Origin of the sequence: Bacillus badius NBRC 15713, assembly GCF_001591605.1 — a bacterium.
In the GTDB taxonomy this organism is placed as follows: Bacteria; Bacillota; Bacilli; order Bacillales; family Domibacillaceae; genus Pseudobacillus; species Pseudobacillus badius.
In genome coordinates this window covers 1-85938 of record NZ_BCVF01000015.1, presented here as the reverse complement: position 1 = coordinate 85938, position 85938 = coordinate 1, and the positions used below count along the sequence as shown (strand labels likewise).

Annotated in this window: 88 protein-coding genes, 2 pseudogenes and 4 riboswitches; of the genes and pseudogenes, 25 read left to right on the top strand and 65 right to left on the bottom strand. The window is 44.3% G+C overall.

Annotation, left to right across the window (positions count from 1 at the left end; genetic code table 11):
* Positions 1–176: 176 nt before the first annotated feature.
* Positions 177–1577, top strand: a complete 1401-nt coding sequence (locus BBA02S_RS09755) for a sigma-54 interaction domain-containing protein (RefSeq protein WP_041094382.1) — start codon at positions 177–179, stop codon at positions 1575–1577.
* 204 nt (positions 1578–1781) lie between these two features.
* Here BBA02S_RS09755 and nhaC read toward each other — a convergent pair whose 3' ends face one another.
* The 8 genes from nhaC to BBA02S_RS09715 form a co-directional block, all read right to left on the bottom strand.
* Positions 1782–3233 (bottom strand): Na+/H+ antiporter NhaC, encoded by a 1452-nt coding sequence (gene nhaC, locus BBA02S_RS09750; RefSeq protein ID WP_052477274.1) that lies wholly within the window; start codon positions 3231–3233, stop codon positions 1782–1784.
* Between the two features lie 199 nt (positions 3234–3432).
* Positions 3433–3795: a S1 domain-containing post-transcriptional regulator GSP13 gene (gene yugI, locus BBA02S_RS09745; protein WP_041094384.1), complete on the bottom strand. Its 363-nt coding sequence runs from the start codon at positions 3793–3795 to the stop codon at positions 3433–3435.
* Positions 3796–4376: 581 nt separating this feature from the next.
* Positions 4377–5984, bottom strand: coding sequence for an FMN-binding glutamate synthase family protein (locus tag BBA02S_RS09740; protein WP_041094386.1), 1608 nt, complete (start codon positions 5982–5984; stop codon positions 4377–4379).
* Between the two features lie 45 nt (positions 5985–6029).
* The gene (locus tag BBA02S_RS09735; RefSeq protein WP_041094388.1) at positions 6030–6662 is read right to left on the bottom strand and encodes an NAD(P)H-binding protein; all 633 of its coding nucleotides are present in this window, start codon (positions 6660–6662) and stop codon (positions 6030–6032) included.
* 268 nt (positions 6663–6930) lie between these two features.
* Positions 6931–8094, bottom strand: a complete 1164-nt coding sequence (locus BBA02S_RS09730; RefSeq protein ID WP_041094390.1) for an aminotransferase — start codon at positions 8092–8094, stop codon at positions 6931–6933.
* Positions 8094–8594 carry an Lrp/AsnC family transcriptional regulator gene (locus tag BBA02S_RS09725; protein WP_041113525.1) on the bottom strand — a complete coding sequence of 167 codons (501 nt, stop codon included), beginning with the start codon at positions 8592–8594 and terminating at the stop codon, positions 8094–8096. The genes BBA02S_RS09730 and BBA02S_RS09725 overlap by 1 nt, the downstream gene beginning before the upstream one ends.
* A 145-nt stretch (positions 8595–8739) precedes the next feature.
* On the bottom strand, positions 8740–10224 hold the full coding sequence (locus BBA02S_RS09720) for an amino acid permease (RefSeq protein WP_052477273.1): 1485 nt from the start codon (positions 10222–10224) through the stop codon (positions 8740–8742).
* Positions 10225–10486: 262 nt separating this feature from the next.
* Positions 10487–10750 (bottom strand): DUF1871 family protein, encoded by a 264-nt coding sequence (locus BBA02S_RS09715; RefSeq protein WP_041113524.1) that lies wholly within the window; start codon positions 10748–10750, stop codon positions 10487–10489.
* 97 nt (positions 10751–10847) lie between these two features.
* On the opposite strand from BBA02S_RS09715, the gene BBA02S_RS09710 reads away from it, so the two are divergent.
* Entirely contained in the window at positions 10848–12026 is a 1179-nt protein-coding gene (locus tag BBA02S_RS09710; protein WP_041094394.1) for a MalY/PatB family protein, read from the top strand.
* 68 nt (positions 12027–12094) lie between these two features.
* Here the strand turns inward: BBA02S_RS09710 and queE are convergent, their stop codons facing one another.
* The 5 genes from queE to BBA02S_RS09685 form a co-directional block, all read right to left on the bottom strand.
* Entirely contained in the window at positions 12095–12817 is a 723-nt protein-coding gene (queE, locus tag BBA02S_RS09705; RefSeq protein WP_041113523.1) for a 7-carboxy-7-deazaguanine synthase QueE, read from the bottom strand.
* Positions 12814–13251 carry a 6-carboxytetrahydropterin synthase QueD gene (gene queD, locus BBA02S_RS09700; protein WP_041113522.1) on the bottom strand — a complete coding sequence of 146 codons (438 nt, stop codon included), beginning with the start codon at positions 13249–13251 and terminating at the stop codon, positions 12814–12816. The genes queE and queD overlap by 4 nt, the downstream gene beginning before the upstream one ends.
* Positions 13248–13910, bottom strand: coding sequence for a 7-cyano-7-deazaguanine synthase QueC (gene queC, locus BBA02S_RS09695; protein ID WP_041094398.1), 663 nt, complete (start codon positions 13908–13910; stop codon positions 13248–13250). Before queC ends, queD begins: the two co-directional genes overlap by 4 nt.
* 113 nt (positions 13911–14023) lie before the next feature.
* A riboswitch (PreQ1 riboswitch) is annotated at positions 14024–14067 on the bottom strand.
* Positions 14068–14146: 79 nt separating this feature from the next.
* On the bottom strand, positions 14147–14380 hold the full coding sequence (locus BBA02S_RS09690; RefSeq protein WP_041094399.1) for a hypothetical protein: 234 nt from the start codon (positions 14378–14380) through the stop codon (positions 14147–14149).
* A gap of 109 nt (positions 14381–14489) precedes the next feature.
* Complete coding sequence (locus BBA02S_RS09685; RefSeq protein ID WP_041095699.1) at positions 14490–15080, bottom strand: peptidylprolyl isomerase; 591 nt, start codon at positions 15078–15080, stop codon at positions 14490–14492.
* Between the two features lie 263 nt (positions 15081–15343).
* On the opposite strand from BBA02S_RS09685, the gene kapB reads away from it, so the two are divergent.
* Entirely contained in the window at positions 15344–15742 is a 399-nt protein-coding gene (gene kapB / locus BBA02S_RS09680) for a kinase-associated lipoprotein KapB (protein WP_041094400.1), read from the top strand.
* Here the strand turns inward: kapB and kapD are convergent.
* Positions 15739–16401: a 3'-5' exonuclease KapD gene (gene kapD / locus BBA02S_RS09675; protein ID WP_052474950.1), complete on the bottom strand. Its 663-nt coding sequence runs from the start codon at positions 16399–16401 to the stop codon at positions 15739–15741. The genes kapB and kapD overlap by 4 nt on opposite strands.
* A 430-nt stretch (positions 16402–16831) precedes the next feature.
* Between kapD and BBA02S_RS09670 the strand changes: the two genes are divergently transcribed.
* Complete coding sequence (locus tag BBA02S_RS09670) at positions 16832–18682, top strand: transglycosylase domain-containing protein (protein ID WP_041094403.1); 1851 nt, start codon at positions 16832–16834, stop codon at positions 18680–18682.
* Positions 18683–18698: 16 nt separating this feature from the next.
* On the opposite strand, the pseudogene BBA02S_RS20980 reads toward BBA02S_RS09670, so the two are convergent.
* Positions 18699–19205: pseudogene (locus tag BBA02S_RS20980) on the bottom strand (DUF5366 family protein); the annotation flags it as partial.
* A 379-nt stretch (positions 19206–19584) separates the two neighbouring features.
* Between BBA02S_RS20980 and BBA02S_RS09655 the strand changes: the two are divergent.
* The 7 genes from BBA02S_RS09655 to mnhG are packed head-to-tail and all read left to right on the top strand — an operon-like array spanning position 19585 to position 25318.
* Positions 19585–22002 carry a Na+/H+ antiporter subunit A gene (locus BBA02S_RS09655; RefSeq protein WP_041094408.1) on the top strand — a complete coding sequence of 806 codons (2418 nt, stop codon included), beginning with the start codon at positions 19585–19587 and terminating at the stop codon, positions 22000–22002.
* Positions 21992–22414 (top strand): Na(+)/H(+) antiporter subunit B, encoded by a 423-nt coding sequence (locus tag BBA02S_RS09650; RefSeq protein ID WP_041094409.1) that lies wholly within the window; start codon positions 21992–21994, stop codon positions 22412–22414. Before BBA02S_RS09655 ends, BBA02S_RS09650 begins: the two co-directional genes overlap by 11 nt.
* The gene (locus BBA02S_RS09645) at positions 22414–22755 is read left to right on the top strand and encodes a Na(+)/H(+) antiporter subunit C (RefSeq protein ID WP_041094411.1); all 342 of its coding nucleotides are present in this window, start codon (positions 22414–22416) and stop codon (positions 22753–22755) included. The genes BBA02S_RS09650 and BBA02S_RS09645 overlap by 1 nt, the downstream gene beginning before the upstream one ends.
* Complete coding sequence (locus tag BBA02S_RS09640; protein WP_041113520.1) at positions 22748–24229, top strand: Na+/H+ antiporter subunit D; 1482 nt, start codon at positions 22748–22750, stop codon at positions 24227–24229. Before BBA02S_RS09645 ends, BBA02S_RS09640 begins: the two co-directional genes overlap by 8 nt.
* 6 nt (positions 24230–24235) lie before the next feature.
* On the top strand, positions 24236–24718 hold the full coding sequence (locus tag BBA02S_RS09635) for a Na+/H+ antiporter subunit E (protein ID WP_041094416.1): 483 nt from the start codon (positions 24236–24238) through the stop codon (positions 24716–24718).
* Positions 24719–24726: 8 nt separating this feature from the next.
* Positions 24727–24996 (top strand): Na(+)/H(+) antiporter subunit F1, encoded by a 270-nt coding sequence (locus BBA02S_RS09630; RefSeq protein WP_041095701.1) that lies wholly within the window; start codon positions 24727–24729, stop codon positions 24994–24996.
* A complete protein-coding gene (gene mnhG / locus BBA02S_RS09625) occupies positions 24980–25318 on the top strand; it encodes a monovalent cation/H(+) antiporter subunit G (RefSeq protein ID WP_041094418.1) in 339 nt (112 codons plus the stop codon). The genes BBA02S_RS09630 and mnhG overlap by 17 nt, the downstream gene beginning before the upstream one ends.
* 61 nt (positions 25319–25379) lie before the next feature.
* Here mnhG and BBA02S_RS09620 read toward each other — a convergent pair whose 3' ends face one another.
* From BBA02S_RS09620 to BBA02S_RS09590, 8 genes are all read right to left on the bottom strand, one after another.
* Entirely contained in the window at positions 25380–25763 is a 384-nt protein-coding gene (locus tag BBA02S_RS09620) for a DUF2188 domain-containing protein (RefSeq protein ID WP_041094420.1), read from the bottom strand.
* Positions 25764–25823: 60 nt separating this feature from the next.
* Positions 25824–26210, bottom strand: a complete 387-nt coding sequence (locus BBA02S_RS09615) for a hotdog fold thioesterase (RefSeq protein WP_041113519.1) — start codon at positions 26208–26210, stop codon at positions 25824–25826.
* Positions 26211–26360: 150 nt separating this feature from the next.
* Positions 26361–26534: a hypothetical protein gene (locus tag BBA02S_RS20975; RefSeq protein WP_169713123.1), complete on the bottom strand. Its 174-nt coding sequence runs from the start codon at positions 26532–26534 to the stop codon at positions 26361–26363.
* Between the two features lie 106 nt (positions 26535–26640).
* Positions 26641–27960 (bottom strand): Na+/H+ antiporter family protein, encoded by a 1320-nt coding sequence (locus tag BBA02S_RS09610; RefSeq protein WP_041094424.1) that lies wholly within the window; start codon positions 27958–27960, stop codon positions 26641–26643.
* 125 nt (positions 27961–28085) lie between these two features.
* Positions 28086–28268, bottom strand: coding sequence for a hypothetical protein (locus BBA02S_RS09605; RefSeq protein WP_041094426.1), 183 nt, complete (start codon positions 28266–28268; stop codon positions 28086–28088).
* Between the two features lie 32 nt (positions 28269–28300).
* Positions 28301–29116, bottom strand: coding sequence for an STAS domain-containing protein (locus BBA02S_RS09600; protein ID WP_041094428.1), 816 nt, complete (start codon positions 29114–29116; stop codon positions 28301–28303).
* Positions 29117–29302: 186 nt separating this feature from the next.
* Positions 29303–30802 (bottom strand): leucyl aminopeptidase, encoded by a 1500-nt coding sequence (locus BBA02S_RS09595; protein ID WP_041094430.1) that lies wholly within the window; start codon positions 30800–30802, stop codon positions 29303–29305.
* A gap of 111 nt (positions 30803–30913) precedes the next feature.
* Positions 30914–32545, bottom strand: a complete 1632-nt coding sequence (locus tag BBA02S_RS09590; protein ID WP_041113518.1) for an acetolactate synthase large subunit — start codon at positions 32543–32545, stop codon at positions 30914–30916.
* 194 nt (positions 32546–32739) lie between these two features.
* Between BBA02S_RS09590 and BBA02S_RS09585 the strand changes: the two genes are divergently transcribed.
* The gene (locus BBA02S_RS09585) at positions 32740–33558 is read left to right on the top strand and encodes a cobalamin-binding protein (protein WP_041113517.1); all 819 of its coding nucleotides are present in this window, start codon (positions 32740–32742) and stop codon (positions 33556–33558) included.
* A gap of 69 nt (positions 33559–33627) precedes the next feature.
* Here BBA02S_RS09585 and BBA02S_RS09580 read toward each other — a convergent pair whose 3' ends face one another.
* Entirely contained in the window at positions 33628–33945 is a 318-nt protein-coding gene (locus tag BBA02S_RS09580; protein WP_041094434.1) for a YuiB family protein, read from the bottom strand.
* Between the two features lie 201 nt (positions 33946–34146).
* Between BBA02S_RS09580 and BBA02S_RS20970 the strand changes: the two genes are divergently transcribed.
* Positions 34147–34272, top strand: coding sequence for a YuiA family protein (locus BBA02S_RS20970; protein WP_158286042.1), 126 nt, complete (start codon positions 34147–34149; stop codon positions 34270–34272).
* Positions 34273–34324: 52 nt separating this feature from the next.
* Here BBA02S_RS20970 and BBA02S_RS09575 read toward each other — a convergent pair whose 3' ends face one another.
* The gene (locus tag BBA02S_RS09575; RefSeq protein ID WP_041094435.1) at positions 34325–35545 is read right to left on the bottom strand and encodes an NAD(P)/FAD-dependent oxidoreductase; all 1221 of its coding nucleotides are present in this window, start codon (positions 35543–35545) and stop codon (positions 34325–34327) included.
* Between the two features lie 300 nt (positions 35546–35845).
* Between BBA02S_RS09575 and BBA02S_RS09570 the strand changes: the two genes are divergently transcribed.
* Positions 35846–36487 (top strand): SDR family oxidoreductase, encoded by a 642-nt coding sequence (locus tag BBA02S_RS09570; RefSeq protein WP_041095703.1) that lies wholly within the window; start codon positions 35846–35848, stop codon positions 36485–36487.
* 63 nt (positions 36488–36550) lie between these two features.
* On the opposite strand, the gene BBA02S_RS09565 is transcribed toward BBA02S_RS09570, so the two are convergent.
* On the bottom strand, positions 36551–36919 hold the full coding sequence (locus BBA02S_RS09565) for a HesB/IscA family protein (RefSeq protein WP_041094436.1): 369 nt from the start codon (positions 36917–36919) through the stop codon (positions 36551–36553).
* Positions 36920–37111: 192 nt separating this feature from the next.
* Here BBA02S_RS09565 and BBA02S_RS09560 point away from each other — a divergent pair, with 192 nt between their 5' ends.
* Positions 37112–37816: a DUF2225 domain-containing protein gene (locus BBA02S_RS09560; protein WP_041094437.1), complete on the top strand. Its 705-nt coding sequence runs from the start codon at positions 37112–37114 to the stop codon at positions 37814–37816.
* Positions 37817–38006: 190 nt separating this feature from the next.
* Here the strand turns inward: BBA02S_RS09560 and BBA02S_RS09555 are convergent, their stop codons facing one another.
* Complete coding sequence (locus BBA02S_RS09555) at positions 38007–38243, bottom strand: YuzB family protein (RefSeq protein WP_041094439.1); 237 nt, start codon at positions 38241–38243, stop codon at positions 38007–38009.
* Between the two features lie 208 nt (positions 38244–38451).
* On the opposite strand from BBA02S_RS09555, the gene BBA02S_RS09550 reads away from it, so the two are divergent.
* From BBA02S_RS09550 to BBA02S_RS09535, 4 genes are all read left to right on the top strand, one after another.
* Positions 38452–39519 (top strand): NAD(P)/FAD-dependent oxidoreductase, encoded by a 1068-nt coding sequence (locus tag BBA02S_RS09550; protein WP_041094441.1) that lies wholly within the window; start codon positions 38452–38454, stop codon positions 39517–39519.
* A 144-nt stretch (positions 39520–39663) separates the two neighbouring features.
* Positions 39664–41148, top strand: coding sequence for a spore germination protein (locus BBA02S_RS09545; RefSeq protein ID WP_156136551.1), 1485 nt, complete (start codon positions 39664–39666; stop codon positions 41146–41148).
* Positions 41149–41168: 20 nt separating this feature from the next.
* On the top strand, positions 41169–42260 hold the full coding sequence (locus BBA02S_RS09540) for a GerAB/ArcD/ProY family transporter (RefSeq protein WP_041094445.1): 1092 nt from the start codon (positions 41169–41171) through the stop codon (positions 42258–42260).
* Positions 42257–43333, top strand: a complete 1077-nt coding sequence (locus BBA02S_RS09535; protein WP_041113516.1) for a Ger(x)C family spore germination protein — start codon at positions 42257–42259, stop codon at positions 43331–43333. Before BBA02S_RS09540 ends, BBA02S_RS09535 begins: the two co-directional genes overlap by 4 nt.
* A gap of 263 nt (positions 43334–43596) precedes the next feature.
* Here BBA02S_RS09535 and BBA02S_RS09530 read toward each other — a convergent pair whose 3' ends face one another.
* From BBA02S_RS09530 to BBA02S_RS09515, 4 genes are all read right to left on the bottom strand, one after another.
* Positions 43597–45021 carry an NAD-dependent succinate-semialdehyde dehydrogenase gene (locus tag BBA02S_RS09530; protein ID WP_041094449.1) on the bottom strand — a complete coding sequence of 475 codons (1425 nt, stop codon included), beginning with the start codon at positions 45019–45021 and terminating at the stop codon, positions 43597–43599.
* Between the two features lie 19 nt (positions 45022–45040).
* Positions 45041–46405, bottom strand: coding sequence for a sigma-54 interaction domain-containing protein (locus BBA02S_RS09525; protein ID WP_041113515.1), 1365 nt, complete (start codon positions 46403–46405; stop codon positions 45041–45043).
* 84 nt (positions 46406–46489) lie between these two features.
* A complete protein-coding gene (gene gabT, locus BBA02S_RS09520; protein WP_174521405.1) occupies positions 46490–47851 on the bottom strand; it encodes a 4-aminobutyrate--2-oxoglutarate transaminase in 1362 nt (453 codons plus the stop codon).
* A gap of 167 nt (positions 47852–48018) precedes the next feature.
* Positions 48019–48351, bottom strand: a complete 333-nt coding sequence (locus BBA02S_RS09515; protein WP_041094455.1) for a YuzD family protein — start codon at positions 48349–48351, stop codon at positions 48019–48021.
* A gap of 90 nt (positions 48352–48441) precedes the next feature.
* Between BBA02S_RS09515 and BBA02S_RS09510 the strand changes: the two are divergent.
* Positions 48442–48739, top strand: a pseudogene (locus tag BBA02S_RS09510) (NifU family protein).
* Positions 48740–48854: 115 nt separating this feature from the next.
* Here the strand turns inward: BBA02S_RS09510 and BBA02S_RS09505 are convergent.
* Positions 48855–49841 carry a 2-hydroxyacid dehydrogenase gene (locus BBA02S_RS09505; RefSeq protein ID WP_041094459.1) on the bottom strand — a complete coding sequence of 329 codons (987 nt, stop codon included), beginning with the start codon at positions 49839–49841 and terminating at the stop codon, positions 48855–48857.
* Between the two features lie 79 nt (positions 49842–49920).
* Positions 49921–50922, bottom strand: coding sequence for a spore coat putative kinase YutH (gene yutH, locus BBA02S_RS09500; protein WP_041094461.1), 1002 nt, complete (start codon positions 50920–50922; stop codon positions 49921–49923).
* A 233-nt stretch (positions 50923–51155) separates the two neighbouring features.
* On the opposite strand from yutH, the gene BBA02S_RS09495 reads away from it, so the two are divergent.
* Positions 51156–51662: a phosphatidylglycerophosphatase A family protein gene (locus BBA02S_RS09495; protein ID WP_041094463.1), complete on the top strand. Its 507-nt coding sequence runs from the start codon at positions 51156–51158 to the stop codon at positions 51660–51662.
* A gap of 357 nt (positions 51663–52019) precedes the next feature.
* Here BBA02S_RS09495 and BBA02S_RS09485 read toward each other — a convergent pair whose 3' ends face one another.
* Together BBA02S_RS09485 and hepT are read right to left on the bottom strand one after the other, a co-directional pair.
* On the bottom strand, positions 52020–52787 hold the full coding sequence (locus BBA02S_RS09485) for a TIGR01457 family HAD-type hydrolase (protein ID WP_041094468.1): 768 nt from the start codon (positions 52785–52787) through the stop codon (positions 52020–52022).
* Positions 52788–52835: 48 nt separating this feature from the next.
* Positions 52836–53273 (bottom strand): type VII toxin-antitoxin system HepT family RNase toxin, encoded by a 438-nt coding sequence (gene hepT, locus BBA02S_RS09480; protein WP_041113514.1) that lies wholly within the window; start codon positions 53271–53273, stop codon positions 52836–52838.
* A 128-nt stretch (positions 53274–53401) separates the two neighbouring features.
* Between hepT and BBA02S_RS09475 the strand changes: the two genes are divergently transcribed.
* Together BBA02S_RS09475 and BBA02S_RS09470 are read left to right on the top strand one after the other, a co-directional pair.
* Complete coding sequence (locus tag BBA02S_RS09475; protein WP_041094472.1) at positions 53402–53668, top strand: DUF3055 domain-containing protein; 267 nt, start codon at positions 53402–53404, stop codon at positions 53666–53668.
* 162 nt (positions 53669–53830) lie between these two features.
* Entirely contained in the window at positions 53831–54082 is a 252-nt protein-coding gene (locus BBA02S_RS09470) for a hypothetical protein (protein WP_052475021.1), read from the top strand.
* A 24-nt stretch (positions 54083–54106) separates the two neighbouring features.
* Here the strand turns inward: BBA02S_RS09470 and BBA02S_RS09465 are convergent, their stop codons facing one another.
* Positions 54107–54382 (bottom strand): YutD family protein, encoded by a 276-nt coding sequence (locus BBA02S_RS09465; protein WP_041094477.1) that lies wholly within the window; start codon positions 54380–54382, stop codon positions 54107–54109.
* Positions 54383–54488: 106 nt separating this feature from the next.
* Between BBA02S_RS09465 and BBA02S_RS09460 the strand changes: the two genes are divergently transcribed.
* Positions 54489–55334 (top strand): YhcN/YlaJ family sporulation lipoprotein, encoded by an 846-nt coding sequence (locus tag BBA02S_RS09460; protein WP_052477272.1) that lies wholly within the window; start codon positions 54489–54491, stop codon positions 55332–55334.
* A 193-nt stretch (positions 55335–55527) separates the two neighbouring features.
* Here BBA02S_RS09460 and lipA read toward each other — a convergent pair whose 3' ends face one another.
* Positions 55528–56445 (bottom strand): lipoyl synthase, encoded by a 918-nt coding sequence (lipA, locus tag BBA02S_RS09455; RefSeq protein WP_041095706.1) that lies wholly within the window; start codon positions 56443–56445, stop codon positions 55528–55530.
* 202 nt (positions 56446–56647) lie between these two features.
* On the opposite strand from lipA, the gene BBA02S_RS09450 reads away from it, so the two are divergent.
* Positions 56648–57610 (top strand): M23 family metallopeptidase, encoded by a 963-nt coding sequence (locus BBA02S_RS09450; protein WP_370670950.1) that lies wholly within the window; start codon positions 56648–56650, stop codon positions 57608–57610.
* Between the two features lie 42 nt (positions 57611–57652).
* On the opposite strand, the gene BBA02S_RS20620 is transcribed toward BBA02S_RS09450, so the two are convergent.
* The 28 genes from BBA02S_RS20620 to BBA02S_RS09325 all read right to left on the bottom strand — a co-directional run bounded on the left by BBA02S_RS20620 (position 57653) and on the right by BBA02S_RS09325 (position 85575).
* Complete coding sequence (locus BBA02S_RS20620; protein ID WP_125474364.1) at positions 57653–57760, bottom strand: MetS family NSS transporter small subunit; 108 nt, start codon at positions 57758–57760, stop codon at positions 57653–57655.
* Positions 57760–59280, bottom strand: a complete 1521-nt coding sequence (locus BBA02S_RS09445) for a sodium-dependent transporter (protein ID WP_041113513.1) — start codon at positions 59278–59280, stop codon at positions 57760–57762. The genes BBA02S_RS20620 and BBA02S_RS09445 overlap by 1 nt, the downstream gene beginning before the upstream one ends.
* 311 nt (positions 59281–59591) lie before the next feature.
* On the bottom strand, positions 59592–60344 hold the full coding sequence (yunB, locus tag BBA02S_RS09440) for a sporulation protein YunB (RefSeq protein WP_041094481.1): 753 nt from the start codon (positions 60342–60344) through the stop codon (positions 59592–59594).
* A gap of 60 nt (positions 60345–60404) precedes the next feature.
* The gene (locus tag BBA02S_RS09435) at positions 60405–61790 is read right to left on the bottom strand and encodes a bifunctional metallophosphatase/5'-nucleotidase (RefSeq protein ID WP_041094483.1); all 1386 of its coding nucleotides are present in this window, start codon (positions 61788–61790) and stop codon (positions 60405–60407) included.
* Between the two features lie 18 nt (positions 61791–61808).
* Positions 61809–62630, bottom strand: coding sequence for a sulfite exporter TauE/SafE family protein (locus BBA02S_RS09430; protein ID WP_041094485.1), 822 nt, complete (start codon positions 62628–62630; stop codon positions 61809–61811).
* Positions 62631–62642: 12 nt separating this feature from the next.
* On the bottom strand, positions 62643–63488 hold the full coding sequence (locus tag BBA02S_RS09425) for a DUF72 domain-containing protein (RefSeq protein WP_041113512.1): 846 nt from the start codon (positions 63486–63488) through the stop codon (positions 62643–62645).
* A 141-nt stretch (positions 63489–63629) separates the two neighbouring features.
* A complete protein-coding gene (sufB, locus tag BBA02S_RS09420; protein WP_041094489.1) occupies positions 63630–65027 on the bottom strand; it encodes a Fe-S cluster assembly protein SufB in 1398 nt (465 codons plus the stop codon).
* A 24-nt stretch (positions 65028–65051) separates the two neighbouring features.
* A complete protein-coding gene (gene sufU / locus BBA02S_RS09415) occupies positions 65052–65486 on the bottom strand; it encodes a Fe-S cluster assembly sulfur transfer protein SufU (RefSeq protein ID WP_041113511.1) in 435 nt (144 codons plus the stop codon).
* On the bottom strand, positions 65476–66705 hold the full coding sequence (locus BBA02S_RS09410) for a cysteine desulfurase (RefSeq protein WP_041113510.1): 1230 nt from the start codon (positions 66703–66705) through the stop codon (positions 65476–65478). Before BBA02S_RS09410 ends, sufU begins: the two co-directional genes overlap by 11 nt.
* Positions 66705–68015, bottom strand: a complete 1311-nt coding sequence (gene sufD / locus BBA02S_RS09405; RefSeq protein ID WP_041094495.1) for a Fe-S cluster assembly protein SufD — start codon at positions 68013–68015, stop codon at positions 66705–66707. Before sufD ends, BBA02S_RS09410 begins: the two co-directional genes overlap by 1 nt.
* 286 nt (positions 68016–68301) lie before the next feature.
* Positions 68302–69081, bottom strand: a complete 780-nt coding sequence (gene sufC, locus BBA02S_RS09400) for a Fe-S cluster assembly ATPase SufC (protein WP_041094497.1) — start codon at positions 69079–69081, stop codon at positions 68302–68304.
* 288 nt (positions 69082–69369) lie between these two features.
* Positions 69370–69531 (bottom strand): YuzK family famiily protein, encoded by a 162-nt coding sequence (locus tag BBA02S_RS20615; protein ID WP_169799352.1) that lies wholly within the window; start codon positions 69529–69531, stop codon positions 69370–69372.
* Between the two features lie 260 nt (positions 69532–69791).
* The gene (locus BBA02S_RS09395; RefSeq protein WP_041094499.1) at positions 69792–70154 is read right to left on the bottom strand and encodes a carboxymuconolactone decarboxylase family protein; all 363 of its coding nucleotides are present in this window, start codon (positions 70152–70154) and stop codon (positions 69792–69794) included.
* A 267-nt stretch (positions 70155–70421) separates the two neighbouring features.
* Positions 70422–71270, bottom strand: coding sequence for a MetQ/NlpA family ABC transporter substrate-binding protein (locus BBA02S_RS09390; protein ID WP_041094501.1), 849 nt, complete (start codon positions 71268–71270; stop codon positions 70422–70424).
* Positions 71271–71290: 20 nt separating this feature from the next.
* Positions 71291–71959 (bottom strand): methionine ABC transporter permease, encoded by a 669-nt coding sequence (locus BBA02S_RS09385; protein WP_041094503.1) that lies wholly within the window; start codon positions 71957–71959, stop codon positions 71291–71293.
* Positions 71952–72977 carry a methionine ABC transporter ATP-binding protein gene (locus BBA02S_RS09380; protein ID WP_041113509.1) on the bottom strand — a complete coding sequence of 342 codons (1026 nt, stop codon included), beginning with the start codon at positions 72975–72977 and terminating at the stop codon, positions 71952–71954. Before BBA02S_RS09380 ends, BBA02S_RS09385 begins: the two co-directional genes overlap by 8 nt.
* Positions 72978–73061: 84 nt before the next feature.
* Positions 73062–73177: riboswitch (SAM riboswitch) on the bottom strand.
* 85 nt (positions 73178–73262) lie between these two features.
* On the bottom strand, positions 73263–73604 hold the full coding sequence (locus BBA02S_RS09375; RefSeq protein ID WP_041094507.1) for a hypothetical protein: 342 nt from the start codon (positions 73602–73604) through the stop codon (positions 73263–73265).
* Positions 73605–73792: 188 nt separating this feature from the next.
* On the bottom strand, positions 73793–74095 hold the full coding sequence (locus BBA02S_RS09370) for a thioredoxin family protein (RefSeq protein ID WP_052474952.1): 303 nt from the start codon (positions 74093–74095) through the stop codon (positions 73793–73795).
* A 1-nt stretch (position 74096) separates the two neighbouring features.
* On the bottom strand, positions 74097–74447 hold the full coding sequence (locus BBA02S_RS09365) for a toprim domain-containing protein (protein ID WP_041094512.1): 351 nt from the start codon (positions 74445–74447) through the stop codon (positions 74097–74099).
* 115 nt (positions 74448–74562) lie between these two features.
* The gene (gene gcvH, locus BBA02S_RS09360) at positions 74563–74946 is read right to left on the bottom strand and encodes a glycine cleavage system protein GcvH (protein WP_041113508.1); all 384 of its coding nucleotides are present in this window, start codon (positions 74944–74946) and stop codon (positions 74563–74565) included.
* Positions 74947–75030: 84 nt separating this feature from the next.
* Positions 75031–75387 carry an arsenate reductase family protein gene (locus BBA02S_RS09355; RefSeq protein ID WP_041094516.1) on the bottom strand — a complete coding sequence of 119 codons (357 nt, stop codon included), beginning with the start codon at positions 75385–75387 and terminating at the stop codon, positions 75031–75033.
* Positions 75388–75598: 211 nt separating this feature from the next.
* A complete protein-coding gene (locus BBA02S_RS09350) occupies positions 75599–77386 on the bottom strand; it encodes an acyl-CoA dehydrogenase family protein (protein ID WP_041113507.1) in 1788 nt (595 codons plus the stop codon).
* A 36-nt stretch (positions 77387–77422) separates the two neighbouring features.
* Positions 77423–78598, bottom strand: coding sequence for an acetyl-CoA C-acetyltransferase (locus BBA02S_RS09345; protein ID WP_041113506.1), 1176 nt, complete (start codon positions 78596–78598; stop codon positions 77423–77425).
* 53 nt (positions 78599–78651) lie between these two features.
* A complete protein-coding gene (locus tag BBA02S_RS09340; protein WP_052477271.1) occupies positions 78652–81039 on the bottom strand; it encodes a 3-hydroxyacyl-CoA dehydrogenase/enoyl-CoA hydratase family protein in 2388 nt (795 codons plus the stop codon).
* A gap of 299 nt (positions 81040–81338) precedes the next feature.
* Positions 81339–81473, bottom strand: coding sequence for an anti-repressor SinI family protein (locus BBA02S_RS20275; RefSeq protein WP_082027977.1), 135 nt, complete (start codon positions 81471–81473; stop codon positions 81339–81341).
* Between the two features lie 16 nt (positions 81474–81489).
* A riboswitch (cyclic di-GMP riboswitch) is annotated at positions 81490–81575 on the bottom strand.
* A gap of 551 nt (positions 81576–82126) precedes the next feature.
* A complete protein-coding gene (locus tag BBA02S_RS09335) occupies positions 82127–82294 on the bottom strand; it encodes a hypothetical protein (RefSeq protein ID WP_041094523.1) in 168 nt (55 codons plus the stop codon).
* 17 nt (positions 82295–82311) lie between these two features.
* Positions 82312–84096, bottom strand: coding sequence for a phosphomethylpyrimidine synthase ThiC (thiC, locus tag BBA02S_RS09330; protein WP_041094525.1), 1785 nt, complete (start codon positions 84094–84096; stop codon positions 82312–82314).
* A 146-nt stretch (positions 84097–84242) separates the two neighbouring features.
* A riboswitch (TPP riboswitch) is annotated at positions 84243–84357 on the bottom strand.
* A gap of 72 nt (positions 84358–84429) precedes the next feature.
* Positions 84430–85575 (bottom strand): polysaccharide deacetylase family protein, encoded by a 1146-nt coding sequence (locus tag BBA02S_RS09325; RefSeq protein WP_052477270.1) that lies wholly within the window; start codon positions 85573–85575, stop codon positions 84430–84432.
* Positions 85576–85938 lie beyond the last annotated feature (363 nt).

The following is an 85938-nucleotide window of genomic DNA, read 5'->3' as shown; positions in this document are numbered from 1 at the left end:
TGTCCTTCCTCCTTTAAGATGATCAAAAAAAATCAATTTTATGTGACTGAATAAGTTTTATGCGCAAAAAAAATTTGCACCAATAAAACCCTTACACTTATTATAATGCAAAATATCATTGCTTTTTTCAAGTGTTTTTTCTTAAAATAGAAATATATTTTAAAGAGGGGGATTCTATGAATGCAAAAACTTTAGAATCGCTGTTAATAATGTATGAAGAGATCCTAGAAAAGATCGACCTTGGGATTCACGTTATTGACTCTAACGAAAGAACAGTTATTTACAATAAAAAGATGCGGGAAATCGAGGGAATGGGTATTGAAGATGTGCTTGATAAAAACTTAATGGACGTTTTCGATTTTGGCGCTGCTGAGGAAAGCACCTTGCTTCAAGTACTGAAATCAAGAGAAAGCATCCAAAATGTCAAACAGACGTACTTTAACAACAAGGGACAAGAAATTACAACGATCAATCACACCTTCCCGATTACAGAGAACGGAACAGTTATAGGTGCAATGGAAATCGCCAAAGATGTCACAAAACTGGAAAAAATGATACACGAAAATATGAGTAAAAAAGATGAGATCCGCTATACCTTTGATCAAATCCTCGGACAAAGCCCTCTGTTGAAAGAAGCCATCGAAACAGGCAAGCGGGCCGCCCGCACAGCTTCCTCCGTTCTCATTATTGGCGAAATTGGAACTGGAAAAGAGTTATTCGCCCGCAGCATCCATCATGACAGTCCGCGGTCCGAGCAAGCTTTCTTTTCCCAAAACTGTGCGGCACTTCCAGATACCTTAATGGAAACTTTGCTTTTTGGAATTGAAGAACAGCCAGACGCAGAAGGCCGGCCAGGTTTATTTGAACAAGCTGACGGAGGAACCATCCTGTTCGATGAAATTGATTCTTTAAGTCCGGCTCTGCAAACAAAATTATTAAAGGTCATTCAAGAAAAGAAGGTGCGCCGGGAAGGCGGAAATACAGATATCTTTGTTGATGTCCGTATTCTCGCTACGATTAGCGAAGATCCAATTGATGCCATTGCCGCGGGGAATTTAAGAAAAGATTTATATTATCGTTTAAGCGCCGTTTCCATCTTCGTCCCTCCATTGCGTGAACGGAAAGATGACATTGAGTTGCTTACGTCCGCTTTCATTGACAAATACAATCATTTATTTGGCATGGATGTACTCTCTGTTGATGAAGAAGTAAAAAACTATTTTCAACAATATGAATGGCCGGGAAACATTCGCGAACTGGAACATGTCATTGAAGGAGCTATGAATTTAATGGATCATGAAGAAACCATTTCTTTTGATCATCTCCCCATTCAATTTCGCAACAAGTCAGTTAATTGCGGATTGTCCAACGATTTAGAAAAAGCAGAAGGATTTTTATACCAATCGGATAAAGCGATTTTGCCCCTTGATGACTACATTCAAGAAGCAGAAACCTACTATATTACGAAAGCGCTTCAACATCATGACTTCAACATAACCAAAACAGCAAAGGCGCTGGGCATGAGCCGGCAAAACCTGCAATATCGCATTCGAAAATACAACATCGGCAAAGTATAATCCCAGCGATTTCTTTGAAAAACATGATCCATACGCCGTGCTGATTGCTTTGTGTAAATAAAAAATGCAAATCCAGCATTCTTTCTTCTAAGTGTTCAGACATAACAGCCTAAACGAACTAAATAAGCAAAAAGCTCGCAATGAGCGGAGGATTCCTCCCTCTCTTTGCGAGCTATTTTTTCTATAATAAAATACTATCTTGTGTTAAGCAGTTCCTGTTTGCCGCGCTTCTTTTTCTTCCAGCTCCTTGACTTGCTCTTCTGTCATGAACTCTACCTTCCATCCAAGAAAAGCCATAATCATAGCGATAATGGGCACAGAATAATTCATAATGGCATATGGCGCGTAAGCAAACGGGTGAACCGAGAGTGTAGCCAGTATAAAGACTCCGCATGTATTCCAAGGAACGAGTGCTGACGTGATGGTCCCTCCATCTTCAAGTGCTCTCGATAAATTTTTAGAATGCAGCTTCTTTTCGCGGTAGGCATTTGCATACATACGTCCCGGCAAAAGAATGGACACATATTGCTCGGAAGCGGTTGCATTTGTAAAAAAGGCAGATGCAATGGTCGCGGCAATTAGGCTTCCTGCTGAACGGGCAAATTTTAAGATTTGTCCCACGATCGCCTTCAGCATGCCTGTCCGTTCCATAATACCGCCGAACGTCATTGCGATGATAGCCAGCGACACTGTATACATCATATCTCCAATTCCGCCGCGATTAAACAAGTCATCAACGAGTTTATTGCCTGTTTCGATCGCAAAACCATCGTGAAGCGTATTGACCGCTTCTGCTAAAGGGTTTCCTTGTACGAAAGCATGGCACATCCAGCCGAGAAAGATTCCAGCTCCAAGCGCCGGGACTGCCGGCACCTTTTTCACGACTAATAAAATGACAGCAAGCGGCACAAGAAGCAGCCAAGGAGAAATCACAAAATTCTCTTGAAGCGCTTTCAAAACTCCATTGATTTCTTCCGCATTGATTGAAGCTCCCGCAAACTTCCGTCCCAAGAAAAAGTAAACGGCCAGGGCTAGTACAATTCCAGGAATGGTCGTGTAAAACATATGCCTAATATGGGCGAAGAGATCCGTCCCTGTAATCCCGGCAGCCAGATTGGTTGTATCTGACAACGGAGACATTTTATCGCCAAAGTATGAGCCCGAAATAATTGCCCCAGCCACCATCGGAGCAGGGATTCCCATGCTGATGCCGATGCCCATGCCGGCAACGCCGATCGTTCCCATAGTTGACCATGAACTGCCTATAGCTAAGGAGACAATGGCGCAAATCACACAAATAGAAACGAGGAATAGCGAAGGCGTAATTATTTTCAAGCCATAATAAATCATAGTAGCTACAATCCCGCCGCCGATCCAGGAACCGATCGTCATGCCAACCATAATAATAATCAGAATAGCCGGCAGCGCGAGACGAATGCCATTATATGCTCCTTCTTCAATTACATCCCACCTGTACCCCAGCTTCCAGGCGATAAATGCGGCCACGCCTGCTCCCACAAAGAGCGGGACATGAGGACTTCCTTCAAACTTAATGATGGTGACGGCCATCACTCCAACCATAATAATCATAGGAATAATAGCTAAATAAAATGGCACTTCGATGTCCTCTTGATTTTTCAGGTGGTTTTCCTTCATTCTTCCCTCTCCTTTTTGATCATTCTTTTTCTGACACGCCGGCGCAGAGCTAAACTTCCTCATTCATAACTGTTTATCACCTCTTTCAATTTTCTAAATATTTTAAATTTATTATACACGGATAATCTTATTTGAACACCTCTATTTTTATAAATGCACAAAAAAAGAAGATAGACTTTGTCTATCTTCACACATCCCCTTACTTGCCTACCCCGGACTGATCAATCCATTCTTGCAGCTTATCCTTTAACGTATTAAATCCCTCATTGTTTTCATCAATTTTCAAACGGCGGACTGGCTGCACAGCTGATGGCTTCGCTTCTTGAGTCGCCCGGATAGATAAACTGATTTTCCCCTCATCTTTATTAACAGACATTACTTTTACTGTTACTTCTTCGCCCACTTGGAGGTGGTCATGAATGTCTTTTACAAACCCATGAGTAATTTCTGAAATATGGACAAGTCCCTGCGTACCGTTGTCCAATGCAATGAACGCTCCATAAGGCTGAATGCCTGTTACTTTTCCTGTAATAATCTGTCCTTGTTCGATCTGATTTCCCATCCAAACACTCCTAAATATTAAATTCATTATCTACGCATCATGAAATTATATCATATTTGCTGATAAATTTCTAAAGATAGCCACTTTTCACCATTTATCCTCATAGAGACGATATCTAGTTTATCGAATGACAAAGTTTGAGCTGCCCCGGCTATCGAGAGGATCGCCAACTATTTGTATGAAACACGCATAAATTCTTGAAAACAGGGAACGATTAAACTATGCAACATTCCCTATTTTCCCCTTGATTGAAGAAGACAGCCTATGTGGCTGTCTTTTTTAGTTTGCTTGTGGATGGGGCTGTTGATTTTCACTCCAGGCACTTCGCTTTCGCGGAGCAGACGGCGAGCATCCTCCGCGCTAAAGCACTTGTTGAGTCTCTCCTGTCCCGCTGATCCCGCAGGAGTCTTCGCGCCTGCCATTCCAATCAGCAGAGTGGACAAAGTTAAGACAGCTGGACAATGATGCCCGTTTGGAAATCAACCGATCGAATCCTTAAAGGGAAGAAGAGGCTTTCAGAACACCACCCCCTCCAACGGCAGTCAAAAGAGCACCCTCTCCAGAAAGGTGCTCTCCTTTATTTATGCATGCTTTTCACGTTGTGCCCGTTCTGCGGCTATAATCACTTCTTCAAGCGGCACCAGCCGGCCAAGCTCGTCTTTGTACACAATGTGTTTCCGCTTAAACTGCGTTGGAGATTCAATACCGGCAGCAGCGGCCAAATTATATAACCCTTCGCGGAGCGATATGACATAATTGCATACCCGGTAACACTTCTCCTCTACCACTAAGCCATCTTGAAGCTTTTCATCGGTTGTTGCTACGCCGACCGGACATGTATTTGTGTGGCATACTTGCGCCATAATGCAGCCGACATTGATCATAAACCCCCGGGCGATGTTCACAAGGTCAGCTCCCATTGCCAACGCAATCGCTATTTTATCAGGAGTAATCAATTTTCCGGATGCGATGATTTTCACTTTATCGCGAACCTCATACTTTTGCAGCATCTCATCAAGAACGGGAAGCGCAGACATGATCGGCAACCCAACTGTGTCCGCGAGCTCCTGAAAAGTAGCGCCTGTACCGCCTTCTCCGCCGTCCACCGTGATAAAGTCGGGACCCTTTCCGCTTTCTTTCATATAGGAAATCATTCTTTCCAACGCATCAAGGTCGCCGACAACGATTTTGATTCCGACTGGTTTGCCTCCAACAGAACGGAGTTGATCAACAAAATCAAACATGGTTGGAACATCATCAAATTCATAAAAGCGGTTTGGGCTGTTAATCGTTTTTCCAGGTTCTACAAGGCGGATAGCAGCAATTTTCTCTGTTACCTTTTCCCCCTCTACATGTCCGCCGCGCGTTTTTGCTCCTTGGGCCAGCTTTAATTCAAACGCTTTCACATTTTTTATTTCACTTTTCTTTTTAAATTCTTCCCATGAAAATTCACCGCTTGGCTGGCGGACCCCAAATAAATCAGGACCGATCTGCATGATAATATCCGGGTTTCCTTCGAGGTGGTATTCAGACAATCCGCCTTCTCCGGTGTTCATCCAAGTTCCGCCGGCAAGACCAAGGCCCTTTGATAAAGCAGCAATTGCCTTTTCGCCCAGTGCCCCGTAGCTCATGCCTGACTGGCCAACCAGCCCTCTCACTTTAAAGGGATGCCGACAGCTGCTCTTGCCAATGATGACCGCATCTTCTTCCCTCAAATAATAAGGGTCCACGAGCTGTTCCTCGCCATGCTCCTTCCTCGTGAATAAATGATCTGAATCTATCCGGTATACACGGGTTTTTATCTTTTCAGTATTGTCCACCCTCATTTCTTCTCGCTGCCTCGGAAACAGCGTATTGCGTATATAAAAACCAGCTTCACTAAAGTCGCGCTTTGAACCGAATCCAATCAGCCGTTCTTTATATTTTCCGGCTTTTACAATATCTTGATATTCCTTCCTTGAAAAAGGCTTTGCTTCATTGTCTCCCTCAAATAAATATTGCCGCAATTCCGGGCCAAGATGTTCAGTAAAGTAGCGAACTTTCCCGATAACTGGAAAGTTCCGCAGCACAGCATGCTGCTTCTGCCGGTCATCCTTCATATAAATATAGAGAAAGAAACAAGCTGGCACGATAATGGCTAATACGATAAAAGCAATAAGAACGAGAATCAGCCAGGATGTTAAGCTCATGGGAAAACCCTCCTTTATTTTTCTTCTCCCTAAGCGCCGGTTTTTTTAGTTAAGCGCTTGGATAGCATCATCAATAGGCATAGGTCCGCTGCTTACATCTAATATCCGATTAAAAACAGCCTCCTTTTCAAGAATAGCTACTAATACAGCAGCTACGTCCTCACGCGGGATCGTGTCATTATTATTCATGGGCGAGTCTTTCATTGTGACCGTTCCCTTTCCAGGCTTATCCGTCATCCGTGCTGGCCGAATAACTGTATAGTTCATCGCTTCTTCTTGAATTAATTCGTCGGGCATATCCTTAGCACCAGTCATTTCGCTCCTATCTTCTAAACTCTCTCCCGCCCGCACGGCACTCATCATAACGAAGCGACGGATTCCTCTCGATTTTGCTGCTTGGACAGCATCTATGACTGCCCGGTGATCGACTAAAATGGTTTTTCCTTCACCGACATTCGGACTGGAATCGGAAAGAAAAATAACCGCATCACCCGCTGAGAAAGCAGAAGTAAAATCGCGCCGGCCGTTTGCCTCCGCTTTTTGTGCGCCCAGCTTTTTCATGTCGGGAGCTTTATTTTTCTCATTCACTATGGCAACTGATTCGTGTCCTGCCTCTTGCAAATACTTGATCACAAATTGTCCAACCTGGCTGCCTGCACCGATCACAATTACCTTCATACCGGCCCCTCCTTCTTTTCATTATCTTTTCTTTTCCACCGTCCTGTTTCTTTAAAACCCGTCCTAATTTATTTGCAAAATAAAGAGGGCGGACCGCTGAAAGAGGCGGCTTTCATTCTGATCAGCCTGTTTTGGAGAAAAAAAGCCGACCCAAAAAGTTATTTTTGGGTCGGCCCGTTTGGTTTACAACTTGCCTGCGATGCGCATGCTCCTGCTTTGTCAGCTCTCTTCATAAGAGGAGCTAATACAAACTTTCGTATGCCTTTTCCTATTGGTTAATAAAGCGCTGAATCCGCCGAACTGCTTCTTGCAATTGCTCCATCGAGGAAGCATAGGAACAACGAATAAACCCTTCTCCGCTCCTTCCAAAGACAGAACCCGGTACAACAGCGACTCTTTCAGCCTTTAACAGCTCTTCAGCAAACTTCTCTGATGTTAAGCCAGTGCTCTGGATGGACGGAAACACATAAAATGCTCCTCCCGGTGTATGGCAGTCAAGCCCCATATCATTAAATGACTGAACGATATAGTTCCGCCGGCGCCGGTAATCCTTTTTCATGTCTTCTACGTCTTTCATTCCCGTTTTCAATGCTTCAAGCGCAGCATATTGGGCCGGAGTGGAGGCGCACATCATAGCGTATTGATGAATTTTAAGCATTGCTGCCGCCAATTCAACTGGAGCGCAAATGAATCCGAGCCTCCATCCGGTCATAGCAAACCCCTTAGAGAAGCCATTAATTAAAATGGTCCGCTCTCTCATCCCTTCAAGGCTTGCAATTGAAGTATGAGGGATATCGTAAGCGAGCTCCGCATAAATTTCATCTGCAATCACCAGCAAATCATGTTGCTTGACGATCTGCGCAATCGCCTCCAAATCCGCCTTATCAAGCTGTGCTCCTGTTGGGTTGTTGGGCGAACAAAGCAGCAGCGCTTTTGTTTTTGAAGTAATGGCCTCTCTGAGAGCATCTGCCTGCAGCTTAAATTGCTGGTCACTTGTCGCTTCTATTGTCACTGTTTTTCCTCCAGCCAATTCAACCAGGGGCGCGTAAGAAACAAAGCAAGGCTCCACGACTACCACTTCGTCACCCGGGTCAATAATCGCCCGCAACGCCAAGTCCAGCGCCTGGCTGGCCCCGACTGTTAAAATAATTTCTTCTTTTGCATCATAAGAAACACTGAAACGGCTGCTTGTATAATCCGCTATTGCCTCCCGCAATTCCAGGAGCCCGGCATTTGCTGTATAAGAAGTTAATCCGCGCTCAAGCGATGAAATGGCCGCTTCTCTTGCAGACCACGAGGTGACAAAATCCGGCTCTCCCACCCCAAGGGAAATCACACCCTCCATACCGGCCGCCAGATCAAAAAATTTGCGGATGCCAGAAGGACGCATTAATTCTACCGACTTAGCAATATAACTTTTTGTTTCTATCATTACGGAGACACCACGATTCTGCTGTCTGTTTGCTTTTCTTCAAACATTCTGCCGTCATGTTTATATTTCTTCAGCTGAAAATGGGTAGTGGTGGAAATGACTTCTTCCAGCACAGATAGCTTTTCAGAAACAAATCGGGCCACCTCGTTCATGGACTTGCCTTCCACAGTGACGGATAAGTCATATGCCCCGGACATTAAATATACAGAACTGACTTCGCTGAACCGGCTAATTCTATCGGCTGTTTCATGAAAACCAACGCCTCGTTTCGGGGTTACTTTAACATCAATCATCGCTGTTACCCGCTGATCGTCTTCTACTTTAGACCAGTCCACAAGAGACGTGTAATGAACAAGCACTCTCGCTTCTTCTAGTTTATCAATCATAGCTTGCACGTTTTCTTCATTTAAGCCTGTCATTTTGCTGATATCCGCTGCGGTGAAGCGGGCATCCTTTTCAAGAATTTCTAGTATTTCTCGTTCTCTATTGTTTATTTTCACAACTATTCCCCCAAATTTTCATAAATCAACACAATTATATCAAACATTTTCGTAAAAAAAAGATAGCTTTTGTCCATTTTCTACAAAAAAAACCGGACAGCGTAAAAATAACGCTGTCCGGTTCACTTTAATCAAACAAATCCGTTTAGTTGTGTTTTTCATGGTCCGCAAAATCAAACTCACATTCCTGAAGCGGCACCACTTTTGTTTTCTTGATCAATTTATATCCAAGCCATAGCAGAAGGAAAAGCGGGATGCCCATGTAAGCAGCTACTACACTTCCCCAATCGATTTTATCAGCAAGAAACGCCTGGAAATTTTGCGCAAGAATAACAATTAAACCAATGACAATAGCGAAAATCGGTCCGAATGGGTACCATTTTGCATGGTATGGCAGTTCATCCAGTGAATGGCCTTGTGCCAGAAAAGCTTTACGAAAACGATAATGGCTGATAGAGATACCAAGCCAGAAAATAAAACCGGTAATACCGATTGAGTTCATTAGCCACACATAAACGATGCCATCACCAAAAATTGAAGAGAAAAAGGCGAGCATTCCCACCGCGCACGTTAAAATGATGGCCGCAATCGGAACGCCGCGTTGGTTCAGCTTAGCAAAAATACGCGGTGCCTGCCCTTCTTTTGCCATGGAGTACAGCATACGGGTCGACGCATAAAGACTAGAGTTTCCCGCAGATAAAACAGCGGTCAAAATAACTGCATTCATCAGTGAAGCAGCAAAAGCAAGACCGGCTTTTTCAAAGACTATCGTAAATGGGCTGACCATTACACTTTCACTTTGCAAATCTGGATTTGTATACGGAATAATTAACCCGATAACAAAGATGGCCAATACGTAGAAAAGCAAAATTCTCCAAAACACACTTTTAATCGCTTTTGGCACATTTTTCGCAGGATCTTCACTTTCTCCGGCAGCAACGCCGACAATTTCCGTTCCTTGGAAGGAAAAGCCTGCAGCCACGAATACAATAAATACACCTAGAAAACCGCCGGAAAATGGCGCATCATCTATAGTAAAGTTTTTAAAGCCAATAACCTCTCCGCCCATAATACCGAAGATCATCAGTACACCGACGATGATGAAAATGATAACTGCTGACACTTTAATGAAGGAAAACCAATATTCTCCTTCTCCGTATCCTTTAACAGATAAGTAGTTTAAGAAAAAGATTAAAGCTAAAAACGACATGCTCCATAACAACGACGGGCTGTCTGGAAACCAAAATTTCATAATCATAGTGGAAGCGGTTAACTCGGCGGCAATTGTCATTGCCCAGTTAAACCAGTAGGTCCAGCCTAAAGCAAAACCAAATGCCGGATCAACAAATTTTGTTCCATATGTACTGAATGCCCCGCTCACTGGCATAAACGCAGACATTTCCCCTAAGCTAGTCATCACGAAGAATACCATGGCACCGACTAGCGCATAAGCAAGCAATGCTCCTCCTGGTCCTGCCGTGTGAATGGCGGCACCGCTTCCAAGAAATAGCCCGGTGCCAATTGCCCCGCCGATAGAAATCATCGTTAAATGCCGGGACTTCAAGCCTCTCTTTAATTGTTGCCCTGCTTGTCCAGGCTCCAAGGTGCTGTGATCCTGTTGTATAGCCATATGTTCCAATCCTTTCTCATTGTTGGCTGACTCAAAAAAAGAGGTTCACTCTTTTCACAAACTTTTCATTTGTTATTTTAATAAACTTTTACATTTCTGAAAAGTATTATTTTCTGTAGATTTAAAATTTAACTACTCTTTAAATTACTTTTTCAAAATATAAAATCTTCTCTCTTTTCCAAGTATTACCACGCGGATGGACCCTATAAAGAAACAGTTGTTCTTCTATCCATCCGTGCAATGAGAAAGCAGTTATTGTCTCTTAGAGCTCACAAGACGCTTCATTTTTAATGCGCAATAACTCTGTTGCCACATGGCGGCAGCTTGCCAAAGAAAGCGGCTTTTCAAACGAAAATTCGTAAATCTCTTGTATTTTCCGCGCCAGCGCTTCCAGATCATCTAACTGATGCACCGCTTGAATAGCATCCGCTGCCTCTGTATCATAAAAATCTCCGCCTTCTTTAAATGGGTCCCACTCCCGAAGAACACGGTCAAACCTTCTATTCGTCTCAATATCTTTATTCATTTTTCTATTCCTCCTCAAATAAAAAGACAAATTATTGCCCTTTTTTCTAAAAATAATTTAACATGATTATATATTACTTGTCAGGATGGTGAAGATTATGAGCAGATTTGATCGAGTGATCAACCGCACAGGTACGAATGCGGTGAAGTGGGATAACCTCAAAGCCGTTTTCGGTGTAGAGGACGCTCTTCCTATGTGGGTAGCCGATATGGACTTCGAGGCACCCGATGCTGTTAAAGAAGCCGTGGTCAAGCAGGCTGAACACGGCATATATGGTTACACAGCGATCCCGGAGTCCATGAAAGAAGCAATTAAACACTGGATGTTGAAGCGGCATGGATGGGAAATCGAAACGGAGTGGCTTTTGTTCAACCAAGGCGTCGTTCCTTCGCTGGGCGCAGCAATCGAAGCATTCACTGAGTTAGGGGATTCTGTCCTGGTGCAATCTCCTGTCTATACGCCATTTTTCGATATGATTGAGCGCAATGGCCGGCTTGTCGTCAACAGCGAGCTTATGTTGAAAGATGACCGATATGAAATCGACTTAGCAGATCTGGAAGAAAAGTTATCCAATGAAGAAGTCAAACTATTTCTGTTATGCAGTCCTCATAATCCTGGAGGGCGTGTATGGACAAAAACAGAGCTTTCAGCGATCGCTGACCTGTGCCAAAAATACAATGTGCTGATCGTTTCCGATGAAATACATAGCGATTTAACCGCTGAGCCGCATAAGCATACACCGATCGCTTCCATTCACGAAAACTGCCAATCGCCGATCGTTACCTGCATTGCCCCAAGCAAAACATTCAATTTGGCCGGCCTGCAAACTTCTGCCATGATCGTGCCGGACAAAGAACTGCGTGCCAAGCTGCAAAAAGTGCTGGCTAAGCAGGGATTTTTCACATTAAATATAATGGGGATTGCCGCTACGGAAGCTGCCTACCGCGAAGGCGGTCCTTGGCTTGATGAAGCCATCGACTATATCCGCGGCAATATTCAGCTCGTAAAGGAATTTATCGGCCGTGAATTGCCGGATTTAACGGTCATTGAACCGGAAGGCAGCTATTTAGTATGGATTGATTGCCGCAAGCTTGGCCTTAGCGATGACGAGTTAATGAAGAAGCTTCTGTTAAAAGGAAAGCTTGCACTGGGGCAGGGCTCTAAATACCGCAGCGGCGGAGAAGGCTTTATGCGCATGAATGTTGCCTGTCCCCGCTCCATTGTCGAAGAGGGCCTGCAGCGGTTAAAAACAGCTCTAGCAGCCAATGATCGCTAAGTTCCTACTACTGATCCTCTGTTAGCAAAAAGGAGAAAGAGATGCCAATTTTGGCATCTCTTTTTTGGTTACACACCTTGCTTGTTTCCCCATACAAATGTATGAAGCTGGGGCAAGACCCGGACGCTTTTCCATTCCTTATCAGGCATCACTTTGTTGATTAGCCACTCATAGCGGCTCACCAGGTAAGGCAGCAGGTCCCCCTGTTTCTGCTCTTGCAAACGATCATTCCCAACTTGCAGAAAAAATGGCAGCGTCGGGTAAAGCTGATGAACCTTTTTGGCAAAGGCCAAATCGTTTTCGTCAAAGACCACGACCTTCAAACTGGCCGCTCTGCCCTTCGCTGTCAGCCGCTCAACAATGAGAGACAGCTGCTCAAAATCCGTTTCCATTCCCGAGCTCGGCGGTTTTGGTGAAATCGTCAGCTCATCAATTTGATAAAACCATTCCTGCCAGCGGCTTCCTTGTGTTTCGAGCGCTGTGCTCACGCCTTTTTCAGCAAGCTTGGCGAGCAAGTCGGCTATTTGCGGCAGCAGTGCTGGATTTCCGCCAGAAATGGTTACATGGTCGAATGTCTGACCTCCTGTTTGTATAAGCTCCTCCCAAATCTCTTCGGCTGTGAGCAGCCGGATTTGCTCTTTGGCGGAGCCGTCCCAAGTAAAAGCAGAATCACACCACGAACAGCGGTAATCGCAGCCGGCTGTCCGGACAAACATGGTCTTGCGGCCAATGACTGCTCCTTCTCCTTGCACGGTCGGCCCGAATATTTCTAATACAGGGATTTTTCTCATTGAAAATCCTCTTTTCGCGGCCGGAACACAACATAGCTGGTCGGCGTTTCCCGCAGGAATACTTGAAGGCACCTAGGCTGATTAGGCAGCTTATTCAATGATTCCTGAATGACCTCCCAAAACTTTCTGGCAACTGCCTCTGTTGTTGGGAAATGATTAGGATCCATATCGTCAAACAACGAGTCTTCATTTAAAACTGTATGATCAAAACGTTTATGAATTAAGTTTTTGATATCCTGAAAGTTTACTAAAAAGCCGGATTCGTTTAACTCATCGCCGACCACAGTGATATTGGCAAAATATGTGTGGCCATGCAAGCGGCGGCATGCGCCCGCCTCTTCATGGGGAACATAATGCGCAGCGGCAAACTGAAAGTCTTTATTTAATTCATAACGATAAGAGTGTGCCGGGGCTGGATAGATTTGCTGCATCATTTAGATCCTGCCTCCTTTTTCGCTAAATACTTGCTTAATCCATTTTGGCGCAGCTTACATGCCGGACATTCGCCGCAGCCGCTCCCTTTTATGCCATTGTAGCAAGTTAACGTACGCTCCCTTACGTAATCAAAAGCGCCAAGGTCATCCGCTAATTCCCATGTTTCTGCTTTATCCAGCCACATTAGCGGTGTATGGATAACAAATGAATAGTCCATAGACAAATTTAATGTCACATTTAATGATTTAATGAATACATCCCGGCAGTCCGGATAACCGCTGAAATCCGTTTCGCACACACCCGTTACCAGATGACGGGCATTGTATTGTTTAGCAAGTACTGCAGCAAAGGATAAAAACAGCAGATTGCGGCCTTCAACGAATGTGGAAGGCGGTTCTCCATCCTTTTCTGTAATTTCTATATCCTGTCTCGTTAAAGCGTTTGGAGCGAGCTGATTCAATAACGACATATCTAACGTATGATGCGGAATATTTAACTCATTGGCAATCTCAGTTGCACATTCCAATTCGAGACGATGACGCTGTCCATAATCAAACGTAACGGCAATCACTTCATCAAAACGCTGCTGCGCCCAAAACAAACAGGTCGTACTGTCCTGGCCGCCGCTAAATACAACGACCGCTTTTTCCTTGTTCATCTTTCCTCTTCCTTTCTTCTTTTCATTGGAAAGAAGAAAGAGATTCAAGAACTATTACTCTAAATGGCCCCTTTTGAGGCAATAGAAAAAAACCGTCTAAACACAGACAGGCTTTTCCCTTAGTTTTTTATAGAGGGAGTTCGCGAACCTCTCCTGCCAAAGCAGAATTCTTCCTTTTATTCTTGTACACTATAGCATAGATCCCCTAAAATGAAAAACCCGCAACAGCCGGCTGGTCATTTCTTTGCTTCTCTATACTCCTGATTAACCTTCTCTTCCTCCCTTTTGGAGATCCGCCGAAAAAACAGAAAGACAGCTACAGCCGCTGCCGTGAAAATAACCATTGAAATCACAGCCGGAATATATTCTGTCTTATCCTCAGGGAAATATAAAAAGAACATCCCTAACATAAATGATTGCAGCACGATTCCTTCTCCTTTCACTGTGTAAACAGCAAATTCTTCAATCAAGTGCCCGCTTTCATTATATCAAGTTCTGCCGGGCAAACCAACTGCCGGGCACAAATAAAACGGACTGGCAGCCATCGGTCCGTCTTTGTTTGTTCATAGACTCTTCGAATTACTCCACTACTGTAATCTTTTCAATAATGACATCTTCTTTTGGTTTATCTTGCGCGCCGGTTGATACATTAGCAATCGCATCCACAACATCCATGCCTTCTACAACTTGTCCGAACACTGTATGGCGGAAGTCAAGCCATGGCGTGCCGCCGTTTTCCATGTAGAAGTCTGTAACCTGCTGAGGATATCCTGCTTTTTCCATCTGTTCTTTGAAACCAGGGTCCATCTTGCTGTTCTGAACAATGAAAAATTGGCTTCCATTTGTATTCGGACCGGCATTCGCCATCGAGAGGGCTCCCTTGAAGTTGAATAATTGCTGGGAGAATTCATCTTCAAATGCATGGCCGTAAATGCTTTCTCCTCCCATTCCTGTTCCTTGAGGGTCTCCTCCCTGAATCATAAAATCAGGGATAACACGGTGAAAGATCAGCCCGTCGTAGTAGCCGTTTTTGCTGTGAGTCACAAAGTTCTCTACTGTTTTCGGTGCATGCTCAGGAAATAATTTGATTTTAATGGTTCCTTTATTCGTTTTCATTTCAACAAGCTGTTCATTTTCAGCCACTTCAGTTGTTAACTGCGGATAATTCATTTTTTGATCTCCCTTCTGTTCTTTCCCACTCTCTGCCGCCGGCTTTGAAAGCTCCGGCAATTCTTTTTCCGTTTCCTTCTCTTTGTTACAGCCGGCAATCAGGAGGGGGAACACTGTCAATACGATGAATAACAAACGATACATTGTCTCACCTCTGCCTTTTATACTTTAACTGATTCCCGCAAAAAAAGCATCTTTTGGCTCCTCGTATTTCCTTCAACTGGCGATTCTGGTAGAGTGAAAAGAACAAAGGAGGTTAGAGAATGACGATTAAAACCGGAGAAATTGTGACGGCTTTTTATAAAACTGGAAAATACATCGGGGAAGTCAGCAGCGCTCAAGAAAACAGCTGCACTGTAAAAATATTGGCCGTACTGCGCCACCCGGCCCAGGGAGACCTGCATCATCCCAAGCAAGTCGATGTGCCATTTTTCCACGAGAGAAAGGCGCTTGCTTACACAGAACGGGCCAACATGCCAGCAGCAACCGTCAAACCCTATAAGGGGCCTGTTCCTGAGTACAACGACTCGTTAAAAGAAGCGGTCCTAGCATTAAAAAACAGACTGCAGCAAGATAACAGCGAATTTTCTGCAAGAAGCTTGGAGGCATTACAAGCCGTTCAAAGAGAATATGAACTAATGTATAACCTTACTTGGGCTTAAGCCATGCGATTAAGCAATTGCGAGAAGTCAACCAGGTCGCCGATCGTCGGCGGCTTTGACTTCTTCATATACGCTTTATCCTTTTCAACAAGATTGTAAATATGGCAGGTCGTAAGAGCGTCATCAAGAGCCCGGTGGTGCCTGCCTGTGCCCTCTTTGCCATATTCCTGCACCGCTTTCCACAATCCTGTCTGATTGCGATCACCGAAAAATGTCTTATATTCCATCGATAAATCGATAAACTGTCCCTTTAGCGGAAAAGGGAGTCCTGTTTCCTCGCAATTTTTTCTCAGCACTTTCATATCCATATTTCCCCAAGTGATAATGCTTTGTTCTCCATCTTCATTCCATTCCGCAAGTATCCTGGTCAGCTCATCAAAAGAGATTCCCTCCTCTACTTGCTGCTGTTCAATTTTAAGAAAACGCTTGCACCTTTCCGTCAACACAGGAAAGGCTGAGGGTTTCACATAAGAGGAAAACGTACGGACGATTTGATCTTTGTCTGCAATAACTAAACCCGCCTCAATAATTTCCGGGTAAAACCCTTGGGCTGTTAATCTAGCATCCGGCATCGAAAATTCAAAATCAATAAAAAAGAACTTCTTATTCACAGGGAGCTCCTCCTTTAACCTTAATAAACAGTTTATCCTACCGGCCATTCCTTATTTTATTCTATTATAATCTTTCGGCGATCATGATGTATATGACAGCTTTCCTCTAGTGCTAGATGCCCATTCCGCCAAATGATCCGTGCTTGCTTTTCGGCTGTTCCAGCGGACAGCTGCCTCAAATTGAAGGCGGATCATCAATAGGAAGCCGCACTTCTAAAAGATTCTCTGTTTATCTTCTGCTTTTTCAAGAAAATCTCCTTTCTTGAAATCAATAAAAAATCAACAATATATCTTATTGTCTCTTTCATTTCTCTTCCCTCCTGTTGCTCTCATTCCTCAGTGCTTCTCAATATTTTCCTATTTTTCTCTTAATAGCCCCTTTCTAAATTGCCGGCTTTCGATTATTATGATGAAAGGATTAATTTTACTTGTTTTTCCACAGGTATAAAAAACTAGAAAGAAGAAGGCGGTTTACGGAATGAGGACAGTTTTTGGTTACACGGTAATAGCATTGCTCCTCCCTGTAGCTGTGTTTTTATTTTACTTCACAAACGCAGAAGCACATAAAGTCAGGAGCTTTGATGAAGTGGTTGATGAAAAAATCGTCATTAAAGATGTTCATCTTCCTCAAGCAAGCAAAATGGTTGATAAAGATGGAAATCCTTATTTAGAAATTCATCAGCCTTACCGAATTATTGCAGACGGCAAAACAATCCCTCCTTTTTTAAAAGAGTTATTTTTGCAGTCTGAAGACAAACATTTTTACGATCACTCAGGCATTAATGCAGCGGCCGTCATGCGCGCTATGCTTGTTAATGCCAAAGCCGATGGAATCGAGCAAGGGGCAAGTACGATCACACAGCAGCTGGCCCGGAACGTATATTTAAGCCACGACCGGACGTTAGTCAGAAAAGTGTCGGAAGTCCTTTATGCTTATGAACTGGAGAAAAGGCTGTCGAAAGACGAGATTTTAAACCTCTATTTAAACGCCATTTATTTTAATCATCAAGTATACGGCGTGGAGGCAGCCGCCCAATTTTATTTTCAAAAGCATGTCAATGAATTAACAAAAGCTCAAATGGCCTTTATTGCCGCCATCCCGAATAACCCATCGCTATATGATCCTGTGCGACATTTTGATAACACGAAAAAACGGCAGGAACGGCTGATTGACATGATGCAGCGCGAAAAATTTATTACAGCTGCAGAAGCAGAAGAAATTAAAAAAGAACCGATCAAGCTGCAAGTAAGGGACCGGATCGATAAATATGCCAGCTATTCGACCTATGTCGAAGATGAGTTAAAACGGCTAATAGCCAAAACAGAGGGCTTCGATCAGCAGCTGCAAAATGCAAAAGGCGAAGAGAAGACTACAATTGAGCACAAACTGAACGATCGTGTCCAAGAAGTGATGTCTTCCGGCATCGTGGTTCATACCTCTCTCGACCCTGCCAAACAGCGGCAGGCGGAAAATGCCGTTAACTCTGTAATGGCCGGTTCATCCGTTCAGGCATCAGCTTCTGTGATTAAAAACGACACGCGTGATATCGTCGCTCTTGTCGGCGGAAAAGACTTTGACCGTACCCAATTCAACCGAAGCTTCCAAGGATTCCGGCAGCCCGGCTCAACGATTAAGCCGCTGCTCGACTTTGGACCGTATATCGATACGACACAAGCCGGCGTAAACAGCATGGTAAGTGCCGATAAATATTGTGTACGCGGCTGGTGCCCGAAAAACTACAGCGGCAAAGAATACGGCATGGTTACGTTAAAAACTGCCTTGTCTAAATCCTACAACACAGCTGCACTGCGGTTGTTTATAAAAACAGGAAATGAACGGGCTTATTCTTACTTGGAAAAATTTGAATTTGAGCGGATGACAGAAAAAGACCGCTATTCAGATAGTAAAGCACTCGGCGGCTTTAGACATGGGATGACTACCCTTGAAATAGCTGGTGCCTACACCTCCTTTATTGATGGCACCTTCACAAAGCCGCGGGCCATTCAGAAAGTAACAGACCGCCAAGGCAACCTGCTCTATGAGTGGAAAGACGAGCCGAGAGCCATTTGGTCAAAAGCGACAACTTATAAAATGCGCTACCTATTAGCAGATGTTATTCAAAACGGTACAGGTAAAAAAGCCAATCCTGGCACCGCCTACGCCGGTGGTAAAACCGGTACAACGAATAATACAAGAGATCTTTGGTTCGCTGGCTTGACTGATCAATATACGGCCAGTGTATGGGTCGGAAAAGACGTAGAAGGCAGCATTCGCTACCTAGAAAAATATGCGCCGAACCAATTGATCTGGCGGAGGATTGTGCGTTAAAATTCAATACAAATAAAGCGAGCAGGATGCCCAAGGTAGACCATGAAACAACCTGGAAAGTAATAATTCCTACCAAATTAGCAATAGACAGAGATGCACTAGTTTTATAGACGAAAAAGACTAGATAGCCAACCGCTGTCAGAAAAAAGATAGCTATAATTCCTACGATAGAGGAAAAGCTAATCAATGAAAGCAGGCCGCCAACGAAAAAGATAATAGAGCCATTGCGCACAACTTTAAGCAGCTCTCCTTCTGTATCCTTCGAAAAGAATAGCAGAGACAACTCATTGACTGTATCGGCAATCACTTTTAAGCCGGAAATCAGAAAGAAAAAAAGGACCATTAAAGAAAGCGTAATGACCAAATTCACTTCTGTCTCTGTAAAAAGCTCCAGCATTTCAGTATACAGGCCTACTTGCTTAAATAGAGAGATAATAAGTCCTTGGACAAATAAGGCAAACGACAAGCTAAACAATAAAATAGCTACGAGGGGCAAATACCCAGTTAAGTAAGTGTTCTTCATAAAAAATATACGCTCCTGTTCCGTTCAATCCATTTTTATTATGCAAGAGCTGGCAAACAAAGACAAGTTCTTTTTTAATAATTTTTGGAAGTCGCAAACATTTTTTGGCAAAAAAGATGGGGGAAAGAAGGATGAGAAAAAATTTTTTAATCAGCAATTATGCCATGTTTCTACATATTTATTATTATTGACCGACTTTTCAGCAAGTTTCTCGTTTAGATCATGCAGGAAGTAATTTTTTACGTTATAATGCTCTAGGAGGTCAAAATTTGCATGGACAGCAATACATGAAAGTTTGAAAAAGGAATTGCTGTATGCAAACATCCGGCCTTTCCTTTTGCACACTACACGGATTTTGTTCATGAGAGGGGGATTTTTTTTGTCTTTACTGCATTTGGCCATCTTTTCTCCTTTTTTAATGGCTATTTTCGTTCCTTTTCTTTATAAAGGACTGAAAAGCATACATACAGGCTGGTTTGTTCTTGCTTTGCCAATCTTGCTTTTCACTTATTTCATTGGATTTTTGCCAATTACCCGAAATAACGGGACAGTCGAAAAGTCCTTTGACTGGATTCCATCTCTAGGTATACACTTCACTGCCTATGTAGACGGACTCGGCCTGTTGTTTGCTTTGCTTATTACAGGGATTGGAGCACTCGTTGTGCTTTACTCCATTTTTTACTTATCAAAGGAAAAAGAAAGCCTTCACAACTTTTACGTCTACTTACTATTATTCATGGGTGCGATGCTCGGTGTGGTACTGTCAGATAACCTGATCACCTTGTATATGTTCTGGGAACTGACGTCCATTTCTTCATTCTTGTTAATTGCCTACTGGTATGATCGCGAACGATCCCGCTATGGTGCTCTTAAGTCTATGCTTTTAACTGTATTCGGCGGTCTTTCCATGCTTGGCGGCATCTTGCTGCTTTCCATTATGGGCGATACATTTAGCATTCGCGAACTCATTTCGCAGGCCGGAGAGCTAAATCAGCATCCTCTCTTCCTGTTTGCACTAATCCTTATCCTGCTGGGAGCTTTCACGAAATCAGCCCAATTTCCATTCTACATCTGGCTGCCTGATGCCATGGAAGCGCCTACACCTGTTAGCGCTTATTTACACTCTGCTACAATGGTGAAAGCAGGAATTTACTTAGTAGCCCGCTTAAGTCCCATTTTTGCTTTTTCGAGCTACTGGTTTTGGATTGTCGGAGCCATCGGGATCTTTACAATGTTCTGGGGGTCCTTCAATGCCGTCAAGCAAACTGATTTAAAGGGTATTCTAGCTTTTTCTACTGTGAGCCAGCTTGGCTTGATTATGTCGCTTTTAGGAGTGGGAGCTGCGGCTCTTCACTTTGACACGTTAAACGACAACATTTACATTGCCGCTGTCATCGCTGCCGTCTTTCATTTAATTAACCATGCTACATTTAAAGGCAGTTTGTTTATGGTGGTCGGCATCGTTGACCATGAAACAGGCACAAGGGACATTCGCAAGCTTGGCGGATTGCTCAGCTTTATGCCAGTGACATTCACAATTGCTGTGATTGGCGCTTTCTCTATGGCGGGGCTGCCTCCCTTTAATGGCTTTTTGAGCAAGGAAATGTTCTTCACAGGAATGATTCAGCTTGTCAATCTTGATCTCTTCAACTTAGAGACATGGGGAATGCTGTTCCCTATACTTGCTTGGATTGGAAGCATCTTCACCTTTATCTACAGCATGATGTTTGTGTTCAAGACATTTTCCGGGAAATATCAGCCGGAAAAACTCGACAAAAAGCCTCATGAAGCACCTGTCGGCATGTTAATTTCGCCAATCATCCTGGCTTTTCTCGTTGTCCTATTCGGACTTTTCCCTAATTTGCTGTCTTACAGCCTCATTCAGCCAGCTGCTGCAGCTATTGTGCCGTCGCTTGTTGGTCCAGGCGAATTGCTCGATGTTCATATTTCCCATTGGCACGGCTTTAATCCAGAGCTATGGATGACCATTGGTGTTATCGCTGTTGGTACGCTTATGTACCTGACACTAAGCAAATGGATCAAGCTCTATGCGCTGTTCCCAGGAAAAGTTACACTGAATGCGTTGTATGACACAAGCCTATATGCAGCTGAACGCGGTTCTTATACATTGACGAAAGCATATATGAATGGGTTCATCCGGACCTACCTCGTCTACATTTTTGCCTTCTTTATCGGCATTCTTGGCTTTACCATGTGGACGCGGCAGGCTTTAACGATTGATACAAGCAATTTAGCTCCAATCGGTGTCTATGAAATTGTTCTCGTTGTTATTATTACAGCTGGTATTTTTACTATTTTATTTGCCAAATCACGATTAACTTCCATTATTGCGTTAGGAGCAGTCGGCTATACCGTGTCCCTGTTCTTCGTTATTTTCCGGGCCCCGGACCTGGCGCTGACGCAGCTAGTGATCGAGACAGTATCTGTTGCCCTATTCTTGTTGTGTTTCTATCACCTGCCGAAGCTCAATCGTCATGAAGAGCGCATGGGCTTTAAGCTTGGTAATTTAATCATTTCTCTTGGAGTGGGTGCCGTTATCTCTTTAATGGCGATCTCCGCTCACAGCAATAAAATGTTTGAGTCAATTGCCAGTTTTTATGTAGAAAATACCTATAAGGAAGCAGCAGGAAAAAACATGGTTAACGTTATCCTCGTTGACTTCCGCGGATTCGATACGTTATTTGAAATCAGCGTGCTTGCTATTGCTGGCCTTGGGATTTTCGGATTGATTAAGCTGCGGCTGGCCAAGAAAGGAGAAGAAGCAGATGAAAACTAATGATGTCATTTTACAAACAACAAGCAAAGTCGTCTTTTTCATCATTATTCTCTTTGCTATCCACTTATTTTTCGCCGGCCACTATCATCCCGGCGGCGGATTTGTCGGCGGATTAATGACGTCAGGGGCACTCGTTCTTCTTCTTCTGGCTTTTGATATTAAAACTGTAGCAAAAGGCTTTCCAATCGATTATAAAATCCTGATCGGCATCGGTTTGCTGTTTGCGATCGGCACAGCAGCCGGCGCGCTTGTCTTTAATGTTCCCTTCTTTACGCACGTATTTGGTGATGTGTATTTGCCGATCTTTGGAGAAACATCGCTTCATACTGCCATGTTATTCGACTTAGGGGTTTATTTAGTTGTCATCGGTGTGACCATGACCATTATTCAAACGATAGGAGAGAGTGAATAATGGAGATTTTAATGTCAATTGTAATCGGGGCTCTATTCGCGAGCTCTGTGTATCTAATGCTTTCCAAAAGCTTGCTGCGTATTATTATCGGAACAGGTCTGTTAAGCCACGGTGCCCACTTGTTAATTATTACAATGGGCGGATTGAAGAGGGGAGCCGCTCCTCTTCTCGGCGAAAAGGCGGCTTCTTATGTGGATCCGCTGCCGCAGGCCCTGATTTTAACAGCCATCGTTATCAGCTTTGGAGTGACAGCCTTATTCCTTGTTTTGGCCTATAGAGCTTATCAGGAATTAGGAACAGATAATATGGATGAAATGAGAGGTAATGAAGCAAATGATTAACCTGTTAGTTTTGCCGCTGCTTATTCCTCTCGTGACTGCTGCTTTATTGATTTTCTTGCCTAAATCCATCCGGGTTCAAAGAGCCGTTTCTGTCGTCTCAGCTATTGGGACACTAGCTGCTTCTATTGTTTTGCTGCTGACGGTTAAAGACAATGGGATTCAAACCGTCAATGTCGGCAGCTGGGATGCGCCATTTGGCATTACCCTTGTGTCAGACACCTTGTCTGCCCTGCTCGTAACCACCTCGTCACTGATTACATTGAGCGTCATTCTGTATTCATTCCGCTCAATTGGCGAAGCACGTGAACGCTTCTATTATTATCCTATCGTTCAATTTTTGCTCGTTGGGGTAAATGGCGCTTTCACAACAGGAGACATTTTCAACCTGTTTGTCTTTTTTGAAGTGATGCTGATGGCTTCCTACGTGCTGATTGTTATTGGAGGCACTAAAATACAGCTGCGTGAATCGATTAAATACATTCTCGTGAATGTCATCTCATCCGCCCTATTTGTCATTGCTGTAGCGATGCTGTATTCTGTCGTCGGTTCCTTAAACATGGCCGATATTTCTCAGCGGATTGCCCAAATCGGCTCTCTGCCTATTTTAACCGTAATCGCTGTGCTCTTCTTGATTGTGTTTGGATTGAAAGGAGCGATTTTCCCGCTTTACTTTTGGCTTCCGGGCTCCTATTATGCGCCGCCTGTACCGGTCCTCGCTTTATTCGGCTCGTTGCTGACAAAAGTAGGCGTTTATTCGATTCTCCGCAGCTACTCGCTGTTCTTTTACCATGATCAGGCGTTCACACACGAACTGTTAGGAATCCTCGCCATTATTACAATAATCGTTGGCTGCATCGGCGCTATCGCTTACTGGGATGTCAAAAAAATCATCATCTACAATATTATTATTGCCGTTGGCGTGCTAACCTTTGGTATTTCGGTTGCTACTGAAGAATCTTACATGGGAACGGTCTTTTACACGATTCATGATATGATTGTAAAAGCTGCCCTATTCTTATTAATTGGTGTCATGATTAAAATCACCGGCACAAACGATTTGCGTAAAATGGGCGGATTAATGAAGAAGTATCCGCTCCTTGGCTGGACATTCCTTGTCGCCGCTTTCGCTCTGGCCGGTATTCCGCCGCTCAGCGGGTTCGTCGGAAAGCTGTTAATTGTCCGCGGAGGCCTCGCAGAAGGAGCGTATGTCGGCTCTCTGATCGTTCTTTTATCCAGTCTGGTTGTGCTTTATTCAGTGATCAAAATCTTTATGAATGGTTTCTGGAAAGCCCCGAAAGACTATCCGGGTGAAGAGAACCAGCCTGTCCTTTCTTTATGGGCGCCAGGAGCTCTTCTCGTTCTCGCATCCATTCTTTATGGGGTGGGAGCGGAAGTGATGTATCCAATTATTTCTCAAGCCACTGATGCACTCGTACATCCGGCAATCTATATTGATGCAGTGTTAAAGGAGTAATGTCTTATGGCTTTTCAAATCTTACTTAATTTCTTTTTAGCCTTTCTCTGGATGTTTCTGCAAGTATCCTTTGACCTCAAAACTTTTGTTATCGGCTACTTGCTTGGCTTGATCCTGATTTACGGCATGCGGCGGTTTTTTAAAACAGATTTATATATCCGCCGAGTGTGGGCTGTGATTTATTTAACGCTTCTATTCTTTAAGGAATTGATCATGGCCAATATTGATGTGCTGAAAGTCATCTTAAAACCGAAGCTTGATATCCAGCCAGGAATTTTTGCTTTGCCTACTGAGCTGAAGTCAGACTGGGAAATTACTTTGCTCGCTAACTTAATTACGCTAACACCTGGAACATTAGTTATTGATGTGTCGGACGATCAAAAAACGTTATATGTCCATGCCATCGATGTTCCCGATGTGCAAGATGCGATCAACAGCATTAAAGAATCGTTTGAGAAAGCGATTATGGAGGTGAGCCGTCCGTGTTAGTAATCGCTATGCAGGTATCCCTTGTGTTGATCACCATAGCTATGCTCGGTTTTATCTACCGGCTCATTAAAGGACCCACCGTCCCTGACCGCATTGTCGCTTTAGATGCAATTGGGATTAACTTGGTAGCCATGATTGCCGTGCTCTCTATGCTCTTTAGAACCTATGTTTTTTTAGACGTTATTTTGCTGCTTGGCATTTTGTCATTCATCGGTACGACAGCTTTTTCCAAGTTCCTTGAGAAAGGAGAGATCATTGAAAATGACCGTAATCATTGAGACCATGATCATTCTTTTCCTCTTGCTTGGTGTGTTTCTTACTCTTGTTGCAGCTTTTGGGGTAATACGGCTGCCAGATGTCTATACCCGCAACCATGCCGCTTCGAAAAGCGCTACCCTGGGCGTCATGTTCATCTTGCTTTCGTGCTTTTTGTATTTCTATTTAATCGAAGGCCACTTTAGCTCGCGCGTTCTTCTGGGGATTGCCTTTATCTTCATAACAGCTCCTGTCGGCGGTCACTTAATCAGCCGGGCTGCCTATCATTCAGGCGTCAAATTATGGGGGAAAAGCGTACGTGACGACTTAAAGAATAAAAAATAAAAACAGCCAGCGGGCCCGTCCGCTGGCTGTTTTCTTATGCCGGTGCCTTCTTTGGCCGATCTTAATTTTCATACAGGCGTCTTTCCTCACTGCCATCAGCATGATAAATAATAAGAATGCCATCGTGTTTCTTTACATAATCCTTTGCTTTTTCCGATAAGTCTTCTTTTGTGCTAGCTGATAGGAGACTTTGCTTGTCTGCCTTTTTGATCAAGTGCCAGCCCTCGCTGTTCTCTTTCGGCTGCAGGCGATAAATGGGCCGCTCATCATCATTGCCATGCCCCTTGCCGACAGCGCTGCGGGCTCGATCAATCGCAATGGCAATAGCCCTTCCTTCTTCATAGCCATCGTCAAGCAGTGCATTTGCAATCTCAATCGCTTTTTCGCGCACACGATCAGGCAAATTTTTCATTGAATCAGGGTAGTCTTTTTCATTCCACGGCATATTTCTTCCTCCTGAAGTAAAGTTACCGTTCTTTTCCCCTTTTTCACTTTCTAAAAACAACTAGGATTTCTTCGGCATTACAGCTACCGTACAACGGGACAGACAAATCAACTCTCCTTGTTCGTCACAAATCTCAATTTGCCATACCATTGTCGTGCGTCCCCGATGCACAGCCTTTGCCGTAGCAGTGACGATCCCTTCTCTTTTTGCTTTAATGTGATTCGCGTTGATCTCCAGTCCAAAACATATTTGGGTATCTGGATTAATTAAGTGGGCCGTTCCAACACTCGCCGCTGTTTCCGCTAAAGCTACAGAGGCTCCGCCGTGTAAATATCCGAATGGCTGACGAGTACGCTCATCGACCGGCATCGTCATCACTACTTTCCCTTCGCTGATTTCAACAAACTCCATTCCTAACGTGTGTGATAAGTTGTGATTGTCTCTCACCCTTGATTTCCTCTCTTTCTCTTGAAAAAAATGAACAATTATTCACTATACTACATTCGCTTTTATTATGAAAACTCCTTCCCTCCTCACAACGAACAACGGAAACGCATAAATAAAAGAGCTTCCGCACCTATCACGGAAGCTCTTTCATTAATAAAAACCGTAGGGTCCATAAGAGGGCCCATAAGGAGGATAAAATGGAGGAGGATATGCCGCCGGATAGCCATAAAACGGCCGGGCAATGGCTCCTCCCAACAATCCGCCTAAAAGGCCCCCAACAAACGGACCGCCAATAAACGGAAGAAAGCGTGTATCTCTATACATTGTCAAAAAGCCTCCTTTTTCTCTGCCTACTATGTTCTATGCAAGGAGAAGGAAAAAGGGATGGGCGTCTTTAACAATTAGGATTGTCCTTCAATAGGTATCTTGTCTATAAAATCATAGCTGCCAGCCAGCCGAATAAGATCACCGGAAGATTATAGTGCAGGAAGGTCGGTACACACGTGTCCCAAATATGGTTATGCTGGCCGTCCACATTCAAACCTGCCGTCGGCCCAAGCGTACTGTCAGATGCAGGTGATCCGGCATCTCCAAGTGCACCTGCTGTTCCAACAAGAACAATGGTCGCCATCGGACTGAAGCCGAGCTCGATCGCCAATGGAACAAAGATAGTAGCAATGATCGGAACGGTTGAAAAGGATGAGCCGATTCCCATCGTTACAAACAAACCGACAACTAGCATTAATAAGGCCCCAAGAGCTTGATTGCCTCCAATTAAGTTAGCCGACTCTTCAACAAGGCGTTCAACATCTCCGGTTGCGCTCATGACTTTTGCAAATCCTGAAGCAGCGATCATCACAAAGCCGATAAAGGCCATCATGCGCATGCCTTCTGTTAACAGCCTGTCCGCTTCATTCCAGCGTAACGTGCCTGTTGCATAAAGCACCATGATTCCCGCCAGTGCGCCAAACACCATTGATTCCGTCCACAACTGGGCGGCAAGCGCTGCTGCGATCGCGATAACCGCTGTTAAAATACCTGACTTCGTAAAACCTTTCTTCTCAACATCTGTCACTATAGATGCCCGCTCTTGGTACTTTCTTGGCTTCCGATAAGAAATGAAGACAGCAACGAGCAAACCGCAAAGCATGCCGGCTGCCGGATAAATCATCGCTTTTGACACGGCAGCTGTTTCAATCGTTAACCCGCTGGCTGTAATATTTGTAGCTACAATCTCGTGAAAGATTCGCCCAAAGCCCACCGGAAGGAGCATGTATGGTGTTACAAGGCCAAATGTCAGTACCGAAGCAATCAGGCGTCTGTCAATCTGCATTTCATTTAAGATTTGCAAAAGCGGCGGAATCAGGATGGGAATAAAGGCAATATGGATAGGAATAATATTTTGGGAAGAGATCGCCACTAATAAAATAAAGAAAATAATCAGTGCTTTAGGCAGCTTTTTCTTCCTCGCTTCTTCTTTATTTCCAATGCGCCCTAAGACAAATTCAACAAGTGCCGCCGGAAGCCCTGTGCTAGAAAGCGCAACGGCAAAACTGCCAATCGCCGCGTAACTGAGCGCCACATTCGCACCGCCGCCAACCCCCTCTGAAAAAGCACCGATCGTTCCGTCTATTCCTAAGCCGCCCACAGCTCCTCCGATCAGTGCACCCGTAATCAATGAAAATACAACATTTACACGAAATAGACTGAGGAGGAGCATAACGATAACAGCAATCACTACAGCATTCATCTGAAATGCCCCTTTCACTTTAGTTTGCTAAATTGGTAGAGAACTAAAAACAACATAGCAAACTTTACAAAGGCTTGTCAATCATTTTTAAAAAATATTCAATTGGATAAAATCACCTGTCTTTGTCAACGAGTCCAGCCGGCCAGCTTCTTCGATTTAGCTAGAATATTACTCCGCGTGCCTTCCGCTGTTCCTAGCCATTCCGCTGCCATAACCGCTGGACTGCAACGTTCAATCTGCTTAATTTGTATATACTGTTTCTTTTCGTTAATAAAAAAACCTTCAATCAACTGAAGGTTTTTTTGCAATGAAAATAAGCCGGTTTTTTCCAGCCTATATTCTATTTTAATTGCTCCATCGCTTGTTTAACCGTCGCGTATGTTTCAATAGCAGAAAGGTCAGCTCCCATATTAACAAGCTTTTGAGCCAGATCCGGACGAATGCCTGTCGCAATGGCTTTAATTCCAAGCAAACCAAGTATATGATACACGTCGAACAAATGCTGTTCCACCCTCTCATCAACTTGGATAATTCCTGAGAAATCTATAATTAAGCGCTCCAGCCGCATTTCTCCAATTTTCGGGATCGCTTGTTCTGCTAAATAGCGCGCCCTTTGTTCATTAATAGAGCCGACAAGCGGCAGGACAGCCAGTCCGTCCTTTAACGGGACAACCGGCGCCGACAAGTCCATAATTTCTGTACGGGCCTTCTTAATAATATCATCGGTTACTTTTTCAAAAGCAAGCACCGTCTCTTGAATGCTCATATCAAGCATGTAATTAAATTGCTTATTAACAAAAACCGTCTCTTCCGTTGTTAACTCAAATTTTGCTGAAATGCTTGTCAATTTTTCCACAAATACTAGACGGCTCTGCGGATAGCGGGACACGATAAGTGAAACCTTTTCCCCGTGATCAGCCGCTCGTTCTCCGTTTTCCCGACTCCACTTCAGCAGCCCAGCCGGCAGCTTTTCTTCCCCGGATGAAATTGCTTCCCCTAACATGCCCATAAAGTCTGTGTACATTTGTACAGCCGCCTCAGCTTCTTCCTTAGGCACATGTGTTTCAAATCTAGGTACAACCGTATGTACGATATCACGAGCCAATTCTTCTGCATGCTCTTGCAAATAATCTGCTGCTTTCGTCATTCTACTCATTTTCGTTCAGTTCCTCCTTCCTGTTTTCTTCGCGGCAATGGAACGAACCGGAAACATTCATTTGGTTTCTCCTTTAGGAAACGGAGGTGCTGTCTCAAAAGGTCATGAAAAATAACTTTTTGGCCGGTCCCGTTTTCTCCGCCTGTTTTTATTTTAGAGACGTATTGGACAGCCCCTCCAGCATTCTCACTTTTCTGCTTTTCTCACTGCCAATAAAGCAAGCGTGCGCGCCATTGCGCCAGTCGCTCCCGCCGGCCCGAAAGCCCCTGCCTTATTTGTATCCGCCGTTCCGGCAATGTCCAAATGAACCCACGGTGTCCCTTCTGCAAACTCGCCGATAAAGCCTCCGCCCATAATGGCATGGCCCTCGCGTCCCGGAGAGTTATTTAAATCGGCCATTTTGCTGCTGCGAATACGCTCTTTATCCTTCTCCGTCAAAGGCAGCTGCCAAATAAATTCACCGGCCTCTTCAGAAGCTGCCATCACTTCTTCCAGGAAAGCTTCATCATTCGTGATCGCTCCCGTTTTATCCGTTCCAAGGGCAACAATCACCCCTCCGGTTAAAGTGGCCACATCTACAAGGTAATCTGCTTTATGGTGTTTAGCATAAGTCATTGCATCGGCAAGAGCAAGACGGCCCTCGGCATCGGTATTCAGAACTTCAATGGTTTTTCCGCTCATTGATGTAATCACATCATCCGGCTTCAGCGCCTCACCACTGATCATATTGTCTGTCGAAGGGATAACAGCGACTACATTTTGATCAGGCTTTAATTCGCCAATAATCTCCATGGCGCCCAATACGGCTGCGGCACCGCCCATATCCATTTTCATGCCGACAAGTCCATCTTTTGTTTTAAGAGAATAACCGCCAGTATCAAAGGTAATCCCTTTTCCTACAAGCCCCAAGACATCCTTCCACTCCTCTAGCGGCTGATATTTCAGGGTAATCATTTTAGGAGGCGCTACAGATCCTTTATTAACAGCGAGCAAGGCGCCCATTCCGAGCTTCTCCATATCTTCTTTTTCCAGAATTTCAACTTCAAATCCATATTTGTCCGCTAGCCTTTTCGCGTGTTCTGCCAAGTCAGCTGCTGTCATCATGTTGGCCGGTGTGTTCACCAGCGTGCGCGCAGCATTGGTTCCCTGGCTAAGTGCATAGCCGACATGAAGTGCAGCCTGAACCTCTTCAGCCTCTGCCTCCGTATAAATGCTCACTTGTTCAACCAAGCGCTCTGGTTCATTAGAAAGCTGCTTATATCCTTTAAATACATAGGAAGCAAGACCAAATGCTTCACTGAAAGCGTGGGCGGCATCATTGGCCTCAACTGATTCCGAAACAAAACTGTCAAGTGCGACAGCCGCGGATGAAAGCTTCAGCTTATTTATTTGCTTTGCGGCCATGCCGATGGCTTCTTTTATCGCATGGAAGTCCGCCTGTTTTTCTTTTCCCAGCCCGATAAAGAGAAGCCGTTTAGCAGGGACTTGTCCCAGCGTTGGGATAACGGCTGTTGCGTGCAGTTTAGCAGAAATGTCTCCTTCTTTCACAAGCTCAGTTAATTGGCCAGCCATCGCTTCATCGAGTTTAGCAAGCTCGCCTTCAAATTTAAGCGGCCGATCATAGAGGCCGATAAGGACAACTTCCTCTTTTTGATTAAAAAATAAACTATTTTTCACCTTGAACATCTTCCCACCTCCACCTATCATTATACCGGAAAGATTTTCAAGGGACGAGCGCCTTCCTCTTTTTGATGAGCATTGGAGAATCCAGACTTTTATCACGCCATCATCAAGCGATTAACAAGGAAGATCGCCTAGCTTTTCGGTTAATTTCATATTTTCGCTGTAATCCACCGGGCAGTCGATTAACACTGGTTTATTCATGGAAATAGCCTTTTCCATTGCCGGCTTCAGCTGATTGGCCTCCGTAATTTTGATCGCTTCAAACCCATAGGACTTAGCTAGCTGAATAAAATCCGGGTTGCCGAACTTGATGTTGGAAGATCGTTTAAATTTTTTCAACTGCTTCCATTCGATTAATCCGTATCCGCCGTCTCTCCAAAGAAGAATGATAATCGGCACTCCAAGTCTCCTCGCTGTTTCCAGCTCAGCGCTTGACATCTGAAACGAACCATCCCCGCAAACAGCAACCACCTTGCGATCGGGGTGCACCATTTTGGCAGCAATAGCACCTGGAACAGAAACACCCATAGAAGCAAGACCGTTGGAAATCAAGCACGTGTTGGGCTGGTACGTATGGTACAGCCGTGCCAGCCACATTTTATGTGCGCCAACATCAGATATTAAAATGTCTTCTTTTCCTAAGACGGAACGCACGTCTGAAATAATTTTTTGCGGTTTGACAGGAAAGCTGTCACTCTCTCTGTATTCCGCTAGTTCAGCGAGCGCCGCTTTCCTCACGTCAGCCACCCAGTCATTGTTTCTGTGTGTGCATCCAGCCTTGACGCTTAATTCTTTTAAATTCTCGGCAATGTTTCCTAGCACATTCAGTTCCACAGGGTAATTAGCGTCTGTTTCCGCCTCCTGCGTATCAATGTGAATAATCGGCACCGCTCCATCCGGATTCCAGCTCCTTGGCGGATACTCAGCCATATCGAAGCCTATAGCAATAATTACATCTGCTTTCGTGAATCCGCAGGTGATGTAATCCTTGCCGACTAGCCCTGCAGTAAGAAGGCTGAGATCATCTGTATAAGGAAGAGCGCCCTTTCCCATAAAAGTATGAACAACCGGGATAGATGTTTTCTTGACAAAGGCACGCAAGTTGTCTTCCGCACGGCTTCTGGCAATTCCGTTTCCCGCTAAAATCAGCGGACGCTTGGCTTTTTCAATCAAACGAACGGCTTGTTGAATAACCCGTTCACTCGCCTCCGACAACGTATGATTCATTAAGTTTAGTGGTGACTCGCCGACCTCGGTGGCGGCAACGTCTTCAGGCAGGTCAATATGTGCGGCTCCCATCTTCTCCTGGGTAGCGACTCTAAATGCCTTTCTGACCACTTCTGGAACAACCTCTCCCTTTTTGATCTGGACATTCCACTTTGTAACAGGCTTGAAAACAGAAACGAGATCATAGTATTGATGAGACTCCTTATGCTGGCGGTTTAAACCCGCCTGTCCGGTGATCGCCACCAGCGGACAATGATCCATGTTAGCATTTGCCACACCCGTTAATAGATTGGTGGCTCCCGGTCCCAGCGTAGATAAACAAACACCCGGCTTGCCAGTAAGGCGTCCATACATTCCCGCCATGAACGCTGCACTTGCTTCGTGCCTCGTAACGATAAACTGAATGCTTGAATCAAGCAAAGCATCCATAATATCCAAATTTTCTTCGCCGGGCACTCCAAAAATATATTCCACCCCTTCATGTTCAAGACACTTAACGACTAATTGAGCTACATTCATCGGCCACACCCTTTTTTATTTATTTCGCCTTCTATACTTAGAGATACACGAAAGCAAGTGTGTTCTCCCTTTTCCACTAGGATTGTCCAGTAAACGAAAAGTTAAGCGCCTCTCCTTCTCTTTTTACCAATTCGCTTGTTGTGCTCTCTTTGTATAGAAGAATTTGATACTATGGAAGAAAAGGAGGCGGTTTCATGAGACTAATTTCAATTTGCCCGAGTAATACAGAAATTATAGAATTTCTTGGCTTGGCCCCGCAGCTCGTTGGAATAGACGATTACTCCGATTGGCCGGCGTCTATTCAACATTTACCTAAGCTTGGCCCTGACTTGGATATTGATATGGAAAAAGTAGAAGCCTTGCAGCCCGATCTAGTTATTGCCTCGCTGAGTGTTCCCGGGATGGAAAAAAATGTGGAACAATTAAGAAAGCGTGACATCCCTCATATCGTTACCAATCCGCAGTCGCTTTTCGAAATCGGCCGATCGATTGAAGAAATAGCCAATGCATGCGGCATTTCTCATAAAGGAAGGCTCCTGGCTGAAAGCTACGAAGCGCAGCTCGAACGGTTTCGATCGGCTAGCGCCCGAATTGGCAGTCGTCCTTCTGTATATTGGGAATGGTGGCCCAAACCTGTATTTACCCCCGGGAGCGTCAATTGGCTTACCGAAATAAGCGAACTGGCTGGAGCGAGCAATGTATTCAAGGATAAACAGACAGCGAACTATCAGACAGACTGGGAAGAAGTAAGGGAGCGGAATCCGGACTTTATTTTGCTTTCTTGGGTGGGGGTGCGCCTTGAGAAGATTAACCCTGCGATCGTCCTGAAACGCCCTGGCTGGAGCCATCTTTCTGCTGTCCAGCAGCAGCGTGTATCAGTCATGGAAGAAAGTCTCTTTTGCCGGCCATCGCCGCGCCTCATTAGTGGTTTAGACAAGTTGTCCAAGCTTGTCCATCCGGAGATATTTCAAGAGATTGAATTAGATCCTCTTTTTCAAAACATTCATCTATAAGCGAGAATAATCGCAGCGAAGCAAGCATAAGGTGAGGAACAACAAAAAAAACGGCCATTCATTTGGCCGTTAAAACATTTGATATCCTTTTTGACGCAAAAACTTCATCGTCACGCCGGATGTTAGCGCTCCGATAAAACCACTAGCTAAAATAACGATGTCTGGCAGCTTCAGAGAAACAACTTTTGTTCCTAAAGCGCTAAACGATTCACTTGCATGAAAGATATAGTCAAAGGTACTGATTCCATCCACAATAGCAATCGTGACGAGCGGATAAAGAACCGCCATGATCCAAGTCATTCGAAGCAGCATATTTAGTAGAAAGCCAATACCAAAAAAAAGCACAAAAAACAGCAAAACTGAAACAAGCAAAATGGCTATATGCATGTCTGTCCCCCCTAAATCACTATTGAATAGTGTACTCAATTCTATTAAAAACGTCAACTAAACGGGACAATAGCCCTTTTTTGTTCACAGGTTGCCCTGCCATTCTCTCTTTGATATGGATTTGAGCTAAAAAGGAGATTGATTGGCTTCTAAGAACGTGATATATTATCTAAAAATTCTAAAAACGGAAAGGAGAATCAGATGTCTATTCAAACGGAGACAAAAGCATGCGGTTATTGCGGAGGCCAAGGATACTTCCAGCTGTTGCTGGGCGGTTCAGAAACTTGTCCGAGCTGTAAAGGGAAACAAAAAGCTGAAGCCAAATAAGAAAAAGACTGCCCGATCGTTTGATCAGGCAGTCTCTTCCTTCTTTTTATACTTAAATGAAATTAAATTTACCTTTTTTCAGTACAAGTGATGGACCGCCAATCATAAGCAAGGCGCGGTTATCAATCATTTTCTTCATGAAAGAAGCTTTTGTGCCTGTCAGCTTCTTGCCGAAAACAACACCGATTGCATCGTTATCGCCCAGGGAGCAAACAGTTCCTTTAATATCCGGCTTGAATGTTTCAAGCTCGCCTTCTGTGCCTCTCACAAGCTTCACTAAATTGCGCGCGCATACCTCGCCTTGCTGCATAGCAATTTGGGCGGTTGGCGGGAATGGGCGGTTGATTTCTTCATTAATAATTAAAGAAGAATCCCCGATAACGAAAATATTATCATGGCCTGGAGCACGCAGATCAGGATTTACTTTTACGCGGGCGCGCATGTTATCAATACCTGCTTTTTCAATCACATGATTTCCGCGGACACCAGCTGCCCAAATAACTGTTCCCGCTTTGATTTCCTGCATTTCCTCTTCGCCTTTAGCCACTTTAATTCCCTCTGGAGTCGCTTCCTTGATCGCTGTGCCGATTTTAAATTCCACGCCTTTTTTCTCAAGAAGCGCGACAGCATATTGAACAAGCTCTGGATCAAATCCAGGAAGAACCATTGGAGCCGCTTCTACACAGTAAATGCGCACTTTGGCATAATCAATGTCATACTCGCGGCAAAGCTCTGGAACACGGTTTACCAGCTCGCCAAGGAACTCAATGCCCGTAAAACCGGCACCGCCGACTACGATGGACAAGCGCTCGTCTTTCTTCTCTACTTCCGTTGCATATGTAGCAAATTGATAGTCAATATGCTCACGAATTTGACGAGCAGCATTTACGTTAGAGATAGAGAAAGCGTATTCTTTCAATCCTTGAATGCCGAACGTTTCTGATTCGCCGCCAAGAGCAAACACTAAGTAATCGTAATCAATTTCTCCCGTATTGAGGATGACTTTCTTTTCATCCGTTTTAATATCTTGCACTTCAGCACGAATAAATTCTACTTTGCTGCGATTGATGACATTGTCAATGTCATAACGAACACGGTCGTGATGAAGCGTGCCTGCAGATGCTTCATGCAGCCAAGTTGTTTCATAATGATAGTCATTCTTATTGACAAGAACGATATCGGCTTCCTCTTGTCCTAAAGCTTTTTGAAGACGCGTAACCGTCATTAATCCGCCATAACCTGCACCTAAAACAACAATTTTTGGTTTTCTCATAATGTTTCCTGCCACCTTCTGCACATATTTTGCGAATCATTCGCTTGAATATTTAGTAGTTTGCCACTTATTCGGTGAAAATGTGATTTTTTTCACGAATAGTTGTAAAAAAACACAATAAAAATTGTCATGAAATTTTAACAAAGGCATATCTATCTCAATGATATGCTTTTTATACCTCTTTTTCAAGATATTTAACCGATTTCATCGAATTGCTTTTCACCGCTTTTTCTCCCGTTTTTTTTATTTTTAAAAGGGTAAACTGTTTAACAAGAATTCTTTAGGAAAAGGGTGATTATTTTGAACGTACTCGTTATTGGAGCAGGCGGATTAACCGGTAAAAAAATTGTCAAACAACTTGCAGAGAGCAACCAGCACCTCGTCCGGGCGATGGTACGCAAAGCCGAACAAATGGATGAAATGGAGGAGCTAGGAGCAAAAGCGATTCTTGCCGATTTAGAACAAGACTTCAGCTTTGCTTTGAATGATGTGAACGCCGTCATTTTTGCAGCAGGGTCCGGCTCCTCTACTGGTCATGATAAAACGATTGCCGTTGATCAGGAAGGCGCCAAGAAAACGATCGATTTTGCGAAAACAAAAGGGATTGAGCGTTTTATTATGCTGAGTTCCATGGGAACAGATACGCCCGAAGAAGCTCCCGCCTCCCTCAAGCCTTATCTGGAAGCTAAAAAGGCAGCAGATGACTATTTAATCAAAAGCCGCTTGAACTTTACAATCGTCCGTCCTGGCGGATTAACCAATGATCCAGGCACCGGGATGATTGAGTTGGCAACGCGCTTCTCCCCCATGGGCGGAACGATCCCCCGTGAAGATGTAGCCAAAGTGCTTGTCGAAGCGCTGACAATCAAGGAGACCGAAGGAAAAGTATTTGAAATCATCAGCGGAAATTCCCCTATCACAGAAGCGCTGACAAAAATATAAAAAAAAAAGCGCCCCAATGCGGCGCTTTTTTCTCCGTCGGTGTCCATATACATATCAGATGGCTTAGCAGTTTTCTGGTTTGCCGGCATTTACCGCTGTACGGAAGGAAGAGCCGCATCCGCAGGAAGCGATGGCATTCGGATTTTCGATGGTGAAGCCGCCCCCCATTAACGATTGTTTATAATCAATGACCGTACCCTTCAGAATCGGCGCACTTTCCTGATCAACCACAATGTCAATTCCATACTGGCTCAGTTGAATGTCATCTTCTTTCACGTCACGGTCAAATCCCATGCCATACGACAAGCCGCTGCAGCCTCCGCCATGAACAGTTACGCGCAAAGTGGCTCCCTCTTCTTCATTTTGCTTCATCATTTCCTTTATCTGAAAAGCAGCTGCTTCTGTAATTTTCACTATTTCTTGTTCTTGCAATGGGACCCCTCCATTCTGTCTTTACTATTAGTATATACACGAGAAAGAGCCATCTCAACCAATCTGCTTTTAAAATTCAACAAAAATTCAAGAAAAAGTTCCAAAGGCATAGTTCTTTTAACTCAAAAAAGATATAATAAAGACAACAGCGTGAGTAGATCGACTTATAACATTCGTCAGGAGGCTGTACATATGGACAATCTTTCTCCTCTTTATGAAAAACAAGAAACATGCCATTTATGCAAAAGGCCGTTTTCATCGATGAAGCTCAGAAACCGATTTGTTAAACTAACAGGACAAGATACCGATTTAAAGCCTAATTATGCAGATGCGGCGATGAATCCCTTGTTTTATCATGTGAAAGTCTGTCCGCATTGCGGGTACTCTTTTACAGATGATTTCTCTAAGTTTTTTCCGCCCGGCACAAAAGATGTGCTGGCAGAAAAGATCACGAGCAACTGGGTTTCCCAGGATTACGGCAGGGCGCGGACAATTCATGAAGCAATTAACAGTTATAAACTAGCCTTCTATTCCGGCTTTTTGAAAAAAGAAAAACATTTAACCTTGGCAGGTCTGGCTCTGCGAATTGCCTGGCTTTATCGGGATTTATCGTCCCCCGATGAAAAACGGTTCCTTGCTCTTGCTGCCGGCCAATATAAAGAAGCTTATTTAAATGAAGATTTAACGCTGACATCCATGTCAGATGTGAAGGTTATGTACTTGCTGGCTGAGCTCCATGTGCGGATTGGAAAATGGGAGGAAGCTGTCAAATATTTTTCGAAAGTACTCGAAAAGCAGAGGGAATCCAGAGATAAAAAGCTCGTTGAAATGGCGAGGGACCGCTGGTACGAGCTGCGCGATGAAATGAAAAAGAATGAGGCAAGCGCCATTTCATAAAGAACAGAACAAGCATATCTACTTATTTATGCAAGGATTCTGTTAAAGAACACGTTTGATGCGTCTATAGCTTCCGCTGCGGGCGGGCGCAACAGAGTCTGCACAAAAGAAAGGATGCCTGGAACATTCAGCTGTTCAGGCATCCCTTCTTTTTCATTGATGCAGCAGAAGTAAAGTATTCCGCTGTCCTTTAAAACATTGGGTTTTCCTCTAAGTATTCATAAATGTTGTCCACTAATTCTTCTGGTGTTTCTCCATCGACCGGTTCTCCATTTACTAAGGCGTACAGCCCTTCAGCGCATCTGGTGCAATAGCCGAGACAGCCATATTCAATCACATCCACATTTGAATCGCGTTCTAGTATTTCAAGCGCTTTTTGCGCACCATTCGCTAAATTGCTAATGCAAAATTCAATAATCGGTTTCATTTTCCTGTTCACCTCTATTCTCATTTTACTATCCTTTCCGTCCGGAGAAAAGCGGAAAACTTTAAAGTGAAAATGTGTGAACTCAGTTGTGAAAAGCGCAGTATTTAGATATACTCAAGATGGTAGAGTGAAAAGTTGTGAGTCTTTTCACAATAATTTTGAGAATTCGTAAATTTTAATACATACTGTTACAGAAAGGAAAATTATGATGAAGAATTTAGTATTGCTCGGCGGCGGCTATGGGAATATGCGCGTACTGCTCAGGCTCCTTCCTAATCAATTGCCTGAAGACGTCACCATTACCCTAGTGGATAAATTTCCGTATCACTCCTTGAAAACCGAGTATTATGCTCTAGCAGCAGGAACGATATCCGATCAGGAGGTGCGGGTTTCCTTTCCTGAACACCCTCGCCTGAATGCTCTGTTTGGCGAAGTCACTCATATTGATTTAGAAAACAAACAAGTCTTTATTAAAGATAAAGAGCCTGTTCCCTACGATGATCTTGTCATCGGCTTAGGCTGTGAAGACACGTATCACAGCGTACCGGGAGCAGCCGAATACACACATAGCATTCAATCCATTGACAAGTCACGTCTGACTTACCAGACGCTGTCCAATATGCCAGCTGGATCAAAAGTGGGCATTGTTGGAGCAGGACTAAGCGGGATTGAACTGGCGAGTGAGCTCCGGGAGAGCCGGCCAGATCTTGGAATCGTCTTATTTGACCGCGGCCATCGTATCTTGAAAGATTTCCCGGAACGATTAAGCAAATATATTCATAAATGGTTCGTTGACCATGGTGTAGAAGTCGTCAATAACGCCAACATCACAAAGGTAGAACCTCATACTATTTACAACCATGATGAAGCCTATCCAATGGACGCTGTTGTCTGGACAGCAGGCATTCAGCCAAATCGGGTTGTTCGTGAGATGCCGGTTGAAAAAGACCGTTCTGGACGAGTAAAGCTTTCTCAATATCACAACCTGCCAACTGATGAGCATGTCTATGTTGTCGGCGACTGTGCAAGCCTTCCGCACGCGCCAAGTGCCCAGCTGGCAGAAGAACAGGCAGAACAAATTGTACAGGTTCTTTTAAAGCGCTGGAAAGGCGAGACTCTTCCAGAAGAACTGCCGGAAATCAAACTCAAAGGCATTCTCGGCTCGCTTGGCAAAAAGCAAGGCTTCGGCTTTGTAGCTGATCGGGCAATTACAGGACGGGTCGCCCGCTTCTTGAAATCTGGTGTACTTTGGATGTACCGCTACCATAATGGATAATCTCTTTTTATCTGACTGCTTTGCGCATTTACAGCGTGAAGCAGTCATTTTTTATTCTTCCCCGCTTTTATTATAATTCCTCTTTTTTTGGTGCATACTAACCACAACGTGTGCTTTAACAAAGCAGAAAGGGGAAAGCTTGTGATGCGAAGAAACAAACGAAGCTCGTCAGCATTTCATAGCAGCGAGATTGGCAAGCTGATCGATCAATGCTGCAAGTCGGCAGACTTCGTCACCTTTCAATTAAAAGATTCCCCTTTTTTTATATCTTATTTTCAAACGCTAGTAGACAAGAAAGTGCTTCACCGGGACATTCTTACTATTTTGAAAGACAAGCAATTTATCTCTTTAGAGGACATGAAGCATGCTATACAAGTAGAAGACCTCGTTTTGACAACTGAACTTTCTTCCGTGAAGCAGAAGCTAATGCAGGGGAACATCATCATTTATCAGCAGGAGGCCCAGCCTTCGTGTTTGCTCATCCCTGCTTTTCTGCAGGAAAATCGCCAAGTGTCCATTCCGGAAACGGAATATTCCGTTGTCGGTCCGAAGGAAGCCTTCGTGGAATCGCTTGATACGAATATAAATCTCGTTAGGAAACGGATTCCTGTTCCTGAATTTCAAATAAAGGAGTTCTCTGTCGGAAAATTATCCAAAACCAGGGTAGCCGTCGCCTATATTGAAGGCATTGCCGATGAGGAAAATGTAAATACAGTCATTCAGCGCATCACTGATATTGGTTACGATCAAATTATTGATAGTTCTTTTATCAACCAAATGATAGCTGACAATAAAAACTCTCCCTTTCCCCAGCTGGTGGACACAGAACGGCCAGACAGGGTCGCCAGCGTGCTGATGGAAGGGAAAGTAGCTATTTTAGTGGATGGCTCTCCAAGTGCGATAACCGGACCAGCTACCCTGGGAGAGTTTTTCTCTGCCTTTGAAGATTATGTAACTGTTTGGAATATCGCTTCTGCTTTCCGGTTGATCCGCTTCTTGGCCATTACGTTTTCTGTGCTATCAACCCCTCTATACGTCGCCGTATTAACTTACCATTACGAAATGATTCCGCAAGATTTGCTTACTACGCTCATCTCTTCACGAGCAGGCATTCCTTTTCCTCCACTTCTAGAAGCGATTATTCTCGAGTGGACGATTGAGCTTTTACGGGAAGCCGGAGCGCGTCTGCCGACCAAAGTCGGCCAGACTATTGGTATCGTAGGAGGGATCGTGATTGGAACAGCAGCCGTACAAGCCGGGCTAACGAGCAATGTGCTGTTAATCGTCGTTGCTTTGAGTGCTCTGGCGTCATTTACAACACCAGTCTATCAAGTAAGCAATGCCATTCGGCTGATCCGTTTTCCTTTCTTAATCTTTGCCCAGCTGCTCGGATTATTGGGCGTGGCAGCTTGTACAGCCATTGTTGTGGCCCATCTGCTCAAATTAAAATCGCTTGGCCGTCCTTTTTTGGAGCCTGTTTATCCCATTCGGTTGAAAGATATGAAGGATGCGCTTATCCGTCTGCCGTTTAATCAACAGACGAGCCGCCCTTTGCAAACACGCACAGATAACAAAATTAAATTCCGGCCGCACAGCTCACCGCCGGATAAACGGGATATCGATGAATAAATTTCCTTGGAGGTGGTCCTATGCTGCCGTTGCCATCTGAAGATAAAAAGGTTTCCCCCTATCTTGCTTTTTACATTATTAATAGTATGCAAATTGGAATAGTGGTTCTTAGCTTTGAAAGATTCCTCGTGAAAGAAGCGGGACAAGATGCTTGGATCTCTGTTCTCATCGCCGGCGTCGCTACCCATATCATCTTGTGGATGACTTTTCAAATCACGATCAAAGGTGAAAACGATATAGCTGTTATCCACAAGGATTTATTCGGCAAATGGATTGGGGGACTGCTTACTTTACTGCTGATCACCTATTTAATGACGCTCTTTATAATGATTATGCGTGCTTATATAGATGTGATTCAAGTATGGATGTTTCCTCATTTACAAACGTGGTATATGGCATTCGTGCTGGCCATTCTAGTCTATCTTTATTTTACTGGAGGATTTCGGGTAATGGTCGGCTTATGTGTGCTGAGCTTTATGCTGACCATCCCTTTGCTGATGCTGAAGGCTTTTCCATTAAAAAGCGCGCACCTTTCCTATCTCCTGCCTGTAATGGAGCATTCGCCGGCTGAAATTTTAAGCGGGGCAAAAAAAATGTCCGTCATTTTTTCAGGCTTCGAAGTGGTTCTCTTTTGTTATCCTTTTTTCAAGCAAGGAATTCGCGCACATAAGTGGGCTCAGCTCGGTGCCGCTTTCACCACATCCGTCTACCTGGCAGCCGTGCTTGTTTCTCTGCTTTATTTCAGTGAAGGACAGCTGGAAAAAACACTTTGGCCTACACTTACTTTATGGAAGATTGTTGACTTCCCTTTCCTGGAGAGGTTTGAATATGCCGGCATCGCCATTTGGCTGTTTGTGATGCTGCCAAACTTATGTTTATATATATGGGCTGTTACACGCGGGTTAAAGCAGCTGTTTTCTATTAAGCAAAAAAAGAGCATCCTCTTTCTTCTGCTCCTTGCAATCATCGCTTCGTCTTTTATTACCGATGGAGTACAAATTCGCAACTTTAGCGCTACTATAGATCGAATAAGCTTCTTTATCCTTTTCGCTTATATTCCCTTTATTTATCTGTACCAATGGATCTGGCAAAAAGTGAGGAAAAACAAATGAGAACCTTTTTAATATGGGTAACCATCGCTATTATTCTGGTCTTAAATTATAATATTGAACGCTATGTGCTGGAGGATATTCAAATCATCACCGCTATCGGCTATGATTACATGGAGGACGACACCATGAGGGGAACCGTAGCAGCCCCTTTCTATCCCCAAGGTCAGGATGTGAAACCCATTAATGCTTCCTTTACGGCGAGCGGGCACACGATTCACAGTATTAGGCAGCAATTTCAGCGAGAAGCACAGAGAAAGCTGGCATCCGGCCGGCTGCAAAGCATTCTAGTAAATAAGGATCTAGCCGAACGAGGGGTAAAAAAGGTAGTAGATTCTTTTGGCCGTACTACCTTCATTGGCAGGGATACGAAGCTTGCGGTTGTCGATGGCAGCACCAAAAAGCTGTTGACCAGTAATTATCCGAATGCGCAAAACTTATCCCGCTATCTTTCTGATTTATTGGAAGAAAGCATCGTAAGGATGGCTCCAAACACCGGACTGCACTCTTTTCTTTCCCAAATGGAAGGCTTCGGGCAAGATCCCTTTCTGCCTCTGCTAAAGAGAGAACATGACCATATACATTATGTAGGCCTGGCGCTTTTTAAAGATGAAAAATACGTCGACAGCCTTTCATTTAGGGAAGGCTATATATTCAAAATGCTGTATGAGAACTTTAAATACGGAATATATGAAATTAAATATAAAGACACCTATATCTCCATTGAAAATCTGCGCTCAAAAGTAAAATACAATATCTCAGGATCATCAACACGCCCTGTTGTTACCATTCATGTGTCTTTGGAAGGGAAAGTGCAGGATGCCTATGGCGTGCCTCTTCATACCCAAAAACGAATACGCAAGGTAGAAGTGGAATGGGAAAAAGAAACGTTAGAAAAAGCAGAAAAATTAGTGAGGAAGCTGCAAGATATAGGCACTGACTCTCTCGGCATCGGGGAAAAAGTCCGAAGCCATTTCCGGCATTTCAATAAATCCTCCTGGGAATCTCTCTACCCTGACGTTCAGGTCCGCATTAAGATAAAAACCAATATTATTAATACAGGCATCGTCGAATAAAAAAGACATCCGAAGCAGTTGATCTGAACCCAAAATCTAACCCATTCTTTTAAAAGGGTCATATCCACATTGTGTTTGTCCGCTACTGTTTTATATGACTCATAGCCATTTAAAAAATCATGGACGGCATTTAATTTAGTTTGTAATGAATATTTGGTCATAGAAAAACTGCACCTCCAATTGTTAGCTGTGTCTAACAATTGGGGTGCAGTTCACAGTCCGGATGTCTTTTTATCTGTTAGCGAACGGAATTCGCCGGTCTCTTAAAGCCCTAAAGAGATATATTTAATTTCTAAATATTCATCAATGCCAAAGTGGCTGCCTTCACGGCCAAGTCCGCTCTCTTTATAGCCGCCAAATGGCGCTTGCGCAACAGACGGCAGTCCATCGTTTAAGCCGACAATGCCATATTCAAGCCCTTCAGCAATTGTAATAGCCTCTGTAATGTTTTCACTGAATACATAAGCTGCTAAACCGTATGGTGAATTATTAGCGCGCTCAATCACTTCTTCTGTTGTCTGATACGTAGCAATCGGTGCAAGCGGACCAAACGTTTCTTCATTCATGCATAGCATGTCATCCGTCACGTTTGTGATCACTGTCGGCTCAAGGAAATAACCTTTCTCCCCGTCAGCAGCTTTGCCGCCCGCAAGAACTTGCGCGCCTTTTTGTTTTGCGTCTTCGATTTGGCTGATCACTTTATCCACTGCCTGCTCATCAATTAAAGGACCAATCGTTACGCCTTCTTCCAGGCCGTTTCCGACTTTTAATTTCTCCACTTCTTGTTTGAATGCCTCGGCAAACTTTGCTTCAATGGACTCGTGAACGTACACTCTATTGGCACATACACATGTTTGTCCCGCGTTGCGGTACTTAGAAGCAATTAAGTTTTTCGCTGCCTTTTCAATATCTGCATTTGCAGTTACGATAAACGGCGCATGTCCGCCAAGCTCAAGAGACAGCTTTTTCACTGTATCAGCCGCTCCGCGCATCAACAGCTTGCCGACTTCTGTAGAACCGGTGAAGGAAACTTTGCGGACACGGCCATCCTTCATCCACGCTTCGCTGATTTGGCGTGCGCTTCCAGTTACGATGTTGATAACTCCTTTAGGAATGCCAGCTTCTTCTGCCAGCTCTACAAGACGAATAGCCGTTAAAGGCGTTTGTGTCGCTGGTTTAATCATGGCGGTACAGCCAGCTGCCAAAGCAGGACCGACTTTTCTCGTAATCATTGCTGCCGGAAAGTTCCATGGAGTAATCGCTGCAATTACGCCCACCGGCTCTTTTTGGACAAATAAGCGCTTGTTCGGATGAGAAGCAGGAATCGTTTCACCATAAATGCGCTTTCCTTCCTCTGCATACCAGGAAATGAAGCTGTTAGCATAGCCGACTTCACCGATCGCTTCCGCTAACGGCTTTCCTTGCTCTTGAGTCATCAGCTTGCCGATTTCTTCTTTATTTTCATCAATGAGGCGGTACCATTTCATTAAGTAGTCCGCACGCTCATTAGCTGTCAGTTTGGACCAAGCTTTTAGCGCTCCATAAGCCGCATCAGCTGCCTGTTCCGCTTCAGCTGTTCCGCCGTCCGGAATCGTTGCAATCACTTCTTTAGTTGCCGGATTAATGACTTCAATTGTTTTTTCTGTTTCCATCCACTCGCCATTGATATAAATTTTCCAGTTTTTCATTATTTCTCCTCCTCTTGTTCTATGATTCTTTTATTTCCCCAATGTACTTTCTGACCTTTCGTGCAGCGGATGATTGACTAATCCCTAGCGATTTAGCGACTTTATAGGTTGATTTGTCTTTGTTGTAGGCTTGAACAATCATTTTGCGTTCTACTTCTTCAATCACTTCTGGAAGAGTCATCCCCGCCTCTGATATTTCCTGTTCAAACATATCCGGCGGCAAGTCATTTAAGGTCACTACCTCGTCCCCTGTTACAACAAGCCGCTCCACCATGTTTTCCAGCTCCCTGATATTCCCTTTCCATTCAAAACTGAGGAATGCTTGAAGGACTTTCGGTGAGAAGCGAACATTGCTTCCGTATAAATGGTTGAAGTAATCTAAAAAATGATACGTAAGCGGAGCAATATCTTCTTTCCGCTCGCGAAGCGGCGGTATATGAATAGGCACAACATTGAGGCGATAATATAAATCTCTGCGGAAGCTGCCTCTGCCTACCATATTTTTCAGATCTTTATTCGTAGCGGCAATGATCCGAATATCGAGGGAAATCGGCTGCCGGCCGCCAACCGGGCGAATTTGCTTCTCCTGCAACACATGCAGCAATTTGCCTTGAGCAGCAAGCGGCAGCTCCCCCACTTCATCTAAAAACAAGGTGCCATGATTAGAAAGCTCAATGAGACCTTTTTTTCCTTCACGAAAAGCACCGGTAAACGTTCCGCCTTCATAGCCAAACAACTCTGATTCAATCAGCTGTTCAGGAAGTGCAGCACAATTGATCTCGTTCAGCGGCTGATCCCGCCGGTCGCTTAATTGGTGAATAAGCCGAACAATCTTGCTTTTGCCGACGCCCGTTTCCCCAAGAAGCAGCACCGTGGAATTTACTTTGGCAATTTTGCGGACGAGCAGCATAATCTTCTCCATCTGCTCGCTTTTTGAAATGAGTCCATCGAATTCAAGCGGCTCTTTTAATTCCTTCTTATATGTAGCCAGCTCGTCTTCCATCTCTTCAATTTTATTGCGCAGCTGCATGAGCTCTGTCAAGTCACGCGAATAACTGATTACACTCTTTAACGAACCATCTGGATGAAAAACAGGCCTCGTGCGCACATGAAAATAACGGCCGGTGCCGGCTGTTTGGAATAATTCAATCGGCTGCAGGCTCTCGATCACTTTTAAGGTAGCCGATGGATAAAAAATCCCCATCTTCTCCAGATCTTTTACATGCTTGCCTACCAAATCTCCGGCTGTCCGTTCATAATTTTTGCGGCAAGTAGCATTTACACGAATGACAATGCCGCTTGCGTCCGTCACCAAAATTTCATCGAAGGATGATTCAAAAATATCAAATAATTCATCACGTACAGGATCATGAGATCGATTCATGACAAGCTTCCTCTCGGGTTATATTGTTTCTATTATAGCAAAAATACGCCCGAGAGATAAGCATGCCGTTTTCGTTATTGCAAATTAAGCTTGAACTGCTAATTGAGAAACTGCTGCTTCCAATGCTTCTTCGAGGATATCTAATCCTTCTTCTGCTTGTTCATCAGTAATGACAAGCGGCATTAGCAAGCGAAGTACGTTTCCGTAAGCTCCTGCACTCATTAAGAGAAGACCGCGGTCATTTGCTTCTTTAATAAGCAGGTTAGTCAATTCTTTGTTCGGCTCTTTTGTTTGACGGTCTTTTACTAATTCCATTGCGCACATAGAACCAAGCCCGCGAATATCACCAATCTCGTCATATTTCTCAGCTAGTTTGCGGAAGCGGTCCATCACATGCTCTCCTAATTTTTCACCGCGCTCATTTAGCTTTTCGTCTTCAATAATATCAAGAACAGCTAGTCCAGCTGCACAAGCAAGCGGACTTCCGGAATAAGTTCCGCCAAGCTCTCCTGGTGTGGAAGCATCCATGATTTCCTTGCGGCCGATTACCCCGCTGATTGGCAAGCCTGCAGCCATTGATTTAGAAACAGTGATTAAGTCAGGAACAATGTCGAAGTGCTCGATACCGAAGTAACGGCCAGTACGGGCAAAGCCTGCTTGAATTTCATCAGCGATAAAGATAATGCCATGTTTCTGACACTCTTCATATACAGCTTGAACAAAGCGTTTAGATGGAACGATGAATCCGCCTTCACCTTGTACCGGCTCCATCACAACAGCCGCAATGGACTCAGGTGCTGCATCGTTGATAAAGAAATCACGGAACTGCTCGATGATCATATCTTCATATTGTTCTTCTGTCATGCCTTCTGGACGGCGGTAAGTGTATGGATAAGGTGCTTTATACACTTCCGGAGCAAATGGGCCGAATTCATATTTATAAGGCTTTACTTTGCTTGTCATCGTCATTGTCAATAATGTACGCCCATGATAACCGCGGGAGAATGAAACCACGCCTGGACGCTTTGTATATTTGCGGGCAATTTTCACTGCATTTTCTACTGCTTCTGCTCCGCTGTTAAAGAAGATAACTTCCTTCTCATGTTCTCCAGGAGCGATAGCGGCTAATTTTTCAGCCAACTCAATATAGGGCTCGTACATCATTACGTTAAAGCCTGGATGAATGTATTGATCCACTTGCTTGTGTACTGCTTCTGTTACTTTCGGGTGGCAGTGACCCACGTTCATTACGCCAATAGCACCAACGAAATCGATAAACGTATTTCCATCTACATCGTGAATTAATGCCCCTTCAGCCTTTTCGGCAAAAGTAGGAACACCATTGGACACGCCTTTTGGCACAGCGTTTTGTCTTCTCTCTAATAATGCTTTCGCCTTTTCACCTGGAAGGCTGCCGTTAACTTTTGCAAATTTTCTTGTCATGATGCTTTTCCCCTTTTCTAAAAGAAATTACTTTCTACAATCAATTTATATGCAAAAAGCGTGCCAACTTTTAAAAAGGCGCAAATACTTCTATTATTACGAATAGACAGACTATAATTAAGTCAGATGCGACTCCAACGAGTCTTATCTGACTTAAAAGTTTAAAATACTTACTGTTTTTCCCGGGCAATATACCCATATTTCTCCATCTCTAAATAAATGGTTTTTAATTTCGGGTTTCCTTCCCCCACAATTCTGTCTTCCACAAGCACAACTGGATAAAACATCTCTTCTTCCATCACTTTTTGAGCAAATTCTCTTTTTTTCTCATCATTCGGCGGCGCTTGAATATCCACATAACTAATCCTAAAGGGCTGATCCGGATACTTTCTGGAAATTGCGGCCTCCAGCCATTCGTATGTTTCCTTAGAAGACGGCAGGTTCACACAGCTTGGACAAAGCTGCTCCGTCCCGTAAATAGTAATTTCTATTTTCTTCTTCATAATTTTCGCCCTCCTGTAATTTCCTTTCATTTTAACGAAAAACCGGCCAGTGCGGAACTGCAAGCTCCTTGGCCAAATATTTATCAATCAATGGATTTTTCTCATTATAATCATTATAATAAAAGAGAGATTGAGAAAGGAGTGGATTATCGTGGATGAACAACAAATGGAAATGCAAGTACGAGAAGTATTAGATAAATTACGCCCATTTTTGCTTCGCGACGGCGGCGACTGTGAATTAGTAGACATTGAGGACGGCATTGTGAAATTGCGCCTGCTCGGCGCTTGCGGATCATGCCCAAGCTCTACCATTACTCTTAAAGCGGGAATTGAACGGGCTCTCTTGGAAGAAGTGCCAGGTGTGGTTGAAGTGGAGCAAGTATTTTAATTCACCTTTGAGCAGAGTATTTCTTAATATAATAAAAAAAGCAGAGCGCTCTTTTACGGGCGTCTCTGCTTTTTTTTATAATGATTGAGCTCCACCTTCTCCTCTTGGCCGTCTCTTAATTTCTTGAACCTAGAAAATCCTTATTGACAAGTGTCTTCGGCGCACGGTCCGCAAAGATGGCATCGAGATTGTCACAGCATGTTTCCATCATTGCAAGGCGTGTTTCTTTCGTGGCACTGCCAATGTGCGGCAAAGCGACTACATTTTTCAGCTGAAGAAGAGGATGGTCAGCGTCAATCGGCTCCTCGTTAAATACATCCAAGCCGGCCGCTGCAATCTCTCCTGCCTGGAGTGCTTCATACAAGGCGTCCTCGTTCACGATTGGCCCGCGGCTGGCATTAATAAAAATGGCCTCTTTTTTCATCTTTTGAAATTGCTCACGCTGAAATAAGCCTTTTGTTTCTGACGTTAATGGGGCAAGGCAAACAACAAAGTCAGCTTCCGCAAGCAGCTCATCTAATGAACAATAACGGGCACCAAGCATCTCTTCCGCTACTTCATGACGGTTTCGGTTATGATAAATAATCTCCATATCAAAACCAGCGGCCCGTTTAGCCACAACGGTTCCTATCTTTCCCATGCCGACAATGCCAATCGTCTTATGGTGGACATCCGTGCCAGCAAGAAGCAAAGGCGACCAGCTTTTCCACTTTCCTTCTTTTATAAATTCGGCGGCTTCAATCATTCGGCGGGCTGTCGCCAAAAGCAACGCGAACGCCAAATCAGCCGTTGTATCCGTTAACACATCCGGCGTATTGCAAACAGCTACATTATGCCGGCTCGCTGATTCTAAATCAATATTGTCATAACCAACCGCCATATTGGCCACTACTTTTAAATGCTCTCCTGCTGAAAATACCTCATCATCAAGCCGGTCAGAAATCACCGTCAAAAGTGCATCCGCTTTTTTCACTTTTTCCAGTAAGATTTCACGAGGTACTTGCACATCCTCTTTTGGCCACATATCTACTTCATAATCTTCTTGCAGTCTTGCTACAATTTCTCCAGGAATTTTTCGTGTTACATATACACGCGGCTTCACATCTCCACCTGCTTTCTTCTTTATATTCACTCCCCCATTTTAGCATAGTTCGGAAAAATGCTCCGTGTAATAAAAAAGATTACTTCAGCCAATGAATAGCGGGCATATTCCACCGACGTGATGATACTCCCGCCCGGTCATAGAAAAAAGCCAAAAATTCTTCATACTCGCGGGAATTGGCTATATACTTTTTTAATTTCTCTTCATTTTCCTTTTTTATGTGCAAGGAACCTTTCGCAAAATACTTTTCAATGCATTCAAAATAATGAGCAGGGAACAATAATCGGGCATAAATCAAGCGCCAGGCGAAAGGAGAAAGAGGGCGAACCTGCTCATATTGCCGGATAAAATCAATAAAGCGAGTCCGATAAAACAAAGCCCCCTGCCAGTATTCCGACCGAATCCATTCAGCTATATCCCGCGCTGCATAATCAAATACCCAATTGAACGGCTGGTGTACAGCTGGTTCCTTGAGCCAGGACTTTTCGCTGAATGAACGGTGACAGATTGTTCCCAAGTCCCATTGCTGAGGCGCTTCATCTATTTCTGTATCCGCCACATATTGCAGGGCATTTTCCGTTAATCCCATATAATAAGGAAAAGATTCAACAATCAGGCGGGCGAAAGGGTCATCCTGCTCTTTTAACAGCCCATTTGCAGATTTCTCTATTTTCTCCAAACGTTGTTCCCAACTTGCCTTCCAGCTTCCTAATTCACTAGCCGACTGAACCTGCAGCAAAAGGGATTGCCCGCGCAAATGGAAACGGGCCAATCTTTCACCGGTGAAAGCCCTCATTGGAGCAGGCCGGCTGCTGACGAGAACAACAAAGTCCCTTTCTTCTTCCGTAACCAAGAAACGGCCGTTGCGGGCACGCAAAAATACGGCGGTCCGTTTTTCTCCCTGCCGGACCATATGCTGTGCCATTTGATGAAGTTCGTATAAATATTGTTGTTCCTTATCCGTTGCATCAATAATATGATAAAGTAATCCGTTGCTTTCATAACATATCCCTTTGGACTGAAAGGGTACCCTTTCCGCTTCAATTTGAAAATGCTTCAGCAATAACTGCTTTCCGTCCATTTGCTTGCCCCCCTTTGTTTAATTGAATAGTCTATATACCTGAGGATCTCCAGGTACAGAATGCTTTTTTACTCGAAGGCCCTGTTAAATGCTTTAATTTATTAGGAAAAGAATCATTATTCACATCAGCGTTTAACAAAGCCTAATAAAAAAAGGGATTTTACTGTCTAGTCTGGAATTCTTATTACAAGGGAAAGATTCATTATTAACATATTAGAGAAAAAGGTGATCATATGACTATCGAAGACAAATCAGTAATGAGCATGTCTGAAAAAACGGCACGCCGTTGGCTTGGCGAGCGGGGAGTGACCATAGACGATATTGCGGAGCTTGTTATGTTTTTACAAAAGAAATATCATCCTGATCTGGAAATAAAAGAGTGCAAAGAGAACATAGAAAAAGTTTTGCAAAAGCGTGAAGTGCAAAATGCTATCTTGACAGGCATCCAGCTTGATATACTGGCGGAGAAAGGATTGTTGGATGAGCCGCTGCAATCGATTATTGCCAGCGATGAAAGCTTGTATGGCGTCGATGAAATTTTGGCTCTTGCTATCGTGAATGTTTACGGTTCGATCGGCTTTACCAATTACGGATACATTGACAAAGTAAAACCTGGCATTTTAGAACATTTAAATGATAAATCAACAGGAAAGGTTCATACTTTTCTTGATGATATTGTCGGTGCTATTGCAGCAGCTGCTTCTAGCCGGCTTGCTCACAAAGCAGCTCACACTGAATAACTGAACCCGCAGACTGCAGATAAACTCAATGAAAATTGAAGTTTGTCCGCAGTTTTTTATTTTCTTGTGGATAGGAACTGTTGATTTCCGCGGGGCGGGCGGTGAGCCTCCTCGCCGCCAAAGCGCCTTCCATTTCAATCCACAGGAGGCACATGAATTTCTCTTGTAGTTATAATTTGCCGGGTACGGCTTTCATGTGAGCATGCCGCTTTTTCTCCACCTTAAAAGGGGCCGGAATCAAACCATTCCAAACCCCTTTTGTCGACAAACTATTATGATGGTTAGCCACTCTTGCTGCCGCACTGACTGCCAAATGAAATTCACTCGCTTTTTGTTTAGTGCTGGCCTGTTTTGTCTTTATACTTCCCATTCGTCAAGATTGTTTCTTATATGGACCGGCTGCTGCTCTACATGAACGAGATGCTCTTTTTGAGTCACTCCTGTATGAACAAGCAGGGTATCAATTCCCGAGCGGATACCAGCCAAGATGTCAGTTTGGTAATTATCGCCGACCATGAGGGTAGCCTCTTTTGCAGTGCCCAGGACTTTTAAAGCCTGCTCCATAATAATGGATTCTGGCTTGCCGATAAACACTGGCTTTACACCGGTTGATACAGCAATAACTGAAGTTAGGGCCCCGTTTCCCGGCAGGAGTCCGCGCTCGGTCGGAATGGCGAGATCCCCATTTGTTGAAATGAAATCAGCCCCGCTTCGCACTGCCAAACAGGCTGAGGCCAGCTTCTCATAATTAATCTGGCGGTCAATTCCACAAACGACCACATCTGCCCGTTCATGCTCAACAAGCGTCAAGCCCCTTTCATCAAGCGCTCGATGAAGTCCTTCTTCACCAATCATGTAAACAGCGGCCTGCTGATGTTTTTCCCAAATGTAATTAGCCGTCGCCATTGAAGTGGTGAACACTTGCTCTGCCCTGGCCGCAATACCGAAGCCCCGAAGCTTTTCTGCCACTTGTTCCGGCGTTCGCGATGAGTTATTTGTCACAAACAAGTAAGGGATATTTTTCTGCTGCAAACGGTGGATAAAAGAACGGGCTTCCTTTATCTCCTCTGTTCCCCTGTACATCGTGCCATCTAAATCAATCAAGTATCCTGTGTATGTTTTCATTTTTCCTCCTTATACAAAAAGGCGCTTTCAAAATGAAAGCGCTGGTTATTACGGCTTGAATGCTGAAACCGGACCTAATTCATCCGTTAAATATTTTCTGACTTGCTCTGGAAATTGCTCGAATGCGGAAATGTACTCACTCAATATGCGCTCAACTTCTGTATGATCAACAGCCGTATACTGTTGAACGAGCATTTTTCTTAAAGCAACAGCTGCTTTTAAAGATGCAGCCGCTTCTTTTTCGATGACTTTTTCGTCCTCCAGAATGTCAATAATGTCTTCATAGCTTCCCGGATCTCTCATAATAAATCCATCGATCATCGCATTACCGACGTCTAATACGGATTCAATGACCATCTGGGCAATTCTCTCAAGAGCAGCCTGCTCAATTGTCGTTTTCCATTGAGCCTGTCCGGCAAATGCCGTCATTTGCCCTTCCATAAAGGTTAATATTTCTTCGATTTTTCCACGATCCACAAAATACACCGCGGTCACCTCTTCTCTATACTTTCTAAATGTCCCCTCTTATTTTATCATGAATCGGCGAACAAAACATATCTTCGTCGGGGAGAAGTCATGGTACAATCGAAACAAACAGACAGGAGTGACTCGTTATGACAGAAAGATTTTTCCTTTACGATGAAACCGAAGCAACAAAAACACGCTATGTCAGCTTTATGGGAGATCATCAGCGCTTTGACCTTGCTTTAATCCGAACGGACCGCTATTTTGGCAAATGTATCGTCCTTGATATCCAGGGAAGCCGCTTTGCGATTATTGGGCGAGATGACTTAGATGAACCCGGTTACCTTGAACATATTTTTAAACTTTCGGAAGCGGAAGCCGCCGAGCTGCGAGACTTTTTATACGAAGTCGTTTAAAGCATAGAGAGCCGCCTGATGGGCATGCTAAGGAAAGCCGGACATGCTCGCTAGCTTGCTTTCAAAAGTGAGGTGTCTGACGCTGACTCTAAAGCAGCGGAGGTTATAATTGTGCTATTTCAAGATGAAGAAGAATACACTGATTTTTCCAATGTTGAAAAGATGCGCCACTTTTTAACAGTAGAACAAACACCGGAAGGCCCGTACGGCGCGCCAAGAGGAAAGGATGAACCGGTGGAGAACAAATCAACTCCTTGGAAAGAAGGACAGCAGTTTTATTCTGCCTTCACCTATGAAAACAGATCACTGCATCAAGGCTTGCCCCGTCAGTTTCCGGGCGCTCATCCGACTCATGATGACAAAGACAAAGAGCAAGAAAGGGAATACCAGGATATTCCGCCTAATAACACCTAAAAAATCGAGCGTTTCCGCTCGATTTTACTTTTGAACTTTCTTCACAACAAAGTAGGCACAGCCGAAATTGCAATACTCATACAAATACTCTTTCAGCGTGCTGATCTTTGAATCAAAGGCTGCTTTTTGGTTTTCATCTTCATAAAAACCTTTTAAGCGAAGCTGGCCGTATCCCCAATCCCCAACAATGTAATCATACTTTGTGAGAATGTCGCTGTAACGCTCCTTGAACACCTCTTCATTAAATCCGTTGCTCCGCTCATCAATGAGTTGGTAGCAATGATTTTGAATGCAAATCATCTCTCCTCATTCCTTTCCTTCTCCCTTTATTATAGCCGATCAGCCATTAATTACTAAGAAAAAAATGAACCAAAAAGGGCAATCTACGTGTTGAGGGGGTGTTAACATGAAAAAACCACTGTTAACTGTAGGGGTCTCCAGTTTTTTATTACTGGCTGCCTGTAATGCAAACGATAAAAATGACCTTGCCGGCGGGGACAACAACCGGGATGGCAATATGATAAATGTCAGTGACCGTTATGACCGCAACCGCTATGACATGTATAATGGAGATCTTGCCAACGGCGGTGATAGCCGGGATGGCCGAATCGGCGGCAGCACTGACAACGACCTAACAACTAAAAATGAATTAATGACAGACGACAGAAAAGATAATTTTGGATATGTTCGCCACCAAAAAGGATCTGTTCAAGGGCAATCCGTTTCTTACCGAAATCTGCACACCCTTGACCGTGAAAAGACGGCGGACACAATTAGCAGACTCAGCTTAGGGCTTCCCAACATCAATGATGCTTCCGTACTTGTTACCGATCAGGAAGTGCTGGTTGCCTACGATACAGACGCGAAAAATGATAACGGACGCAGAGAAGCTGCAGAGCAAGTGAAAAGAACTGCATTAAGCGTTGTTCCGCGCTGGTATCACGTATACGTAACTGATGACACCGATTTGCGCCGCGACATTGAAAACATCGCTCAAATTAATGGAGGAATGGATACAGCCCGTCATTCCATCCGCGATACCATTAAATTAATGAAGCAGCGAACTCCTCAAGGCTATAAGCAATCGGAAAAAGGAACTAATGGAATGAATAATCAGATGAATAATACAAATGGAACCACTGATACAAAAAGAGCCCCGCATAATACCGGGACTCCCCAAACAACAGGCACACCGGGGATCAACTGGACGACAGGACCAGATGATCAAGATAACCCATCCAGTGTCAGATAAAGCTGCTCCCTCTACTAACACGAAAAGCTTGATCTAAATATTTTCACCCAAAAACACCCGGCCTCTTTTCGCATCATTTTTTGATACCGCAAGAGACCGGGTGCTTTATGTCAGCTCGAAATAAACAGAGCGTCTAATTGACATAGGTTCTTCATTCCGGCTAATCAGAAGCTGGCTCTCACCCTATTCTTCCTTAGGCTTCAAGCGTTTCTTTTTCGCCTAGTTCCTGTTTTGACTTCGCTGCCGAGTTGACTTGTTCATCCGCATGATAAGAAGAGCGGACAAGCGGACCAGCTTCACAATGGCTGAATCCTTTTGTCATAGCAATTTCACGAAGCTCTGCAAACTCGTCCGGGTGATAATATTTTTGCACCTTCAAATGTTTCTTCGAAGGCTGCAAATATTGGCCGAGCGTGACAATATCTACATTGTTTGCCCGCAGATCATCCATCGCTTCAATAATTTCTTCTTTCGTTTCCCCAAGACCCAGCATAATGCTGGACTTCGTCGGAATATCAGGCTGCATTTCTTTTGCTCTGCGCAAGAACTCAAGAGAGCGATCGTAAGTCGCACGTGCGCGCACTCTTGGTGTCAGGCGCTTCACTGTTTCAATATTGTGGTTTAAAATATCCGGGCGTGCATCCATCAGCATTTTCAAGTTTTCTTCTATTCCGCCCATATCAGAAGGCAGGACTTCAATAGACGTAAACGGATTTTTGCGGCGGATCGCCCGTACAGTTTCCGCAAACACAGCTGCGCCGCCGTCTTTTAAATCATCCCGGGCCACAGCTGTTACAACCACATGCTTAAGGTTCATCAACTGTACGGAATCTGCTACCCGTTCCGGTTCCGCCCAATCCAGCTCAGTTGGCAAGCCTGTTTTCACGGCACAGAAACGGCAAGCACGCGTACAGACATCACCTAGAATCATGAAAGTAGCTGTCCGGCGCACCGCCCAGCATTCATGGATATTTGGGCATTTTGCTTCTTCACATACTGTATGAAGATTGTTTTCACGCATCATTTTTTTCAAGCCCGTGTAGTTCTCGTTTGTATTCAATTTTATTTTTAACCAGTCCGGTTTACGTAAATGTTCCTCTTTCTTGCTCATTCCTTCATCTCCCATCATTCTGCTTTAAACAAATGACCTCTTGCCTGAAAGAAAAATAATTCCCTAGCCACTGTACCATAGTCCATATTCTAACACAACTCTTACTCTTTTCATGTTTTCCAGACACTTTTCTGCATGAAACAAGGAGAATTTCACAAAATAAATAAAGAACACTAAAAGGGAGAGAAGCGCATTGCAAAAATTGGCATTGTTTTTATGTATTCTGTTCTTTCTAATGGCGTTTCCTGTCAAGGCGGCTGATCATGAAAAAGATGAACAAATGTACAAAGAGAGAATGGAACTGTTCGAAAAAATGGAAGCAGCAACGACCATTCCTTGGTACTACTTTGCCGGCATAGATCAATATGAGCGGAGTTTGCGCTTTATTCGGAAGGACTTGCCTGAACCCGATACTATTTCCATATACATTCCAGAGAGCAAATGGGCTGGACCATTAAACCCTAATCAGAAAGATAAAAATCCAGCTACTATCGCGGCTTTTCAAGGAGTTGGCATAGACGGAAACGGAGATGGCAAAGCAGATCGCTTAAATGGCGAGGACGTGTTGGCCGCAATCGGCCGTTACTTGACGACTTATGGAACCGACCACGACAACATTAAAATTGCCCTTTGGCGGTACTATGGCCGGGATAAAGCGGTCAGTATCGTTGTAGGCAATGCTAAAATGTATAAAGCATTCGGGAAGCTTGATTTGCAGCAGAAAGTATTCCCTCTTCCGCGCCGCTTTAATTATACATTTAAAAATACGTGGGGAGATGCCCGCGGCTGGGGAGGACGCCGCATCCATGAAGGAACAGATATCTTTGCCGATTACAGTGTGCCTGTCCGTTCCACTTCCTATGGCATCGTTGAAATGAAGGGATGGAACCGGTACGGCGGGTGGCGGGTAGGAATTCGTGATATTAATAATACCTACCATTATTATGCCCACTTAAATGGCTTTGCTAAGGATCTAAAGCTCGGAGAAGCCGTGAAGCCAGGGACAGTGATCGGCGGAGTCGGCAGCACCGGCTATGGTCCTCCGGGCACCTCCGGCAAGTTCCCTCCTCATCTTCATTACGGAATGTATAAGGATAACGGCCGTACAGAATGGTCCTTTGACCCTTATCCCCACCTCAGACAATGGGAAAGAGCCGGCTCTTAACTGCTAGAACCGGCTCTCATTCCCCCGCATTTTGTCTTATCTTTATTTGGCCGCTTTGGCTTTTTTAACTGCGTGAGCAATACTTAAGCCTAAGCCGCCCCAAATAATTGCCACTCCGGCAATCATCATTGCAATTGCGCTGCCGTCCATTACAATACCTCCTTTTTAGAAGAAGACGCGGAATGATTCAGCGTATTCGTATTCCATCGTTTAGCAAACATAAAGATGAAGCTTACTGCGATGGCTCCAATGGCAACTGTCCAGCCATACGTATTAACAAAGCTTTGCGGATACCCTTCGTATGGGCCGGCAATGTTCTGACGGATATTATCAAACATCATATAGCCAAGAACGATCGGTGTTACAATGCTTAAACAAATTTTCCACCAGGCGCCTAGACGAATATCCGAAACGGCATCTGCATGGCTTTTCAATGGATCAAGCTGTTTGAACACCCAAGCAATTAAGATAACTTCGACCAGTCCGGCGAAAGCGACACCAAAGTTGTTAATGAAATAATCGACTGTATCGAGGAAGTTTAATCCTCCTCTTGTTGCATACAGCAGCGAAACAAGAGAAGCCACCCCGCCTCCGATTAAAACGGACTTTGTACGTGACACGTTAAACTTTTCCTGCACGCCTGCCACAAACGTTTCCACAATGGAAATCAAGGAAGTAAAACCGGCGAGGACCAGTGAGCCGAAGAAGAGAACACCAAACAGCTCATTGGCGAACGGGAATTCGTTAATAATTTGCGGGAAGACTGCAAAAGCCAGGATCACTCCGCTTTTGACTACTTCATCCACTCCCACTCCCTGTTGCATCGCCATGAAGCCCAAGGCAGAGAAAACCCCAAAACCAGCCAGCAACTCAAATGCGGAATTACTAAATCCCGTAATAAAAGCATTGTTTGTGATATCGGATTTTTTTGGAAGGTAACTGGAATAAGTGATCATGATGGCAAAGCCGATGGATAAGCTGAAGAAAATCTGTCCGTAAGCAGCGATCCATACTTTACCGTTTGTCAATTGTGACCACTCCGGCTTAAAGAAGGCGTTCAGGCCATTCATCGCACCTTCTAATGTAAGTGCACGAATAACAACGATTAAGAACAAGAAGACAAGGAGCGGAATCATAATCTTAGTAGCCCTTTCAATTCCTCTTTTCACGCCGGCCACTAAAACACCGAGGGTAACAATCCACACCACTGCAAGCGCTACCAAAATCTGTGGTACCAGTCCGCCAAACGCGCCGGCATCAGCCACCTGCAAGTAATCAGTTAACAAGAAGTTTGTCGGGTCATTTCCCCACGACAGTTTAAATGAAAACACAGTGTAAGACAGAGCCCAAGCAATAATAACCGAATAATAAGTGGCGATGACAAAAGAAATCGCTACCTGCCACCAGCCGAGCCATTCCGCATTCTTGTTCAAGCGGGCAAAGGACAGCGGGCTGGAGCCTCGGTACTTATGGCCTATGGTGAACTCTAAAATAAGCAATGGAATTCCGGCCGTTAGCAATGCGAATAAGTACGGAAGAAAAAAGGCCCCCCCTCCATTTTCGTAAGCTACTGCCGGAAAACGCCAAATATTTCCTAAACCAATAGCGGACCCAACAGCAGCAAAAATAAATCCAGCTCTCGAACCAAACATAGGACGTTGTTGATCCATAAAAACCCCTCCTACTTTTCACTGAAAAGATAATATTTTCAGATAATTTCGATAATCTCCTATAGTATAAACGGGAAAATGGAATTAGTAAATACTTTTTTCGCTTTATGAAAATAATTTTTTGATAAGAAAGAATGTTCAATCTCCTTCCCTCATATAGTCTGTTTCCGGTAGTCCATCTTATTCACTACTTGCATATATTATTCGTATGGAATATATTAACTGGATGAAGCCCATAAAAAAAAGACACCGTTTCTGCACGGTATCTGAAGGCTGCTTTCCCCGACTGCCGAAGTCTTCCCGGCAGCTCCTTATTTCTTTTTAGGCAGTTCAATAGATGGAGACATTCCCCCGCCGCCGTTATAAAACTCTGGCACATCACCGTGCACCATCCCCATGGCTACAGGAATATCCTGAACGACCGTTGTCATTTCCGTAGCAAACGGAACGATAATCTGTACATTTACTTCTACTTCAATAAAGACTTCTACATAAGCATTGTTGATTCCGTATGGCTTGACATTAGATTTGACATTGGATGTTACTTCACCGATAGCATGAAAGCGAATAGGAATTTTCGGTCCAAGGTTGCCAAGCAAGATATTGTTCGTCACTTGGCCAAGCGGAACATAGTAGACAATGCCTTCTGTCCGCTCTTCTGGATCCTTTTCAATTTCCACATCAGACAAGAGCTCCAGTGCCTGCAGATTGCCCTGCTCCGCCTCCTTTAAATTTAGCTGCACCAAATTCGTTGTCTCCGCCATCACCCGGTTAATAATCTTCGCATTCAGCCTTGTCGTTGACGGGTTCTTCGGGTCACTTTCAATAATGTCATTAATGTCCATGACGCTCGCAACTTTTTTATTAATTGCTTTATTAATTACCATCGCGGCAATTTTCTTCGTCTCCGCATGGGCATATCCCATCAATGTTGGCTTTACATTTTTATTAATGATCCATAAACTAGCCGCAGTTGAAAAAGTAAAGAGCACAAGAGTAATTAAGAGTACATAACGAAGAGGGAGAGGCCCTCTTTTCGATCTCCACCTTTTTTGTGCAGCCAAAAAAATCCCTCCTTCTTAGCTAATCTATGCTAAAAAAAGGAAGGATCATGCAATAAAGTTTTACTTTTTCAAGTGAAATCCGTGATGCAGCAGCTTCCACTCCATGACATCCCGAAGAAACTCCGGCATAAAATGCTTTTTCTGAGGCGCGCGGTAAAGCGGAGGGAAAAAGCGGCCATAGGCAAACATATCAAGCGTAGCCAGCTTATACTGGTGATCATTCACAATGTCGGTGCCGTTCACTTTAAAGCGGTATTGTTCCATATCTACACTTAAACGGTCATATATAAACCGGCCCATCACTTTGCCTCTGAATCCCAACCCTTTGATGGTCATGTGAGACCATTTGTCGTCTGTCGCCTGCTTTAATACTTCCTTTAATTCAGCTCCTGACAGTTCAATGAGACAAGGGTTGATAGGGTGAGGAAGCATGCGGTGAATATCGTATTTCGTAACGGTTCCAGCCTCGAGACCGCCTAAGCAAACACCGGCATTTAATAAAGCGCCATCCGCGCCGCACCACTCTCTCAGCGCCTCGCAAAGCAGCTGCGGAAGTTCGGAAGGAGCAAACCAGTCACTAGCAAGCGGGACAGACAAAGAAATGACCGGTTGAGCAAGCGCTTTTTTCCCTTCCTCCGCATAGCCCTCTATTTCCTTGTGCTCGTTTGCCGGGGCGGGCAACGCCTCCATCGTGTTATATACGCAAGCCTTCTTTCTAAGAATTTGCTTTGTTTCAGTGTCCACTTCAATCATCACGTGCCCGACGTAATAGCCGAATTTTCCAGCCGCTGCAAGCAGTGTTTGGTTAATTTCCTTGCCCTCATGCAGCAAATGGTGAGTATGAGCGCCTAGGACAACGTCCGCCTTGGGCATCGTATGAGCTATTTTCTCATCTTCATAAATGCCCAAATGAGAAAGCACCACAACAATATCTGCTTGCCCGCTGATTTGATTGATTTGTTTCTCCAGTGCAACAAGAGGCTCCGACAATGTCCAGCCCAGTTGTTCATAGGCACTTGAGAAAAAGGCTGTAGCTCCGGTCAGTCCCATAGTCATTCCGTTCGGTAAATGAACCAAGCAAAAAGGCTGCGCCCATTTGGGACGTTTCCCGTCTTCCTCATACAGGTTGGCAAGCACAACCGGAAATTCAGCTTCTTCGTATAAAATTTCCAGCCCTTCTTTCGGCAAGGTGATTCCTTCGTTATTGCCGATCGTCACCGCGTCATAGCCGGCTTCATTTAAGAGCTCCACATTTCTTTTTCCAAGCGATCCTTCCGTCATTGGATGCGACCGGTCCACATGGTCGCCAATATCAAAGATAAACACACTTTCGCCTGCTTCTTCATGCCACCTTCTCCGCTCCTGCAAAAAGCGGCGGATGCGCGGCCAATTCTCAAAATGGCTGTGAAGATCATTGGTATGATAAATATGAATCGTTTCTTTCAAACTTTCACCCCCGCCTTATTAAGCAAGTCCTTCATAAATTAGGCGAATGCCCGTGACAATCAAAATCAGCCTAAGGACCATGATAAGGGCATCCGACTGAATCCTTGTATTGACAAATGCGCCGCATTTCGCTCCGACCCAAGCGCCCGGTATCAGCAGCAGCGCATACAGCCAAACCACATTTCCGAGCAGAACATGGGTAACAGAACTAACAAGCGCTGATAAAAAAATCATAAACATGGAAGTCGCTACCGCTACATGCGGAGGAAACGCAAACAGCAGAATCATTGCCGGTACCATCAAGGCGCCGCCGCCAATGCCGAAAATCCCTGAAAAAAAGCCAACAAAAAAGGAAATGGCAATGGCAACAGCCGGCTGAAAACTATATGTATACATTTTGCCGCTTTTTTCTGTAAACGTGCGGACAATGCCTCCTTCTTTCTTGGAGGACAGCGGCTTAATTTTCGAACGGAAGATGAGAACAACCGCGATGAAAATCATAAAGACACCGAAATAAATATAAAAAGAATGCGTGCTCAGCGCTTTGTTCACCAAGGCTCCCGCCATTCCGCCCGGTCCGCTGCCGATGAAAAAAAGCAAGCCGCTCTTGTAATCAACCGTTTTATATTTCATATAGGCAAGCGTGGATGATAGCCCCGTGAAAATCATGACAACAAGAGAAATTCCCACCGCCTGCTGCGGAGAAATAGAGGGGAGCAAAGCAGTCGATATCCCCAAAAAAAGAAGGGAAGGAACGATAATGATCCCTCCCCCAATGCCGGCGAGCGCTCCCAGAGCGCCTGCCGAAAAGCCGATGGACAGAAGGACGATCCATTCCATTGCTTTCCCTCCTTAAAATAAATCCAATTGGCGCGAAGCCAGATTGTCATACGTCAAGCCAGCCAGCTCAATAAATTGCTTGGCATTATCAGCAGCATCGCCGCCGGAATTATTATTAAACAGCATATACACCTGCTCGCTTTGTTTTTGAAGGTTTTTAGTGAACTCCACCCATTGGTGCAATTCATCCTCATTATAACGATAGAGGTAACGGACGTCGCGCCAGTTTTTGTTCCCCTGCTTTTGCCATCCTTGGTTGTTGCGGCCGTGCAGACGCACGAGGGTTTTCCCAGGATCAGCTGCCCGCAAGACGATCGGCACACAGCCTTCTCCCGCCTGCGGTTCATCACAGACTGTATGAATCCACTTTTCAGCTTGCAAAAAAGCTAACGTCTTCTCTAAAAAATCCGGCAAATACCATGATTGGTGGCGAAACTCCACTGCAAGCGGCACATCCTCCATCAATCTCTTGCAATAACGCAAATATTCCACATTTTTCCGCTGACAATCAAACCATGGCGGAAACTGAAACAGCACCATTGCCAGCTTTCCCGCTTCTCTCATTGGTGCAAGCGAATCGATGAATGCCTGAAACATCTCTTCCTTCGTTTCAAAGGGAATGTCACCTCGCTCATGCCCAGTCATGCCTTGGTAGGCCTTCACGATAAATTGAAAACTTTCTGGTGTCTCTTCCACCCACTTTTGCATATTACGAAGCGGCTGTACGGCATAAAAGCTTGCATCCACCTCGACAGTCGGAAAATGGGCCCCATATTCCTTTAATTTATCCCGAGGAGCAATCCCGTTCTTGTAAAGCGTGTCATGATCTCCCCAGCCAGTTACACCTACATACAACATCGGTTTCACCTCGCTCTTATTGTAGCATATAACAGCTATTCCTTACTTATTATCCGTTTCTACGCAGACATTAACCTCACAAGGCTTTCTGCGCTTTCACGATTGAAAAAAAGCAGCCCGCGGGCTGCTTTTTGATGAGTATTAACCGATAGAACCTTCCATCTCGAACTTGATAAGGCGATTCATCTCAACGGCATATTCCATTGGAAGTTCTTTTGTAAATGGCTCGATAAAGCCCATAACGATCATTTCTGTCGCTTCTTCCTCAGAAACACCGCGGCTCATTAAGTAAAACAGTTGCTCTTCAGATACTTTGGACACTTTTGCTTCATGCTCGAGTGAAATATTGTCATTTAAAATTTCATTGTACGGGATCGTATCAGATGTAGATTGGTTATCCATAATGAGTGTATCACACTCAATGTTTGAACGAGCTCCCTCGGCTTTGCGGCCAAAATGGACAATTCCGCGGTATGTTACTTTTCCGCCATGCTTCGAAATAGACTTTGAAACAATAGTGGAAGAGGTGTTTGGCGCCAAATGAATCATTTTTGCTCCGGCATCCTGGTGCTGTCCTTTGCCGGCGATAGCAATCGACAAGGTTAATCCGCGCGCGCCTTCACCCTTCAAAATAACCGCCGGATATTTCATTGTCAGCTTGGAACCGATGTTTCCATCAATCCATTCCATTGTGGCATTTTCTTCACATACCGCGCGCTTTGTTACAAGGTTATACACGTTATTTGCCCAGTTTTGGATCGTTGTGTAACGGCAATAGGCATTTTTGCGAATAACAATTTCAACGACTGCACTATGAAGAGAATTGGTTGTATAAACTGGAGCTGTACAGCCTTCTACATAATGGACAGAAGAGTCCTCATCAACGATAATCAACGTACGCTCAAATTGCCCCATATTCTCCGAGTTAATGCGGAAATATGCCTGCAGCGGCGTATCCACCTTTACACCTGGCGGCACATAGATAAAGGAGCCGCCTGACCATACCGCTGAATTGAGCGCCGCAAACTTATTATCGGTTGGCGGAATAACCGTCGCCCAATATTTACGGAAAATCTCTTCGTTTTCTTTTAACGCGGAATCCGTGTCCTTAAAGACAATTCCAAGGGATTCCAAGTCTTCTTTCATGTTATGATAAACTACTTCAGATTCATATTGCGCAGAAACACCAGCTAAATACTTTTGTTCTGCTTCCGGAATGCCAAGCTTGTCAAAGGTTTGCTTAATTTCTTCCGGCACTTCATCCCATGAGCGTTCTGCACGCTCAGATGGCTTCACGTAGTAGTTGATTTCATCAAAGTTTAAAGCTGATAAGTCTCCGCCCCATTGCGGCATCGGCATATTATAAAAATGCTCCAATGATTTCAGACGGAAGTCCAGCATCCACTGCGGCTCATCTTTCAGCTTGGAGATTTCTTCAACAATTTCACGTGTCAAGCCCCGCTCTGAACGGTACACTGAAACGTCTTTGTCTTTAAAGCCGTATTTGTAATCCCCGATCTCCGGCATTTTTTTCGCCATGTTTCATTCCTCCTGTTAGTCTTATTATTCTTGCTCAGATAAGCCTTTTTCCATAGCCTTCCACGCAAGTGTCGCACATTTAATGCGTGCTGGAAATTTGGCTACTCCCTGTAATGCTTCAATATCGCCAAGATCCAAGTCATTTGGATAATCATTTCCTTGCATCATGTCTGAGAAGATTTTCGACATTTTCAACGCTGTTTCGATCTCTTTGCCTTTGATCGCCTGTGTCATCATGGAAGCGGAAGCCATTGAAATGGAACAGCCCTCCCCTTCAAACTTTGCTTCTGACACTTTGCCATCTTCAACATCCATTGTCAAATGAATACGGTCCCCGCAAGTCGGATTATTCATATCGATCGTTAATGATCCTTCGTCCAATTGCCCTTTGTTGCGCGGGTTTTTATAATGATCCATAATAACTTGACGGTAAAGCTGATCTAAATTATTAAAAGACATCGCTGAAATACTCCTTTGTTTTAACGAGTCCTTGGACGAGTCTGTCTATATCTTCTTCTGAATTATACACATAAAAGCTTGCTCGTGCTGTCGCTGAACAGTTTAACCATTTCATCAGCGGCTGGGCACAGTGATGGCCGGCACGGACAGCAATTCCTTCCGCATCAAGCACAGTCGCCACATCATGCGGATGCACATCGCCCAAGTTAAATGTAACAAGTCCGGCGCGCTTTTCGCCGGCAAGCGGTCCATAAATCGTCATGCCTTCAATCGTGCTCATTTTTTCCATCGCATAGTCAGCTAAACGGTGCTCGTACTGCTCAATTTCATCCAGTCCGATTTCTTCCAGAAAATCAATCGCCGCTCCAAGACCAATGGCTCCTGCAATAATCGGTGTACCTCCTTCGAACTTCCAAGGAAGTTCTTTCCAAGTGGAATCGTACAGTCCGACAAAATCAATCATTTCACCGCCGAATTCGATCGGCTCCATCTTTTCCAGATGCTCTTTCTTCCCGTACATGACACCGATACCTGTTGGCCCGCACATTTTATGCCCGGAAAAAGCAAGAAAATCACAATTTAAATCCTGGACATCGATTTTCATATGAGGAGCTGTTTGCGCTCCATCTACGACCATAACCGCACCTTTTTGATGAGCAATTTCTGCAATTTCCTTTATCGGGTTGATCGTGCCAAGCACGTTAGACACCATCATAATAGATACAATTTTCGTCTTTTCAGTAATCATTTCCCTGGCATCCTCAAGTAAAACCGATCCGTTCTCTTGAAGCGGCAAATATTTCAGCACGGCTCCTTTTTCTTTAGCGAGCTGCTGCCACGGGATAATATTGCTGTGATGCTCCATATACGTAATGACGATTTCGTCGCCCTCATTTACATTGGCGCGTCCGTAACTTTGTGCAATCGTATTAAGCGCTGTTGTCGTTCCCCGGGTAAATACAATTTCTTCACGCGCTTTTGCATGGATGAACTTGCGCACCTTATCGCGCGCTCCTTCATAAGCATCTGTCGCCCGGTTGCCAAGCGTATGCACTCCCCGGTGTACATTCGAATTATATTCACGGTAGTATTTATCAAGCGCCTCAATGACCTGTACAGGCTTTTGAGAAGTCGCTGCATTATCTAAATAGACAAGCGGATGGCCGTTCACTTCTTGATCAAGGATAGGAAAATATTTCTTGATTTCCAGCGCGTTCATCAGCGTACTTTCCTTTCAATGACTCTAGTTAGCTGCTGCTTCACACCTTCAATTGGCATTTTCTCCACTACAGGCGCCAAGAATCCATGAATGATTAGACGCTCTGCTTCGTGGCGGCTGATTCCGCGGCTCATTAAATAATAAAGCTGGAGCGGATCGACACGGCCGACAGACGCCGCATGTCCCGCCGTTACGTCATCTTCATCAATAAGAAGGATCGGATTGGCGTCCCCACGCGCTTTTTCGCTAAGCATAAGCACTCTTGATTCCTGCTCAGCATTCGATTTAGAAGCACCGTGCTCGATTTTGCCGATTCCATTAAAAATAGATTTAGCCGCATCTTTCATAACGCCGTGCTTTAAAATATAACCTTCTGTATGCTTGCCAAAATGAACGACCTTTGTTGTGAAGTTTTGAGACTGGCTTCCGCGGCCGACAACGACTTGTTTAGTATCCGCAAATGAACCGTCTCCAATTAAATTTGTTACGTTTTCAGAGACAGTATCTCCATCATTCATCATACCTAAAGCCCATTCAATACGGGCATCGCGGCCTGTGACCCCGCGGCGGTTGACGTAAGTAGTTGTTCCGCTTGCCAAGTTGTCCACTGCACCGTAAACCACTTTAGCATTCGTGCCGGCAACTACTTCTGCCACAATGTTAACAACTCCGCTTTCTGCTGCAACGGTTGACACATAGTTTTCCACATAAGTAACCGCACTGTTATCATCTGCCACAACAAGCACATGATTAAATAGTGCCGCCTCTGAATTATCTTGAAGATATACCGCCTGAATCGGCTCTTTTACTTCAACATTCTTTGGCACATATAAGAAAGCTCCGCCATTCATTAAAGCAGCATGCAGAGCCGTCAGCTTGTGTTCATCCGGTTGAACGGCACTTGTCATGAAATATTTTTGAACGAGGTCGCTATGCTCGCGAACGGCCGTAGCGATATCTGTAAAAATAACGCCTTGCCCTGCCAACTCCTCGGAAATAGAGAGAAACGCAGGTGTTTGATTGCGTTGAATGTAAAGAGTTTTATTTGCTTCTTCCATATTAATCAGCGTTTTTACTTCTTCCGGCAGTTCTTCCAGAGAAGAAAAAGGTTCGCTTGTTACTGTATGAGACGGGAACTGTGTAAAGTTCCAATTTGTAATCTTTGTTTTGTCTGCTTTTGGCAGCGGGAGTTCCTCTGCTTTCTCAAGAGCTGCCAAGCGTAAATCCGCCAGCCATTGTCCTTCGCCTTTTTCTGCTGAAAAAGAGCGGATATACTCTCGATCTACTGGTAGGTTTGTTTCTACAGTCATGTCCGTCCTCCTAGTTATCCATCTTTCGTCTATCGATAAAAAGCCGCTTCTTTGCTTGCGCCTAGCCGCACACGGGAGCATAACTTACGCTGGCTGTGCAGTAAATAGTGCCGCACAGCCAGCTTATGATATGTTTAAAGCTCCAGAGCAGTCGGCTCCGCTTTTCTTTGTCCAGCTCCAGCGGCCAGACTCTTGGGAATAAGCTGCCTCACCTGTGTGGCAAAAGGCGCCACTTCAGCGATTCAGCTTATGCCTGCCGAGTCTAAACAGCCGCTTCCGCTTTTCTTTATTGGCTTACTGTTTCGTCTTCAATGCCCAGCTCTTGCTTGATCCAGTCGTATCCTTCTGCTTCAAGGCGCTGAGCAAGTTCAGCTCCGCCTGATTTGACGACGCGGCCTTGCATCATTACGTGAACAACGTCCGGTGTAATATAGTTTAACAGGCGCTGGTAGTGAGTGATCATTAGGCAGCCGAAATCTTCGCTGCGCATTTCGTTAATCCCTTTCGCTACGACTTTTAAAGCGTCGATATCAAGACCGGAATCGATTTCATCAAGAATCGCAATTTTAGGCTTAATCATCGTCAGCTGCAAAATTTCATTTCGTTTTTTCTCTCCGCCAGAGAAGCCTTCATTTAAATAGCGCTGCGCCATATCCTGGTCCATTTCAAGCAAGTCCATTTTGGCATCCATTTCACGGATAAATTTCATTAAAGAAATTTCGTCCCCTTCTTCACGGCGGCTGTTAATCGCAGAACGAAGGAAATCAGCATTCGTTACCCCGCTAATTTCGCTTGGATATTGCATAGCAAGGAAAAGGCCGGCACGGGCACGCTCGTCCACTTCCATATCAAGGACATTTTCTCCGTCCAATTCAATGCTTCCTTGTGTTACTTCATATTTAGGATGACCCATAATAGCTGCAGATAAAGTGGATTTTCCTGTTCCGTTTGGACCCATAATTGCGTGGAACTCTCCACCTTTTATCTCAAGATTTACACCTTTTAAAATTTCTTTCCCATCAATGGATACGTGTAAATCTTTAATTGTTAATGTTGAAGCTGTCATGTTCATACCTCCGTAATCATCGAAAATGATCGATGTTTATTGTCATTCTCAATTTATTCTCATTACAATCTTATAACAAATGAAAATTATATTCAACCGGTGCGAACAAATTGTTCCGGATACTTGATGATAGTCTATTCACTATATGAAATCAAGGGAAATGACGGTTATTTCTCTCTAGGTTTCCCTTCCTTCTATTGACTTATTTACAGCCTTTTTCTTTTTCAAATCATGGAAAAAGCCAGCAGATCTGCTGGCTTTAAAATGAATGGCTTCTATAGCATCTTCTTATGAAATATGGTTTGTAAATTTGCGGTTATGATCGGCAACCAACCGTCGGCTTTCCACATATTCCTCTTCACGTTGACGTTCAACATTCATTCTCACTTCATGATTTTGGCGGTACACTTCATATCCAACTCCGCGGGATCCATGCATAGCCTTTTCCATACTTTCTGTGTACTGCAAATTCAGTGAGTTTAACGAGTTAATGGGGAATCAATCCTTTCGGTTTTTAGAATAAAAATGTCTTACAGGAACTATCGTAACAGGCTTTCCTTTTCTTTACAAAAGCCATATACCCTCTTCCTGCCGGCTCACGTGTGATTTTACGTGCTTCCTGTCACTTATATAACCGCATTCTTAAAATTTAAACCATATCCTTCTTAATTCGTAATCTTCCGAAAGCTCCCCTCGTTGCCGTACGCTTCTTAGTGAGCAGTGTTCAGCTCATTCATCGCTTCTTGGACAAGTGTGACCGCTTGACTCATGGCCGCTCCTCCGCCAAAAGCAGCAGCTACGCCCAGCGCTTCAAATATTTCCTGTTCGCTGCAGCCCTCGTCCAGGCACCCTTTTACATGATAAATAATGCAATATTCATCCTGCGAGTATACGCTAATGCCTAAAGCGATCAGCTGTTTTTCTTTTTGGGCAATTTCCCCTTCTTTAAAGCATTCCGCTGTAAATGCATTAAAATGTCCAGCCAGCCCCGGCATTTTTTTCGTAAATACACCCAGTCCTTCTTTATATTCAAGCAATGCCGCTTCTGTTGATGTCAATACTTCTTCTTCCATAAAAATAGCCTCCTCTTTTATCTTCTGGCTATGTTAAAGCCCCTGGGTTGATGTTGAACTCATTTGAAGGGAAGAAAACCCTTAAGAGGATCTCGCTCTTTCGTTTCTTCCTCCTTCATATGTACAAATGAGCAAAGCTAATATCAACGTTATGGATTAACAGAGCCGGTCTTCTTTAATATGCGGCAAGCAAAAACACTTTATTCAAACAAAGGAGCAGGCAACAACAAACCTGCAAGGGATGCCCTTGCAGGTTCTTTTCACTTCTTATTTATTAACCGGTACGATCGCGCCGTTCCACTCTTTTAAAATAAAGTCCTGAATTTCTTTAGAGTGCAGCACTTCGATCAGCGCCTTGATTTTTTCGCTGTTTTCATCCTCCTTGCGAACAGCCACAACGTTCACATAAGGGGACTCTTTATCTTCGATAGCTATCGAATCTTTTAGAGGATTTAATCCGTTATCGATCGCATAGTTGGAGTTAATCAGTACAGCATCGCCTTCTCCATTGTTGTAAGCTTGCGGAAGGAGAGCTGGCTCGTAGTTATACTCAAACTTTAAACCTTTTTTGTTTTCCTCAATATCATCCAGCGTCGATTCTTCTTTCTTGACGCCTTCTTTCAGCTTAATAAGCCCTTCTTTTTCAAGCATAGTCAAAATACGTCCATGATCTGCTACAGAGCTGCTCATTAAAATCTTTGCTCCTTTTGGAAGATCGTTAAGGCTTTTATATTTTTTAGAGTAAACACCGATCGGTTCAATATGAACGCCGCCGGCATTTACAAAGTCATAGCCATTCTCTTTCTTTTGCCCTTCAAGATAAGGGATGTGCTGGAAATAGTTTGCATCCAGATCTCCTTCTTCTAAAGACTTGTTTGGAAGCACATAATCCTGAAATGTTTCAATTTTGAGATCATAGCCTTTTTTCTCAAGCAACGGTTTAGCTTCTTCCAAAATGACCGCATGCGGAACATTGGATGCGCCAATGACGATTTCCTTATCGTCCTTGCCGCCATCTTTTCCTGCTTTCTCGTCTTTCTTATCATCTGAGCCGCCGCAGGCAGCAAGTGCAAATACTGCCAATGCAGTTAACAAAGCAAGTAACCATTTTTTCATTGTATTCCCCTCCTGAATATTTATCTCTTATCTAGTCTGTTGGTAATCAAGTCACCAATCATCTGAATCACAAACACGATAATTAAAATGACAACTGTTGCAACTAACGTGACATCACTCCGGCTGCGCTGGAATCCATCCAGATAAGCGAGGTTTCCAAGACCGCCGGCGCCGATCACACCTGCCATCGCTGTATAGCCTACGAGAGCAATGGCGGTCACAGTAATTCCGGAAATAAGAGCCGGCATCGATTCCGGGAGCAGCACTTTGAAAATGATCGTGCTTGTTTTTGCCCCCATCGCCCGCGCCGCTTCAATGACGCCTTTATCAATTTCTCGCAGACCGATTTCTACCATCCGTGCATAGAAGGGGGCTGCGCCAATAATAAGGGCGGGAAGCGCGGCATTCTCACCAATCATTGTACCAACCAGTGCTTTTGTAAATGGGATTAATAAAACGATTAAGATAATGAAAGGAATCGAACGGAAAATATTGACGAAAGCAGAGACGATACTATACATCGCTTTGTTTTCCCAAATATTCCCTTTAGCTGTTAAAAATAACAGCAGACCGAGCAGTATACCCAGGATAAAAGTCGCCAATACAGATACACCTGTCATATAAAGCGTTTCGTTGGTCGCTTCCCACATCTTTTCCCAATCTACGTTAGGGAACCATTGTTCAAGCATGGCTGATCACCTCCGAGCTGACTTCTTGCTTGTCGAGATAAGCCACCGCTTTTGCCAGTTCCTCCTGCTCGCCCGTCAAATGAACGAACAGCGAACCATACGCTCCGTTTTGCGTTTGAGAGACTTTCCCCTGTACGATATTTACCGCAATATTGAATTGGCGGATTAAATTTGTAATGACCGGCTGCTCTGCGCTTTCGCCGATAAATGTAAGCTTGACCACTTTGCTTTCAGGAAACTGTTCCAGCAAGTGCCCAATCGTTTCTTTGGATTCCTCCAATTCTGTTACTTGCTGAACAAACCGCTTGGTAATTGGCTGCTCCGGCGATTTAAATACGCTCAGCACCGGCCCAAGCTCGACGACGCGTCCAGCTTCCATGACAGCGACCCGGTGGCAAATCTTCCGGATCACATGCATTTCATGAGTGATGAGCACAATTGTCAGGCCGAGGCGTTTATTAATGTCCACAAGCAGATCTAAGATAGCGTCTGTTGTTTGCGGATCAAGCGCTGATGTCGCTTCGTCGCATAAAAGCACTTTCGGGTCATTGGCGAGCGCCCTGGCAATACCGACGCGCTGCTTTTGTCCGCCGCTCAACTGTGAAGGATAGGAATCTCCCCTTCCTTCAAGACCAACCAGCTTAATCAGCTCCTCTACCTTCTTCAGCCGCTCCTCTTTGGCTACACCGGCAATCTCCAATGGAAAAGCAATATTGTCCCGCACGGTTCTGGACCAAAGAAGGTTAAAATGCTGGAAGATCATCCCGATTTCCTGGCGAGCTTGACGCAATTCTCTCCCCTTGATTTTTGACATTTCCCTGCCGGCTACCACAACCGAACCGGAAGATGGCGTTTCTAAGCCGTTGAACATGCGGATCAATGTACTCTTTCCGGCTCCGCTGTAACCGATGATGCCAAAAATCTCTCCCTTATCTATCGTTAAATCAATATCATCTACTGCCGTCACTTTTCCATTTTTTGTGGAAAAGACTTTCTTCACGTTTTCTATTGAAATCATTCGGCGGTTTTCCTCCATTCCACCCAGAAAATAAAAAGCCTTTCTGCAAAATGAGCAGAAAGGCGTAATTTAACAGGTTCCTTTCTCTCATCTCCCAAAGCACGGGGCTTTGTGTGAATTGGCACCTTTTCAACAAGCAATTTGCTGCTGACGGTTGCCGGGCTTCATCGGGCACATCCCTCCACCTCTCTTGATAAGAGCAGTATGCAGTATATTCTTCTTAGTGGAATTGATTTTATCATTATTCCTCGAAAATTGTCAATGACTCTTTCTAAAAATGTTTTTTCATGCACTGTCAGATGTTTCATAATAAGGACGGCACAACCAGAGCAAGGATTCAAACCATAGTTTCACCTGGTAAAAACCTGATACTTCCACCGCCCCCATTGCTTCATACAAGCGCAGCTGTCCTTGGCCTTCTAAAAGGGGTTCCACTCTTCCTGTCAGCTTTAAATGCCAATGATCTGTGCTTTCCTTTGAAAACTCTATCCCTTGATGACTGATCACCAGCAGCCAGCTTTCCTCTTCTCCTGTTAACAGGACACGCACCGGTTCGAGCGGGAGCAATGGCCAGATATGCGTTCTTCCCTGGCAAGCTGCCTGTACAGACGCTAACTTTTCTTTCATTTTTATTTCCCCCTCTGCTCTCTTTCACTTTAACTATAACTTCCAAGCAAAGGGGAAATTTCCTTTATTAATTGCTCGACAAAGTGCGCGGTGTCCGGCGCATATTTTGACAAAATGAATGCAAGAATCAGCGTACTGGACACACAAAGCTGTCCTAAAAAAAGCCGTTCCCATCAAGGAAACGGCTTTCAAGTATATTGATTCAGCTTTTCATATATATAAGGTACAGACTGGAAAGCATAAATTTTTTCCATCAGTTGTCCTTCTTGAAAAATCAGCAGGCACGGTACGCTCTCCACACCATAGCGAATAGCAAACTCTTCATGATAGTTTACATCCAGTCGACCCCATGCAAAATGGCGGGCAACCTTCTCTGCAACCTCTACCATTTTCCCTGCCAGCTGGCAGGTTCCGCATAGCGGAGTGTATGCATAAACAGCTGCTAAACGGTTTGATTGGATCATGCCGCTGATCTCTTGTTCCTTCTGCATGTTATCCATCCTTTTGCAAAAACTCTCCGTGTACATCAATATTGGCGCCAAGCAGCACAGAAGCCAGATGACGGTAAGGAGCGGTAGCAACTTCTTTATAGACGCGGTCAATATATAAATGGCGGGCTTCAGGCAGCTCGCGAATAAATTGCCGGCGCAGCTTTTCTCCTGCCTGATCAGCATCCACAAGGATGTAGACATCATGTCCTTCCAGGATATCAATCAGCTCATCCAGCCGGCTTAATCCGATTGTGCCATTGGTACAAATGATTTCTACAGGTTCTCTCACAATCTCCTGTACTTTCTTCCGGTCTGAAGCCCCTTCCACAATAATTGTTTTTTCTGTACGCATACATATCCCTCCACCGTCTGAATATCTTGCCTTACAGTTCGACCTGTCTTTGAGGGCCACTTGAAAAAATGGCAAAAGAACACTTCCTGAGCTGGAAGTGTTCTTTGATCATTAATTAATCTTCCTGTGTCATTTCGTCATACTGCTCAGCGGTCATTAAGTTGTCCAGTTGAGCAGAATCAGATAATTCGACAACGACCATCCATGCTTTCTCATATGGTGATTCGTTCACGAATTCAGGATTATCGTCAAGCTCCTCGTTGACTTCAACCACTTTCCCGCTGACAGGAGCATATAGCTCAGAAACCGTTTTAACAGACTCCACGCTGCCAAATGGCTCATCAGCTGTGATTTCGTCTCCTACAGATGGAAGCTCAACAAACACGATATCCCCCAGCTCGGATTGCGCAAAATGCGTAATTCCAATACGGACTTTATCTCCTTCTGTTTTTACCCATTCATGCTCTTCTGAATAACGCAATTCTTTCGGTGTGCTCATGCAAATCCCTCCATTACCTGATCTCAATTAAAACTTTACTTATTATAAAGGCATAAAGCAAGAAAAACAGGCTTTATGCACCCTTTACAACCACTGCTTTTCAAATTGATCTTCTTTAAAGCCGACTGTTACGTTTTCGCCATTTGTCGTTAGCGGCCGCTTAATAAGCATGCCATCAGAAGCGAGCAGCTCCAGCAGCTCTTCCTCGGAAGCGGTACCTATCTTATCTTTCAACCCAAGCTCGCGATATTTTTTGCCGCTCGTATTGAAAAACTTTTTTAATTCCAGCCCGCTTTTTTGATAAAGCTCTTTTAATTCTTCCTTAGAAGGCGGTTGTTCCACAATATGTATTTCTTGAAAAGCAACATTATGTTCTTCGAGCCATTTCTTCGCATTGCGGCACGTTCCGCACTTCGGATACCAGTAAAACGTTAATGCCATTCTTTCATCAGCCTCCTCTTGTGCACAGCATCAGGCTTAAGACTATTTTCGCTATCTTTCTTGAATCTCCTGCCTTGCTAATTAAAATATAACTCCTTTTTATATAAAAGACAAAGCAAGTGCATAATGAAAGTTTACTTTCCAGTCACCCCCCAGCAGCAAGCACTAAAAACGCCCTGAAATATGACTTTTCAGGGCGCAGCTTCTTCCATCAAACGATATACTTTTCCGCTGCAATTAAGCGGTCTGCTGCTTCACGCTTTTTAGCGATGACATTTATCGGAGTGTATCTCGTTAACTTACGGAGCACCGACATCATCATACGCAATGTATCGCCTTCTTCAACCGCGATCAGCGTCTCTTTTGCGTCAGCTTCAATTTGATTGAATGCTTCCTGGCAGAAAATTTGCGTATACAGCAATTTTTGCTTTGCTTTTTCCTCTCCCGCTTTGGCTATCGCTTTTTCTGTTCGCAGTACGACAGACTCCATCGCATAAAGGTTGTTGACGATATCAGCGATATTGGCTAACACCTCTTGCTCTTTCTCAAGTGCTTTCCCATATTTTTGAACGGCCAAGCCAGCGGCGAGCAATCCTATTTTCTTGGCATTCTTCACTAGGTACTTTTCCTGCTCAAGCGTCTCCGTGCCAACTTCCTCCGGCATCAGCATCATCACTTCGCTTTGCAGTTCCTTTGCTTTTTCAAACAGCGGCAGTTCGCCTTTGAATGCTTTGCGGACATAGGTGCCCGGCACAAGCAGGCGGTTAATTTCATTCGTCCCTTCAAAAATACGGTTGATGCGGGAATCACGATACATTCTGGCAATTTCATATTCTTCCATGAACCCGTAGCCTCCATGAATTTGGACACCTTCGTCAACTACATAATCAAGCACTTCAGATCCAAAGAATTTGCCAAGTGAGCATTCGATTGCATATTCAGCTATAGAAGCTGCCACCGCCAAGCCGTCCTTTTGTTCTTCTGCTGAAAGCTGGCTCATCCGATCTTCGAAATAACCGACTGTGCGGTAAATGGCACTTTCACTCGCATAAATTTTAGAAGCCATGTTGGCAAATTTCTCTTTCATAAGATTAAAAGAAGAAATCGGCGTTTTAAACTGCTGGCGCCCGTTTGCATACTTTAAGGAAATGTCCAGCGCCCGCTTGGAGCTTCCAACCGCGCCAACCCCTAATTTATAGCGGCCGATATTTAAAATGTTAAAGGCAATTACATGGCCTCTTCCAGCTTCACCAAGCAAGTTTTCTTTCGGCACTTCGGCATCTTGTAAGATAAGCGTGCGCGTGGACGAGCTTTTAATTCCCATTTTATCTTCTTCTGCTCCAGTGGATACACCCGGAAACTCCTTTTCTACGATAAAAGCAGAGAATTTGTCACCATCGATTTTCGCGTACACAACGAATACATCAGCAAACGCCGAGTTTGTAATCCACTGCTTTTCTCCATTTAATAGATAATGAGTACCGGCAGTATTTAATTTTGCTGTTGTTTTCGCTCCCAATGCATCAGAACCGGACCCTGGCTCTGTTAAGGCATAGGCTGCAATTTTTTCTCCTGTCGCTAAAACCGGCAAGTACTTTTGCTTTTGTTCTTCATTCCCGAACAAGACAATCGGCAAGGAGCCGATTCCTACGTGCGCTCCATGAGTAATGGAAAAGCCGCCGGCAATTGACATCTTTTCCGCAATTAGCGCGGAGCTGACTTTATCAAGGTTCAGCCCGCCATACTCTTCCGGTACATCTGCACTTAGCAGTCCAAGCTCTCCCGCTTCTTGAAGCAGTTTTACTGAACGGTCAAACTCATGCTTCTCCAAATAAGGGACTTGCGGCATGACACTGTTATGAACATACTCTTCTGTTGTTTTGGCGATCATTTTTTGCTCATCAGAAAAGTCTTCCGGTGTAAACACCTGGTCGCATGTTAGATCCTCAATCAGAAATGCTCCGCCTTTAATCGCTTGTTTTTCTGTTTGGTTTGCCATATAAGATTCCTCCCATTTCCCTTTTATTCGTTGAATTTACAATAATTCAAAGACGCCAGCTGCTCCCATTCCGCCGCCGATGCACATAGAAACCATTCCGAATTGCTCCCCGCGCCGCTTCATTTCATGCAAGAGTGTCAATGTCAGCTTTGCTCCCGAGCAGCCAAGCGGATGGCCGAGAGCAATCGCTCCGCCATTTACATTTACCTTATCTTCATCTAGTCCAAGCTCTCTGATCACTTGGATCGATTGCGAGGCAAATGCTTCATTCAATTCAATGAGACCAATATCAGAAAGTTCCAGGCCTGCAAGCTTTAAGGCTTTAGGGATGGCCACAACCGGACCGACTCCCATAATTTCCGGCGGCACTCCGCCAACCGCGAATGACCGGAATTTCGCCATCGGCTTTAACCCGAGAGTCTCTGCTCTTTCCCGCTCCATGACCATCACCGCTGCAGCGCCGTCGCTCGTTTGCGAGGAGTTTCCCGCGGTAACTGTCCCCTTTGCTGAGAACGCCGGACGCAGCTTGGAAAGCACCTCCATATTTGTTCCTGGACGAACACCTTCATCCTGAGTGAATTGGATCGTCTTTTCTACTAACTTGCGATCCGCTCCCACTTGACGCATGGTTACCTCTACCGGGACAATTTCATCGGCAAATTTCCCATCGGCAATTGCTTGTGCTGCCCGCTGATGGCTTCGAACAGCGAAAGCATCTTGTTCTTCACGGGTAATACCGAACTTTTTTGCGACTTCTTCCGCGGTATGCCCCATACTCATGTAATATTCCGGCATCTCCTCGGCAATGCGCAGATTCGGACGAACAACATGGCCCATTACCGGTACAAGACTCATAGATTCCGCTCCGCCGGCAATAATTGTTTCAGCCTGGCCGGTCATGATCCGTTCAGCTGCATAGGCAATAGCCTGCAGCCCGGAAGAACAATAGCGATTGATTGTCACGGCCGGCACGTCGCAGGAAAGACCGGCGAGCGCCCCGATATTGCGGGCCATGTTTAAGCCTTGCTCCGCTTCAGGCATCGAACAGCCCATGATTAAATCATCGATTTCCCCTTCATACTTTCCGGCGCGTTTGATCGTTTCTTTTACTGCCACTGCCCCTAAATCATCCGGGCGGTATGTGGCGAGCGTTCCTTTCTTTGCCCGCCCGACAGGTGTTCTGGCGCCGGCAACGATTACCGCTTCTTTCATCAGCTCTCTCCCCCTTGCTTTTTCATCCGTACTGGAATCAGTAAACCATCTTGTTAGTTGCGCAGCGGCTTTCCTTTCACGAGCATATGCTGCATACGCTGCTGCGATTTCGGCTCAGCAATCAAGCTAAGAAAGGCCTCCCGTTCAAGGTCCAGTAAATATTCTTCATCTACCTCTGTTCCAAAGGGCAACTTTCCTCCAGCAATAACATAGGCAAGCTTCGACGCAATTTTAAAGTCATGTTCGGAAATAAATCCCGATTTCAGCATAGAACGAGCACCTAAAAGCAGCGCAGCATATCCGGTTTCCCCTACAACTGGAACTTTCTTTCTTTTTGGTGCCCGGTAATTGTTTTCATAAAGATACAAGGCAGCCTGCTTGGCATCATATAGCAGGTGGTCACTGTTCACACTGATTCCATCCGCTGCTGCAAGGAAGTTATTCTCCTTTGCTTCCGCAGCAGATGTCGACGTTTTTGCCATGGCAATCTTTTCAAACACCTGATTAGCCACCGCCTGCAAGTCAAATGGCACACCATTTGCCATGTTCTCTAGATGTCTGATATACAGCTCTTTGTTTCCGCCGCCGCCCGGAATCAGTCCGACACCAACTTCCACAAGTCCCATATATGTTTCTGAGCTTGCTTGAATATGCGCAGCCGGAAGGCAAACTTCCGCCCCTCCGCCCAGTGTCATCGCAAATGGGGCAGCGACAACAGGCTTGCTGCAGTATTTCACTTTCATCATCGCTTGCTGGAATCCTTTTACAACCATCTCAACTTCCCAGAGGTTGTCATCTTGGACCTCCAGCAAAATCATAGCTAAATTTGCGCCAACACAGAAATTCTTGCCCTGGTTTCCAATTACGAGACCTTTATAATGCTTCTCCGTTTCATCAACCGCGTAGTTCACCATTTGAACGATGTCCGCCCCAATGGCATTGTTCGGAGAATGAAATTCAAGCAATACCACTCCGTCGCCGATATCAATCAAGCTGGCGCCGCTGTTCTTTTTCAAAACTTTCCCTTGTTTCTTCAGCTTTTTTAAGTCAATCACTTTCTCGCTGATCGGCACCTTTTGATACTCTCCCTGGTGATAAAAATACCTTTCGCCGTCTTCTTCTTTATAGAAAGATGGATGATCACTTTTCGCCAGCTCCTTCACCCACTCAGGCACATCCAGTCCGCTGGCTTCCATTTTTTGAAGAGAGGTTTCTAGGCCGATCGCGTCCCATATTTCAAAGGGACCTTGCTCCCAGCCGAAGCCCCATTTCATGGCCTGATCGATTGAAACTATGTCATCGGCAATTTCTCCTGTCAATCGAGCGGAGTAAACGAGGACTGGCGCGATAGTGTTCCATAAGAAGCTCCCTGCTTGATCCTCACTGTAAATGAGCGTTTTCCATGTTGCTGCTAATCCTTTTTGCTGCTTCGCTAACTCTATTGAAGCCGCTTTCAATTTCTTTCGTTCATGATATTCCAGTGTTTCTGGATTAATCTCCAAGATGGACTTGCCTTCTTTCTTAAAAAAGCCCTGCCCGCTTTTTGCGCCGATCCAGCCGTTATCACGCATCTTCTTCATGAATGCCGGTACGTCAAACACTTGCTTTTCTTCCCCTTCTACTTGCTCGTAGACGTTGTTGGCCACATGAATAAATGTATCAATACCAACAACATCAAGCGTGCGGAATGTTGCACTTTTCGGACGGCCGATCAAAGGGCCTGTGATCGAATCTACTTCCCCGGCGGAAAGACCGGAAGTCATCATTTCTTGAACGGTTTTCAGCAAGCCGTATGTGCCGATACGATTAGCAATAAAATTGGGTGTATCCTTAGCGACGACAACTCCTTTGCCGAGTATATCCTCACCAAATTGCTTCATATAGTCGAGCACTTGCGGATCTGTGTCTTTTGTCGGAATTACTTCAAGCAGTTTTAAGTACCGAGGCGGATTAAAAAAGTGGGTGCCGAGAAAATGACGGCGGAATTCTTCTGACCGCCCTTCTGCCATAGCTTCGACAGATATTCCTGAAGTATTGGAGCTGACAATGCTTCCCGGCTTGCGGTATCTTTCAACCTTTTCAAATAACTGTTTTTTTACTTGTAAATTCTCTACTACTACTTCAATAATCCAATCTGCATCTTTTAATTGCTCCGCATGGTCCTCTAGGTTCCCTGCTGTAATCAACTGTATGTTTTCTTTAGATGTCAGCGGGGCAGGTTTTTGTTTCAATAGCCTTTTTAACGCGTGCGCAGCCAATTTATTTCGGACCTCTGCGTCGTTAAGCGTTAAACCTTTTTTTTCCTCTTCTTTTGTAAGCTCGCGCGGAATAATATCTAATAATAAAGTCGGGATGCCGATATTCGCCAAATGAGCAGCAATGCCTGAACCCATTACTCCTGATCCTAAAACAGCGGCCTTTTGAATATGCTGAACCAACATTTTTTCCCCCTTACATCTTTTGAATGAATACTCATTCATTATTTATATTACTAATATAACTCAACACTCCATTTGGTGCAACGGGTAAAGAAGGAAAAATGAAAATTTTCAAACTTTATCAATTTTAAATAAAATATTACTTAACAAAATAAAAGCTGTTGCTAAAAACTCCAAGCAACAACTTAAATCACTAACATACATATCGCCCCATTATATGAATGTCCGCTGCTCCGATATCTTTTCTTCTGACAAAATCACAAAAGCGACATGCCCATGCCTTTATCCAGTCGTTCAACCATTCATAGCATCAACAGCCCTGCAAGCAAGTCGCCATTACTTAAAAAATCTTTAATCTCTTCAATTGAAATACCTAGCTTTTTCGCCTCCCATATTAAATCTACCCATTCCTGATCAATAAATTGACCTTCCTGCATTACTTTACCCCCTAATACAGGCAACCCAGCCATCTTAGTGATATTCACCTTAGACCTGTGGCTTTGCGTCCTTATCTTTCAATAAGTTTGCCTTTTTCATAGATTCTTTATTTTTAAGCTCTGTTCAAGACCTGGTTGCTTTTTTATCTCTTTCTTTGTAGGCCTGCACTTTTCTCGCTCTGTTTTGTCTAGGGGTGTGATTCACTCGCTTTTCCCTCCGTGGTGAATAACTGAGAAATCAGTATAAACTACTAATAGCACCTATTTTTTATAGTCTAATTTTACCGTATTATTTATTGCAAGCGCATTATTTTTCGTTATACATCTTTCGCTAATAGCTTGTCAGCTCTTCTATATTATTGTCGGTTTCCCGGGAAATAGTTAATATACATTGCTAAGAAAAAATATCCTCTATTCTATCCCATTATTTTTACAGTTTTTTACTTTCGTAAAATTTTCACTTGAATTTGAAAATCATTATCAATTATAGTTGACATTCATTCTCAATTGGAATATGATAAATGCATGAACAGCTTACTTGTCCCGTTGCTGTTCTGTCATCGGAAAAAATAATATGCACAACGGCCATGCGGTTGCCCACCAGCATGGCCCCCCTTTGCAAACAAAGCGGCCGGAAATTTCCGGCCGCTCATTTAATAATAGAGAACATTCACTTTTCTGCACTTCACACAAGTTTCATAGTATTGGTTTCCTTGAAATTGATGATCACAGTTTTGTTGGATGAATTGCAGGCGATTCTGCAAGAATAGAAGCTTTATTTTTAATTGATTGATCTCTTCTTCAATTTTATGGACATTCATGGACATTCCTCCCGCAGTTACTGATACACCTGGCTGCCGGCTTGCTTAAATTCCTCTGCTTTTTCTTCCATTCCCTTTCTGATTGCTTCGTTTGTATCCAGTTTGTTTTCTTTTGCATAGTTACGGATATCTTGAGAAATTCTCATGCTGCAAAATTTCGGACCGCACATGGAACAGAAATGGGCCGTTTTTGCCCCTTCGGCAGGCAACGTCTCATCATGATATTCCAGCGCGCGTTCAGGATCGAGTGATAAGTTAAATTGGTCTTTCCAGCGAAATTCAAATCGCGCTTTTGACAGGGCGTCATCCCTTTTATGAGCACCGGGGTGCCCTTTAGCCAGGTCGGCGGCATGAGCCGCAATTTTATAAGTCACCACACCTGTGCGCACATCATCCCGGTTAGGCAAGCCTAAATGCTCTTTCGGTGTGACATAACAGAGCATTGCCGTGCCGTACCAGCCAATCATCGCTGCTCCGATAGCTGAAGTAATATGATCATAGCCCGGAGCAATATCGGTTGTCAGCGGGCCGAGTGTATAAAATGGCGCCTCTTGGCAAACCTCCAGCTGCTTATCCATATTTTCTTTAATCAGGTGCATCGGCACATGGCCAGGACCTTCTACCATCACTTGCACATCATGCTCCCAAGCGATCTTCGTCAGCTCTCCAAGTGTTTCTAATTCAGCAAATTGCGCTTCGTCGTTTGCATCGGCAATCGATCCGGGGCGCAATCCATCTCCAAGGGAAAAGGAAATATCATACGCTTTCATAATTTCACAAATTTCTTCAAAGTGAGTATACAAAAAGTTTTCTTGATGATGATACAAACACCATTGCGCCATAATCGAACCGCCGCGGGAAACGATCCCTGTCATACGCTTGGCCGTCAGCGGCACATACCGAAGAAGAACACCCGCATGAATCGTAAAATAATCTACCCCTTGTTCTGCCTGCTCAATCAAAGTATCGCGATACACCTCCCAGGTAAGATCTTCTGCTATACCGTTTACCTTTTCCAACGCTTGATAAATAGGAACTGTCCCAACCGGAACCGGTGAATTGCGGATAATCCACTCGCGCGTCGTATGAATGTTCTTGCCCGTGGATAAATCCATGATGGTATCCGCTCCCCATCGGGTCGCCCATGTCATCTTTTCCACTTCCTCCTCAATGGAAGAGGAAACGGCAGAGTTGCCGATATTTGCATTGATTTTGACGTGAAAGTTGCGGCCGATAATCATTGGCTCGATTTCGGGATGATTGATATTAGCTGGAATAATCGCTCGTCCTCTTGCTACTTCTTCACGGACAAATTCAGGCGACATGTTTTCCCTCAGAGCGATAAACTCCATTTCTGGAGTGATAATGCCCTTTTTGGCATAATGAAGCTGTGTAACATTTTTCCCCTTTTTCGCCCGCAGCGGCTGACGCTCTAGTCCCGGGAAAACTTGATGGTTTGCTCGGGGATCGTTTTCATCTTTGTAGCCATTGTCCTCAGGTTTTATTTCTCTCCCTTTATAGCTTTCTGTATCGCTGCGCTCCTTTATCCATGGACTGCGGATAGCCGGCAGCCCCTTTGCAATATCTATCACATAAGTCGGATCAGTATATGGACCGCTCGTGTCATATACCCGCACTGGCGGATTCTCCTCTTCACCGAATGTGCCTGCCGTCGGACTTAATTGAATTTCCCGCATCGGCACCTTTATATCTGGCCGCATCCCTTTCACATATACTTTTTTACTTCCTGAAAAACTGGACATAATGGACATGTTTTTGTCGTTCAATGAAAATGTGGACATAAAAAAATCTCTCCTTTTCAGCGTATTCAGCAGTTCAGGACGAGATTCAGGGCATAACCATGCGGAAAAGCTAGCAGATACATCAAAAAAGCCGGTGTCCAACAATGGATGGACCCGGCTAATATGTATGCAGAAGCAGTCATGATCAATAATTGTTCTAACTTCCCCACGCTGGTATGAACCAGATCAGGTCCCAAGAGTCAAGAAACTTCAACGCGTTTCTTTCTCAGCCCAGCTCATTGGACTCCCCTAGTTATAACTATTCAATTTTTTTCCATTATACATGAAACTCTCTAAAAAAGCAAAGGTATTTTCAGAAAATTCCTTTTTATCTTATAGCCGTTTGTCATTCCAGAAGTTTTGGACAACATGAGCGGATGGATCATACGTCTGTAAGCGATAGCCTTCCTTCGTTAAAAATTGGAGAATCTGCGGAAGCATTTCAGCTGTAATTTTTTTCTCATGCAGCAAAATGACAACGTGCTGATCCCCTCTTTTCTTTTGCATCTTAATTCCTGCTTGAATGTTTTGCAGAATGCGCGCTTTTGAACTGGTGTTATATCTCCAGTCTTCACTGTCTATATCCCAATCCCAAAGGCGATAGCCTCTTTTTGACATGGCATCACAAAATGGCTGTTTTAAATAAGGAGAGCTGCCAAACGGAGCACGAACCAATACGGAGGACCGGCCAGTGACGCTTTTCAGTGTGCGGTTGGTCTTTTCCATTTCATTCATAAAGCTTTGCGGTGAATTATAGAGCGGGTTTACCTTGTGAGTAACACTGTGAAGAGCAAGATAGTGTCCTTCAGCAGCCGCCCTCTTTGCCGCAGCCTGGTATCTGTGAATATTCGCTTCTATATAGAAAAACGTCGCTTTCACCCGATGAGAAGCAAGTATATTTAAAATACTGGCTGATTGCTGACTTGGCCCGTCGTCAAAAGTCACATAGGCAATTGGCCCTTTAGCCGGCTGCGGGCTGTTCAAACGATCAAAAAATGATTGATTTGCCTTTAAGAATTCCTCGTTAGACAACTTGGCTCCGGCTTTTGTATAGAGGCGCACCGTGTGATTCTTGCTTAAGTAGTCCACTTGGAATCCAAACTGCTGGGCAATCCAGCGAATACCAATGTAAAATTGCCCGTTTTCTTTGTGTATAGCCGCCGAGCCGGCAGGCTTCCCGTTCAACGATGCTTCTTTCGTTTTTATGTTCACTGTCAGCTGCTGGCCATTTTTTTCAAATATGTACACTTCATCAGCCTTCTGAACCGTTTGCTTGATATACAAGTAGCGTGACAGCTTTTCAGCTGGAGCGACTGCCTGATTGTCAATAATAAACGCTTCTCCCGTAGTAAACGGCAGCATTTTGTCATGAAGTCCGATATAAATATTCTTTTTTTCGGATGCATACGCCTTTTCCACTCCGCCTACCAAAAGCAACAGCAATACAAAACTGCACATGATCATTAATTTGTTTCTCATCTTTTCATCCCTTTTCTCCCTGCTAATCTTTCTTTCTATTTTTCTCCAATATAATACATTATTTTTTCTTTTATTACAAATAGATTAAAAATATTACTTTTCGTATCAAAAAAATTCCTTTCTTAGCCATCATCACTTTTCGGATGCTCTAAAACCATGGAAAGCCAGCGGATCGCTTGCAGCCAGCCATTAAATTTTATGCAGCCAAATGACCTTTATCACTTTTTTCTGTACAGAGGGAGCTGCGATAAAAAAGGACAACACACCATGTGTGCTGTCCTCAGTCTGTAGACAAACTCAATGAAAATTGAATTTTGTCTACAGGCTTTTTAATTTTCTTGTGAATGGGGCTGTTGCTTTCCA

Coding starts and splice junctions, on each gene's coding strand:
- sufD (WP_041094495.1), bottom strand. CDS start 68,015: ATGACTGTAGAAACAAACCTACCAGTAGATCGAGAGTATATCCGCTCT.
- BBA02S_RS09535 (WP_041113516.1), top strand. CDS start 42,257: ATGAGAACCTTTTTAATATGGGTAACCATCGCTATTATTCTGGTCTTA.
- thiC (WP_041094525.1), bottom strand. CDS start 84,096: ATGTCCACATTTTCATTGAACGACAAAAACATGTCCATTATGTCCAGT.
- BBA02S_RS09445 (WP_041113513.1), bottom strand. CDS start 59,280: ATGGATCAACAACGTCCTATGTTTGGTTCGAGAGCTGGATTTATTTTT.
- BBA02S_RS09710 (WP_041094394.1), top strand. CDS start 10,848: ATGAGCAGATTTGATCGAGTGATCAACCGCACAGGTACGAATGCGGTG.
- queD (WP_041113522.1), bottom strand. CDS start 13,251: ATGATGCAGCAAATCTATCCAGCCCCGGCACACTCTTATCGTTATGAA.
- BBA02S_RS09590 (WP_041113518.1), bottom strand. CDS start 32,545: ATGAATGTAGCTCAATTAGTCGTTAAGTGTCTTGAACATGAAGGGGTG.
- BBA02S_RS09575 (WP_041094435.1), bottom strand. CDS start 35,545: ATGAGAAAACCAAAAATTGTTGTTTTAGGTGCAGGTTATGGCGGATTA.
- BBA02S_RS09425 (WP_041113512.1), bottom strand. CDS start 63,488: ATGTTGTATGTAGGTGTAACTGGCTGGGGAGATCATGACACGCTTTAC.
- BBA02S_RS09370 (WP_052474952.1), bottom strand. CDS start 74,095: ATGCAGAAGGAACAAGAGATCAGCGGCATGATCCAATCAAACCGTTTA.
- BBA02S_RS09645 (WP_041094411.1), top strand. CDS start 22,414: ATGGAGATTTTAATGTCAATTGTAATCGGGGCTCTATTCGCGAGCTCT.
- sufB (WP_041094489.1), bottom strand. CDS start 65,027: ATGGCGAAAAAAATGCCGGAGATCGGGGATTACAAATACGGCTTTAAA.
- BBA02S_RS09475 (WP_041094472.1), top strand. CDS start 53,402: ATGACAGAAAGATTTTTCCTTTACGATGAAACCGAAGCAACAAAAACA.
- BBA02S_RS09670 (WP_041094403.1), top strand. CDS start 16,832: ATGAGGACAGTTTTTGGTTACACGGTAATAGCATTGCTCCTCCCTGTA.
- gcvH (WP_041113508.1), bottom strand. CDS start 74,946: ATGAGCACACCGAAAGAATTGCGTTATTCAGAAGAGCATGAATGGGTA.
- BBA02S_RS09560 (WP_041094437.1), top strand. CDS start 37,112: ATGGACAATCTTTCTCCTCTTTATGAAAAACAAGAAACATGCCATTTA.
- BBA02S_RS09555 (WP_041094439.1), bottom strand. CDS start 38,243: ATGAAACCGATTATTGAATTTTGCATTAGCAATTTAGCGAATGGTGCG.
- BBA02S_RS09600 (WP_041094428.1), bottom strand. CDS start 29,116: ATGAGTAGAATGACGAAAGCAGCAGATTATTTGCAAGAGCATGCAGAA.
- lipA (WP_041095706.1), bottom strand. CDS start 56,445: ATGAGCAAGAAAGAGGAACATTTACGTAAACCGGACTGGTTAAAAATA.
- BBA02S_RS09350 (WP_041113507.1), bottom strand. CDS start 77,386: ATGGCAAACCAAACAGAAAAACAAGCGATTAAAGGCGGAGCATTTCTG.
- BBA02S_RS09580 (WP_041094434.1), bottom strand. CDS start 33,945: ATGCATATAGCCATTTTGCTTGTTTCAGTTTTGCTGTTTTTTGTGCTT.
- BBA02S_RS09630 (WP_041095701.1), top strand. CDS start 24,727: ATGCAGGTATCCCTTGTGTTGATCACCATAGCTATGCTCGGTTTTATC.
- BBA02S_RS09715 (WP_041113524.1), bottom strand. CDS start 10,750: ATGAATAAAGATATTGAGACGAATAGAAGGTTTGACCGTGTTCTTCGG.
- BBA02S_RS20975 (WP_169713123.1), bottom strand. CDS start 26,534: ATGTATAGAGATACACGCTTTCTTCCGTTTATTGGCGGTCCGTTTGTT.
- BBA02S_RS09340 (WP_052477271.1), bottom strand. CDS start 81,039: ATGTTGGTTCAGCATATTCAAAAGGCCGCTGTTTTAGGATCAGGAGTA.
- nhaC (WP_052477274.1), bottom strand. CDS start 3,233: ATGAAGGAAAACCACCTGAAAAATCAAGAGGACATCGAAGTGCCATTT.
- BBA02S_RS09395 (WP_041094499.1), bottom strand. CDS start 70,154: ATGGAAGAAGAAGTATTGACATCAACAGAAGCGGCATTGCTTGAATAT.
- BBA02S_RS09430 (WP_041094485.1), bottom strand. CDS start 62,630: ATGGAATGGATCGTCCTTCTGTCCATCGGCTTTTCGGCAGGCGCTCTG.
- BBA02S_RS09365 (WP_041094512.1), bottom strand. CDS start 74,447: ATGCGTACAGAAAAAACAATTATTGTGGAAGGGGCTTCAGACCGGAAG.
- BBA02S_RS09380 (WP_041113509.1), bottom strand. CDS start 72,977: ATGATTTCAATAGAAAACGTGAAGAAAGTCTTTTCCACAAAAAATGGA.
- yugI (WP_041094384.1), bottom strand. CDS start 3,795: ATGGGAAATCAGATCGAACAAGGACAGATTATTACAGGAAAAGTAACA.
- BBA02S_RS20620 (WP_125474364.1), bottom strand. CDS start 57,760: ATGGACGGCAGCGCAATTGCAATGATGATTGCCGGAGTGGCAATTATT.
- BBA02S_RS20970 (WP_158286042.1), top strand. CDS start 34,147: ATGTCTATTCAAACGGAGACAAAAGCATGCGGTTATTGCGGAGGCCAA.
- BBA02S_RS09595 (WP_041094430.1), bottom strand. CDS start 30,802: ATGTTCAAGGTGAAAAATAGTTTATTTTTTAATCAAAAAGAGGAAGTT.
- BBA02S_RS09335 (WP_041094523.1), bottom strand. CDS start 82,294: ATGAATGTCCATAAAATTGAAGAAGAGATCAATCAATTAAAAATAAAG.
- BBA02S_RS09460 (WP_052477272.1), top strand. CDS start 54,489: ATGAAAAAACCACTGTTAACTGTAGGGGTCTCCAGTTTTTTATTACTG.
- mnhG (WP_041094418.1), top strand. CDS start 24,980: ATGACCGTAATCATTGAGACCATGATCATTCTTTTCCTCTTGCTTGGT.
- BBA02S_RS09525 (WP_041113515.1), bottom strand. CDS start 46,405: ATGAATCGATCTCATGATCCTGTACGTGATGAATTATTTGATATTTTT.
- BBA02S_RS09640 (WP_041113520.1), top strand. CDS start 22,748: ATGATTAACCTGTTAGTTTTGCCGCTGCTTATTCCTCTCGTGACTGCT.
- sufC (WP_041094497.1), bottom strand. CDS start 69,081: ATGACAGCTTCAACATTAACAATTAAAGATTTACACGTATCCATTGAT.
- queC (WP_041094398.1), bottom strand. CDS start 13,910: ATGAACAAGGAAAAAGCGGTCGTTGTATTTAGCGGCGGCCAGGACAGT.
- yutH (WP_041094461.1), bottom strand. CDS start 50,922: ATGGACGGAAAGCAGTTATTGCTGAAGCATTTTCAAATTGAAGCGGAA.
- BBA02S_RS09530 (WP_041094449.1), bottom strand. CDS start 45,021: ATGAAAAACTGGAAAATTTATATCAATGGCGAGTGGATGGAAACAGAA.
- kapB (WP_041094400.1), top strand. CDS start 15,344: ATGACGATTAAAACCGGAGAAATTGTGACGGCTTTTTATAAAACTGGA.
- BBA02S_RS09515 (WP_041094455.1), bottom strand. CDS start 48,351: ATGAAGAAGAAAATAGAAATTACTATTTACGGGACGGAGCAGCTTTGT.
- BBA02S_RS09550 (WP_041094441.1), top strand. CDS start 38,452: ATGAAGAATTTAGTATTGCTCGGCGGCGGCTATGGGAATATGCGCGTA.
- BBA02S_RS09355 (WP_041094516.1), bottom strand. CDS start 75,387: ATGGCATTAACGTTTTACTGGTATCCGAAGTGCGGAACGTGCCGCAAT.
- BBA02S_RS09735 (WP_041094388.1), bottom strand. CDS start 6,662: ATGAAGGTAATTGTGATCGGTGCAGGCAGCCAGGTTGGACAATTTGTG.
- BBA02S_RS09485 (WP_041094468.1), bottom strand. CDS start 52,787: ATGAAAACATACACAGGATACTTGATTGATTTAGATGGCACGATGTAC.
- BBA02S_RS09470 (WP_052475021.1), top strand. CDS start 53,831: ATGCGCCACTTTTTAACAGTAGAACAAACACCGGAAGGCCCGTACGGC.
- BBA02S_RS09375 (WP_041094507.1), bottom strand. CDS start 73,604: ATGAAAGAAAAGTTAGCGTCTGTACAGGCAGCTTGCCAGGGAAGAACG.
- BBA02S_RS09720 (WP_052477273.1), bottom strand. CDS start 10,224: ATGGCTATACAACAGGATCACAGCACCTTGGAGCCTGGACAAGCAGGG.
- BBA02S_RS09325 (WP_052477270.1), bottom strand. CDS start 85,575: ATGAGAAACAAATTAATGATCATGTGCAGTTTTGTATTGCTGTTGCTT.
- BBA02S_RS09385 (WP_041094503.1), bottom strand. CDS start 71,959: ATGCTTGAACAATGGTTCCCTAACGTAGATTGGGAAAAGATGTGGGAA.
- BBA02S_RS09495 (WP_041094463.1), top strand. CDS start 51,156: ATGACTATCGAAGACAAATCAGTAATGAGCATGTCTGAAAAAACGGCA.
- BBA02S_RS09650 (WP_041094409.1), top strand. CDS start 21,992: ATGAAAACTAATGATGTCATTTTACAAACAACAAGCAAAGTCGTCTTT.
- BBA02S_RS09540 (WP_041094445.1), top strand. CDS start 41,169: ATGCTGCCGTTGCCATCTGAAGATAAAAAGGTTTCCCCCTATCTTGCT.
- BBA02S_RS09685 (WP_041095699.1), bottom strand. CDS start 15,080: ATGAATTATCCGCAGTTAACAACTGAAGTGGCTGAAAATGAACAGCTT.
- BBA02S_RS09465 (WP_041094477.1), bottom strand. CDS start 54,382: ATGATTTGCATTCAAAATCATTGCTACCAACTCATTGATGAGCGGAGC.
- queE (WP_041113523.1), bottom strand. CDS start 12,817: ATGAGAAAAATCCCTGTATTAGAAATATTCGGGCCGACCGTGCAAGGA.
- BBA02S_RS09345 (WP_041113506.1), bottom strand. CDS start 78,598: ATGAAAGAAGCGGTAATCGTTGCCGGCGCCAGAACACCTGTCGGGCGG.
- BBA02S_RS09610 (WP_041094424.1), bottom strand. CDS start 27,960: ATGAATGCTGTAGTGATTGCTGTTATCGTTATGCTCCTCCTCAGTCTA.
- BBA02S_RS20275 (WP_082027977.1), bottom strand. CDS start 81,473: ATGCAGGAAGGTCAATTTATTGATCAGGAATGGGTAGATTTAATATGG.
- BBA02S_RS09410 (WP_041113510.1), bottom strand. CDS start 66,705: ATGAACGCGCTGGAAATCAAGAAATATTTTCCTATCCTTGATCAAGAA.
- BBA02S_RS20615 (WP_169799352.1), bottom strand. CDS start 69,531: ATGGAAAAGGCTATGCATGGATCCCGCGGAGTTGGATATGAAGTGTAC.
- BBA02S_RS09730 (WP_041094390.1), bottom strand. CDS start 8,094: ATGATAGAAACAAAAAGTTATATTGCTAAGTCGGTAGAATTAATGCGT.
- kapD (WP_052474950.1), bottom strand. CDS start 16,401: ATGGCCGGTAGGATAAACTGTTTATTAAGGTTAAAGGAGGAGCTCCCT.
- BBA02S_RS09755 (WP_041094382.1), top strand. CDS start 177: ATGAATGCAAAAACTTTAGAATCGCTGTTAATAATGTATGAAGAGATC.
- BBA02S_RS09390 (WP_041094501.1), bottom strand. CDS start 71,270: ATGAAAAAATGGTTACTTGCTTTGTTAACTGCATTGGCAGTATTTGCA.
- BBA02S_RS09740 (WP_041094386.1), bottom strand. CDS start 5,984: ATGAGCTTAACATCCTGGCTGATTCTCGTTCTTATTGCTTTTATCGTA.
- BBA02S_RS09545 (WP_156136551.1), top strand. CDS start 39,664: ATGCGAAGAAACAAACGAAGCTCGTCAGCATTTCATAGCAGCGAGATT.
- BBA02S_RS09620 (WP_041094420.1), bottom strand. CDS start 25,763: ATGCCGTGGAATGAAAAAGACTACCCTGATTCAATGAAAAATTTGCCT.
- sufU (WP_041113511.1), bottom strand. CDS start 65,486: ATGTCTTTTAATAATTTAGATCAGCTTTACCGTCAAGTTATTATGGAT.
- BBA02S_RS09635 (WP_041094416.1), top strand. CDS start 24,236: ATGGCTTTTCAAATCTTACTTAATTTCTTTTTAGCCTTTCTCTGGATG.
- BBA02S_RS09585 (WP_041113517.1), top strand. CDS start 32,740: ATGAGACTAATTTCAATTTGCCCGAGTAATACAGAAATTATAGAATTT.